This window comes from Thalassococcus arenae, from assembly GCF_019104745.1.
In the GTDB taxonomy this organism is placed as follows: Bacteria; Pseudomonadota; Alphaproteobacteria; order Rhodobacterales; family Rhodobacteraceae; genus Thalassococcus_B; species Thalassococcus_B arenae.
This window is the reverse complement of the sequence record NZ_JAHRWL010000002.1, coordinates 164,954-278,645: the sequence shown is the minus strand read 5'-3', so window position 1 is coordinate 278,645 and position 113,692 is coordinate 164,954. Positions and strand designations below refer to the sequence as shown.

The following is a 113,692-nucleotide window of genomic DNA, read 5'->3' as shown; positions in this document are numbered from 1 at the left end:
GGTCAGCGGCGGCAGAACGTTGGCGTGGTCGATCCCGCACAGGCAGCTGACCGCGACCGAATGGGTGGAATGCAGATGCACGATCGCGCCGGCCCGCGGACGGCAGTCGTACATGGCGTTGTGCAGGAACGCCTCTTTCGTGGGCTTGTCACCGGAAACGTGGTTGCCCCGCGCATCCAGCTTCGAGATCGCCGCTGGATCGAGATCGCCCATCGACGACCCGGTCGGCGTCATCAGCCAGCCATCCTCCAGCCGCACCGAGATATTGCCCGTCGACCCGAATGTCAGGCCGCGGTCGAACAGCGACTTGGCCAATCGCGCGATGTCGTCTCTCAGCCGCGTTTCGCTCATGGCAACACCTCGAACGCTTTCACGAAGAAATCCGGGCTGCCGAAATTGCCCGATTTGAGCGCCAGCGCCACCGGTGCGTCCAGCGCCTGGCACCAGGGCACGCCGGGGTCGATTTCGGAACAGATGCGCAACGCCCGCACGCCCAACCCGTTCAGAACCGCGCCCGAGGTTTCACCCCCCGCCACGACCAGCCGTGTGCGGCCTGCCGCGACGAGCCCATTGGCGATTTCGGCTATGGTGTCTTCGACCATCGCGCCTGCCCTGTCGCGCCCGTATTTCGCCTGCATCGCCGCAACTTCGTCGGGGTCGGACGAGGCATAGATCAGCGGGATCGCATCGGTCGCGGCGGCAAAGGCCAATGCTTCTGCAACCACATCCGCGCCTGCCGCGATGCGGTCGACATCCAGCTTCAACACCGGCCAGCTATCCCGGACACGGGCGATCTGGCCCCGCGTCGCGGCCGAGCAGCTGCCCGCCAGAACCGCCGCACCGCCGGTCACGTCGGGCCAGTGCGCCGTGCCTTCGGCCGGCGCGTGGATGCCGAAATTCGCGGGCAGCCCCTTGGCCACCCCCGATCCGCCGGTGACCAGCGCCATGTCTGCCGCCGCCCGCCCGATGGCGCGCAGATCGGCTTCGCAGACCGCATCCACCACCGCGTACCGCCGCCCTTCGGCCACCAGCGCCCGTGCCGCGTCGGCAATCGCCTGCGGCCCTTCCATGACCACGGGCAAGGCGATCAGCCCCACGTCATGCGCCGATTGCGCCGACATCAGCCGCACCAGATCGCTATCGCGCATCGGGGTCAGCGGGTGATCCTTCATCGGGCTTTCGGACAGCAGCCGGTCGCCCACGAAAAGATGGCCCATATAGACCGACCGCTTGTTCACCGGGAAGGCCGGGCAGACAAAGGCCATCCCGACCCCCAACGCGTCGCCGAGCGCATCGGCCACGGGCCCGATATTGCCTTGCGCCGTGCTGTCGAAGGTCGAGCAATACTTGAAGAATATCTGCCGCGCGCCCAGCCCGCGCAGCCAATCGCAAGCCGCCAGCGATTGGCTGACGGCATCCGCGGGCGCGATGGTGCGCGATTTCAGTGCCACCACCACCGCATCCGCCCCCGCGACGACACCGGCATCCTCGGGCACCCCCAGCACCTGCACGACGCGCATGCCTTCGTTCACCAGCGTGACCGCGATATCCGTGGCCCCGGTATAGTCGTCGGCGATGATGCCCAGCATCAGGCTCATGGCTTACCCCCCTGCACGCGTGCCGTGACTTCTGTCGTCACGGCCCTGGTTCCCATGTCGCCGCCGAACTCCATCGGACGCAAGGCGTTGGCCTCGAACCCCGCCTGCACGGCGTCTTCGATCAGCTGCGCGGCATCGTCATAGCCTGCGACGCCCAGCCGTTCGGACAGGTAATCCAGCATCATCGCACCAGACAGAATTGCCGCCAGCGGATTGGCCTTGTCCTGCCCCATGATGTCGGGCGCACTGCCATGGGCAGGCTGGAAAAGTGCGTGGGCATCGCCGTATTCGCCGCAGGCCGCCATGCCCATCCCGCCGACCAGACCGCCGGCAAGATCGGACAGGATGTCGCCGAACATGTTTTCCATGACCAGGATATCGAAATCCCAGGGTTGGCGCACCAGGTCCAGCGCCTGCGCGTCGACATAGTTGTAGCCCGTTGCAATCGCGGGAAATTCGGCCTTTACCTCGTCAAAGATCCGGCGGAAGAACGCCATCGAGGCAAAGACGTTGGCCTTGTCGACGCAGGTCACGCGACCGCCCTTGCCGCGCGCCAGTCGCCTTTCGGCCAGCCGGAACCCGAAGCGGTGCAGCCGTTCGGTGACCGACCGGCTGATGCGCAGTGTATCGCGTACCTCGGTATCGGAAATCTGCGACCGGCCATGAACCGCCGCCGAATAGAACAGCCCCTCGGTGGATTCCCGCAAGATCACCAGATCGATGCCGGCTGCGCGCGCATCGGCCAACCGCTGCGGCGCGTTGGGATAGGCCTTGACCGGGCGCACACCGGCGTAGAGCTCGAACCGGTCGCGCAAGCGCAGATGCGGGCTGATTTCGGTGCCGTCGGCATGGCGCACCGATGGCAGACCGATCGCGCCCAGGAATATCGCATCCGCCTGCCCCGCCGCCTCTTCACCGCCGAGCTGGATATCTTGCCCGGTCTCGCGGAAATACGCGGCCCCCGCATCGATCTTGCGTGTTTCCAGCGCCGGCAAACCGCACCGTTGCAGCGCCGCGCCGACCACGGCCATTGTCGCCTCGGTCACGTCGACACCGATGCCGTCGCCTGGAACGAGTGTGATCTGGGCGGCTCGGGTCATAGCGGCGGCAATCCGTAGGTTTCGAGGATGTTGAGCAGTTCCCGCGCTGCGCGCTGGCGATGCGCGGTGAACACGGTCCGCGCGCCCTCGGCATCGCCGTTGCGCAGACAGGTCAGGATCTCGCGGTGCTCGGCGGTGGATTGGTGCGGCAAGGCGCGCATTTTCAACGTCACCATGCGCGCCCGATGCGCCTGATCGTAGAGCGATGCCGCGATCGCCGACAGCCGGGCATTGCCGTGCAGGTCCAGCAGCGCACGATGGAACCGGTCGTCGGCTTCGGCCCAGGCGCGCAGGTCTTCGGCGCTCAACGCGGCCTCCATGTCGCAGGTGGCGGTCTCGAGCGGGGCAAGATCGGCGGCCGAAGGGCTGCGCGCGGCCAGAACAGCCGCCGCGTGCGGCTCGAGCGCCGTCAGGATCTCGTAAATCTCGCGCATGTCATCGGCCACAACCGGCAAAACCCGCGCGCCCCGGCGCGGCACCAGTTCGACCAGCCCCTCGGCCTGCAACCGGATCAGCGCCTCGCGGACCGGCGTGCGGCTCATCCCCAGGCGCTGTGCGATATCGGGTTCCGGCGCCTGGAACCCGGCGGGCATCCGGTTGTTCAGGATTTCGTCCTTGAGCCTGACATAGGCATCGCTGACCCGCGACGACCGCGCCGATAGATCGACCGTATCCGACTGGCTGTCCGACATCGTTCCCCCTGCTGAGCACAACGCTAGGGCAGTCACAAATCCGCTGTCAAATTCTTTTATGAGTTTTTTAATGCATACATTAATTCAGTCCGTTTCCGACCCCTTCCGTCGCACAGAGGCGATGACAAGTCCCGCACCGATGGTCTACCGGTGGGGCAGACAAGGGAGAGCGCCATGCAGTTCGGCCTGACCGGAGAACAGGAGTTGATCGTCTCGACGGTGCGAGACTTCGTCGAGAACGAAATCTACCCGCACGAGGACATGGTCGAACGGACAGGCGCGGTGCCACGCGAACTGGGCGAAGAGATCAAGCGCAAATGCATCGAGCTGGGCTTTTATGCCTGCAATTTCCCCGAGGATGTCGGCGGCGCGGGGCTGAGCCACCTGGATTTCACGCTGGTTGAACGCGAATTGGGGCGCGGGTCGATGGCGCTTACGCATTTCTTCGGCCGCCCGCAGAACATCCTGATGGCCTGCCAAGGGGAACAGCGCGACCGCTACCTTTTTCCCGCGGTGCGCGGCGAACGCATGGACGCGCTGGCGATGACCGAACCGGGTGCCGGATCGGATGTGCGCAGCATGGCCTGCAGCGCTGTACGCGACGGCGGCGACTGGGTGCTGAATGGTACAAAGCACTTCATCTCCGGCGCGGAACACGCTGATTTCGTTATCGTTTTCGTGGCCACCGGTATCGACGAAACGACCCGCGGCCCGAAAAAGCGCATCACCTGTTTCCTGGTCGACCGGGGCACGCCGGGCTTCACCATCCGCGACGGGTATCGTTCGGTCAGCCATCGCGGCTACAAGAATTGCATCCTGGAATTCGACGATTGCCGCCTGCCCGACGCGCAGGTCCTGGGCGCCGTCGATGGCGGGTTCGACGTCATGAACGACTGGCTCTATGCCACCCGCCTGACCGTCGCGGCCTTCAGCGTCGGGCGGGCGCGGCGCTGTTTCGACATGGCGGTGGACTATGCAGCGCAACGCAAGCAGTTCGGCCAGCCCATCGCGAAATTCCAGGGCGTGAGTTTTCAGGTCGCCGACATGATAACCGAAATCGATGCAGCCGACTGGCTGACGCTGGCCGGTGCCTGGCGGCTGGACCAGGGCCTGCCCGCCAACCGCGAGATCGCGTCGGCCAAGCTGTATGCGACCGAGATGCTGGCCCGCGTGACCGACACCACCCTTCAGATCTTCGGCGGGATGGGGCTGATGGACGATTTTCCCATCGAACGGTTCTGGCGCGACGCGCGGGTCGAACGCATCTGGGACGGCACCAGCGAAATCCAGCGCCACATCATCGGGCGCGAATTGTTCCGGCCGCTGGGCGCCTGAGATGTCGCTCGAACGGCTCTTGCGGCCGCGTTCGGTCGCGGTGATCGGCGGCGGCACCTGGTGCGCCAACGTGATCGAACAGTTGCACAAGATCGGTTTCGACGGCCCCGTCTGGCCGGTGCATCCGACGCGCCAACAGGTCGGCGGCCTGCCCGCCTTCACCGCCATCGCCGACCTGCCCGGCGCACCCGACGCCAGTTTCATCGGCGTGAACCGCGCAACCACCATCGAGGTTCTGCGCGCCCTGTCGGCGCGCGGCGCCGGCGGCGCGGTGTGTTTCGCATCGGGCTATCGCGAAAGTGCAGCCGAAACCGGCGATGGCGGCGCCTTGCAACAGGCTTTGCTGCAAGCCGCCGGCGACATGGCGATCCTCGGGCCCAATTGCTATGGCTTTGTCAATGCGCTGGATCGCGCCGCGCTTTGGCCCGACCAGCATGGCTGTGTGCCCGTGGAACGCGGCGTCGCGCTGATCACGCAATCGTCCAACATCGCCATCAATCTGACGATGCAGCGCCGGTCGGTGCCGCTGGCCTACGTGGTGACGGCGGGCAACCAGGCGCAGACCGATCTGGCGCGGATCGGCAGAACGCTGCTGGCCGATGACCGGGTCACCGCGCTTGGCCTGCATATCGAGGGCATCGCCGACCTGCCCGCGTTCGAGGCATTGGCCGGCGAAGCCCGCGCCCGCGGCAAGCGCATCGTGGCGCTCAAGATCGGAGCGTCGCAGGCCGCGCAGGCGGCCACGGTGTCGCACACCGCCTCGCTGGCGGGATCGGATGCGGGCGCGCGCGCGCTGTTCGACCGTCTGGGCGTCGCGCGGGTCGATACGCTGGCTGCGCTGCTGGAAACGCTCAAACTGCTGCATGTCGCCGGGCCGCTGGCGTCGCGGCGCATTGCGTCCCTGTCCTGTTCCGGCGGCGAAGCCAGCCTGATGGCCGACAGCCTCCTGGGTTGCGACCTGGAGTTTCCGCCGCTGAACGAGACGCAGAGACAGTCCCTGCGCGCCGCGCTTGGACCCAAGGTCGCGCTGGCCAATCCATTGGATTATCACACTTATATCTGGGGCGACCGGGCGGCGATGACCGCCTGCTATGCGGCGATGCTGGACCCGGCGCTGGCGCTTGGCGTGATCGTGGTCGACTTTCCCCGCGCCGACCGCTGCGATCCATCGGCCTGGGACGTGGTGATCGATGCCGCAGCAGACGCGCAACGGCAATGCGGGGTGCCGGTGGCGCTGTTGGCCAGCCTGCCCGAAACCATGCCCGAAGACATCGCCGGTCGGATCATGGCGGCCGGGCTGATCCCGCTTTGCGGTCTGACCGAAGGTCTGGCCGCGATCGAGGCGGCCGCGTGGCTGGGCCGCGACTGGACCACCCCCGCCCCTGTCCTGCCTTCCGGTCCGCTTGAGGCGACGCGGTTGCTGACCGAGGCCGAAGCCAAGGCGGCCTTGGCGGATTACGGACTAGCCGTCCCCCGGGGCGGTGCGGCGCACAGCCCCGAGGCGGCCCGAGCCCTGGCCGCCGCAATCGGCGCCCCCGTGGCGCTCAAGGGTCAGGGCGCCGCCCACAAGACCGAGGCCGGCCTGGTCGCGCTGAACCTCGCGACGCCCGACGCCGTGGCGGCCGCGGCCCAATCCATGCCTGCCCAGGCATTTCTTGTCGAGGAGATGATCCCCGGCCCAGCCGTCGAATTGATCGTCGGCATCCTGCGCGACCCGGCGCATGGCTTTGTCCTGACACTGGGTGCTGGCGGCACGCTGACCGAATTGCTGGGCGACAGCGCTTCGCTGCTCTTGCCTGCGACCGGGGCCGAGATCGCCGCCGCCCTGGACCGGTTGCGCATCGCCCCGCTGCTGGCCGGCTGGCGCGGCGCCCCACCCACCGACCGCGCCGCGATCCTGCACGCGGTGACGGCGGCGCAGGCCTATGCGCTGGACCATGCCGCCGATCTGGTGGAACTTGAGGTCAATCCGCTGCTTTGCACGCCCGACCGGGCGGTCGCAGTGGATGCCCTGATCCGACTGGGAGACCCGGAATGAGCGACAGCCCGATCCGCACCGAACGCCGCGGCCATGTGCTCGAGGTCACGCTGGACCGGCCCAAGGCCAACGCCATCGACCTGGCCACCTCGCGCCTGATGGGCGAGGTGTTCACCGATTTCCGCGACGACCCGGACCTGCGCGTGGCGCTGCTGACCGGCGCGGGAGAGAAATTCTTCTGCCCCGGCTGGGATCTGAAAGCCGCAGCGGACGGCGACGCGGTCGACGGCGATTACGGCAAGGGCGGTTTTGGCGGCCTGCAGGAATTGCGCGGGCTGAACAAGCCGGTTGTCGCCGCGGTGAACGGCATCTGTTGCGGCGGCGGGCTGGAACTGGCGCTTTCGGCCGACATCATCCTGGCCGCCGACCACGCGAGCTTTGCGCTGCCCGAGATCCGGTCGGGCACGGTGGCCGATGCCGCCAGCGTCAAGCTGCCCAAGCGCATCCCCTATCACATCGCGATGGAGATGCTGCTGACCGGGCGCTGGATCGACGCAGAGGAAGCCGCGCGTTGGGGGCTCATCAATCGCGTGGTGCCGGCGACGGACCTGATGGCGCAGGCACGCGAGATGGCCGATCTGCTCGCCGCCGGCCCGCCGCTGGTCTATGCCGCGATCAAGGAAATCGTGCGCGAGGCGGAAGACATGAAATTCCAGGACGCGATGAACCGGATTACCAAAAGCCAATTCGAGACGGTCGAGCAGCTCTATCGGTCCGAGGATCAACTGGAAGGCGCGCGGGCATTCGCGGAAAAGCGCGATCCGGTCTGGAAGGGGCGGTAGAGCAATTCCAGGGGCGCAAGCCGCGCATCATCGGGCCGCGGTGCGGCGATCCGACGGAGGTGGCTTGGCGGTTTATCGTGACGCTCCGCACGCCGATTGAACGACGCGCCCAGCCTCGCCAAATCGCCGTGCCGGGGGGCGGCTCGTCGATGCGCGGCGCCCTGCGGGCTTGTTTCCGCGCCTGGCGCTCAAAACCGCCGCGGCACCAGCCCCTGCTGGAACCACGTTACCGCCGAGTAGATCGAGAACACCGGCAGCCCCGTCGCTGCCCGGATGTCGCCCGCGTAAGGCACCATGTTGGTGCATTCCAGAACGATGGCGCCGACCTCCGGGTGCGATTCGATCAGCGCCCTGGCGGCGTCGATGTTGTCCTGCCGCGCCAATTCCACATCCAACGTCAGTTCGTCGCCCAGGATCGCCCGGGTGAATTCGCGCCCGCCTTCGGTGGTGCCGATGGGCGTACCTTCGGGCACCTGCGCGCGGGCGAGGTGCTCGGCCGTCAGCGCGCTGGCCGAGATCGTCAGCACGCCTGCCACCTTGCCGGGCGGCAACAGCCGGTTCACCAGCGCCACCTGCATCAAAGACGAGGTCATCACGGGCACCTCCAGCGCGGCCGACAATTCGGGCTGGAACAGCGACAGGAACCCGCAATTGGTGGTGATCCCGTCCGCACCGTCGGCCACCAGCGCGCGCCCGGCTTCGATGAACGCATCCAGCAGCCCCGGCGCGCCCTGCCGCACCACGCGATCGGGCGAGGCGCCGCGCACCACCCGGTAATGAACGGGAAAAGGCCAGCTCAGCGCGTTGCCCATGTCGCCGGGAATCCGGGGAAACCGCGCCTGCAGCATCAGGATGCCGACGCCCGCGCCATAGACCGCCTTGCCACCGGTGACCTTCATCGCCGTTCTCCGCAATTGACAGCCCAGCATCGGCACAACCAAGCTGCGGCACAAGGGGGAGCGGATGACGGACACCAACCAACTGACCGGCGCCGAGGCGATGGTGCGCATGTTGCAAGCCTACGGTGTGCGGCACATGTTCGGATTGTGCGGCGACACCACGCTGCCGTTCTATGACGCGCTGGCACGACTCGATCACGGCATCACGCATATCCTGACGCGCGACGAACGCCACGCCGCCTACATGGCCGATGGCTATGCCCGCGTGACCGGACGGCCGGGCGTCTGTGAAGGTCCGTCGGGCGGCGGGGCGACATACATCCTGCCGGGGCTGGTCGAGGCCAACGAAAGCTCGATTCCCGTTCTGGCCATTACCACCGACGTCGCCACCACGTCGCGCGGGCGGTACCCGCTGACGGAACTGGATCAGCCTGCACTGTTCGCCCCGGTGACCAAGTGGTGCACCGCGCTGGACAGTGCCGCGCGTCTGCCCGCGGCGGTGCGGCAGGCCTTTCGCGCCATGACCACCGGCAGGCCCGGCGCGGTGCACCTCGCCCTGCCCTTCGACACCCAGAAAGCACCGGTCGACCCCGGCGAGGTCTGGGCCGATGCCCGGCACAAGACCTATCCGGCCGACCGTGCGGCGCCCGACAGCGACGCCATCCAGGCTGCCGCCGACCGGCTTGCGCGGGCGGAAAACGCGGTGATCGTCTGCGGCGGCGGGCCGGTCATCGCAGGCGCCTTTGCCGAATTGGCGGCGCTGGCCGAGTTGCTGGACATCCCCGTGGCGACCACCGTGTCGGGCCAGGGCGCCATTGCCGAAACGCATCCGCTGGCCGTGGGTGTCATCGGCTCGAATGGCGGAGTGCCGGCGACCCGCGCCGTCCTGGATGGCGCCGACCTCGTCGTCTTTGTCGGCTGCCGTGCCGGGTCGGTCACCACGGAACGCTGGCGCTCGCCCCCGCCGGGCACGCCGATCATCCATATCGATGCCGACCCGATGGTGCCGGGCGCCAATTACGACACCGAAATCGCGATCTGCGCCGATGCGAAACTGGCTCTGAGCGCGCTGGTCGATACGATGCGCCACCTCAAAACCCAGCCTCAGAACGGCGCCACCCGTGCCCGCAAGGCCTGGATCGACAAACATGCCGGTTTTGCCCCGCTGGCCGCCAGCACCGATCGCCCCATCCGCCCCGAACGGGTGATCCGCGCCTTGCAGGACCTGCTGGATGACGATGCCACCCTCGTCGCCGATCCCGGCACGCCCTGCCCCTATGTCTCGGCGCATTACCGCTGGCCGCGGGCGGGACGCCACTTCATCACCAACCGCGCGCATGGCGCCCTGGGCTATGCGCTGGCTGCCGCGATGGGCGCCCATGTCGGCCGTCCGGGCGTGAAAACCGTGGCGCTGATGGGCGACGGGTCGTTCAACTTCTGCTGCGGCGAACTTGAGACACTGGTACGCTATAACATGCCGATCACCATGATCGTCTTTTCCAACGCCACGTTCGGCTGGATCAAGGCCGGGCAGAATGCCGGGTTCGGACAGCGCTTTTACAATGTCGATTTCGGCCGCACCGATCACGCTGCGGTGGCGCAGGCCTTTGGCGTCCGGTCCTGGCGCGTCGAAGATCCCGGCGCGCTGACCGGCACTCTGAAATCGGCTCTGGCCCATGATGGCCCCAGCCTGGTCGACGTCATCGCGCAACCCCTGCACGAGGCCGCCGCGCCGGTGTCGGAATGGATCGCGTGAATGGCGGCGTCATCACCGGCTACGACGTCTGGCACCTGGCCCTGCCGGTGACCGCACGCCGCGACCACGGCATCGGTTCGGTCGCGGGAACGGTCGAGGTGATCGTTCTGCGCCTGACTGCGGAAAACGGCGCCGAGGGGTGGGGCGAGGCCAGCCCCTGGGTGGTCTTCACCGGTTCGCCCGAGGCCAGTTTCGCCGCGCTCGACCGCTACATGCGGCCGCATGTGCTGGGCCGCGACGTGGCGGATCGCGCGGCGATCCTGGCCGACGCGTCCCGCGCGGTGGTGCATTGCACCGAAGCCAAGGCGGCGCTGGACAGCGCGTTGCACGACCTGGCCGGGCAGATCGCAGGACAGCCGGTTTGGGCTTTGCTGGGCGGCGACGCGCCCGCACCGATTCCGCTGTCCTGTTCCATCGCCAACCCGGACTTCGAGGCCGACAAGGCGCTGTTGCGGCGGCTGTCCGAAGACGGCGTGCGGATAGTCAAGCTCAAGGCCGGTTTCGCCGGGCCGGACTTCGACGTGATGCGCTGCGCCCATATCCGCGACCGCCATCCCGAGATGGCCCTGCGCATCGACTACAACCAGGGTCTGACGCGCGAGGCGGCGCTGGTCGAGGTGCCCGCCATCGCGGCCTTTGCCCCCGATTTCATCGAACAGCCCGTCGCGGCAGGCGACTGGGACACGATGCGCGATCTGCGCGACCGGCTGGATATCCCCCTGCTGGCCGATGAATCCGTCTTCGGCCCCGAGGACATGGCGCGCGCCATCCGCGAGGGTCTTTGCGACGGCGTGTCGGTCAAGATCATGAAGACCGGCGGGTTGAGGCGCGCGCAAAAGGTGGCGCGCATGGCCGCCGATGCCGGGCTGCTGGCCTATGGCGGCGACATGTTCGAAACCGGGCTTGCGCATCTGGCCGGCGCCCACATGATCGCCGCCACTCCGCAGATCACGTTGGGATGCGAATTCTACCAGGCGCGCTACTACCTGGCCGAAGACCTGCTGGCCGCGCCCTTTCCCTGCGAGGGCGGGCAGGTCTCATTGGGGAATGGGCCTGGGCTGGGTATCGCACCGGACATGGACAAGATCGCCCGTTATGCGCTTGATGGCCCCGGAGGGACGACATGACCACCAACGCCAAACACGTGGCCGTCATCGGTGCCGGGATCGTCGGCGTGTCGACGGCGATCTGGGCGCTGCGCGACGGGCACACAGTCACCTTGATCGACCGCAAGGGCCCCGGCGAAGGCACCAGCCACGGCAATGGCGGCGTGCTGGCCAGCGCCGCGGTTGTGCCTGTCACCGTGCCCGGGCTGTGGCGCAAGGCGCCGCGGATGCTGCTGGACCCGAACCAGCCGCTGTTCCTGAAATGGCGCTACCTGCCCCGGCTGATGCCCTGGCTGCTGCGCTACCTGTCCCACGCCAACACCGCCGCGGTCGAGGCGCGCGCCGCCGCGATGGCGCCGATCATCGGCGACAGCCTGGCCGACCACCAGGCGCTGGCCGCCGGCACCGGCGCCGAGAAATGGATCGTGCCGGGCGATTACGTCTACGTCTACAACGACCGCGCGCATTACGAGGGCGATGCTTTCGGCTGGGACATTCGCCACCGTCACGGCTTTGACTGGCAGGTGATCGAGGGCGACGCCCTACGCGCCTACGATCCGGCCCTGTCGCCCGCCTACAATTGCGCGGCGGTGCTGCCCGACCATGGCCGGATCACCGACCCGGGCCGCTACGTCAAGGATCTCGCCGCCCATGCCGAACGCCGTGGCGCCCGCATCGTGACCGGAGAAGTCACGGATTTCGTACGCGAAAACGGCCGGTTGACCGGATTGCGGGTGGCGGGCGAAACGCTGGCCTGCGACAGTGCCGTCTTGGCCACCGGCGCCTGGTCCGGCCCGCTGGCCGCCAGACTGGGGATCAAGCCGCAACTGGAATCCGAACGCGGCTACCACCTGGAATTGTGGGAACCCTCGGTCATGCCCCGGGCTCCGATCATGGTCGCGGCGCAGAAATTCGTGGCCACGCCGATGGAGGGCCGATTGCGGCTGGCCGGTATCGTCGAGTTTGGCGGGCTGGATGCGCCGCCTTCGCGCGCGCCGATCGACTTGCTGCGCCGATCGATCCGCACCGCGCTGCCCGGCATCACCTGGACCCGCGAAGTCGAATGGATGGGCCATCGTCCGTCGATCTCGGATTCCGTGCCGCTGATCGGCGAAGCACCCGGCCTGAAAGGCGCCTTTGTCGGGTTCGGGCACGACCATGTCGGCCTGACCGGCGGGCCCAAGACCGGGCGGCTGTTGGCGCAGATCATCGGCGGGCGCAGTCCCAACATAAACCTTGCGCCCTATGCCCCCTCTCGTTTTCAGTGAAGACATAACCAAGAACCAACCAGGGAGACGACCATGAAGACCTTGACCAAATTGCTGGCCGCCACGGCGCTGGCCGGCGCGGCGACCGCCGCCACAGCCGAAAAATGGGACATGCCGATGGCCTATGCGGCCAGCAATTTCCATTCCGAAGTGGGCGCCAATTTCGCCAAATGCGTGACCGACGGCACCGGCGGCGATCTTGAGATCGTCACACATCCCTCGGGCTCGCTGTTCTCGGGCAACGAGATCAAGCGCGCGGTGCAGACCGGACAGGCCAATATCGGCGAACGCCTGCTGTCGGCGCATCAGAACGAAAACCCGCTTTACGGCGTCGATTCCATCCCCTTCCTGGTGTCGTCCTTCGACGAGCACGAAAAGCTGTGGGAGATCGCCGGGCCCAAGGTGGGCGAGGTCCTGCACGAGGACAACCTGCACTATCTGTATTCCGTGCCATGGCCGCCGCAGGGCTTTTACTTCCGCGATCCCGTGCAGTCGGTCGCCGACATGAAGGGCGTCAAGTTCCGTTCGTATTCGACCGCGACCGCGCGACTGGCCGAATTGACCGGCATGCTGCCGGTGCAGATCGAGGCCGCCGAGATCAGCCAGGCCTTCGCCACCGGCGTGGCGGATTCGATGATTTCCTCGGGCGCCACCGGCTATGACCGCAAGGTCTGGGAGCATCTGGGCTATTTCTACGAGGTCGATGCCTGGCTGCCGCGCAACGCGGTCTTCGTGAACCTGGACGCCTGGAACGGGCTGTCGGACGAGACCAAGGCGGTGATGAACGACTGCGCCGCCAAGGCCAAGGCCGAAGGGTTGCAGCGTTCCAAGGACTATACCCAGTTCACGCTGGACGGCCTGAAGGAAGGCGGCATGACCGTCGAACGCGCCTCGGACACGCTGGTCGAGGAACTCAAGGTGATCGGTGCCACCATGACCGACGAATGGCTGGCCGAGGCCGGCGAGGCCGGCAAGGCCATCGTCGACGCCTACAAAGCCGGCAACTGACGCCAGACCGGGCGGGCCGCACGCCGCGACCCGCCCGACCGGATCGGGACAGGGACATGGATTTCGACGCCTTTCGCGAAAGCGAACGGGCGGGCTGGAATGCCCGCGCCGCGCTGTATGACGGTGCCACCGCCCAGGCGACGGTGCAGTCGATACCCATGCTGCTGCACATGGTCCATGTCTATCCGGGCGCGCAATTGCTGGATGTCGGTTGCGGGCCGGGTTACCTGGCCGGGGCCGCTGCCGCGCTTGGGGCGCAGGTCACCGGCGTCGATTTCGCAGACGACATGGTGGCCGCGGCACATGCACGGTTTCCCGGACTGCGCTTCGACAGCGGCGACGCGCTGTCGCTGCCCTATGCCGATGCCAGTTTCGACATCGTGGCCAGCAACATCGTGCTGTTCCACGTCACCGATCCCGCCCGCGCCATTGCCGAGGCCGCGCGCGTGTTGCGCCCCGGCGGGCGCTTTGCCTTCAGCCAGTGGCTGGGGCCGGACAGTTCGGACCTCTACCGCGAGCTGTTCGCGGTGCTGAACGACCACGCCGACCTGTCCCGCGCCGATCCCGCGCCCGATGCCTATGCGCTGTCCGAACCCGCCCAGGCCCGCGCTGCGCTGGAAGCGGCGGGGTTCGAGACGGTCGAAACCAAGGTCGTGCAGAACATCCTGCGCGCGCCGGACGGCGATTTCTTCGACTTCTTCATGCAGTTCGGCGTTCGGGTGCCGCTGATCGTGGCGGCGCAGGACGCCGACGTGCAGTCGCGCATCCGCGCGGCGATGACCGACCACATGGCGGCCTACAGAAAACCCGGCGGGTTCGAAGTGCCCATGCCCTCCATTCTCTTCTCGGGACAGAAATCATGAAAGCGATCCGCAAGACGCTCGACGCGCTCTACCTGGCCGGCGGCATCATCGCCGCAGTCTTCCTCATCCTGATCCTCGCCATAATCGTGGCGCAGATGCTGGCGCGGTGGACCGGTCAGGTCTTTCCGGGCGCCACCGATTATGCCGGGTACTGCATGGCGGGCGCGTCGTTCTTCGCCTTCGCCTACGCGCTGAACCACGGCGCGCATATCCGCGTGTCGCTGTTCCTGTCCGCGCTCGGCCGGCACCGCAGATGGGGCGAGGTCTTCTGCTTTGCCATCGGCGCCATCATCGCCACCTGGGTCGCGCGCTACGCGATCAAGGGCGCCTACTGGTCCTGGAAGCTGAACGAGAAAAGCCAGGGGCTGGACGCAACCCCGATCTGGATCCCGCAGATCTCGATGGTGGCAGGCACGGTGCTGCTGGCCATCGCCTTCTGGGATCACCTGATCCGCCTGCTGGTCAGCGGCCAGCACGGCATGCTGAACGCGAACCGGGCGGAGTAGGACCATGGAACAGCTGGCCCCGATCGCGATCTTCCTCTTCGTTCTCTTCATGCTGCTGGGCTCCGGCGTCTGGGTCGGCCTGGCCCTGATGGGCGTGGCCTATGTCGGCATGGACCTGTTCACCACCCGCCCAGCGGGCGATGCGATGATCACCAAGGTCTGGACCACCTCGTCCAGCTGGACGCTGACCGCGCTGCCGCTGTTCATCTGGATGGGCGAAATCCTGTATCGAACACGATTGTCCGAGGACATGTTCCGCGGCCTGTCACCCTGGATGGCCAAGCTGCCCGGCGGGCTGGTGCATACCAACATCGTCGGCTGCACCGTCTTCGCCGCGGTGTCGGGATCGTCGGCGGCGACGCTGACGACCGTGGGCAAGATGTCGATCCCCGAACTGCGCAAGCGCGACTATCCCGAGAAGATGGTCATCGGCACGCTGGCGGGCGCAGCGACGCTGGGGCTGATGATCCCGCCCTCGCTGACGCTGATCGTCTATGGCGTCACGATCAACGAAAGCATCACCAAGCTGTTCATGGCCGGCGTCTTTCCCGGCCTGGTGCTGGCGGGGATGTTCATGGCCTATGTCGCCATCACCTCGAAACTGTCCAAGGATTTCGATCCCAAGCCCGAACCGCCGATGACCTTCGGCGAACGGCTGGCCAATTCGCGGTTCCTGATCCCGGTGATCTGCCTGATCCTGGTGGTGATCGGCTCGATGTATCTGGGCTTTGCCACGGCGACCGAGGCGGCCGCCTTTGGCGTGATCGGCGCGTTTCTGCTGGCCGCGCTGCAAGGCTCGCTGAACTGGGACACCTTCACCGAAAGCCTGATGGGCGCGGTGCGCACCAGCGCGATGATCGCCCTGATCCTGGCCGGCGCCGCCTTTCTGTCGCTGTCGATGGGGTTCACCGGCCTGCCGCGCGGGCTGGCCGACCTGATCGCCAGCTTCGAGCTGACCCGGTTCGAGCTGCTGATGGCGCTTTTGGTCTTCTACATCGTGCTGGGCTGTTTCCTGGACGGCATCTCTTCGGTGGTGCTGACCATGGCGGTGGTCGAGCCAATGATCCGCGAGGCAGGGATCGACATCATCTGGTTCGGCATCTTCATCGTCGTGGTTGTGGAAATGGCGCAGATCACGCCGCCCATCGGCTTCAACCTGTTCGTGCTGCAAGGCATGACCAATCACGAGATGAACTTCATCGCCCGCGCGGCGATCCCGATGTTCCTGATCATGGTGCTGATGGTCTTCGTGCTGATCTGGTTCCCGGAACTGGCCACCTGGCTGCCGGAGAACATCCGGCAACGGAATGGCTAGCGCGGCTGTGGCTCCAAGTGCCAGCCGCGACATCGACGGGCCGGGGATTGTCGATCCGCGGGTCGAGCCTCGGGCTTTATCGTGCAGCCCCGCGAGCTGCCGACACGATGCGGTAGCCCCACCAAATCGACAGGCCGCCGGACGGCCCGTCGATGGCGCGGCGCCCTGCGGGCTTGATTCCACGCCGAAACGGCACCCGACATGATCGCCCTCCTCGGCCTCGCCGCGCGGCACGGGCGCTGGATGCTGGTGGCCGGGCTGGCGGCGGGGCTGGGCCTGCCCGGCGTGGCGGCGGCGCTGAAACCCTGGCTGCCGGAACTGGTGACCGCGCTGATGTTCGCGGCCGCGCTTCGGATCGGACCGGACCGGGCGTCGGGCGCGCTTGGCGCGCTGCGTGGGCTGGCCGGGATGGTGGCGCTCTACCAGGTGGTTCTGCCACTGGCCGTTGCGGCCATCGCGCTGACCTTGGGCGTGCTTGAAACGCCGGTGGCCATGGCGCTGCTCTTCGTCGCCGCCGCGGCCCCCATCGCGGGCAGTCCGAACCTGACCATCCTGTCGGGCGGCGACCCCCTGCCCGCCCTGCGGTTTCTGGTGGCCGCCACTTGCGTGCTGCCGCTGACGGTTCTGCCGGTCTTCGCATTGGCTCCCGCCCTGGGCGGCGCGGGCGCGGTGGCCTGGGCCGCCTTGCGCCTGACCGTCGTCATCCTCGGCGCCACCGCCGTGGCCTTTGCGATCCGCCGGTTCGTCCTTCCCGATCCCGGACCGCGGGGCATCGCCGCCATCGACGGCGCTTCGGCGATCCTGATGGCTGTGGTGGTGGTCGGCCTGATGGCGGCAGCCGGCCCGACCCTGCGCAGCGATCCGGTGCTGTTCCTGGCCTGGCTCGCGCTGGCCTTCGCGGTCAATTTCGGCCTGCAGCTGATGGCGCTGGCGGCCCTGCGCGGGCATCCCGACGCGACCCCGCTGGCGATTATCGCAGGCAATCGAAACATCGCGCTGTTCCTCGTGGCCCTGCCGCCTGCTGTCTTCGACCCGCTGTTGATCTTCGTCGCCTGCTACCAGATCCCGATGTACCTGACGCCGCTGGTCATGGGGCCCCTCTACCGGCGCCTGAGCGCCTGATTTTTGGGCAATGCGCCTGTCCTCGGACGGCTCGACACGGGCTGCGCTTGCAGGTGTCCCTGCATTGCGCTTTTCTGCACCGCAGCATGACCAGCAAGCTCTCCATCGTCGTGGTCGAAAAGGACCGCGACCGCGCCATCCAGATCGTCGATGCCCTCAAGGCCGAGGCCGACCACGATGTGTTTGTCATCGGGGACGAGTCGGGGCTTGCCCGGCAGATCGCGGCCCGCGCCCCCGATATCGTGCTGATCGACGTCGAAAACCCGTCGCGCGACATGCTCGAGGAACTGACGTTGGCCTCGGGCCCGCTGGACCGCCCAGTGGCGATGTTCGTTTCGGGCGCCGGTGGCGGTCTGGCCAAGGCAGCGGTCGAGGCCGGTGTGTCGGCCTATGTCGTGGACGGGCTGAAACCCGAGCGGCTCAAGCCCGTGATGGACGCCGCCATCGCGCGGTTCCAGATGTTTCGCCAGATGCGCACCGAACTGGCCGCCACGCGCCGCGCGCTCGAGGAACGCAAGCTGATCGACCGCGCCAAGGGGCTGCTGATGAAGGCGCGCGGCATCTCCGAGGACGAGGCTTATGCGCTGCTGCGCAAGACCGCGATGGACCAGGGCCGCAAGGTCGCCGACGTGGCCGAGGCGCTTGTGACCGCGGCGGGGCTTCTGGGATGAAGGGCGTGACGCTCAGCGCCGGCTTCATCCCGCTGGTCGACGCCGCCCCGCTGATCGTCGCCCGTGAAATGGGATTCGCAGCGACCGAGGGGCTGGACCTGCATCTGCTCCGCGCGCCGTCCTGGTCGTCGTTGCGCGACATGCTGGCCTTCGGCCAGGTCGACGCCGCGCACATGCTGGCGCCCGTCCCCGTCGCCATGGCGCTTGGGCTGGGCGGCATGGCGACACCGATCGACGCGGTCATGGTTTTGTCGTTGAACGGCACCGTGATCGGCGTCAACGCCACGCTGGCCGAAATCATGCGCGAGGCCGGGCATGGCTTTGGCTTCGACGATGCGACGACCGCCGGGCGCGCACTGGCCGCAGCGGCGCCCGGCGGGTTGCGCCTGGGTGTGCCGTTTCCGTTTTCCATGCACGCGTTGCTGGTGCGCTACTGGCTGGGGGCGATCGACCCCGCCTTGCAGGCCCGGATCGCCATTCGCACCGTGCCGCCGCCCCTGATGGCCGACGCGTTGGCCAGCGGCGAGATCGACGCGTTCTGCGTCGGTGAACCCTGGGGGTCCATCGCCGTGGAACGCGGTGTGGGCGACTTGCTGCTGCCCGGCGTCGCGATCTGGCAAAGCGCACCGGAAAAGGTGCTGGCCGTGCGCCGCGACTGGGCCGAAACCGAACGGTCGCTGCTTGGGCGGCTGATGCGCGCCTGCTGGCGCGCCGGCCGCTGGCTGGCCCTGCCCGGCAGCCGCATCACCGCCGCCGAAATCCTGGCCCGGCCCGGCTATCTGGACATGGCGCCGGAAATCATCGACCGCGCGCTAAGCGGCCGCCTGCTGGTCAGCCCTCGTGGCGACCAGCGCGCCGTGCCGGGCTTCGTCGGCTTTCACAACAGCAGCGTGCCCTTTCCGTGGCGCAGCCAGGCGGCGTGGATCGGCGCACAATTGGCGGCCCAGCATGGGCTTGACCGCGGGCCGTCCATCGCCGCGGCCAAGGCGGTTTTCCGCAGCGATCTGTTCCGCGCCGAGATCGCCGAAACCGGCGCCGACATGCCCGGGGCGTCCGAGAAACTGGAAGGCGCGGTTTCCGAGCCCACTGCCGTCGCCTCGGGTCGCGGTGGGCTGATTCTGGCGCCGGACCGCTTTTTCGACGGCGCGATTTTTGATCCCACCGGCTGATCCTGCACGGTTTTTGTGCACTCGCAGCGAGCAATTGCTGCATTGCAGAATAAAACCGTGCCCGACTCGTTTTTCTTCTGGGCACGCAGCCTTCTTGCAGTCACCCTGATCGTGCAGGCGGGCAATGACGTTCGCCGAATCGAATTCTTCCCGACGATCGGGAAACCCTGAGCAAAGCCGCTCGTTCCTGTGCCCTCCTCCCCGGCGCAGGTTCGGGCGGCTTTTTGTTTGCCGGCAGCCTGTTGCCGGCGCGACCTGAGAGGACACGGAATGAAGAACCTGCTGCTCGCTCTGACCACCACCACGGCCATGGTCAGCCCCGCCCTCGCGGAAATGCTGGAACTCGAAAAGGACGAACTGACCTTCGGCTTCATCAAGCTGACCGATATGGCCCCGCTGGCCGTGGCCTACGAGCAGGGATATTTCCTGGACGAAGGTCTGTTCGTCACGCTCGAGGCCCAGGCCAACTGGAAGGTGCTGCTGGACGGCGTGATCGACGGGCAGCTCGATGGCGCGCACATGCTGGCGGGCCAGCCGCTGGCCGCCACCATCGGCTACGGCACCGAAGCCCATATCATCACGCCGTTTTCGATGGACCTGAACGGCAACGGCATCACGGTGTCGAACGAGGTCTGGGAAAAGATGCTGCCGCACATTCCCAAGATGGATGATGGCCGCCCGCAACACCCGATCTCGGCAGCGGCGCTGGCCCCGGTGGTCGAGGAATTCCGCAACCAGGGCAAGCCGTTCAACATGGGCATGGTCTTCCCCGTTTCGACCCACAATTACGAATTGCGCTACTGGCTGGCTGCCGGCGGTCTGAACCCGGGCTTCTACAGCCCCGAAAACGTCACCGGCCAGATCGGCGCCGATGTGTTCCTGTCGGTCACCCCGCCGCCGCAGATGCCCGCCACGCTCGAGGCCGGCACCATCTACGGCTATTGCGTGGGCGAGCCGTGGAACCAGCAGGCTGTGTTCAAGGGGATCGGCGTGCCGGTCATCACCGACTACCAGCTGTGGAAGAACAACCCCGAAAAAGTCTTTGGAATAACGGCAGAATTCGCCGAGCAATATCCCAACACCACCCTCGCCGTGACCAAGGCGCTGATCCGCGCCGCGATCTGGCTGGACGAGAACGACAACGCCAACCGGCCCGAAGCCGTCGAAATCCTCAGCCGCCCCGAATATGTCGGCGCCGATTACGAGGTGATCGCCAACTCGATGACCGGCACCTTCGAATTCGAAAAGGGCGACAAGCGCGAGATCCCGGATTTCAACGTCTTCTTCCGCTACAACGCCACCTACCCCTTCTATTCCGATGCCATCTGGTACCTGACCCAGATGCGCCGCTGGGGCCAGATCGCCGAGGCCAAGCCCGACAGCTGGTATGACGAGGTCGCGCGCAAGGTCTACAAGCCCGAGATCTACCTCGAAGCGGCGCGCCTGCTGGTCGACGAAGGCCTGGCCAACGAAGCGGACTTCCCCTGGGACAGCGATGGCTACAAGGCACCGACACCCGCGGCCGACATCATCGACGGCATCCCCTATGACGGCCGGTCGCCCAACGCCTACCTGGAAAGCCTGCCGATCGGGCTCAAGGGCGAACAGATCGTCGTGGGCAACGAAGTCCAGGGCTAACCGAAACCTCTACGGGATGGCGGGCGGGGCGATGCTCTGCAAGAGCGAGCGGCGCCCACCGTCCCCGGCAAGGAGCAACAGAGCATGACCACCGTCGACCCGGATTTCGCCGCATCCGCCGCCCGCGAGGCCCGCCGCGAACGACTTTTCACTCGCATCAACACCGCGGACAAATGGTTCAACGTGCTGGGCCTGAGCTGGGTGACGCCGATCCTGCGCGCCGCCGCCGGAGACAACCCGCAAGCCCAGGTCAAGGAAATCTGGCGCCTGCTGGCGATTCCCCTGCTGGCCATCGCGGCTTTCCTGCTGCTCTGGGGCACGCTCGCGCCCAAGGTGCAAACCTCGCTCGGCGCCGTGCCGGGACCGGCCCAGGTCTGGGAACAGGCGGTATTCCTGCACGAGGACGCGCGGGCCAAGGGCGCCCAAAAGGCCGATTTCGACGCCAAGGTCGCCCAGCTGAACGAACGCCTGATCGCGCAGGGCAAGGAACCCAAGGAACGGGCCTTCACCGGCGCGCCGACCTATTACCAGCAGATCTGGACCTCGATCAAAACCGTGTTCTTCGGCTTCCTGATCGCCACTGCGGTCGCCGTTCCGCTGGGCATCGCGGCAGGCCTGTCGAAAACCGCCAATGCCGCCCTGAATCCGCTGATCCAGATCTTCAAGCCCGTCTCGCCGCTGGCCTGGCTGCCTATCGTGACGATGATCGTCTCGGCGGTCTACGTCACCCAGGACGGCTGGTTCGCCAAGTCCTTCCTGATCTCGGCCATTACCGTGACGCTTTGTTCGCTCTGGCCCACGCTCATCAACACCGCGCTTGGCGTGGCCAGCATCGACAAGGACCTGGTCAACGTCTCGAAGGTGCTCAAGATGAACACCTGGACCAAGATCACCAAGCTGGTCCTGCCTTCGGCCCTGCCGCTGATCTTCACCGGGTTGCGGCTGAGCCTCGGTGTCGGCTGGATGGTGCTGATCGCCGCCGAGATGCTGGCGCAGAACCCCGGCCTGGGCAAGTTCGTCTGGGACGAATTCCAGAACGGCTCCAGCCAGTCGCTCGCCAAGATCATGGTCGCGGTCTTCACCATCGGCATCATCGGCTTCCTGCTGGATCGGCTGATGTACGCGATCCAGTCGATGTTCACCTTCTCAAACAACCGGTGAGCGCCATGACAAGCACCGCACCCGTGATCGAATTCAAATCCGTCTCGAAAAGCTTCGGCACCGGGATTCACCGCACCGACGTCCTGCGCGACATCTCGCTGACCGTGCAAGAGGGCGAATTCCTGGTTCTGCTGGGCTTTTCCGGCACCGGCAAGACCACGCTGATCAACCTGATGGCCGGGCTGGAAATGCCGACCAGCGGCCAGGTGCTCTACAAGGGCGCGCCGGTTACCGGGCCCGGCCCCGAACGCGGCGTGATTTTCCAAAGCTATTCGCTGATGCCGTGGCTGACGGTGAACGGAAATGTGGGCTTGGCGGTCGACACGATGTTCCGGCATCTCGGCAAGACCGAACGCGCCGCCAAGGTGGCCCATTACGTCAGGATGGTCGGCCTCAGCCACGCCGCGTCGCGGCGCCCGGCCGAGCTTTCGGGCGGCATGCGCCAACGCGTCAACGTCGCCCGCGCCCTGGCCATGGATCCCGAGGTTCTGCTGCTGGACGAACCGCTGTCGGCGCTGGATGCCCTGACCCGCGCCAACCTCGCCGACGAGATCGAGGCGATCTGGGAGGCCGACAAGAAGACCTGCGTGCTGATCACCAACGATGTCGACGAGGCGATCGTCCTGGCCGACCGGATCATCGCGCTGAACCCCGACGGCACGTTGGGCGAGGAATTCAAGGTCACAATCCCCCGCCCGCGCGACCGGTCGGAAATGAACCATGACGACACGTTCAAGGCCCTGCGCGCCAAGGTCACGACCTACCTGATGGATGTGGGCATCGAAGCCAAGATCGAGGGCACGCGCCTGTTGCCCGACGTCATGCCGATCCACGGCGTGCCGAGTGTCGTGAAAGAAGCGCAGGAAGGCTTGCTGGACGAACGCTTCCTCGACTTCTCGCAACTTCACAAGGTCTATCCCACGCCGAAGGGCCCCTTGACGGTGGTCGAGGATTTCAACCTGAAACTGGATCGCGGTGAGTTCATCAGCCTGATCGGCCATTCCGGTTGCGGCAAGTCCACCGTGCTGACCATGGCCGCAGGTCTGAACGAGATCTCCAAGGGCGCGATCAAGCTGGATGGCCGTCACGTCGAGGGCGCCGATCCGGAACGCGCCGTGGTGTTTCAGTCGCCGTCGCTGTTTCCCTGGCTGACGGCCAAGGAAAACGTCGCCATCGGCGTCGACAAGGTCTATCCCCGCGCCTCCCAGGCCGAACGCCAGGACGTGGTGGAATACTACCTCGAACGGGTCGGCCTGGGCGACGCGATGGACAAGCCCGCAATCGATCTGTCCAACGGCATGAAACAGCGCGTCGGCATCGCCCGGGCCTTTGCCCTGTCGCCCAAGCTGCTGCTGCTCGACGAACCTTTCGGGATGCTCGACAGCCTCACAAGGTGGGAGCTGCAGGAGGTGTTGATGGAGGTCTGGTCCCGCACCAAGGTCACCGCGATCTGCGTCACTCACGACGTTGACGAGGCGATCCTGCTTGCCGATCGCGTGGTGATGATGACCAACGGCCCGCAGGCCACGATCGGCAAGATCACCAATGTCGACCTGCCGCGCCCGCGCAGCCGCAAGGCGCTGCTGGAACATCCCGATTACTACAAGTATCGGCAAGAGGTGCTTGATTTCCTTGAGGAATACGAACACGGAAATCAATCCAAGCACGCCTCTGGCGCGACACCGAAAACCAAACCGGCCCCCAAGGCCATCGCGGCGGAGTGACAGACATGACCCAACGCCTTGTCATCATCGGCGCCGGCATGGCCTCTGGACGGGTGATCGAACACCTGGTCGAGGACGCCCCCGATGCCTTCGACATCACCCTTTTCAACGCCGAGCCGCGCGGCAACTACAACCGCATCATGCTCAGCCCGGTCCTGTCGGGTGAAAAGACCTATGCCGACATCGTCACCCATGACGACGATTTCTATGCCCGCCACAACGTCACCTGCCGCTTCGGCGAACATGTGATCCGCATCGACCCCGAGATGAAGGTGGTCGAGGGTCAGAACGGCCATGTCCCCTATGACAAGCTGGTCATCGCCACCGGATCGGCGCCCTTCATCATCCCCGTGCCGGGCAAGGACCTGCCCGGCGTCATCACCTACCGCGATCTCGACGATACCAACGCGATGATCGACGCCGCCGCCAAGGGCGGCAAGGCGGTGGTGATCGGCGGTGGGCTGCTGGGGCTGGAAGCGGCGGCGGGGCTCAGGGAACGCGGCATGGACGTCACCGTGCTGCACCTGATGGGCCACCTGATGGAACGGCAACTGGACCCCGCCGCGGGGTTCCTGCTGAAGCAGGATCTCGAACGTCGCGGCATCACGGTCAAGACCCAGGCCTCGACCAAGGCGATCCTGGGCGAAACCCGGGCCGAGGCCGTGCTGCTGGAAAGCGGCGAAGTGCTGGATGCCGATCTGGTGGTCATGGCCGTGGGCATCCGCCCCGAGACGCGGCTGGCCACCGATGCGGGCCTCTCGGTCGCACGCGGTATCGAGATCAGCGCGCAAATGATGACCTCGGACCCCGACATCTTCGCCGTGGGCGAATGCGTGGAATTCGACGGCCAGCTTTTCGGCCTCGTGGCACCGCTCTACGATCAGGCAAAGGTGCTGGCGAAATCCCTGATGGCGGAACCCGCAGCCTTTGTTCCCAGGGAGTTGTCGACGAAACTCAAGGTCACCGGCTGCGACCTGTTCAGTGCCGGCGATTTCGCCGAAGGCCCCAACCGCGAGGACATCGTCTTTCGCGATCCCGGACGCGGCGTCTACAAGCGCCTGGTGATCGAAGACGACCGGCTGGTCGGCGCGGTGTTCTACGGCGACACCAGCGATGCCAACTGGTTCATGGGGCTGATCACGTCCGCCGAGGATATCTCGGACAGCCGCGACACCCTGATCTTCGGCCCCGCCTTCCAGGGGGGCGCCCCCGTGGACCCCTTGGCGGCCGTTGCAGCCTTGCCGGATGAGGCAGAGATCTGCGGCTGCAACGGCATATGCAAGGGACAGATCGTCAAGGCCATCGAGGGCGGCGCGACCGATCTGGGCGCAGTGCGCGCGCAGACCAAGGCCAGCGGGTCCTGCGGGACCTGCACGGGGCTGGTGGAACAGGTGCTGGCGGTGACGCTGGGCGATGCGTTCCAGATGCCCGCGGCGCAACCCATGTGCGGCTGCACCGATCTGACGCACGAAGATGTCCGCCGCCTGATCAAGTCGCAGGAACTGAAATCCATGCCCGCGGTCTGGCAGGCCGGCGCGTGGAAGACGCCCGATGGCTGCCATGTCTGCCGTCCGGCGCTGAATTTCTACCTGATCGCGGACTGGCCTCTGGACTACAAAGACGACCCGCAAAGCCGGTTCATCAACGAACGCAAGCACGCCAACATCCAGAAGGACGGCACCTTCAGCGTCGTGCCGCGCATGTGGGGCGGCATCACCAACCCGCGCGAATTGCGCGCCATCGCCGACGCGGCCGAGAAATACAACGTCCCCACCGTCAAGGTCACGGGCGGACAGCGCATCGACCTGCTGGGGGTGAAGGGCGAAGACCTGCCGGCGATCTGGGCCGATCTGAACAAGGCGGGCCTGGTCTCGGGCCACGCCTATTCCAAGGGGTTGCGCACGGTGAAGACCTGCGTCGGCACCGACCATTGCCGCTTTGGCACGCAGGACAGCACGGGGCTGGGGATCAAGCTGGAACAGGCGCTGTGGGGGTCATGGACGCCGCACAAGGTCAAGCTGGCCGTATCCGGCTGCCCGCGCAACTGCGCCGAGGCGACCTGCAAGGACGTGGGCGTGATCTGCGTCGACAGCGGCTACCAGATCGGGGTCGGCGGCGCGGCGGGCATGGATGTCAAGGAAACCGAACGCCTGGCCGACGTGCCCACCGAGGCCGAGGCGATCGAGATCACGGTGGCCTTCGTCCAGCTCTACCGCGAGAACGCCAAGTATCTCGACCGGCCCTACAAATGGCTGGCCAAGGTCGGGCTGGACTGGGTGCGCGCCCGCGTCGTCGAGGATCTCTCCGAACGCAAGCGCCTGGTCGAGGCTTTCGAGCTGTCGCAATCGATCTACCGCAAGGACCCCTGGGCGGAACACGCGAAAACCAAGGCCGAACGCTATCAGCCGCTGGCCGATCTGACGAAGGAGGCCGCGGAATGAGCTGGCTGGATCTGGGCGCTTTGGACGACATCCCCGCGCGCGGTGCGCGCAAGGTCAAGACGGCGATGGGCTGCGTTGCCGTTTTCCGCACCGCAGACGACGCGATCTTCGCCATCGCCGACCGCTGCCCACACAAGGGCGGGCCGTTGTCCGAAGGCATCGTGCATGGCCATGGCGTCACCTGCCCCTTGCACAACTGGGTGATCTCGCTGGAAACCGGCGAGGCGCAGGGCGCCGACAGCGGCCGCGTGCCGACCTACAAGGCCCGCGTCGAAGACGGCCGTGTGCTGCTGGAGATGGCCGCCTTTCAACGGGCCGAGGTCGCGTGATGCGCACCACCTGCCCCTATTGCGGTGTCGGCTGCGGGGTGATCGCGGCACGCGACGATGCGGGCCGCTGGACCGCCAAGGGCGATCCCGACCATCCCGCCAACCTGGGCCGGCTCTGCTCCAAGGGCTCGGCCCTGGGCGAAACGCTGGGGCTGGACGACCGCCTTCTGGCACCGCGGGTGAACGGGCAGGAAACCGGCTGGGACAGCGCGCTGTCGCTGGTGGCGCAGCGGTTCACCGACGCCATCGCCGCGCATGGCCCCGACAGCGTCGCCTTCTACGTCTCGGGGCAGTTGCTGACCGAGGATTATTACGTCGCCAACAAGCTGATGAAGGGCTTCATCGGTTCGGCCAATATCGACACCAATTCGCGGCTCTGCATGGCCTCGTCCGTGGCAGGCCACAAGCGCGCCTTCGGCAGCGACACGGTGCCGGGTCTCTACACCGATCTCGAAGAGGCCGATCTTGTGGTGCTGACCGGCTCGAACCTGGCCTGGTGCCACCCGGTCCTGTTCCAGCGCCTGGCAGCGGCCAAGGCCGCGCGCCCCGGCCTGCGCGTCGTCACCATCGACCCCCGCCGCACCGCGACCACCGAACTCGGCGACCTGCACCTGGCCCTGAAACCCGGCAGCGACGTGGCCCTGTTCAACGGGCTGCTGGCGCATCTGCACGAGGTGGGTGCGATCGATGCGGGCTTTGTCGGCGCGCATGTCAGCGGTTTCGACGCCGCGCTTGATGCCGCGCGCAACGATCCGCCCGCCACGACCGGCCTGTCCGAGGCCGATCTGGCCGCCTTCTACGCGCTCTGGGCGCGCACCGAAAAGGTCGTCACCGTCTATTCGCAGGGCGTAAACCAGTCGAGCTCGGGCAGCGACAAGGTCAACGCCATCCTCAATTGCCACCTGGCGACGGGGCGGATCGGCAAACCCGGCATGGGTCCGTTCAGCGTCACCGGCCAGCCCAATGCGATGGGCGGGCGCGAGGTGGGCGGGCTGGCCAACATGCTGGCCTGCCACCTGGATATCGAAAATGCCGAACACCGGGCCGCGGTGCGCGATTTCTGGGACGCACCCACCATCGCCACGCAACCCGGTCTCAAGGCCGTCGACATGTTCCGCGCCGTGGCCGATGGGCGGATCAAGGCGCTGTGGATCATCCACACCAACCCGGCCGTGTCCATGCCCGAGGCCGACGCGGTGCGCGACGCCATCGCGGGTTGCGATTTCGTCGTGGTGTCCGACATCACCGCCCGAAACGACACCGCGCGGCTGGCCGATGTGCTGCTGCCCGCCAGCGCCTGGGGCGAAAAGGACGGCACCGTCACCAATTCCGAACGCTGCATCTCGCGCCAGCGCGCCTTTCTTCCCGCGCGAGGCCAGGCCCGACCCGACTGGGCGATCCTGGCCGAAATCGGGCGCCGCATGGGGTTCGTCCGCGCCTTCGACTACGAAACCCCGGCCGAGATCTTTCGCGAATACGCCGCGCTGTCGGGCATCGCGGGCAAGCTTGGCCGCGATTTCGACATCTCGGCCCTGTCCGACCTGTCGGATGCCGAATACGAGGCGCTGTCGCCCGTCCGCTGGCCGGTCACCGCCGCGCGGACCGGCGGGCGGTTCTTCGGCGACGGGCGGTTCTTCACCCCCGATGGCCGCGCCCGGATGCTGCCGCTGCGCAGCCGTGCACCGGCACAGGTGCCCGATGCCGAACATCCCTTTGTCCTGAACACCGGCCGCGTGCGCGATCACTGGCACACCATGACCCGCACCGCCCTGTCTCCGCGCCTGTCGGCGCATCTGGCCGAGCCGTTCCTGGAATTGCACCCCGAAGACGCGCTGGCACTCGGCCTCAAAAGCGCCGAACTGGCCGAGGTGACCACCACCAGGGGTCGCGCTGTGCTGCGGGTGATGGTCACCGACCGGGTCCGCAAGGGCGAGGTCTTTGCACCGATGCACTGGACCGGCGAGACCGCCAGCCACGGCCGCATCGACGCGCTGGTGCCCGCCATCACCGACCCGGTCTCGGGCCAACCCGAAAGCAAGGCCGCGCCCTGCGCCATCGCGCCCCTGCCCGTCGCCGCCTATGCCTTTGCCCTGTCGCGCGCCGAGCCGCGGCCCGACGAGGCCGCCTATTGGGCCAAGGCCCGCACCGCCGATGGCTGGCGGCTGGAACTGGCGCTGTCCGAAACGCCGGATGACTGGGCAAGCTATGCGCGCGCCGTTCTGGGCCTGTCCGACGAAGCCGCGCCGCTGATGGTCACCGATGCCAGGCGTGGCCTGGCCCGGCTGGCTTTCTTCGAGGCGGGTCGCCTGCAAGCCGCGCTGTTCGCCGGACCACAGCCCGTGGCGCTGTCGCGCAGCTATCTCGCCGGGCAACTGGCGGCCGAGATCGACGCGGCGATCCTCAGCGGCGTGCCGGGGGCTGACCGACCCGATCCCGGCGCAACCATTTGCGCCTGTTTCGACATCGGCGTGAACACCATTCGCACCGCCATCGCCGACCAGCGCCTGACCAGCGTCGAGGCGATCGGCGCCGCCCTGCGCGCCGGCACCAATTGCGGGTCCTGCCGGCCGGAACTGGCAGCACTTCTGGCCGAGACCGCCAAGCCGATGGCCGCCGAATGAGCCCCGCGCCTTTGTCCCTGCCCCGCGAACCCGGCGGCCATATCGCGCTGGTCGGCGCCGGGCCCGGCGCGCGCGACCTGCTGACCTTCCGCGCCGCCACGCGCATCGCGCAGGCCGACGTGATCTTCTACGACCGGTTGGTCGATCCGGCGGTGCTGGACATCGCCCGCCCGCAGGCCGACCGCATCTATGTCGGCAAGGCGGTGGGCGCCAATGCCTGGCCCCAGGATCGCATCTGCGCGCTGATCGTCGCGCAGGCCCGGCAGGGCCACCGCGTGGTGCGGCTGAAATCCGGCGATCCGGGCCTGTTCGGCCGCGCCGAGGAAGAACTGGCCGCCGCGCGCCAGGCCGGTATCCCGGTGGAAATCGTGCCCGGCGTGACCGCCGCCAGCGCCGCCGCCGCCGCCCTGGGCGAGCCGCTGACCAAGCGCGGCGAAACCGAACGCGTGGTGCTGGCCACCGCCACCTGCCGCGACGGCGACGGGTTGCCCGACCTGGCGGCCTGCGCGCAACCCGGCACCACGCTGGCGCTGTACATGGCGACCCGGCAACTGGACGCGGTTCATGCCGCGCTGGCGGACGCGGGCTGGCCGCCAGCGACCCGTGTCACCGCCGTCGCCTCGGCCAGCTGCGACAACCAAAAGACCCTGCAAACCACCCTGGGCGCGATGCGCACCGACATTCCCGCCCAAGGCATCGCCAACCCGGCGATCCTGTTCGTCACTCTGCCCAAACCGGCCACGGAAAAGGCCGGCGCCGCAAACCCGGCACCGGCCCTCTTGCAGATCGGCTGAACGTTCAGACCGTGCCGCCCAGGCTGCTTTCCAGCGCCACCAGTTCCTGCCCGCCGGCCATCAGGTCCTGCAATTCTTCCGGCGTGATCTGGCCGCGCTGCGCGGTGCCCAGCGTCTGGCCGCGGTTCAGCACCGTGAACCGGTCGCCCACCGCCATCGCATGGCGCACGTTGTGGGTGATGAACACGACCGCGATGCCGTCCTTGCGCACCTTGTCGATGGTGGCCAGCACGTTCGCCGTCTGTCGCACACCCAGCGCCGAGGTCGGTTCGTCCAGGATCAGCACCTTGGCGCCGAAATAGACCGCCCGCGCGATGGCCACGGTCTGCCGCTCGCCGCCCGACAGCGTGCCCACCGCCTGGTCGGGGCCGCGCAGGTTGATGCCCATCTTGGCCATCTGCTCCATCGTGACCCGGTTGGCGAAGTCGTGGTCGAAGAACGGCACGCCCAGCACCTTTCGCACCGGTTCGTTGCCCATGAAGAAATTGCGGCTGACGCTCATCAGCGGGATCATCGCCAGATGCTGGTGCACCGTCGCGATGCCCGCCGCGATGGCGTCGCGCGGGTCCTCGAACTGCATCGGCTTGCCTTCGAACCAGATCTCGCCGCGGGTCGGCTTGTGCACGCCGGACATGGTCTTGATGAAGGTCGACTTGCCGGCGCCGTTGTCGCCCAGCAGGCAATGGCACTCACCGGGAAAGATCTCCAGCGACACGCCGGCCAGCGCGATCACCTTGCCGAAATGCTTTTCGATGTTCTTCATCTGGATGATGGGGGCATGGTCAGGCATGGCTCAGCGCTCCCCTGTGATGATGCGGCGGATATAGGTATTCAGGATCACCGCGGCCAAAAGGATGATGCCCAGGAACACCCGGAACAGCGACGATTCCACGCCCGCGAAGAACAGCCCCTGCTGCACAACGCCGAAGATCAGCGCGCCCAGCGCCGCCCCCAGCACCGATCCGTAGCCGCCGGTCAGCAGCGCACCGCCGATGACCACGGCGATGATCGCCTCGAATTCCTTGAGCAATCCGCGATCCGCCCCGGCCGAGCCGAATTCCATCACCTGGCAGGTTGCAAAGACCGTGGCGCAAAAGGCGGTGAACATGAACATCAGGATCTTGACCCGGTTGACCGGCACGCCCGAGTTGCGCGCCGCCTCCGGATCGCCGCCCGCGGCGAAGATCCAGTTGCCGAACCGTGTGCGCGTCAGAAGGATATGGCCGAAGATGATCAGCATGATCGCCCAGACGATCAGCATCGGGATCCCGTCCACCACCGGCTGGCCCTGCCGGGTGCCGCGTTCGAATGTCTCGATCACGCCCATATCGCCCAGCCACTGGAAGAACCCGGTGCCGATCTTGCCGCCGAACAGCGCACCCAGCCAGTCGCCTTCGGCCGCGTCGCGGATGCCGCCGATGATCGTCTTGCTCTCGATGGTCTGCGGAATGTAGATCGTGAAGCCGCGCAGGATGAACAGGAAGGCCAGCGTCACGATAAAGCTTGGCAGCCCAGTGCGGACCACGATCCAGCCGTTCAGCGCACCAAGCGCCAGACAGATCGCGAAGGTGATCAGGATCGCCATCCACATCGGCCAGGCCAGGACCACACCGAAGACCGCGATCATCATGCCGGCAAAGCCGATCATGGACCCCACCGACAGGTCGAATTCGCCCGCAATCATCAGCAGGCAGGCGCCCACGGCGATGATCATGAACTGCGCCGACACGACCGACCAGTTCATGACGCCCTGCGCCGCGAACATGCCCGAATCGTAGGCAAAGAGGAAAAACAGCACGAATACCGCCATCGTGCCCACCATGCCGCCCAGCTCGGGCCGGATCAGCGCCTGGCGGAACCGCGAGATTTCCTTGACACGTTCGTCAGCTGCGGGTGCATCCGACATGATTGCTCCTCCCCGTCATCATCGAAAAAGGGCGGCCCCGCGGGACCGCCCTTTGGCCTGGTCGGCTCAGCGGAATTCGCCGGCGTATTTCTCGACCTTCTCGAGGCCCGCCTTGGTCACGAAACCGGGGCCCGAGTTGATGTTGTTGCCCGGCAGCACGCCATAGCGGTCCCAGTTGGCCAGGATCACCACCGGCATGTAGGCCTGCAGGAACGGCTGCTGGTCGATGCCCCACTTGATGATGTCTTCCTTGATCGCCTTGACGATTTCCTCGCCCAGGTCGAACGTGCCGAAATGGATGTCGCCGGCCATGCCGTTTTCCTTGAGCGCGGCGATGGTCGGGTCGGCCGATACCGGGCCCAGCGTCAGGATGCCGTCGACATCGGGATTGGCCGACAGGTAGGCCAGCACCTTGTTCTTGATTTCCGCCGGGTCGGTGCCGGAATCCATCATCGCATCGCCCAGTTCGACGCCCAGACCGTCGGCATAGCCGCGGCAGCGTTCGCCCACGGTGGGCTGCTGGATCGCATGGTTGACGCACAGGAACTTGGTCACGCCCTCGCCCTTGGCACGCAGCCCGGCGGCATAGCCGGCATCGTATTCGGGCTGGCCGACATACATCAGCGCGCCGACCTCACGCGCCTGTTCGGGCGTGCCGGTGTTCATGATGATGACATCGATACCCTGATCGACGGCGTTCCGGATCGGCCCCGCGAGAACATCGAAATCGGCCAGCGTCGTGATGATCCCGTCCGGGTTCGATGCCGCGGCCTGCTCGATGATCCGCGCCATGTCGGCGATGTCGCCGGTCGGCGGGTTGCGGTATTCCACTTCCGCGCCCACCTGCTGGCCCGCCAATGCGATGCCGTTCTTGATGGTGTTCCACCACGTGTCGCTGTCCGGCGCGTGGCTGACCAGCACATAGCGCTCGCCCTCGGCCGCGGCGTCCGTCGCGGCCACCATCGGAGCGGCGGCGACAAGTGCCGTCAATGCGATCGACTTGAGAAAATTCATGTCATCCTCCCTGATCGGGTCCCTGTCCTGAACCGGCAGCGCGGGACTCCGGAGCGTCTGCCGCCTGCCGGGATCGTAACCACGAATCGCGGCATTTTGCAACCGGTTGCAATTGATCGCCCTCCACGCCATCATTGCCTTGCGCGAAAACGGCGGTTAAGCGGCGGTCATGGCAGTGACACTCAAGGATGTGGCGGAAAAGGCGGGCGTGTCGCGCTCGGCGGTGTCGCGCACCTTCACGCCGGGCGCCTCGGTCTCGGACAAGACCCGCCGCAAGGTGGAAAAGGCCGCCGACGAACTGGGCTACAGCCCCAACGCCCTGGCGTCGTCGCTGACCACCGGCCGGACCAAGCTGATCGGCCTGGTCTCGAACAACTTTCACAACCCGATCTTCCTGGAAGTGTTCGACCTTTTCACCCGCGGCCTGCAGGATCGCGGGTTGCGCCCGCTTCTGGTCAACCTGTCCAACGAAACCGATCCCGCCAATTCGGTGCGGATGCTGCGGCAATACTCCGTCGACGGGGTGATCGTTGCCTCATCGACCCTGCCGCCCAGCTTTGCCGAGGCGTTCAAGGACGCCGGCGTGCCGGTCGTGCATTCCTTTGGCCGCTGGTCCAGCGCCCCGCACACCCATGTGGTCGGCATCGACAACGTCGCCTGCGGGCGCATGGCGGCGCAAGCGCTGGTCGCGCGCGGCTATACGCGCGTGGCCTTCCTGGGCGGCCCCGAACGCGCCACCTCGACCCGCGACCGCATGGACGGATTTCTGTCCGAGCTTGCGCTGCATCCGGGGATCGCGGTCAGCCACAGCTTTGCCGACGCCTATTCCTTCGAGGCCGGGCGGGCCGAGATGATGCGCCTGCTCGCCCACGGCACGCCCGCGCAGGCCTATTTCTGCGGTGACGACGTGTTGTCGATCGGCGCGCTCAGCGCATTGCAGGAGGCCGGGTTCGCCGTGCCCGGCGATGTCGGGCTGATCGGGCTGAACGACATGGAAATGGCCGGCTGGCAGAACATCGACCTGACCACCATCCGCCAGCCCATCGCCGAGATCATCAATTCCTCGATCGAACTGGTCGTGGCCACGGTCGCCGATCCCGGCCGTTACCCCGAGGCGCGGCTGTTCCCCTGCCGGATCGTCGAACGCGGAACCCTGCGCCAGCTTGGCTGACGGGTTTTGGGGGCGCTGCCCCCGTCGCGGCAAGCCGCGACTCCCCCGGGATATTTTTGGCCAGATGAAGTAACGGATCCTTAATCATCGCGGTTCAAAACCATCCCGCGGTACAGGCTGGGAAGCCGATGATCGCGCCAGGTGAAGCCCCCGCGCGACGTCGTCCGCGGGGGTGGATCCTGCAAACTTCATCCGGCCGAAAACATCCCGGGGCGTGTGAGGGATCGACGATTGTTCGCCCTTGGCTCAAGAACTCGGGACGATGCCCCTTGCCCCCGGTCGGCGCGCGCAGGCGCGTCGAAACCTCAGCGGAACATCGGCGGTCGGGCATCGACCCAGGCACCCCGATCGCGGGCCGAGGCCACCGCGGCATGCACGGCGGCCATGGACCGCAGCCCGTCTTCCGCCCGCGGCAGCGCGCCATGCTGTTCGCCCCGGATCGCCGCGGCCAGATCGACATAGATATTGGCCACCGCCAGCGGAAAACCCTCGGGATGCGCGATCGCCACCCGGCTCAGGCGCGCGGCTTCGTCCGACAGCCCGGCTTCGCCCTTTTCCATGATCTGCGTGCGCCCGCCCACCGGTGTGTAGAACACCTGGTTGGGCTGTTCCGACGCCCAACGCAGCCCGCCGGTCTCGCCGAAGACCTGGATGTCGAAGCCGTGCTGCCGCCCGATTGCCACCGACGAGGTCCAGAGCCGCCCGACCGTGCCGCCCTGCATGCGGAAATTCACCATCGCGTCATCCTCCAGCACCCGGCTGGGAATGGTCGATGCGAAATCGGCGCTGAGTTCGCGCACCTCGTCGCCGCAGACGAAACTGGCCATGTGCAGCGCGTGGATGCCGCAATCGGCGAACTGGCCCGACACACCGGCCATCTTGGGATCGTAGCGCCAGCGCACCCGCGGATTGTCGGCATCGCCCGCATCGCCGTGATGGCCGTGGCTGAAGCTGGTCACCACCAGCCGGACCTTGCCGATCTCGCCCGCGGCCACCATCGCCCGCATCTGCCGCACCATCGGATAGGCCGAATAGCAATAGTTCACCGCGCAGATCCGGCCCGCGGCTTTGGCCACGCGCACGATCTCTTCGCCCTCTTCGACCGTCATGGTCATCGGCTTTTCGCACAACACGTGGAACCCGGCCTGCAGGAACGCGCGGGCGATCTCGAAATGCGTGGCATTGGGCGTGGCCACCGTCACCAGGTCGACCCGGTCGTCGCGCGCGGCCTCGCCCGCCAGCATCTCGCGCCAGTCGCCATAGGCGCGGTCCGGCGCCACGCCCAGCCGCTGCGCATAGGCCCGGCCGCGCTCGGGATCAAAGTCCAGCGCGCCGGCCGCCAGGGTAAAGTTGCCGTCCGCCTGCGCACCCAGCCGGTGCGCCGGGCCGATCTGGCTGCCTTCGCCGCCACCGATCATGCCCCAGTTCAGTTTGGTCATCCGCCACACTCCGTAGGGTGGGTTCCCGACCCACCGTGTCAGTTCAGAACCCGATGCTTTTCAGATAGGCCGCGTTGGCCCGCGCATCATCGATGGGCGACACGTCCAGCGTCGGGTCGCAATCCTGTTCGACCGTGCACCAGCCCTGGAATCCGTTTTCCAGCAGCACCTGGCGGACCGCGGGGAAATCCACGTCGCCCTGGCCCAGGTTGCAGAAGATGCCCTGGCCGCAGGCTTCGTAGAACCCGGTGCGCCTGGCGATCGCATCGGCTTTCACCTTGGGGTCTATATCCTTGAAATGCATGTAGGAAATCCGCCCGATATGGCGCTTCATGAAGGCCACCGGATCATAGCCGGCATAGGAATGGTGCCCGGTATCGAAGCAGATTTTCAGGATCTTTTCGTCGACCTCGTCCAGCAGCCGCTCCAGTTCCGGCTCGAAATCGATGAAGCCCGCGGCATGCGCATGCATCCCCACCGTCAGCCCGTATTCCTCGGCTCCCATCCTGGCCACCGTGGCGATGCGGTCGCGGAAAGCGGCCCATTCGGCGGCGTCCATCTGTTCGGCCTCATTGGCGCGGCCGGCGGTGGGCGCGCGGCGCGGCGAGATCGAGTCGATCAGAACAAGGTGCTGCGCACCATGCGCCACCAGCGCCTTGCAGGTGCGCACCGCGCCATCCATCACGTCGTCCCATTGCGCGGGGTCGTGGAAAGCGCGGAACACCACCCCGCCGATCAGCGTAAGACCGTATTCGGCCAGCGCGTCGCCCAGCACCACCGGGTCCTCGGGCATGAAGCCCACCGGCCCCAGCTCGATCCCCTTGTAGCCCGCTTCGGCGCAATCGCTCAGCACCTGCCGCCAGGGCGGGTTGCGCGGGTCGTTCGCGAACTCGACACCCCAGGAACAGGGCGCGTTGCCAATCTCGATCATGGTCTTTCCTCAGAAGTCGGCCGGTCTGGCCCAGTTGCGAGAGCTGTGCGAGGCGCGCGCGGCGGCGATCACCTGATGCACCGCCAGCCCGTCCCGGAAGGTCGGCCAGACCGGCGCGCCGCCGTCGATGGCCGTCAGGAAATCATGCGCCTCGATGATGATCTGGTCCTGGTACCCGGTGCCGTGCCCCGGCCCAAGGCAGAACGGCTTGTAGTCGGGATGCGCCGGACCGGTCAGGATCTTGCGGAACCCGCGCTGCGCCCGGTCCTCACGCTGTTCATACAGCCACAGCGCGTTCTGATCTTCCTGGTCGAAGCGGATCGCGCCGGTCGTTCCGGTGATCTCGTAGGCATAGCCCATCTTGCGCCCCATCGCGATGCGGCTGGCCGCCAGGTGCCCCATCGCACCGCCCTTGAATCGCACCATCATCTGCACCTGGTCGTCATTGGTGACGGGGATGCCGTCGCGTTCCGGATGCACTGTCTCGATCACCGCGTTCACTTCCTCGACCGGCCCCATCAGCGCCAGAGCGGCGTTCAGGATATGCGGCGACAGATCGCCCAGGCAGCCATTGGCATCGCCCTGAAACCGCCAGGCCGCACCGTTGCTGTCGCAGTGGAAATCCTCGGTATGCTCGCCGCGGAAATAGACGATGTCGCCCAGGGCGCCCTCGGCCACCAGCTTGCGCGCGAATTGCGACGCGGGCGTGCGGATGTAGTTGTAGGCCACCATGTTGGCGACCCCGGCGCGGTCGGCGGCAGCGACCATGGCGCGGGCCTCGGCCACGTCCAGCCCCATCGGCTTTTCGCACAGCACCGGCTTGCCCAGGCTCAGCGCCGCCTCGGCGATGGCGCGGTGCGTGGCCTGGGGCGAGGCGATGACCACCGCCTCGACGGCGGGGTCATCGACCAGGGCCTGCCAATCGGATGCGGCATGGTCGAAACCATAGGCTTCTGCATAGCGCGCGCTGCTTTGCGGGCTCGACCCGCAGATCGCCGCCAGCCGGGGCTTGAGCGTTGTTTCGAACACCGTGCCGACCGCGGCGAAGGCAGCAGAATGCGCCTTGCCCATGTAACCGCCACCCACGATCCCGATGCCGATTTTCGGCATGGCGCCCTCCCCAGAATCTCTTTGCAACCGGTTGCAAAAACTGTATCCTCCGACTCGGACCCGCGCAACGGCAAAACGCGCTGGCCGACGAATTCGAAGACCCAGGGAGAGCGAGCATGCCCGGCAGCCCCAAGACGCTGCGCCTGACCACGGCGCAGGCCATCGTGCGCTATCTGGCCAACCAGTATATCGACATCGACGGCGTGGAAACGCGGATCTGCGGCGGCGGCTTCGGCATCTTCGGCCACGGCAACGTGCCCTGCCTGGGCGAGGCGCTTTATCCGATGCAGGACGCGCTGCCGCTCTATCGCGGCCAGAACGAACAAGGCATGGGTTTTGCCGCCGCGGCCTACGCGAAATACCACCTGCGCCGGCGCTTCATGTTCTGCACCGCCAGCGCCGGGCCCGGCACCGCCAACCTGCTGACCGCCAGCGCGCTGGCCCATGCCAACCGCCTGCCGATGCTGATGCTGTGCGGCGATACCTTCCTGACCCGCCTGCCCGACCCGGTGCTGCAACAGCTGGAACATTTCGGCAATCCCGCGCTTGGGCTGAACGACGCGTTCAAATCCGTCACCCGCTATTGGGATCGCATCACCCACGCCGCGCAGGTCATCCAGTCGCTGCCCGCAGCACTCGCCACCATGCTCGACCCCGCCGATTGCGGCCCGGCCTTCATCGGCCTACCCCAGGACGTGCAGGGCTGGACATACGACTACCCCGAGGCGTTCTTTGCCCGCCGCGTGCACCACATCCGCCGCCAGGCCCCCGACCCGGTCGAAGTCGCCGCCGCCGCCGACGCCCTGCGCGCCGCGAAACGCCCGGCCATCATCGCCGGGGGCGGCGTGCAGTATTCCCGCGCCGTGGCCGACCTGACCGCCTTCGCCGAGGCGCACAACATCCCCGTGATCGAAACCATCGCGGGCCGCGCCAACCTGGTGCATGACCATCCACTGAATATCGGCCCCGTCGGCGTGACCGGATCGGACAGCGCCAACTGGGTGGCGGAACGCGCTGATGTCATCCTGTGTGTCGGCACCCGCCTGCAGGACTTTACAACAGGATCCTGGACCGCCTTCGCCCAGGACGCGCAGCTGATCGGCCTCAACGCCGCGCGCCACGACGCGATCAAGCATCTCAGCCTGCCGGTGATCGGCGACGCGAAGCTGGGGCTTCGGGCGTTGGATGCGGCGCTTTCGGGCTACACCGCCCCCGCCGACTGGACCAAATCCAGCCAGGCCGAACGCGCCAAGTGGAATGTCTATGTCGCGGACAACACCGCCCACGGCAACCGTCCCAATTCCTACGCCCAGGCGATCGGCGTGGTGAACGCGCTTTGCGGCAAACGCGACCGCATCGTCACCGCCGCCGGCGGCCTGCCGGCCGAGGTCACCGCCAACTGGAAGACGCTGGATATCGGCACCGTCGACGTCGAGTTCGGCTTTTCCTGCATGGGTTACGAGATCGCCGGCGGCTGGGGCGCGCGCATCGCGCAGTCGGAAACCGAACCCGATGCCGACACCATCGTGCTGGTCGGGGATGGCTCGTACCTGTTGATGAACTCCGACATCTACAGCGCTGCCCTGACACGGAAAAAGCTGATCGTGCTGGTGCTGGACAATGGGGGCTTCGCGGTCATCAACAAGCTGCAGAACAACACCGGGCAGGACAGCTTCAACAACCTGATCGCCGATTGCCCGACCGTGCCCGAACCCTTTGCCGTCGATTTCGAAGCCCATGCCGCCGCGATGGGCGCTGTGTCTGAGACCGTCGCCAACGGTGCCGAACTGGAGGCGGCCTTCAAACGCGCCAAGGCCAGCGACCGGACCACCGTGATCTGCATGAAGGTCGACCCCTACGAAGGTTGGACCACCCAGGGCCACGCCTGGTGGGAGGTCGGCACCGCGCAGGTTTCCGACAACGCATCGGTCCGCGCGGCCCACAAGGACTGGGAATCCAGCCGCGCGAAACAGCGAAAGGGCGTGTAATGCTGTTCGAAGGCATCGCCAGGAACGATTTCATCATCGTCGGCCGCGCGGGGATCGACTTTTTCACCGATGCCGGCGTCGCGGTCGAGGACGCCGAGCGCGTCAGCGTCGGCCTGGGCGGATCGTCCGCGAACATCGCCGCGGGCATCTGCAAGTTCGGCGGCAAGGCATCGCTGGTCACCTGCGTATCAGATGACAGCATCGGCAGCTACTGCATTGGCCAGCTTGGAAAATACGGCGTCGGCACCGATCACGTCCGCCGCGTCGGCGGCGAATTCCGCAACTCGCTCGCCGTCTATGAAAGCCGTGTTCAGGGCCACCGCAACGTGATCTACCGCAACGGGGCCGCGGACTTCCAGATGGACATCGCCGATGTCGAGGCGGTCGATTATTCCCGCTTCGGTGCGCTCATCACCGCCGGCACGGTCTTTGCCGCCGAACCCTCGCGCAGCGCCACCTTCCGCGCCTTCGAACTGGCGAAACAGGCCGGGCTGCCGATCATCTTCGACGTCGATTACCGCCCCTACAGCTGGCCCTCGCCACAGGTCGCCGAAGACGTGCTGTCCCGCGCCGCCGCGCAATGCGACATGATCGTCGGCAATGACGAGGAATTCGGCTTCATGGCCGGCGGCATCGACAAGGGGCTGGCCAAGGCCCGCGCGGTGGCGGAAACCGCCGCCGTGGTGATTTACAAGATGGGCGAGAAAGGCGCGATAACCTTCTGCGAAGGAAAGGAAATTCGCACCGGCATCTATCCGGTCAAAGCGCTGAAACCCACCGGCGCGGGCGACAGCTTCATGGCCGGGCTGATGGCCGCCCTGGCCGCCGGTCACGGCATGCGCGACGCTGTCCTGCGCGGCTCGGCCTGCGCCGCGATCACCGTGTCGCGTCCGGGCTGCGCGCCGGCGCTGCCCTATCCCCAAGACCTGGAAACCTTCCTTGCCACCCATCCCGGCGCAACCGAGACCTGAGAGGCTGCCATGCATATCCCCCCCTTCGAAAACCAGAACAGGCCGATCGTCGATGTCGACGACGCGCATGTGCCCCTGACCTATTTCAACATCGTCAAGCTGAAGACGGGCCAGCATTTCGATTACGCGGTCGACGGCTATGAAACCTGCGTCGTGCCGGCCACCGGCACCGTGACGGTCGAAACCATGGGCGAGACGTTCAAGGACATCGGCAATCGCGGCGAAGATGTCTGGGATGGCGAACCCGAAGGCGTCTACGTCCCCTCTGGTGCAGGCGCCCGCATCACCGCGCTGACCGATACCGAAACCTTTGTCGCCGGGGCGAAATTCGCCGATCAGCTGAAACCCTTCGCCGTGCGCCAGGCCGAACTGGACCTGGTGCAATACGGCAGCGACGACACCAAGACGCATCGCAAGATCAAGCACATTCTGGGCGCCGGTCACCACGACCGCGTCGGCCGCCTGCTGGTGTCGGAACTGTTCACCGTGGGCGCCGGCGGCTGGTCGGGTTTTCCCAGCCACAAGCACGACACCGATCGCCGCGACGACAAGGGCGAATTGATCGAGACCCGCCACGACGAGACCTACAATTTCCGGTTCAAGCCGAATTACGGCTCTGGCATGCAGATGCTGCAACGCGTCGACAACGAACCGGGCGACGCCTATCACATCGTCGACGGATCGACGATCCTGATCGACAAGGGCTATCACCCCTGCTGCGTGATGCCGGGCTACGAGATGTATTACTTCACCATCCTGGGCGGGCTGTCGCAGCGCTCGCTCAAGCAGTATTTCCAGCCCACCCATGCCGAGCAGTTGCACACCATCCCCGGCATCATGGACATGGTGGCCAAGTTCAAATGAACAGCTGATGATACCAACCGCCCGGCGGCACCGCCGGGCAGCGCCGACCCGCCCCCATGGGGCGGCGCTTCACGCCACCCCGCGGGCCGTCGCAGCCCTCGTCAACCCAAGGCCCGCCCCCATCATGCCCCTCGCCACGCTGACCGACGTCCTGCAACCCGCCCTCGCACGGGGCTACGCCGTTCCGGGCCTCGTCTGCCTCGGCTGGGAGGACATGCGCGCCTTCGTCGCCGCGGCGCAGGCCGAGCGCGCCCCGGTCATCCTGCAGGCAGGCCCGTCCTGCCGCGAACACACGCCCCTGCCGGTGCTGGCGCGGATGATGCGCTACCTGGGCGAACAGGCCGACGTGCCGGTCGTGGTGCATCTCGATCACGGCTACGCGGCCGAGGAATGCCGCATCGCCATCGCCGAAGGCTTCACATCCGTGATGTTCGACGGATCGCGCCTGGCCTTGCAGGACAACATCGACCAGACCGCCGCCATCGCCGAAATGGCCCATGCCGCCGGTGTGTCCTGCGAGGGCGAGATCGGGTTCGTCGGCTACGCGGCGGGTGCCGAAAGCCGTGGCACCGATCCGGCCGAGGCCGCGCGCTTCGCGCAGGATACCGGCATCGACGCGATGGCGATTTCGGTCGGCAACGTGCATCTGCAACAGAACCGCGAAGGCGGGCTGGACGAGGACCGCATCCGCGCCATCGAGGCCGTGACCACGGTGCCGCTGGTCGTCCACGGCGGCTCGGGCGTGCCGCTCGACCAACGCCGGACCCTGGCGGCTGGATCGCGGATCGCCAAGTTCAACATCGGCACCGAATTGCGCATGGCCTTCGGCGCCGCCCTGCGCGCGGCCGTCAACGCCGATCCCGACCGCTTCGACCGGGTGCAGATCCTGCGCGAAACCCACGATCCCTTGGTCGCCGCGACGCGCCCGGTCTTCCAGGCGTTCGGGGCTTCGGGGCGGGCCTGAACGGCTGCCTTGCGGGCGGCCGGACCTGTCCGCGCGGATCAGGTCTCGCGGCTGGCGTCCAGCAGCCCCTCGCGCAGGGCATAGGCCAGCAATTCGGCGACCGAATGCACCCCGACCTTCCGCATCAGGTTGGTGCGGTGATTGTCGACCGTCTTGGTGCTGACCCCAAGCCGCGCGGCCATGTCGCGGTTGTTCAGCCCTTGCGCGACAAGGCCCACGATCTGAAGTTCCCGCGCCGTCAGCACACCCGCCGACCCCGACGCGTCGATCAACTCGGCAACGCCCGGACCCAGCACGTTCCGGCCCTCGACGATGTGCGGGATCGCGTCCGAAAAGGCCTTGAGCTCCTCGCGCTTGAGAAAGATGGCATCGGCCCCGGCATGGGCCAGTTCGCCCAGCAGCGCCGTCGAGGTCAGACCCGAAAACACCACGATCCGGGTCTGCGGTGCCCAGCGGCGGGCTTCGGTAAAGACCTCGATCCCGCGCGAATAGGGCATCGCGATGTCCAGCGTCAGCAGATGCGGCTGATGCTTCTTCACCATGGCGATCGCCTCGAGCCCGTCCGCGGCCTCGGCGACCACATCGATGCCGCCGGAGACCAGCATCTGGCGGATGCCCTGACGGATCAGCGCGTGATCGTCGGCGATGACGGCGGTCGGTCTGGTCATGCTGAGTTCGCTTTCCTGGTCTCGCCGGGGGCGGGCCGCCAAGCCCGTCCCAGCACCGGCACCTCGATCCGCGCGACGGTGCCCCGGCCGGGGACAGACGCGATCCCGAATTGAAATCCGTTCTCGTCGGCCAGATCGCCGACGATGGCCAGGCCCAGCCCGTGGCCGTCCGATCCCGTGCCCTTCTCGCCCCGCAGCGACAGGCGTTCCAGATCCGCCTGGCCGATCCCTTGCCCGTCATCATGCACTTCGAAACTCATCGCCTGTGGCCTTCTGCGGCAGCCGACCAGGATGCGCCGCGGTTCGGCATGCCGCAACGCGTTCGACACCAGGTTGCCGACGATCCGCATCAGCGCCAGCGGGTCCGCCACCAGGTGCGATCCACAGCCCACCACGCGCAACGCCACCCCCTGCCGCGCCGCTTCGGCCCCGAACATCGCCTCGATGTTCTTCAGCACGATCCCGGCCTCGAACCGCTCTTGTGCATATCGGGACGGCGGGTCGGCTTCTCCGGTGCCCAGCGGCGCGCTGTTGTCGTCCAGTCCCGCGCGCACGATTTCTTCGAGATATTGCAGGCAGCTTGCAATGCGGTCCTGCGGCGCTTCTCCGGCGGTCAGCGCCAGTTGCATCGAGGCCAGCGGCTGGCGGATATCATGCGCCGCCGTCGCCAGGGCCTCGCGGCTGCGCAGCGCGGCATTGGCCGCGCGTTGCCGGTCGTCCTCGGCCCGGCGCAACGCTTCGGACAGGCTCAGCCGTTCCTCGGACAGGCGCAGCTGTTCGTTCAGCGCCAAATCCCTTTCGCGACGGGCGGCGCGGACCCGCAAGGCGATTGCGACCGAAAAGGCGGCCGCTTCGAACAGAAACGCCAGCCGCAGCGCCATCCCCACGTATTCCTGTTCGAACAGGCCTTCGGTCAGATAGCCGACCACCCCGAAGATGATCGCGGCGGCCAATGCGCCGAAACCCAGCACCAGGAAGGCGGCGCCGGACTGGCCCCGCCGCAGCGCCAGGACCGCCAGAACGGCCTGCAGGATCGTTCCCAGGCCGATCGCCAGCAATATCAGGTTCTTGAACCAGACGAGCTGGATCATCACGGTGGACAGAACGCCCAGAAGCAGCAACAGACCCATTCCGAACAGAACCAGCATGTGCAGGCGCGGCGCATGGTTCCGCGCCAGGGTGAACCGGTCGACGAAGAACAGCCCCAGCACCACCAGCAGCGTGCCGATGATCGGCAAAGCCGCCTGGTTGAAGCCCGGCGCGTTCGGCCAGACATACTGAAAGGCGTAGCCTTCCAAATGCACCAGCAGCGCGACGCCGGCCAGCATGTAGGCGCCGTAGGCCAGCGCGGGCCGGCCGTCCAGGCCATACAGGTAAACGGTGCTGATCAGCCCCATTCCAAGGATCAGCGCCGTCAGCGCCGCGATCTGAACGGTTTCGGTCTGCGTGCGTTCGAAGAACTGCGCGACGGTCTCGGCGAAGAACGGCATCTCGGTCGCCTGGTCGGTGGTGTACTCGACCACCAGCATCGCGGTTTCGTCCGGTTGCAGCGCGATTTCGGATACCAGGTGCCGATGCGGGATCGGCCGCGCGCCGAACCGGTCGCGGTTGGTCAGCGCCAGCAACGTTTGCGCCGCATCCGCGCCGCCGCCATCGGGAACAAGATGAACCCGCAACATGGTCGCGGCCGGAATGTCATGGGTGATCCACCAGGTTCCGGCGGTGTCGGTCGCGTTGCGCAGCCGCACGCTGACCCAGTAGCGGCTTGCGCCGAACCCGAAATCGACCAGGCCACCGGCAACCGGCGCCATCCGCGCGGCACCCTCGGGCGCCAGCATGTCCGCCAGCGTCAGCGCCCGGCTGTCATCCTCGTGGGCGCAGGCGTGATCCCCCAGATCGACATGGAACCCCACCGCATCCGTCAGCGCCGCCACGGGGCAGCTGGGCCCCGTTTCGGCGGCCACAGGCGGCCACGCGGACACCAGGGCAATGATCAGCCAGGCAAGGGCATATCGCACCCGCCGAAAGACTTGGTACCAGCGATCCGTCACGCAGCGCCCTTTTCCTTTTTGACGCTACGTTAGCCGCTGACCGGCCCGCCGCCAACAATTGCGGTTGCCGCTACGGCAATATGAGGTGTTTTCCTCATACCGGTCCGGTCCCGACGGCGTTAACCTTTACCCCGGGTTGGTTGAGTTATTTGGAGAAACGTCATGGGCACGGCATATTTCAGCGACAGCTATTCCAACGAATACAACGGCGATCTGACCATCGCCCGCGGGCTCAGCACCGTCTGGTTCGACCCCGGCGGCGACCCCTTGGGCGCCACCGTCGAAGAAGTCCGCTTCAAGCTGCATATCGACCACAACGGCGGTCAACCTTTCGACCTCGGCGATGTCGACATGTGGATCGTGTCGCCCGACGGCGAACGCAACCGCATCTACTACAATTTTGACGGCCCCGGCCAAGACACCGATGACGGCAACGACAGCGACGGGGCCAATGATTACGACATCTCGTTCTGGGGCACCGACCTGATCTCCAGCATCAAGTTCGGTCTCGACGGCAACCCGGTGAACGGCGATTGGGGCCTGCGGATCGACAACCAGACCGGCATCACGCTGGACCTGAACTATCTCGAAGTCTGGGTGGACTATAACTCGGCACCCGACCTGATCGTGCGGGACATCCGCCTGTCCGGCGTCGGCGGCAACGAGGTCGGCACGCCGATGCTGATCGAGACCTGGATCGAAAACACCGGCGATACACGCTATGGCGACAGGATCGACCTGGAATACCTGGTCAACGACGTGGTGATCGGCACCGGCGAAGTGAGCTTCGGCCTGAATGGCGGCAGCGTGAATTACGAAACCGAACTGCACACCTTCGACCAGTACGGCGACAACAAGGTCACCGTGCGCATCGTCGGCGCCGACGATCCCAACCGGTCCAACAATTCGCGCACCGAATTCTTCGCGTTCTCCCAGCCCGATCTCGTGGTCTCGGATGTCCGCGTTCTGGGCGATTGGGGTGCCGGCGAAGAAATCGAGATCCGGGCGTTTATCGAAAATATCGGCGACGACGCCTGGAACCTTCTCAACGGCGCGATCCGTGTCGAATACTCGATCAACGGCAATGTGGTCGGCACCGACAGCCTCAGCCTGGGCCTGACGCCGTATTTCGGCGACTGGGAAAGCTTCGACTTCACCCTGACGTCCGACGCGCCGGTGACGGTCGGCGTGCGCGTCTTCGGCGACGACCCCGAAGTCACGACCGCCAACAACCGCTGGCAAGAGGAATTCGGCCACGATCACCACGACCCGGCCAACCAGAAAACCGTCGCCAATTCCGCCTTCGACGTGCAGATGTCGTCGTTCCTGGTGCACACGGTCTACGGGCTCGACTCGATCCCCGAGGACTTCCGCGAAACCGATCGCGACGGCAACCCGGTGGAAAACAACGGGATCGACGCGGATTACCGCGGCTACCTCGCCGATTTCGGCTGGACGGTGCTGGATGACGGCGACCTCGGGCAGTTGTTCCGCCCCAACCACGGCAAGGGCGAATTCCGCTCGGGCGGGCTGTTCAACGGCGATGCCCAGGATATCAACATCTTCACCTCCTTCGCGTCGCAGGGCCTGCTGGCGGTCGGCACGTCCCCGGACGGCGAACGCACGCTGACGCTGACCTTCCGGGGTACCGACGGCGACGACATGGTGGATTCGTCCCTGGGCCAGGCCTGGACCGGCGACGGAATCTACAACTACTACGAGGCGATGCGCCCGCTGATCGACGCCGCCATCGGCTATGCCAACCGGTCCAGCAACGGCATCGACAAGATGATCGTGTCGGGCCACAGCCTGGGCGGCGCCACGGCCGACCTGTTCACGCTGGTCGATGCGCACCGGCTGAAGTCGGATATCGACCTGACCGTCGTCTCGATCGCCTCGGCCGGGTTGAACCCCAACGCGCTCGAGGATTCCTTTACCTTCCAGGGAATGCGCGACCAATACGACGACCGCCTCGTCTCGTTCGCCGCCGACGGCACCATGACCCTGAACGCGCCCAGCTACTACATCGGGCTTTCGTTCAGCAACGACACCGTCACCTTCGACATCGAAAACCCGACGCAGCTGCCGCTCGTGCCGAACTTCACCCTGAACAACAACGTGAATTTCGACGACGGCCTGATCGCCATCGACCTGCCGCACATCGCCCCCGACGACCCGGTTGACGGCGGTCTGCTGGACCAGCTGGGCTTTGGCGCCGAACACGATCACGGGCTTTACTGGGCGATGCTGGGCGCATTGGCCCGGGACCCCCTCGTGTCGCTCGTCGACGGCCACGCCATCGTCATGGGCGAGACGGATTATGCCGCGGTGACGACGCTGGGCGGCGACCCCCTGGGCGTCTTCGCGAAATTCGCCGACGTCAAGCCCTCGGGCTACGAACACGACAGCGGCAGCAAGACGCTGACCGGCTCCGGCGGCGCGGACTACATCCTGGGTCTCGACGGCGACGACGTGCTGGCGGGCCGTGCGGGCAATGATCTGCTCTCCGGCGGCAACGGCGACGACACCCTGTCGGGTGGCGCCGGTGCCGACGCGCTGGACGGCGGCGCAGGCTTCGACACCGCCGACTATTCCGGTGCCGCGGCACGGATCAAGGTCGACCTGATGAACCTGGCCGCGAACCTGGGCGACGCCCTGGGCGACAGCTTCGGCGCGATCGAGCGGTGGATCGGCAGCCTGCACAACGACGCGCTGCTGGGCGACAACGGGGCGAACGTCCTGGGCGGCATCGACGGCGACGACCAGTTGCTGGGCCGCGGAGGCCGCGACCTGCTCCTGGGCGACGATGGCAACGACCTGATCCGCGGCGGCTATGGCCGCGACACGATCGAGGGCGGCCTGGGCGACGATTCCCTGTTCGGCAGCATCGGTCACGACCGGATCATCGGCGGGCGCGGCGCCGACCGGCTGGACGGCGGCTGGAACAACGACATGCTTCTGGGCGGGTTCGGCAACGACACCCTGATCGGCGGGCGCGGCGACGACAATATCGGCGGTGGCGCCGGCAGCGACACCTTCATCTTCGCCACCGGCCACGGCATCGACATCGTCGCGGATTTCGACGCCACCGACGCCAACGAAAAGCTCGACCTGTCCGGCATCGCGGCCCTCACCGGCCTGGCCGATATCACCGATCCCGGTGGCGCCGGCTCTCAGGTCGGCGACGACGTGCTCATCGACACCGGCGCCGGCAATTCGATCCTGCTCCGCAACGTGTTGCTGGCCGATCTCGACGCCACCGATTTCCTGTTCTGACACCGGTTCGCGGGCAGCGCTGCAACGCCTGCCCGCAAACATATTCCAAATGACGCAGATCAAGGCTCGACCCCATCCGCGGTGATTTCATCGCCCCCGAGCAGGGAGGCAGAGATGAACACCACCAAGGTCGCTTTCTGGCCGCGGGTCCGGATGCTCCGGATCACCGCGGCATTGCTGGTCGGCATGGCCGGACCGGCCGGCGCCGCGCCGCTGATCGCTATCACCGAAGGCCACGGACCGGACGAAACCGTGCTGCGCTACGAGCTGGGAGCCTCGGCCAGCGACGATGCCGCCGGACGGGCCGTGATGCGGCAGGTCGCCGACGGGATTCGCTCCGATATCATCGACCAGCGGCGCGGGGCGCTGCTGGATGCCGGGCTGCAGATCTTCGGCGACCTCTACGGCGGCGCGCAGTCGCTGGGCACGCTGGGCGAACACGCGCTGATGGCCTCGGGCCTGTCGCGGATCAACACGCTTTTCACCTATGGCGGCGCTGCTTTCGCTGCCGGAACCGCGGCCAGGCAATTCGCCGCGGGCGACACCGACGAAGGCATGGCCACCGCAACCAAGGGCCTGATAAACTTCGCGATTTCCGAATTCGGCTGGGGCGCGCTTCAGGTGGCGGGCGTGTCGCTCTATGTCTACGACATCGTGCTGCGCGAATGGCAGACAGCGGTGCTGGACGCGGGCGCGGAAAACTTCCGTGGCGTCTATGACGCCGAGATGGCCAGGCGCGCCCGCAGCCTCTCCGACTGGAAGCGGATCGTCTGGGCTCTCTACCTCAAGGCCGAAGCCGACGCCGGCGGACGCGAACCCGACGCCAACCGCTTTCGCGCCCTGCTCGACGCCGAGATCGCGGACCACGTGACCGTGCGCTTCACCCCCGAAGTGCTGCTGGAATGGGACAAGGGCAAGACCGGGCTGGGCCTGACCGGCTTTCACGAGATCATCGAAGACCAGCTTGCCGACGATCGTGCCGATGCCGTGCGCGCGATGCTGACGCTCAGGGTCCTGCCCGAGATCATGCGGCGCGCCGCCGACCGCACGCTGGAGCAGTTGCTGGCGACCTACAACACCGACATGCGGCGCGAAATGAACCGCCGCCTGCGCCTGCAGGTGACGGTGTTCGGCCTGACCGAACCCACGCGCGTGTCCATTCCCCTGCCGGCCGGCGGCAGCTGGGACGGCGAGGTCGGCATCGATGGCTCCTACGCGATCGAGATGACGAATTTCGCCCGCATCAAGGCCGGTCTGCCCGATCGCGTCCGGGTCGACATGCCGGGCGGGCCTGTCGAAAAGCCGTTCCTGCGCCGCGGACAACAGGCGGTCGCCGTCTTCGGCACGCCGGTCACGCCATACGTCGCGCGCTACCGGTTCGAGGAAGGCCCGATCGCCTGCCGCCGGACCACCCGCGACGCCACCACCGACGCCTTCATCGGCTCCGAAACCTTCTCGCGCGACGGGCCGGCTGCTGTGACGCTGGACATGGCCGCCCTGCCCGGCGGGACGGTCGTCGTCGGGCGGTTCGACGCGCAGACCCGCGACTGGCCCCTGGCCTCGCCCGGGCTGTGGCGCGGCACCGACCTGCACCTGGGCGCGCCGCGGGTGATGTACCTGGCGCGGCTGCGCAATTGCCGGATGGACTTCTTCACGCCGCAAACCGAAATGCAGGCCGGCGATTGCCAAGTGCTGCGCGAATATGAACGCATCGCGGGCGACAGGCGCATCGTGACGACCTGCGATTCCACCGCCCGCCTGACCCTGTCCGGGCTGGTCGCCGAAATCGGCGGCGCGGTGCAGGTTCTTGATGTCCAGAGCGCCGAAGGCAAAGCCCTGATCGGCGTGATCCGGCAAAGCCTGTCCCGCGGGATCAAGGATTTCGACCCGTCTCTGTTGGGGGGGATGTCACGATGAAACCCACGCTTGCGACCCTGGCCATCGCGGCCCTTGCCGCATGGCCTTTGCCCGCCCCGGCGCCGGCCGGCCCGCTGGAAGACGCCGCCGCCGGTTACCGGCTTGCCGATGGCCCCGACCTGCCGCTGGCCGATCTGGTGCCCGACGCCCCGCCCCCGCCCCCGGCGACGGGGCCGGAATTCTGGCACGGCACCCCCGACGACCCGGCCGCAGCCCCCGAGATGGACCTGGCCCCGGCCGGGCTGGTCGCGGCCCAGGCACCCGCCGATCCGGAGCCGGCGCCCGCAGCCGCGCAAGACATGTCCGACCTTGCCGTGACGCCGGGCGACATACCCCGGGGCTGGACGGTGCACGCATTCGGCGGCGCCGAGATCGCCGTGCCGCCCGAATGGCAGCGCATGGTGAAAACCGATGACATCACCCTGCTTTTCGGCGGCGATCCCGACACCCGCACCGGCCCCGGTATCGCCCTGGCGCTGACGGACGATATCGAGGACATGATCGACGATGCCACCGTTCTGGCCCGCGATCGGGTCATCATGCCGAACGGCGAAGACTATCACCGCGTCGTCTACGAAGGCCGGATAGACAAAGCCACCACCATCCGCGGCACCATGTTCCTGTCCGGCGCTCCGGTGACGGACGACCTGCACCTGGTCGCCAACACGATGGTTTTTTCCGGCGACCCCGCCGCCCATCGCGACATGTTCGCCACCATCCTCGGCACGCTGCGCCTGCCTTCGGCGGCCGGTCCCGATCCCGACGCGCCGGCGACCGGGCTGGACGGGCTGCTGCGCTACACCACGCCGCGTGGCTGGCGTATCGGTACCGACCGCGCCGACCGTCTGACGCTTTATCCGCAACTCTACACCGGCTATGCCGAAATCGCGCTCGGGCCCTGGGTCACCGGCCCGCAGGGCCTGTTGACCACGCTGCCCGGAAACGCGGTCGCCGGGCGCGACGCAATCCTGGGCGAACCGGCCACCCGCCATGACTGGGACGGCAGCGCCGCCGAATTCCAGGACGGCGCGACCCTGCGGCCCGGCCGCTACCGGCTGTTCCTGCTCGACGCTTGCCTGGACGGCGGCGAACCGGTCGCAATTCTGGTCGCGGGCCTGCCCGCGTTCCATGACGGCCCCGACCTGGCGGCATTTCTCGACAGCGCGGCTCTGGACATGCCCGGGGCGGCTGGCCCCTGCCCGTCCGGTGCGGACGGTGCCGCACCGCCGCTGACCGCCGAACAGCAACTGGGCATGGCGCGCGACGGCAAAGCGCTGGCGACGTCTCCGGCCGGGCCATCCGGCGCATCCACGGCAGCGCCATCGCCGCCGGCCGGAACCGACGCATCCCCGACCGGCACGCCGGTCACCGTGGGCGCGGTCGGGTTCCATTTGCCCGACGGCTGGGTCGCGCAATGGGACACCCCCGACGACAAGGGATTCGCCAGCCCCGACGGGCGGTTCCAGCTGTTGGCGTTCTGGTGGTTCCCGGACGAACCGCTGACCGCCTATGACGATGTCGCCCGTGTCGACCACGCGATCGTCGACCACGAACCGGTGACGGTGATCACCTCCGATTTCGGCAGCCGCGCGGCGATCCAGACCGTGACCGAACGTGCCCGCGCCGATGGCAAGCGGTTCGTCTTCACGCTCGAAGGCGATGTGCCGCTTGCCGATCTGGCCGGGCTTCAGGCCCGGCTGGCCGCCGGTCTGCGCTTTGGCGACAGCTTCGACCCGGCCAGGGCCGGGAACGCCGCGCCGGCGCTGCCGCAGCCGGCGGGCGATCTGCGCATCACCTTCGCCGATGGCGGAACCGGCGGCTGGACCGGCGACTACGCCACCCTGTCCAATCCCGGCACCGGCGGGCCGGACGGGCGCGGCTACCTGTCCGCCTTCACCCCGGGCGACGGCATCACCGGATACCTCGTCGCGCCGCCGGACCTGCTGGGCGACTGGCGCGGCTACGGCGCGCTGCGCACCACGCTCGTTACCGGCGAAGGCACATCTGTGGACCCCTACGAATACCGCGGCGTCGGCGACGTGCGTCTGTCCAACGGCGCGATGACGGCCTCGGCGGTCTATCCGCGCCCGGTGGGCCCGCACTGGGCCACGCACGAGCTGTCCCTGACCGACGATACCCGCTGGCGGCTGGGCGGGGGCGCCACCAGCCTGGCCGATGTGCTGGCGAACGTCACCCGGCTGGAACTGCGCGCCGAATTCCTCGAAGGCGACGCCCAGGCCGGTCTGGCCGAACTTGTGCTGGTGGGCCGCGACAGCGCATCCCGGGCCGCCGTCGTGCCGGTGCCGCCCCTGCCCGTCCCGCCGCCCCCGGCCGCCGGGATCGAGGATCGCGACCGCTTCGAAGACCTGGGCAACGGCTATTCGCGCTATGTCAACGACCGCTACGGCACGGTCATTTCCTACCCGCACGACTATTTCCGCGCCGACCCGCCGCCCGGAAACGGCGATGGCCGCCGTTTCGTCTCGGTCGACGGCGCCGCGCGGTTCTTCGTCTTCGCGCAATACAACGCGCTGAACCAGAGCCAGGCCGAACAGATCGCGCAGACCAAGGCGGACGGGCGCGGCCCGGTGCGCTACGAACGCGCCGGGCCGGGCTGGTTCGTGCTGTCCGGCGTGACCGGCGACGCCATCTACTACCGCCGCGTGACCGAAACCGCCGACGGGCTGATCCGCGTGTTCGAGATCACCTATCCCCTTGCCCGCAAATCGGAATTCGACGCGCTTGTGACCTATATGGCAGACAGCTTCGGCCCCGCCGACAGCGCCGCACCGCAGCCCGCCGAAACCGCGCTGCCCGATCCCCGCCTCGACCGGCTCTGGACCCCGCAACGCGGCACCGCCGACCGCTCGGCCTTGATGGATGCCGCGCGCATCCCGGTGGAAGCCGCCCTGGGCCTTCCGGTGATCTTCATCGTGGACGTGCTGCGCACCGATGGCCGCTGGGCCTATCTGCAGGCCGTTCCCGTCAATCCCGATGGCACGCCGCTCGACTGGGCCCGCACCCCGCTGGCCGCCGAGCGGGCCCGGGGCGTGGCGTCGGACGTCGTGATGGTGCTGATCGCCAGAACAGGCGGCACGTGGCAGGCCGTGGACTGGGTCATCGGCCCGACCGATGTGCACTGGCTCAGCTGGACCGAAACATATGGCCTGCCCGAAACGCTGTTCACCGCAGGGCGCTGACGGCCCGCCGCACAAGGTGATGGTGCAAGACAGGGCTGGTGGGTGATGAGAGACTCGAACTCCCGACATCTTCGGTGTAAACGAAGCGCTCTACCAACTGAGCTAATCACCCGCCGCTGCCGGTTCTAATCGCGCCGCGCCGCCGCTTCAAGACCCGGCCGCATCCTCGACCGCCTCGGTCCAGCGCCGCGGCCCCGGCCCCTCGGCGCCCAGCGCGTCGCCGGGATTGTAAAGCGGGCAATTCTCCAGCGACAGGCATCCGCAGCCCATGCAGTGATCCAGCTGCCCGCGCAGCCGCTCCAGCAACGCCATGCGGCGGTCGATCTCGGCGCGCCAGACCTCGGACGCGGCCTGCCAATCGGCCTTGCCCACCGCCGCACCCTGCGGCACGCGGTCCAGCACCGCCTTCACCTCGGCCAGCGGAATGCCCAGCGTCTGCGCCACCCGCACCACCGCCACCCGGCGCAGGCTGCGGCGGTCATAGCGGCGGTGATTGGCCGGGGTGCGCCAGCTTTCGATCAGCCCGAGGCTTTCGTAGTAATGCAGCGTCGACACCGCGACCCCGGCGCGGTCGGCCAGTTCGCCGACGCTCAGATCGTTGGGCGTGACGCGGCGTGGCGGATTTTTTCGCGACATGGCACTTGACCTCAAGTGAGCTTGAGGAAGCAGAGTGAACCACATCGACCGACCAGACAAGGAGAAAGCGCATGTCCGCGAAAGCCCTGCAAGACCTTGACCACGCACGCAAACGCCCGCGCCGCCGCAGCCGCGCCTGGGCCGCCCTGTCCCGGGCCTTCCGCGCGCGCCACGACCGGCGCCGCATCGAACAGCTGCGCCGCGATCCGCATCTCGCGCGCGATGTGGGTCTCACACCCCGGCCCGACCCTGCCCCGATCCGCACCGAAGGCCCGTCATGGTGACGCTGTTGCAACGGATCGCCGCGCTCTACGCGCCACCGCCGCGATGCGGTCCGCTTTGCCGCGACGTGGCCGACGAGATCGAGGTGATGCACCGCGCCGCCATCCTGCGCGCGGCGGCCGGAAAATGAAAAAGCGCGCCGGATACGGCGCGCTTTCCCGAAACCTGGTGGGTGATGAGAGATTTGAACTCCCGACATCTTCGATGTGAACGAAGCGCTCTACCACTGAGCTAATCACCCGGTGGCGTGTCCAATACCGCCCCTTGCGACACGGTGCAAGGGGCCAATCGCCCGGTTCTTCGCCTATTCGGCGGCTTTGACCGGCGGCTCCGGCATCTCGGCAAGATCGTCGGTTTCGACGCTTCCCGGTGTCATCGGCTTGCCCGGCTGGCGCACCTTGGACACGATGACCTTGCCGCCGCCACCGATCGCCTTGATCCGGTTGACCTTGACCTTGCCCATCGGCGCCAGGTTCAGGCTGCGGCCTTCGGCCAGCGCCTCGCCCAGCACGGCCAGGGCGGCCTCGATGGCGGGCTTGGCATCGCGCCGTTTGACCCCGCTGCGTTCGACCGCCCGCTGGATCAGTTCGCGCTTTTTCATCTCGGGCTGGTCGGCGATCGGCACGTCGGCCGGGGGGCGCGTGTCGGTGGCGGGTGCATTCGTCTCGGCGGCCGCTGTCGTGCGGGTCGCCGCGATGGGCTTGGGTGCCGCCGTCGTGCTGCGTGTCGTCCGCCGGGTGGTGGTTTTCTTCGTGGCCATGACCTGTCTTTTCTGCTCGAACCGCTAGATGCGGTGTTGTTTTGGTTCGGTGGCACAACCATAGGGGAAATCTTGGCCTCGCGCCAGTCTCGCTTGACTCCCTGCCGCCAGGTTTCGACAGTTGGTGCGCATTTTGTCACGGAGATTGCCCATGAAAACGCTTGCTGCCGCTGCTGCCCTTGGCCTTTTGGCCGTTTCAGCCCAGGCCGGGGGGTCCGAGCCGATGATGGAACCGGTCGTCATCGCCGACGATGCCGCGCAGACCTCCAGCTCGGCCGGTCTGGTGCTGGGTCTCATGACGGTGATCCTGTTCGGCACGGCGCTGGCCAGCAACTGAGCCGGGCGGAACAGCCGTCACGAAAAAGGCGCCGTGGATTGCCCACGGCGCCTTCCCTGTCAGGTGGCGTTGCCGGTCAATGCGCCGTGGCGCCCTGCGCGGTGTCCTCGGCCGACGGGGTCGCCGCTGCGGCGGCTTCCTCGGCCTCTTCGTCCCAGTCGATGGGCTCGGGGTCGCGCACCAGCGCCAGCTTGAGCACCTCGGACACGTGCTTGACCGGGATGATCTTCAGCCCGTCCTTCACGTTGTCGGGCAGTTCGGCGAGATCCTTCTCGTTTTCCTCGGGGATCAGCACGGTGGTGATACCGCCGCGCAGGGCCGCCAGCAGCTTTTCCTTCAGCCCGCCGATGGCGGTCGCGTTGCCGCGCAGCGTCACCTCGCCGGTCATGGCGATGTCCTTGCGCACCGGGATGCGCGTCAGCACCGACACGATCGACGTCACCATGGCCAGGCCGGCCGACGGGCCATCCTTGGGCGTGGCGCCATCGGGCACGTGCACGTGGATGTCCCACTTGTCGAAGCGCGGCGGCTTGACGCCGATCTCGGGCGCGATCGACCGGACATAGCTCGACGCCGCGTCGATCGATTCCTTCATCACGTCGCCCAGCTTGCCGGTGGTCTTCATCCGGCCCTTGCCCGGCAGGCGCAACGCCTCGATCTGCAGCAGGTCGCCACCGACGCTGGTATAGGCCAGCCCGGTCACCACACCCACCTGGTTTTCCTCTTCCGCCAGGCCGTAGCGGAACTTCCGCACGCCCAGGAAATCGTCCAGGTTCTTGGCCGTCACCGTGACCTTCTCGGCGTCCTTCTTGACGATCTTGGTCACCGCCTTGCGCGCCAGCTTGGCGATCTCGCGTTCGAGATTCCGCACCCCGGCTTCGCGGGTGTAATAGCGGATGATGTCGGTGATCGCGTCGTCCTTGACCGCGAATTCGCCCTTCTTCAGCCCGTGGTTCTTGATCTGCTTGTCCAGCAGGTGACGCTTGGCGATCTCGCGCTTCTCGTCCTCGGTGTAACCCGACAGCGGGATGATCTCCATCCGGTCCAGCAGCGGCCCCGGCATGTTATAACTATTGGCCGTGGTCACGAACATCACGTTCGACAGGTCGTATTCCACTTCCAGATAGTGGTCCACGAAGGTCGAGTTCTGTTCGGGGTCCAGCACCTCGAGCATGGCACTCGCCGGATCGCCGCGGAAATCCTGGCCCATCTTGTCGATTTCATCCAGCAGGATCAGCGGGTTCGTCGTCTTGGCCTTTTTCAGCGCCTGGATGATCTTGCCCGGCATCGACCCGATATAGGTCCGCCGGTGGCCGCGGATCTCGGATTCGTCGCGCACCCCGCCCAGCGAGATGCGGATGAACTCGCGCCCCGTGGCCCGGGCCACCGACTTGCCCAGGCTGGTCTTGCCCACGCCCGGCGGTCCCACAAGGCACAGGATCGGGCCCTTCAGCTTGGCCGACCGCGCCTGCACCGCCAGGTATTCCACGATGCGTTCCTTGACCTTCTCCAGGCTGTAGTGATCGGCATCCAGGATATCCTGCGCGCGGTTCAGGTCCTTCTTGACCCGGCTTTTCGTGCCCCACGGGATCGACAGCATCCAGTCCAGGTAGTTGCGCACCACCGTGGCCTCGGCGCTCATCGGAGACATGTTGCGCAGCTTCTTCAGCTCGGCCTCGGCCTTTTCCTTGGCTTCCTTGCTCAGCTTGGTGTTGGCGATCTTCTGTTCCAGTTCGGCGATCTCGTTGCTGCCGTCCTCGCCGTCGCCCAGCTCCTTCTGAATGGCCTTCATCTGCTCATTCAGGTAATACTCGCGCTGCGTCTTCTCCATCTGGGATTTCACGCGCGTCTTGATCTTCTTCTCGACCTGCAGAACGCTCATCTCGCCCTGCATCAGCCCATAGACCTTTTCCAGCCGTTCGCTGACCGACAGCGTTTCCAGCAGGTCCTGCTTCTGATCCACCTCGATGCCCAGATGGCCCGCCACCAGGTCGGCCAGCTTGGCCGGTTCCTGGGTCTCGCCGACCGCGGCCAGCGCTTCGTCGGGGATGTTCTTCTTGACCTTGGCGTAGCGTTCGAATTCCTCGGCCACGGTGCGCACAAGCGCCTCGATCGCCGTGGGATCGCCCGGCATCTCGGTCAGGTAATCGGCCTTGGCCTCGAAGAAACCGTCATTGGGAAGGTATTCGGTGATCCGCACCCGCGCCTGGCCTTCGACCAGCACCTTGACGGTGCCGTCGGGCAGCTTGAGCAGTTGCAGCACATTGGCCAGCACGCCGGCCTTGTAGATGCCGCCCGCCTCGGGGTCATCCACCGACGGGTCGATCTGCGACGCCAGCAGGATCTGCTTGTCGTCGTTCATCACCTCTTCCAGCGCCCGCACCGATTTCTCGCGGCCGACGAACAGCGGCACGATCATGTGCGGAAACACCACGATGTCGCGCAGCGGCAGCACCGGGTACGAGGCGTTGAGGGGTTTTTTCATGCTCGTTTTCCTTGTTGGCAAGACCGCCCCGCCCCGCTCGGCGGCAGCATGGGCCGTCTCCGGTCATAGGCGGTAAAGGTGGGTGTTCCGCGCGGGTTTTCAACCGCAGGCCACCGGCAACCGCCCCCTGCTTTGCTCCGACAATGAAGCCGCCGGTTCGGGGGTGCAAGGGGGCATTTCCCCGCAATCCACAGCTTTCCGGACGGCCTCAAAGCGGTTCGATATCCCCCTGCGCCCGCATGGCATGGAACGCCGCCTCGAATTCGGCGAATGTCCCCGCCGCGATCGCTGCGCGCATGCCGGACATAAGCTCTTGATAATAATGCAGGTTATGCCAGGTCAGCAGCATGCCGGAAATCATCTCGCCGGCGCGGAAGACGTGGTGCAGATAGGCCCGGCTGTAGCCCCGGCAGGCGGGACAGGTGCAATCCTCGTCCAGCGGACGCGGATCGTCGGCATGGCGGGCGTTCTTGATGGCAACCGGCCCGCGCCGGGTCCAGGCCTGCCCGGTGCGCCCCGATCGCGACGGCAGCACGCAATCCATCATGTCGATGCCGCGTTTCACCGCGCCGACGATGTCGTCGGGCTTGCCCACGCCCATCAGGTACCGCGGCTGGTCCTCGGGCAACTGGCCCGGCGCGAAATCCAGAACGCCGAACATCGCCTCCTGCCCCTCGCCCACAGCCAGACCGCCCACGGCGTAGCCGTCAAAGCCGATGGCGCGCAACGCCGCTGCGCTTTCGGCGCGCAAATCCTCCTCCAGACCGCCCTGCTGGATGCCGAACAGCATGTGCCCCGGCCGGTCGCCAAAGGCGTCGCGCGACCGCTGCGCCCAGCGCATCGACAGCCGCATGCTGTCCTCCAGCCGCGCCCGATCGGCGGGCAGCGCCGGGCATTCGTCGAAACACATCACGATGTCCGACCCCAGCAGCCGCTGGATCTCCATCGACGTCTCGGGGCTCAGCATGTGCTTGGAGCCGTCGATATGGCTGCGAAAGGTCACGCCTTCCTCGGTCAGCTTGCGCAGGTCCGACAGGCTCATCACCTGGAACCCGCCGCTGTCGGTCAGGATCGGACGATCCCAGTTCATGAACCGGTGCAGCCCGCCCAGCCGCGCCACCCGTTCCGCGCCGGGGCGCAGCATCAGGTGATAGGTGTTGCCCAGCAGGATGTCGGCGCCGGTGGCGCGCACGCTTTCCGGCAGCATCCCCTTGACCGTCGCCGCGGTGCCCACCGGCATGAAGGCCGGCGTGCGGATCTCGCCGCGCGGCGTCGTGATGACGCCACAGCGCGCGGTGCCGTCGCGGGCATGCAGGGTGAAACCGGTCTTGCTCATGGCCTGCTGATGCCCCAGACGCGCGGCAATGCCAAGCCCGGCAATCCGTCCCGTCGGCGGGGAAAACAGGACGGATTGCTGCCCGACACAGCGCGTCACGGCGATTGCGCGGCCCCGGCTTTCGCGCCAAACTGCGCAGCATGAGCAGTGACGAGGCGGGGCGCAGGCCCACCTATCCCGGCGGTATCGAAGCCGTGCTGACCCAGATGGAGGGGCGGCGCGACGGCTTCGACTATGCCCCGGGCGAGACGCTGCCGCCGCACGATCTCGATCTCGTTCCGCTGCTGGAACAGCGCGTGAAACATCCATCGCAAGACCCTGACGAACAAGGACCTTTCCGGTCTTCCTATCACCGCAAGCGCTATTCGCTGCGCAAGGAATTCGAAGGCGAACCCGAGCTGTGTTTCCTCAACGGCCTGCTGATCGCGCATCTGCGCAAGCGCGTCTGGCCCGATCACGCGCCGGCGCTGTTCCGGCGGCTCTGGGCCGAGCATGCCGATTTCCTGATCGCCCGTCTGGATGCGCGCTGGCTGGTCTCTTCCGTCACCACCTTCGGCGACCACGGCGACAACCCCGTGCAAACCGCCGTGGGACTGGCGATGAACGTGCTGTTCGGAACCATGAAGCTTTACGAAACAGAGCGTCTTTTCAGTGGGTTGGAGGCCAGCCGCCCGTTCACCATCGACGGCAAGGCACGCGGCCGGTTGCCGCTTCAGATGGACGCGTTTTCGATCTCGCATGGCGGGCTGGACGTGAACATGATCGGCCGGCTCTGGCAGGACGCGGATCGCGATCCGGTGATCCGACCGCTGGCGCATCACCTGCTGAACGAACTGATCCACGACGACCGCACGGTGTTCCGGCGCCTGCGCACGATGCGCACGCGTAAGGAAAAACGTGATGCAGCATCGACGGACAAGCCTCTGAAGGAAAAAGAGAAAAGCAACGTCGCACCGGTACCCGCCCGGGCCAGGGCCCTGACCGTCGACAGCCTGCGATGGGGCATCGTGTCGACCCAGCGGGGACCGTTGGCGCAACTGGCCCGCTTCGCCGCGCACCATCTCGAGGCCGGCGCCTCGGCGTTGCACATCTATCTCGACGAAGCCGACCGCCAGGCCGCCGACTGGCTGGCGCAACACCCGCGCATCGAAATTGAACTTTGCGATGAAACCTATTGGGAAGAAACCGGAAAAGACCGTCCGGACGCGCATCAGCTTCGGCAGGCCCACAACGCCACCCGGGCGCTGCGCGCCTGCGCCGACACGCTGGACTGGCTGGGCCATGTCGATGTCGACGAATTCCTGCTGACCGATCGCCCCATGGCCGAGATCCTGGCCACCGCGCCGCCTTCTGCCGCGATCGTCCGCCTGCCCCCGGCCGAAGCGCTGGCGCGTGACGACGGCCCGCCCACCGCCTACAAGATCACCCACAAGCAGGCCCGCCAGCCCAAGGCCATCGTGCAGGACATCTACCCCACCTTCGGGCTGCACCTTTATGGCGGTTTTCTCAGCCACACCACCGGCAAGCTGTTCGTGCGCACCGGCATCGACGACACCCGGCTGGGCATCCACGCGATGAAATACCGCGGCGCCGAGGCGACCAACCGGCACAAGCCCGCCGGCGCCTTCATCGCCCATCACCACGCCACCAGCTGGGACCAGTTCCGCGGCCATCTCGATTTTCGCCGCAGCCGCGGTTCCTATCGCGGCGGCGCGCGCAAGACCGAAATGGGCCAGGCCGAGCTGTTCGCCGCGCTGGCCGAGGAAAAGGGCGACGACGCCCTGCGCGCCTTTTTCGACGAGATCTGCGCCGACAGCCCCGACCTGCGCGACCGGCTGCGCGCGCATGGCATGCTGATCGAGGCCGCGCTCGATCTCGACGGCGCGGTGCGGCGCGTCTTCGGCGCCCTGCCATGACGACCTGGGGGATCGTTTCGACCGTCAAGGCGCCGCTGGAGGCGATCCAGCGCTTTGCCGCCTGGCATCTCGAACTGGGCGCGCACCGGCTGTATCTCTATCTCGACGACGACGTGCCCGACACGCTGGCCGCGCTGCGGGCGCATCCCAAGATCCGCGCGATCCACACCGATGCGGCCTGGTGGGAAAAACGCGACGGCCGGCCCGAAAAGCACCAGGTGCGGCAATCGCTGAACGCCCGCCATGCCAACAACCGCAAACCCGAGGTCGACTGGCTGGCGCATATCGATGTCGATGAATTCCTGCTGCCCGCCGCGCCGGTGGCCGACCTGCTGGGTGCGCTGCCGGCCGAGGCCCGCTGCGCCCGCATCCGCCCGGTCGAGGCACTGGCGCCGGGCGACGGCGTGGCCGCGGCCGAAACCGCCTTCAAAGCCTTCCATCTGGACCAGGGCGCGCGGCAGGCCGCGTCCGAATCCTGCTTTCCCACCTGGGGCGCGCATCTGTCGGGCGGCTTTCTCAGCCATGTCGCGGGCAAGCTGATCTTTCGCACCGGCATGAAGGGGCTGCAGATCAAGATCCACAACATCGCGCTGGACGGCGTGTCCAATCCCGGCCAGGTAGACCTGCCGCAGATCGAACTGGGGCATTTCCACGCCGCCGACTGGGATCACTTCCTGGCGTTGTACCGGTTCCGCATGGCGCAGGGTTCCTACCGGTCCGAGCTGAAATCCCAGGTGCGCCGCCCCGATGCCGTCAACCTGCACGACCTGTTCACCATGATCGAATCCGAGGGCGGCGAAGCCGCGCTGCGGCTGTTCTACGACGAGGTCTGCACCGCCAGCGCGGGCCTGTGCGACCGGCTGGACCGCCACGGCCTGTTGCGGCGGCACCGGATGGAACTGGACGCGCTGCGCATGCGACATTTTTCCTGACAATTCAGTCAACAAAGCCAGTCTTTCCCGGGAATTGTCCATGCAAGGGGCACAATCCCGCCAATCTCCGCCCGTTGTGGCGCGCGGGTCGATTGACGCATTCCCTCGATCCCGCTAAGAGGCCGCAGGGGTTTCCATTGCCGGAACGTCAGGGCCATCCGGGCCACCCCACCTGATGCGCGGGCCGTGGCAGTGTCCGCATGATACGGACATGCATGACCAAGTTTTCTGATCTCAACCTTAATCCCAAGGTTCTCAAGGCCGTCGAAGAGGCGGGCTACGAAACACCGACGCCCATTCAGCTGGGCGCCATTCCCCCCGCGCTCGAAGGCAAGGACGTGCTGGGCATCGCCCAGACCGGAACCGGCAAGACCGCCGGCTTTGTTCTGCCGATGATCACCCTGCTGGCCCGTGGCCGTGCCCGCGCCCGGATGCCGCGCAGCCTTGTGCTGTGCCCGACGCGGGAACTGGCCGCGCAGGTGGCCGAGAATTTCGACACCTACGCCAAGCACGTCAAGCTGACAAAGGCGCTGTTGATCGGCGGCGTCAGCTTCAAGGAACAGGACGCGCTGATCGACAAGGGCGTCGACGTGCTGATCGCCACGCCGGGCCGCCTGCTGGACCATTTCGAGCGCGGCAAGCTGCTGCTCACCGGCGTGCAGGTCATGGTGGTGGACGAAGCCGACCGGATGCTCGACATGGGGTTCATCCCCGATATCGAACGCATCTTCAGCCTGACCCCCTTCACCCGGCAGACGCTGTTCTTCTCGGCCACCATGGCGCCCGAGATCGAGCGCATCACCAACACCTTCCTGTCCGCCCCGGCGCGGATCGAAGTGGCCCGCCAGGCCACCGCATCGGAAACCATCGAACAGGCCGCGGTGGTGTTCAAGCCGTCGCGCCGTGACCGCGAGGCCAGCGAGAAACGCGCGGTCCTGCGCGCCATCATCGACGCCGAGGGCGACAAGTGCTCGAACGCCATCGTTTTCTGCAACCGCAAGGTCGACGTGGATATCGTCGCCAAATCGCTCAAGAAATACGGCTATGATGCCGCTGCGATCCATGGCGACCTGGACCAGTCGCAACGCACCCGCACGCTGGACGGCTTCCGCGCGGGCGACCTGCGCCTGCTGGTGGCCTCGGACGTGGCCGCGCGCGGCCTCGACATCCCGGCGGTCAGCCATGTGTTCAACTTCGACGTGCCCAGCCACGCCGAGGATTACGTGCACCGCATCGGCCGCACCGGCCGCGCCGGCCGCGAGGGCAAGGCCTTTACCATCGTGGTGCCGAAGGACGAAAAATACCTCGATGCGGTGGAAAAGCTGATCCAGAAAACCATCCCGCGGGTCGACAACCCCGCCAAGGTCGGCAAGCCCGTCGACGACACCGACACGGCCGAGGACGACAAGCCCAAGCGCGCGTCGCGGTCACGGTCGCGGTCGCGCAAATCCGACAAGCCCGAGACCGAGCCCAGGCCCGCCGAAGCCAGACCCGCCGAAGCCGCGCCCGAAGCCAAGACGGACGACAAGGGCCGGTCGCGTTCGGACCGCGGCAAATCCGACCGGTCGCGCTCGGGCGGCAAGTCCGGCGGCCGTGACGGCGGCGTCGTGGGTCTGGGCGATCACCTGCCCGAATTCATCGCGCTCAGCTTCGACGAACGCCGCACGGGCTAGATCACCCCGCGCCGGCGCCCACATGGCGCCGCAGTTGTGCCGGATTGCCCACCTAACCCTGGTCGTGCGACAGCACAGGGCGGCATATGCGACAGACATGGAAACCGCGACCCGACGGCCCGACACGCGGGGCGCATCGAATCGTTGCGCAGCATCCCGCATGGCGGCTGGCATCGAACGGCAAGGCGGTGCCGAAAAGCGCCTACATAGTGGCATTCTGCGTGCTGACGGGCCTGTCGGCCATTTCGTGGTTCATCCCCGCCTCGGTGCTGGCCGATCCCTATCAGACAGGCACCCCCACCATGATCGGCCTGGCGATCGTGGTCGCGCTGACGGGGCTGCATCTCTGGGTCTCGCTGCCCGGGCTGCGGCTGTCGACCGATGACGGTGCGACGGCCAGGGATGTCGTCTTCAACGGTATCGTGGCGCTGATCGCGCCCATCCTGACCTTCCTTTTCGCCGGGTCCGTGCTGTTCCGGCTTGTGCCGCTCGTGGCTGCCGGGCTTTTCGGATCGCCGATGGTGGTCGAACGGGAGGTCGTCGATGTCCGGCGGGGCATCGGCATCTGCATGACCGGCAGTATGCGATGCGTCACTGGACGCACGTCCAGAGATTACCGTTGGCTCGAGATCGACGGTCACCCCAACACCTTCTCGCGGGTCATCGTGGCGCGCGGCTATCTCGGCTTCTCGACGTCTACCGGTGCGCAGCACCCGCAACGCGCCCGGTTCGAAGGCCGGGGCACCGTGCTTGGCATGCGGATCGACAAGGCCCGCAACCTCGATATGCGCCCCACCGGCACGAACAACTGACGTCCGCTGCGCCGGCCGGTCTAGTCGATCAGCGCATCGGCCCGGCGACCGGCCCGTTCCAGGTGGATGGGCAGGACCCGCCCATAAAGCTGCCTTGTGCGTTCCGGGCTGCCCACCATGTCGGGTTGCTCGACATAGGACAGGATCGCCACGTAGCGCGGCGTGGTGCCCCGCAGCGGCGCCACCCGGTGCAGCGAATAGCGGCCCTTGAACAGCTGCAGGTCGCCGGGTTTGAGGTGCAGGACGCGCACCTGGTCCGAGGTTCCGTCCAGAACCCGCGCCACGGCATCGAAATTCTCGTCCCCGCGCCGGATCATCGGCGCGTATTCGAACGCCCCGCCCTCGTCGGCGTTCTGGATCGCCAGCGTCACGGTGAAGTTGTTGGTGTCGAAATGCCAGGGAAAGCCATTGCCTTCCCCGGCCATGTTGACGATCGCGTCGGCCAGCGGATCGGCGTAGCGAAAGAACCGCTCCGCCGGTTCGCGCAGGCAGGCCCGGATGAATTCGTCGAAGCCCGGAAAATCGTGGACCTGCCGCAGCGGGCCGTCCTTGGGGAAATTGTCCGCCGGGATGAAGGCGTTGGAGCGCTCGAAGAAGCGGCGCTTGGGATGGTCCGGCGGCAGATCCGGGTCGTCGGCGGTGAAATAGGCGTTGGTGCGGCCGTAGCTGCGATGCGCCTTGTCCGCCACGGCATCGGCCTCGGCGGCCAGCGCCGCGACGCCCTGCGCCGTCAGGAACCCCGGCAGAACCGCGCAGCCGTCGCGGTCAAGCTGGGCATGAACCCGGGCCAGCACCGCGTCCAGCGCAGCGCCCGGCATGTCGATGGGGTATCGCGCGAGATCGATCAGGGTCATGGCAGGTGCTCCGGTCGCAATGCGCCCAGTCGAAACCCGCTCAGCCGCCGCGTCTGTCGAAATTGCGACACCGGGCATGCCGGTTCGCGTCACCCCGCCAGGCGGTCGAGAATGCCGGGCAGGTCCGCGAAATCGTCAAAGGCCGCGTCATGCGCAATGTCCTGCACCGGCACCGTGCGGATGCCTTGGGTGAACAGCACGAAGGGCACGCCGGCGGCCTGCGCCGTGGCGCCATCGATCGGGCTGTCGCCGACATAGACGCCGCGCCCGCCCAGCCGGTCGAAGACATGCAGCAGCGGCGCCGGGTCGGGCTTGCGCCGCGCCAGCGTGTCGCCGGCCACCACCGCGCCGAACATCGACTGCCAGCCCAGCCCGTCCAGCACCGCCGCCAGCGGCCCGCCCGGCTTGTTCGTGCACAACCCCAGGGCCACGCCGCGCGCCTTGAGCCTCGCCAGCGCCTCGGCCACGCCGGGAAACAGCGGCGTGTTCCGCGACGCGGCCTTGTAATGCGTCATGAACCGCGCCAGCAGCGCCGCCCGGTCGCCCGCATCCAACGCCGTGTCCGCGATCAGCCGGTCGATGAAGATGTGCTCGCCATGCCCGACATAACCCGCCACCTGCCGCTCCGGCACTGCGGCCAAGCCCTGTTCGGCCAGCAGCGCGTTCGCCGCCCGGGCGATGCCGCCCAGGCTGTCGATCAGCGTGCCGTCCAGGTCGAAGACGACCGGTGTCACGACAAGCGGCTCACCACGACGGTCACTTCGGGCTTCTTGCCGATCTCGTTCAGGCAGGTCTGGCGCGCCGCCTTCTTCAACCCATCCTCCAGCTTGTCGTCATCGGCCAGCGTGCGATCGCCCGCGCGGCCCATGAACTGGCTCAGGTCCTCTTCCAGCACGTCGACCAGCGGCGCATGGCTGCGCCCGGTTTCCGGCAGGCCCATGATCTCGCACCAGGGCTCGCCCAGCGGTTCGTCATCCTCGTCCAGGATCACGGTCACGATCACATGGCCGTTCAGCGCCATGCGGATGCGGTCGCGCACCACGCCGTCCAGCGCCCCGATCTGCACCGAGCCGTCCAGATAGGTGCGCCCGGTCTCGACATATTCGACCACCTTGGGCTCGTTGCCGGAAAGGTCGATCATCATGCCATTGACCGCCAGCACCCCCTTGCGGCCGCGTCCCTGCGCCAGCTTCACATGCTCGCGCAGATGCCGGTGTTCGCCATGCATCGGCACCACCACCTGCGGCTGCACGATGTCCTGCAGCGCCTCCAGGTCGGGCCGGTTGGCATGGCCCGAAACGTGGTACAGCCCGTCGCTGTCGTCGACCACGTCGACACCCATTTCCGAGAACTGGTTCATGATCCGGATCACGCCCTTTTCGTTGCCCGGAATGGTCTTGGACGAGAACAGGAACAGATCGCCCTCGGCCATCTCGATCCCGTTATACTTGCCGCGCGCCAGCTGCGCGCTCGCCGCGCGGCGTTCGCCCTGAGACCCGGTGACCAGCAGCATGACGTTTTCGCGCGGGATCTGCGTGACCTCCTCGGCGCTGATGACCCGCGGAAACCGGTCCAGAACGCCGGTTTCCACCGCCGCCTCGATCATCTGGCGCATCGCCCGCCCCAACAGGCAGATCGACCGCCCTGCCGCCTCGCCCGCCTCGGCCAGGGTTCTGACCCGCGCCACGTTCGAGGCAAAGGTCGTGGCCACCACCATGCCGCGCGCCTCGCTGACCAGTTTCTGCACCGCGGGGCCGACGCTGGATTCCGACCGGCCGGGATGGGGCGAAAAGACGTTGGTCGAATCGCAGATCAGCGCCTTGACCCCCGGCTTGGCCACCTCGGCCCACAGCTGCGGATCCCAGGGCTCGCCCACCAGCGGCGTTTCGTCCAGCTTGAAATCGCCCGAATGGATCAGCCGCCCGCCCGGCGTGTCGATGACCAGCGCGCTGCTTTCCGGTATCGAATGCGAGATCGGCAGGAAACCCACGGTGAACGGGCCCACGCTCACGGTCTCGGGCCATTTCGAACAGGTCTTCACGATCTCCGGCCCCAGCCCGTATTCCGCCAGCTTGTTCCGCGCGATATGGGCGGTAAAGGCGCGGGCATAGACCGGAACGCCCAGGGCCTCGTAGTGGTGGCCCACCGCGCCGACATGGTCCTCGTGCGCATGGGTGATGAAAATCGCCTCCAGCCGGCTGCGATTCTCCTTCAGCCAGGTGATGTCGGGCAGGATCAGGTCGACCCCCGGCGTGCCGTCCATGTCGGGAAAGGTCACGCCCAGGTCGACCAGGATCAGCCGCTCCTCGCCCGGCTTGCCATAGCCGTAGACGTAACAATTCATGCCGATCTCCCCGGCCCCGCCGAGGGGCAGGTAGACGATGCGTTCGCTGCTCATGGTTTATCCCTTGTTGTACCGGTGGATGACCGTCAGACCATGCATGGTGAGGTCGTCCTCGATCGTGTCGAACAGCACTTCGCCCGTGGCGAACAGGGGCGCAAGCCCCCCGGTGCCGATTACCTTCATCGGGCGGCCGTATTCCGCCTTGATGCGCTCGGTGATGCCGTGGATCAGCCCGACATAGCCCCAGAACACGCCGGACTGGATGCAGCCGACGGTGTTGGTGCCGATCACCTTTTCGGGCTGGGTGATGTCGACATGCGGCAGGGCGGCGGCGCCCATGTGCAGCGCCTCCAGGCTCAGGTTCGGGCCGGGTGCGATCACCCCGCCGACATAGGCGCCGTCCACCGCCACGACATCGAACGTGGTGGCGGTGCCGAAATCGACGATCACCAGGTCGCCGCCATGGCGGTCGTAGCCCCCCGCGGTGTTGACCAGCCGGTCCGGCCCCACCGTGGTGCCGGCATCGACCCGCGGCGCCACCGGCAGGCGGCATTCCGGCTTGCCCACCACCAGCGGGCGGCAGCCGAAGAACCGGTCGGCAAAGACCCGCAGGTTCCACACCACCCGCGGCACGGTCGAGCTGATGATCACCTCGGTGATGTCGGCGTCGATGCCGTAATGCTTCACCAGCGTCGAATACCAGGTGAAATAGGCATCCGCCGTGCGCGCGTGATGGGTCGAGGTGCGCAGCGTGCACAGGAACCGCGCCCCGTCCCAGATCGAGAACACGGTGTTGGTATTGCCGCAATCGATGCACAGAAGCATGCCGGGGCCCCGTCAGAAGAACACATCCGCCGCGGCGATGGCGACGCGGCCCTTGGCCGTCTTTAGGACAAGATGCCCGGCCTCGTCCACCGTCTCGAAGGTACCGGTGGTCTCGTCGCGCGCCGTGCGCGCCGTGGCCACCGCGCCGATCCCCATCGCGCGCGCCAGCCAGGCCGTGCGGATCGCCCCGAACCCGTAGGTGACAAAGGCCGCCTCGCGCGCCGCATAGGCCCCGGCCAGCGCCTCGAGCATCGCCTCCGGCCCGACCCGAACCCCGGTCTCGCCCAGCAGCGACACCGGCCGCAGCGCCCCCGGCTCCACCTGCCCCGCCCCGGGCGCCGCGATCAGGTTGACGCCCACCCCGATCGCCAGGTGCGGCCCCAGGCTCTCCAGCAGGATGCCGGCCAGCTTGCCGCCGTTCAGCAAGACGTCATTGGGCCATTTCAGCGCCAGCCCCGCATCATCGCCCACCAGCGCCCCGACCGCGTCGAACAGCGCCAGCGCCGCCACGAAGGACCGCAAGGCCCGGTGCTCCGGCGGCTCGTCCAGCCGCATCACCAGCGTCGCCGCGAAATTGCCCTCCGGCATCGCCCAGGCCCGGCCGCGCCGGCCGCGCGCCGCGCTCTGCGCCCGCGCCAGGATCCATTCCGGCCCGGCCAGGCCGGGCGCGCGCCGCGCCGCTTCGGCATTGGTGCTGTCGACCTGCGCCAGCACCAGCCGCCCATAGCCCTCAGGCCAGCTCATGCGCGCCGCCCCGTTCCTTCATCTTGCCCATAAACTCCGGGGGAGTCGCAGCTCTGCTGCGACGGGGGCAGCGCCCCCTCCCGAAAAAACCAGCGGCGCGCCGAAGGCGCGCCACCGCTTGATTGGCCGAAACCGGGCTCAGTTGACAAGCGTCGCCGCCGCCGCCGCCGCCGCGCCCTCGATGCCGAACAGGTTGACCACGCCCACCACCATCACCACGGCGCTGGCCATCAGGAACCCGTACAGCACCGGCGACTTGCCGCCATCCAGCGCGTCCTCGCGATCCTCGCCGAAATACATGTAGAACACGATCCGCAGGTAATAGAAGGCGCCGATCACCGACGCGATCACGCCGGCCACCGCCAGCCAGGCCAGCCCGGCCTCGTAGGCGGCGCGCAGCACGTAAAGCTTGCCGAAAAAGCCCACCAGCGGCGGCACGCCGGCCAGCGAGAACAGCAGCACCAGCATCGCCAGAGCCTTGCCCGGCTCGCGCTTGGAATACATGCCCAGCGACCGGATATCGGTCACCGGCTGGCCGTCGCGCTCCATCGACAGGATGAAGGCGAAGGTGCCCACGTTCATCGTCACGTAGATCGCCATGTAGATCAGCATCGCCTGCACGCCCAGCAGCGTGCCCGCCGCCAGCCCCATCAGCGCATAGCCCATATGGGCGATCGACGAATAGGCCATCAGCCGCTTGATGTCGGTCTGCCCGATCGCCGCCACGGCGCCCAGGAACATCGACAGCAGCGACAGCAGCGCCAGGACCTGGCTCCAGTCGGCGATGCTGGCGCCGAAGGCGTCGTGCATCACCCGGGCGAACAGCGCCATCGCGGCGACCTTCGGCGCGGTGGCGAAGAAGGCGGTGATCGGCGTCGGCGCGCCCTGATAGACATCCGGCGTCCACATGTGGAACGGCACCGCCGAGACCTTGAAGGCCAGCCCCGAGATCAGCAGCACCAGCCCGATCAGCAGCCCGACCGACACGCCGTCCGCCGCGGTCACCGCGATGATGCCGGAAAACAGCGTGGTGCCGGTATAGCCATAGACCAGCGATGCGCCATACAGCAGCAGGCCCGAGGACAGCGCACCGAGGACAAAGTATTTCAACCCCGCCTCGGTCGATTTCACGCTGTCGCGCCGCAGGCTGGCCACGACGTAAAGCGACAGCGACTGCAGCTCGAGCCCCATGTAGAGCGCCATGAGATCGCCCGCGGAGACCATCATCATCATGCCCACGGCGGCCAGCGCCACCAGCAGCGGGAACTCGAATTTCAGCAGGCCGCGCCGCGCCATGTAGCCTTCGCTCATCAGCAGCACCGCGGCGGCCGACAGCAGGATCGTCACCTTGGCGAACCGCGCGAACCCGTCATCGACGAACATGCCGTTGAAGGCGGTCTGCGTGGCGCCACCGGTCGTGGCGATCCAGAAGGCCAGCGCAAGGAAGATCGCGCTGGTCGCCCAGACCAGCACCGAGGCCAGCTTGTCCTTGGTGGTGTAGACCGCGAATAGCAGCGCCGCCATCGCGTAGACCGACAGCAGGATCTCGGGCAGGATGATGTTCAGATCGGCCGACATCGGTCTCTCTCCTTAATGCGAGGCTGCGGGTTGCGCGACCGCGGCCACCCGGGTGTCCAGCCCGGCCTCGGCCAGGGCGATCTGGTGGTTGGCGACCAGCGCATCCACGCTGGGCCCGATCCGGTCGAGGATCGGCGCCGGGTAGACGCCGAACAGGATCGTCGCGGCGACCAGCGGGGCGAAGATCAGCTTTTCGCGGCGGGTCATGTCGGTGATCGTCTTCAGGCTTTCCTTGATCAGGTCGCCCATCACGACGCGGCGATACAGCCACAGCGCATAGGCCGCCGACAGGATCACGCCCGTCGCCGCTCCGGCCGCCACCCAGGTGTTCACCTGGAAGATGCCCATCAGGGTCAGGAACTCGCCGATAAAGCCCGACGTGCCCGGCAGGCCCACATTGGCCATGGTGAACAGCATGAAGATCAGCGCATAGGCCGGCATCCGGTTCACCAGCCCGCCATAGGCGTCGATCTCGCGGGTGTGCATCCGGTCGTAGATCACGCCGACGCACAGGAACAACGCCCCCGAGATGAAGCCGTGGCTGATCATCTGGAAGATCGCGCCGTCGATGCCCTGCTGGTTGGCGGCGAAGATGCCCATCGTGACGTATCCCATATGGGCGACCGACGAATAGGCGATCAGCTTTTTCATGTCCTCCTGCACCAGCGCGACAAGGCTGGTGTAGATGATGGCGATCACGCTCATCCACAGCACCAGCGGCGTCAGGATGTCGGACGCCACCGGGAACATCGGCAGCGAGAAGCGCAGGAAACCGTAGCCGCCCATCTTCAGCAGGATCGCCGCCAGCACCACCGACCCCGCGGTCGGCGCCTGCACATGCGCATCCGGCAGCCAGGTATGCACCGGCCACATCGGCATCTTGACGGCGAAGCTGGCGAAGAAGGCCAGCCACAGCAACGTCTGCATCCCGCCGATGATCTGGAAGCCCATCAGGCTGAACGTCTCGGACGCGAAATTATGCACCAGCAACTGCTCGATATCCGTCGTGCCGGCCTCGGTGAACATCGCCACCATCGCCACCAGCATCAGCACCGAGCCGAGGAAGGTGTAGAGGAAGAACTTGAAGCTGGCATAGATCCGGTCCTTGCCGCCCCAGATGCCGATGATCAGGAACATCGGGATCAGGCCGGCTTCGAAGAACAGGTAGAACAGCACCAGGTCCAGCGCCATGAAGACGCCCAGCATCAAGGTCTCCAGCACCAGGAAGGCGATCATGTATTCCTTGACGCGGGTCTTGACCTCCCAGCTGGCCAGGATCGTCAGCGGCATGATGAAGGTGGTCAGCATCACGAACAGCACGCTGATGCCGTCGACGCCCATCTTGTATTGCAGCCCCAGCAGCCATTCGCCCTGTTCGACCATCTGGAACCCGGTGTCTTGCGGGTCGAACTGGAACAGGATGAACAGCGAAACGATGAAGGTCGCCGAGGTGGCGGCCAGGGCCAGCCACTTGGCGTTGCGGTCCGCCGCCTCGTCGTCGCCGCGCAGGAACACCGCCAGGATCAGCGCCGCCAGCGCCGGCAGGAAGGTGACGATGGAAAGCAGGTTGTCCATTACTGTGCTCCCCCGGAGATCGACATCCAGGTGATCAGGACGGCGATCCCGATGACCATGGCAAAGGCATAGGTAAAGACGTAGCCGGACTGCGCCTTGCCCGCGAGGCGGGTGAAGAACGGCACGATGCCCATGGCCACGCCGTTGATCGACCCGTCGATCACCCCGCCGTCACCGCGTTTCCACAGGATGCGGCCGATCGCCTTGGCGGGCTGGACGAAGACGAAGTCGTAGATTTCGTCGACATACCACTTGTTCAGCAGGAACAGGTATAGCGGCCGCTGGCTTTCGGCCAGCCGGGCCGGGATGGCCGGGTTCACGATGTAGAACCAGTAGGACACCAGAAACCCGATCACCATCGCGACAAAGGGGCTGACCTTGACCCATTTCGGCGCGTGATGGGCGTCGTCCATCACGTGGTTGTCCGGCGCCATGTAGATCGCGCCCTGCGGCGGCACCCCGGCCTGCAGGTTGGCGGCATGGTCGTCGGCCGCGGGCTCGGCGGCATGGTCGTCCGCCTTGGCCTCGCCGGCGTGATCGTCGGCCTTGGCCTCGCCGTGGTCCGCCGCCTCGGCATGGACCGGCGCGCCGAACCAGGCGTTCACCGTGTTGTGGTCGCCGAAGAACGGCTTGTACCAGACCATGCCGGCCAGCACCGCGCCCACCGCCAGCACGCCCAGCGGCGCCAGCATGGTCATCGGCGACTCGTGCGCGTGCTCATGGGTGTGCTTGTCGCCGCGCGGCTTGCCGAAGAAGGTCAGGAACATCAGCCGCCAGCTGTAGAAGCTGGTGAACAGCGCCGCGATCACCAGCGCCCAGAAGGCGAACCCGGCATTGGTGCCGGCCCAGGCGCTCTCGATCACCGCGTCCTTGGACAGGAACCCGGCGAACCCGATATGGGTCAGCGGAATGCCCACCCCGGTGATCGCCAGCGTGCCGATCATCATCGCCCAGAAGGTATAGGGCATCTTGTGGCGCAGCCCGCCATAGTTCCGCATGTCCTGTTCGTGATGCATGCCGTGGATCACCGATCCGGCGCCCAGGAACAGCATCGCCTTGAAGAAGGCATGCGTGAACAGGTGGAACATCGCCACCGAATAGACGCCGACGCCGGCGGCCACGAACATGTAGCCCAGCTGCGAACAGGTCGAATAGGCGATCACCCGCTTGATGTCGTTCTGCACCAGGCCCACCGTGGCGGCGAAGAACGCCGTGGTGGCGCCCAGGAAGGTGACGAAGGCGGTGGCGTTGGGCGCGAATTCCATGATCGGCGACATCCGGCAGACCAGGAACACGCCCGCGGTCACCATGGTCGCGGCGTGGATCAGGGCCGAAACCGGCGTCGGGCCTTCCATCGCGTCCGGCAGCCAGGTGTGCAGCAGGAATTGCGCCGACTTGCCCATCGCGCCCACGAACAGCAGGAAGGCCACCAGTTCGGCCGCGTTCCAGGTCGTCCACAGGAACGCGATCTGCGTCTGCGCCAGCGCCGGGCCAGCGGCGAAGACGTCGTCGAAGCGGATCGAGTCGGTCAGGTAGAACAACGCGAAGATGCCCAGGGCAAAGCCGAAATCGCCCACCCGGTTGACCACGAACGCCTTGATCGCCGCGGCATTGGCCGACGGCTTGCGATAGTAGAAGCCGATCAGCAGATAGGACGCCAGGCCCACGCCTTCCCAGCCGAAGAACATCTGCGCCAGGTTGTCGGCGGTCACCAGCATCAGCATCGCGAAGGTGAAGAAGGACAGGTAGGCGAAGAACCGCGCCTTGTAGCTTTCCTCGCCCTCGCGGAACTGGTCGTCATGCGCCATGTAGCCGAAGGAATACAGATGCACGAGCGCCGACACGGTGGTCACGACGACCAGCATGATCGAGGTCAGCCGGTCCAGCCGGATCGACCAGTCGGTGCTCAGCGATCCGCTTTCGATCCAGCGCAGCACCTGGATGTGCTGGGTTTCCGGCCCGTGGGTCAGGAACACGATCCAGCTCAGCAGCGCGGCCAGGAACAACAGGCCCGTGGTGACCCATTGCGCCCCCGCGATGGTGATCCAGCGCCAGCCGAACCCCGCGATCAGCGCGCCCACCAGCGGGGCGAAGAGGATGATCGTTTCCATGGGCCTACCCCTTCATCACGTTGACGTCTTCCACCGCGATCGTGCCGCGGTTGCGGAAGAAGCAGACCAGGATCGCCAGGCCGATGGCGGCCTCGGCGGCGGCGACGGTCAGGACGAACAGGGTGAACACCTGCCCGACCAGATCGCCCAGGAAACTGGAAAAGGCCACGAGGTTGATGTTGACCGACAGCAGCATCAGCTCGATCGACATCAGCAGGATGATCACGTTCTTCCGGTTCAGGAAAAGCCCGAAAATCCCGATGACGAACAGCACCGCCGCCACCGTCAGGTAATGTTCCAATCCGATCATCTTCTCGTCCCTCCGGGCCGCGCCCGATTGTCTTTCGTCTTGTTGCCGGGCCGAACCGCCCGAATAGTCCTTACAGCCCCTGCCCCGGCTTGACGTCGCGCAGTTCCATCGCCTTGGCCGGATCGCGATACATCTGCGCCAGCACGTCCTGGCGCTTGATGTCGGTGCGGTGGCGCAGGGTCAGCACGATGGCGCCGATCATCGCCACCAGCAGGATCAGGCCCGCCAGCTGGAACAGCAGGAAATACTGGTCGTACAGGATCATCCCCAACGCCTCGGTGTTGTGGCGGTCGGCCGGCAGCGGCTGGGCCAGTTGGCCCGCCGCGCCCTCGGCCGCGTCCCAGGCGCCATAGGCCATCGCCAGCTGCATCAGCAGGATCAGCCCGATCAGCAACGCCAGCGGCATGTAGCGCGCCATTTCCGCCTTCAGTTCGGCGAAATCGATGTCCAGCATCATCACCACGAACAGGAACAGCACCGCCACCGCGCCGACATAGACGATGATCAGCAGCATCGCGACGAATTCCGCCCCCAGCAGCACGAACAGCCCCGCCGAGGACAGGAACGCCAGGATCAGCCACAGCACCGAATGCACCGGGTTGCGGCTGATGACGGTGAACAGCCCCCCGGCGATGGCGCTCAGCGCGAACAGGTAGAAGGCAAAGGCGGTCATGTCTCATCATCCTTCTCGTCATCCATGACGGCGCGCGCCAGTTCCATCGCGCGGGTCATGGCGGGAATACCGGCGAACATCGACATCTGCGCGATAGTCTCGGCGATCTCGTCCGGGGTTGCGCCGGCCTCGAGCGCGTGGCGCACGGTCATGCGAAAGGGCGTTTCGGCCTGCGCGCCCTGCATGGTCAGCCCTGCGAGCGTCAGCAGCAGCCGGGTCTTGGCGTCCAGCCCGTCCTTGCTGATGCCCTTGCCGAACCACATCTCCATCATGTCCTTGGACATGGTCGGCCACATCTTCTCGAACCCCTTGGGGTCGAAGGACGACAGCGCCGGGTTGAAGGCGCGCGCCATTTCCTGCGCCTGCGCCATCATCAGCTCGAACGGGGTCTTGGCGTCGCTCATGGCTCCAGCCCTTCTGCCTCAAATACCTCCAGCGTGGCGTTCAGCGCGTTGATCGCCGCCGGAAAGCCGCCATACAGCGCCATCTGCATAACGATCTCGCAGATCTCGCGCGGGCTGATGCCCAGGTCCAGCGCCGCCTTGACGTGGATCTTCATCTGCGGGCGCACCGCGTCGCCCAGCACCGCCAGCGCGGCCACGGTGGCGATCTGGCGGGTCTTCAGGTCCGCCCCGTCGCGCCCGTAGACGCCGCCATAAACGGTGCCGATCTGCCATTCGGAAAACCCCGGCAACCACGCGTCGTAACGGGCGGCCAAGGCCGCTTCCAGCCCGGGCATCACCCGTTCCGAGACGTCGCGGCCGCGGCCGAGGTTATCCGCATAGGCAGGGCTCATCGGTATGGCGCGTCCATCTCCAGGTTGCGGGCGATCTCGGCTTCCCAGCGGTCGCCGTTCTCCAGCAGCTTGGCCTTGTCGTAGAACAGTTCCTCGCGGGTCTCGGTGGCGAACTCGAAATTCGGCCCCTCGACAATGGCATCGACCGGGCAGGCCTCCTGGCAGAACCCGCAATAGATGCACTTGGTCATGTCGATGTCATAGCGCGTGGTGCGGCGCGACCCGTCCTCGCGCGGCTCGGCATCGATGGTGATCGCCTGGGCGGGGCAGATCGCCTCGCACAGCTTGCAGGCGATGCAGCGTTCCTCGCCGTTGGGATAGCGCCGCAGCGCGTGTTCGCCGCGGAACCGCGGGCTCAGCGGGCCCTTTTCATGCGGGTAGTTCAGCGTCGCCTTGGGCGCGAAGAAATACTTCAGCCCCAGCTTGAAGCCGATGACGAAATCCTTGAGCAGGAAATACCCCGCCGCGCGTCCGTAGTCGATATTTGCCATCAGACCCTCCCTCAGCTCCAGCGGGCGAAGATGCCCCAGAACCAGTCGAATTTCGCCGCGAAGGCCACGAAGACCACCCAGGCCAGCGACATCGGCAGGAACACCTTCCAGCCCAGGCGCATCAGCTGGTCATAGCGGTAACGCGGGGTGATCGCCTTCACCATCGAGAAGAAGAAGAAGACGATGATCATCTTGACGACCATCCAGAACAGCCCGTCGGGCAGGCCCGGGATGGGCGACAGCCAGCCGCCGAAGAACAGCAGCGAGATCAGCGCACACATCAGCACCACGGCGGTCAGTTCGCCGATCATGAACAGCAGGAACGGCGTAGAGGAATATTCCACCTGGTAGCCCGCCACCAGTTCCGATTCCGCTTCCGGCAGGTCGAAGGGCGGGCGGTTGGTTTCCGCCAGGGCCGAGACGAAGAACAGGATCAGCATCGGGAAATGCGGCAGCCAGTACCAGCTCAGCATGCCCGCGCCCGACTGGCTGTTGACGATGTCGCCGAAATTCAGCGACCCGGCCGAAATCACCACGCCGATGATGATTAGCCCGATCGACACCTCGTAGGAAATCATCTGCGCCGCCGACCGAAGCGACCCCAGGAACGGGTATTTCGAGTTCGACGCCCAGCCGCCCATGATGACGCCATAAACCTCCAGCGACGAGATCGCGAAGACATACAGGATCGCCACGTTGATGTCGGAAATCACCCAGCCGTCATTGAACGGGATCACCGCCCAGGCGATGAAGGCCATCACCAGCGACACCATCGGCGCGATGAAATAGACCGGGCGGTCGGCGCCCGCCGGTACCACCAGTTCCTTGACGATGTATTTCAGGAAATCGGCAAAGCTCTGCATCAGCCCGAACACGCCGACCACGTTGGGCCCGCGGCGCATCTGCACGGCGGCCCAGATCTTGCGATCGCCCCACATCAGAAAGGCCAGCGCCACCAGCAGCGGCACCAGCACCAGCAGGATCTGAAAGACGATCATCAGGCCCATGCCCAGGTAGGAGTCACCAAAGAAATTCGCCATCAGTCCCTCACACCATCGGTATCCCGTTTTCAGCGCAGGCGCTTGCGACCACTTCGGCGTCGATGGTCTTGAGCCCGCGGGGCAGTTCGGCCGAGATGGTGTAAACCGCATCTCCCTGCCAGAGACCACCCTCTTCCATCACATTTGTGCGCAAATGCCGCGCGAATCCGTAGCCGCGGATCAACGTGTATTGCGCCGCGGCGCATTCGGCATAGGCCTCGACATCCGCCGGGCCGCGCGCGCCGCGCATCGCCACCGCGAATTGCACCAGGTCGCCGTCCAGCAGCCGCGTCTCGATTCCCTCATAGCCGGGCACGAACGGCGCCTCGGCCTGCGCCGGTTCCTCGCAGGCTGCCAGCCCGGCCGCCATCACCAGCGGCGATATGCGGAACACGCGGCCCAAGCGGGTCTCACTCCGCCGCCATCGGGGTCTGCGCCCGGTCCTTGGCGTTGCGCGACAGCTCGGCCATAAGCGTGCTGGCCCGCGCGATCGGGTTGGTCAGGTAGAAATCCTTGATCGCATAGCGGAACGCCGCCTTGCCCAGCTTGCCCGGCGCCTCGGCGCGCCATTCGTTTTCCGGCACCTCGTCGATCTGGCCCAGATGCGGCACCTCGGCCAGCAGCGCCTGGCGCAGCGCGCCCAGGCTGTCCCAGGGCAGGGTCGCGCCCAGCTCGGCGCTCAGCGCCCGCAGGATCGCCCAGTTTTCCTTGGCCTCACCCGGTGCGAAACCGGCGCGCAGCGCCAGCTGCGGGCGGCCCTCGGTGTTGACGAACAGGCCCGGTTCCTCGGTATAGGCCGCGCCCGGCAGGATGACGTCGGCGCGATGCGCGCCGCGGTCGCCATGGCTGCCCTGGTAGATCACCGTGGCCCCTTCGCCGATCTCGATCTCGTCGGCGCCCAGGTTGTAGATCACGTCGCACTCGGACACCGCGTTGCGGCCGCCCTCGTTGGTCGCGCCCACATCCATCGCGCCCACCCGGGCGGCGGCGGTGTGCAGCACCAGGAACCGGCTTTCGGTCATCTCGGCATAGCGTTGTGCTGCGGCCAGCACGGCGGCGCCGTCGGCCTCGGAAATCGCGCCCTGGCCGACGATCACCAGCGTATCCTTGCCCTTGGCACCCGACACATCCGCATCCAGCAGCGCCTGCAGCGCCGCGCGGTCGGTCCCGGCGTGGTAATAGGGATAGGTCAGGTCCACCTTCTCGCCCACCAGCCCGATGCTGGCGCCATTGGCCCAGGCCTTGCGGATGCGCGCGTTCAGCACCGGCGCCTCGTCGCGCGGATTGGTGCCGATCAGCATGATCGCGCGGGCGGTGTCGATATCCTCGATCGCCGCATTGCCGACATAGGCAGAGCGGTTGCCCGGCGGCAGCATCGCGCCATCGGTGCGGCACTCGACGATGCCGCCCTGCCCCTCGATCATCTGCTTCAGCGAATAGACCGCCTCGACCGGGGCCAGGTCGCCCACCAGGCCCCCCAGCTTTTTCGCGCCCTTCATGACCTCGGCCACCTTGGCCAGCGCTTCGGGCCAGGTCGCCGCGCGCAGCTTGCCGTTCTCGCGGATATAGGGCCGGTCCAGCCGCTGGCGGCGCAGGCCGTCCCAGACGAACCGCGTCTTGTCGGAAATCCATTCCTCGTTCACGCCGTCATGGTTGCGCGGCAGGAACCGCATCACTTCGCGGCCCTTGGTATCGACACGGATATTGCTGCCAAGCGCATCCATCACGTCGATCGACTCGGTCTTGGTCAGCTCCCAGGGCCGCGCGGTAAAGGCATAGGGCTTGGACACCAGCGCACCCACCGGGCACAGGTCGATGATGTTGCCCTGCAGGTTGCTGTCCAGCGTCTGGCCCAGATAGGACGTGATCTCGCTGTCCTCGCCGCGCCCGGTCTGGCCCATCTGGGTGATGCCTGCCACCTCGGTGGTGAAGCGCACGCAGCGGGTGCAGGAAATGCAGCGCGTCATGTGCGTCTCGACCAGCGGGCCCAGGTCCAGGTCCTCGACCGCGCGCTTGGGTTCGCGGAAGCGCGAGAAATCCACGCCATAGGCCATCGCCTGGTCCTGCAGGTCGCATTCGCCGCCCTGGTCGCAGATCGGGCAATCCAGCGGGTGGTTGATGAGCAGGAACTCCATCACCCCCTCGCGCGCCTTCTTGACCATCGGCGAGTTGGTCTTGACCACCGGCGGCTGGCCTTCCGGCCCGGGCCGCAGGTCGCGCACCTGCATCGCGCAGCTGGCCGCGGGTTTCGGCGGTCCGCCCACCACCTCGACCAGGCACATCCGGCAATTGCCCGCGATGGACAGCCGTTCGTGATAGCAGAAACGCGGTACCTCGATCCCGGCCTCTTCGCAGGCCTGGATGAGCGTCATCGCCCCCTCCACCTCGATCTCGTGACCGTCGATGATGATCTTGCGCAAGTCGGACATGCCCCGGCCCTTTGTTCCCATTGGCAGGCGGCGGTGCCGCCGGGCCGGGGCCAGGCGCGCAACCGTCTTGGGCTGTCTACCGCGCAAAGGCGCAGGATGCCAGATGCCGCAGACGCAAACGACCGGGAAAAATCGCCGCAAGGGGGCGGGCGTCAGGCGATGTGATCACACATGCAAAAGCCGCGATGCGATCAGTAGAGCAATTCCCCGATCCGGCTGCCCCTGGCGATCTCGGTCTTGCCGAAGGCGCACAGCGCCGCGCGGTCCTTGGGATCGACGCCGCGCGCCTTCAGCCAGGCATCGGCCTTGGCGCGCATCCGGGCCTTTTCGGCCTTCGAGGTGACGTAATCCTCGATCTCCTCGTCGGAATAGCCCAGGGCGCGCGCATCCGACTTGAGACTGCGCAGCACCGAATAGGCCTTGATCATGCGCGGGCTGATATCCTCGCAGCTCTTGCGGATCTCGTCGGCGATGGCCACCGCCATCAGGTGGTCGTCGATCTTGGCCACGTCGCGCAGCGGCGGCTTGGCCGCCGCGGGGGCGGCCAGGGTCAGGCCAAGGACAAGGGGCAGCACCAGCCCCGTCAACACACGCATCTCGGATCGCTCCATCACTGCTCGTCTTTGTCTTACAGATGGGGGCAGCCGCGCGTGATATTCAATATCCGGCCCGGTTTTCCGCCGAGTCCCGCCGCGTCACTCGACGCAGACCCCGCTGAAGGTCAGCGTGTCGCCCTCGATCGGCAGTTGTTCGCGCGGCGTGTCCGGCCCCACCGCCCAGGCGATTTCGGACGTGCCATAGAACTTGATGCAGTGCTTGACGCCTTCGTATTCCGCCGCCTGTATCGCCCCCTCCAGCGACGCCGAAACCGGCCGCACGCTGGCGGTAAAGCTCTTGCGGTCGCCGCGTTCCGATCGGGCCGTACCGCGGTAGTTCTGCCCGTCGAATGCCTGCCGGTCGCGCCCGATGCCAAAGCCGTTGCCCAGCCCCAGCCGCTCGCACCCCGCCAGCGAGGCCACCAGCGCCACAAGTAGGACAAGTCGGGTCATGCTCTGTGCTCCTGCAATTCGCGCGCACTTTCGCCGCCGCGCGCGCGATGGTCAATGCCCCAGCGGGCCCTGGCTGGCAAGTGTGGACCGGCGTCGGTCCGGCGCAGACCGTCCGCCTTGCGGGACGAAGGGGACGGTCATCGTCACCGTGACAAGCCGCGCGTTGCCGGGCCGCGGTGCGGCGATCGATTGCCGGGATTGGGCGCTTTATCGCAACCAAGTCCGGACAACGGCCGAACCTTGCGCCCGTGTCGCCAAATCGCCGTGCCGTGGGGGCGGCCCGGCGATGCGCGGCGGCCCGCGGCCTTGATTCCGCGCAGGCACAGTGTCCGCTCCGGGCTCAGAACCGCCATTCGACGCTTCTGCCGTGACAGCCGCTCTCCGATCAGCGCCGGCGACAGTCCAAATCACCCGCCACGTCGCCTCAGCCCCGCAGCAACAGCGCGAACACCATCACACGGACAACCGTCTTACTCCGCCGCCACCGCGCTCACACGGCCCGTTTTCTGCGCCTTGATGCGGTCCTCGATCTCGTCGCGGAAGTTGCGGATCAGGCCCTGGATCGGCCAGGCCGCGGCATCGCCCAACGCGCAGATCGTGTGGCCCTCGACCTGCTTGGTGACGTCCAGCAGCATGTCGATTTCCTCGACCTCGGCCTGCCCCTTCACCAGCCGGTCCATGACCCGCATCATCCAGCCCGTGCCTTCGCGGCAGGGCGTGCACTGGCCGCAGCTTTCGTGCTTGTAGAATTTCGACAGCCGCCAGATCGCCTTGATGATGTCGGTCTGCTTGTCCATCACGATCACCGCCGCCGTGCCCAGGCCCGATTGCAGGTCGCTGCGCAAATAGTCGAAATCCATGATCGCGTCGCGCATCTTTTCGCCGCGCACGCACGGCACCGACGACCCGCCGGGGATCACCGCCTTGAGATTGTCCCAGCCGCCGCGGATGCCGCCGCAATGCTTTTCGATCAATTCCTCGAAACCGATGCTCATCGCCTCTTCGACGACGCAGGGGTTGTTCACATGGCCCGAGATCGCGAACAGCTTGGTGCCCGCGTTGTTGGGCCGGCCGAAACCCGCGAACCACGTCGCCCCCCGGCGCAGGATGGTCGGCACCACCGCGATCGATTCGACGTTGTTCACCGTGGTCGGACAGCCGTAAAGCCCCGCGCCCGCCGGGAATGGCGGCTTCATCCGCGGCATGCCCTTCTTGCCCTCCAGGCTTTCCAGCAGGGCGGTTTCCTCGCCGCAGATATAGGCGCCCGCGCCGTGATGCAGGAACAGGTCGAAATCCCAGCCCGATCCGGCGGCGTTGCGGCCCAGCAGACCGGCGTCATAGGCTTCGTCGATGGCCGCCTGCAACGCCTCGCGCTCGCGGATGTATTCGCCGCGGATATAGATATAGCAGGCATGGGCATTCATCGCGAAGGACGCGATCAGGCAACCCTCGATCAGCGTGTGCGGATCGTGGCGCATGATCTCGCGATCCTTGCAGGTGCCGGGCTCGGATTCGTCGGCATTGACCACCAGATAGGCCGGGCGGCCATCGGATTCCTTGGGCATGAAGGACCATTTCAGACCGGTCGGAAAGCCCGCCCCGCCGCGGCCGCGCAACCCGCTGTCCTTCATCTCCTGCACGATCCAGTCGCGGCCCTTCTGGATCAGGCCCGCCGTGCCGTCCCAATGCCCGCGCGCGCGGGCGCCGGCCAGCGTGCGGTCATGCATGCCGTAGATATTGGTAAAGATGCGGTCCTGGTCCTTCAACATCGCCTAATCCTTGTCATCCTGGCGCGCGCGCCACATTCCCCAGATCATCCAGATCGCCCAGCCGAACCCGGCCAGCGCGGCCAGGTCGAACAGGGCGCGGGTGCGCTGGCTCCAGTCCAGCGCGCCCCCGAGGGCCGTGGCGGCCATCCAGCCCAACCCGACACCCGCGATCACCAGGGCGATCCGCCGCCCCTTCGCCGCGTCGTCCGGCCGGCCCGTCATGCCGCCCTGCCCCGCTTACTTGCCGCCGGCCGCCAGCGCCTTGGCCTGCGCGACCCATTCGTCGCGCGACACCCGGCCCGGCAAGCCCTGCAGGTTGTCGTCCATCCACGCCACCTCGGCCGCGCCCCATGCGGCGACCTGGTCGAAATGGTGAATGCCCATGGCGCCCAGTTCGGCCGCCAGTTTCGGCCCGACGCCCTTGATGCGGGTCAGATCGTCGGCCTTGCCGCCGCGCGGCTTGTCCAGTCCGGCCGGCTTGCCGGTCTTGGCCACCGGCGCCTTGGGCGCTTCGGCCCCGGGCTGCGGCGCGGCGGCCGGTTCGGCTGCCGCGCTCTTGGCCTTCGGTGCGTCGGTGACAGAGATCCTTTCCGGCATCGCTTTCGGCGCGGCCGGCTGGCGCTTGGCCGCCTTGGGGGCCGATGCCGGTTTCGCCGCGGCCGGCTGTTTCGCCACCGGTTCCGAAACGGGTTTCTCGGCGGGTTTCTCGGCGGGTTTCGGCGCAGGTTTCGGCGCCAGGGCGCTCAGCGGCACCGATTTCGACACCAGCGGCTCGGCCGGCTTGACCGGCGCCACCTTGGGTCGTGCCACCGGGCGCGGCTGCGGCGCCGCGGCGGTCTTGGCGGCGGGTGCGGCGGCCGGGGCCGGCGCTGCGGGCCGCGCCGCCTTTGCGGCGTGCTTCACCGGGGCCTTGACGAACGGCATCAGCCCGAAGGCGCGGGCCTGTTCCCACGGCAGCATCGCCAGTTTCATCATCTGGCTCTGCATCGTGACGGCCATCTCGGCCTGCTGGGCCCACAATGCGATCATCGGTCCGAAATCGGGCAGAAAGGGGGTGGTCTGGGTCGTCCTGGTCACGTCCGTGCTCCGTAGCTGGGGGCGCAGCCCATCTGCACCCGGCAAGCGCCGTTCCTCCCCAACGATGCCGGTGCAGGCCTCGCATACTGCAACGCAGCACGCAAGGCCCGTGTCGTCGCAGTCAGTAGACGTCGCCCTTGTCGACCTTCTTCGAGAAGGCCGTCTCGCCGCCGGCCGCCAGAAGCTTGGCCTGGTCGACCCATTCGTCGCGGCTCACCCGGCCCTTGAAGCCCTCCAGGTTGGCGTTCACCCAGGCCACCTCGTCGGGCGTCCAGTTGGCGATCTGGTCGAAATGGTAAAAGCCCAGGCTGTTGCACAGCTTCTCAAGCTTCGGCCCGATCCCCTTGATCTTCTTCAGATCGTCGGCCTTGCCGCCGCGCGGCGCGGACAGCGCTTCGGGGCGGGTGCCCTCGCCCGCGCCTTCCAGCGTGCCGTCGCCGTCGTAGTCGACCGCAGCGGCGGGTTCGGCTTTCTTGGCCGGGGCCTTCTTGGCTGCGGCCTTCTTGGCAGGTGCCTTCTTGGCAGACTTGGCCGCCCCGCCCTCGCCCTCGTATTTCCAGCTGCCCTTGCGGCCCGCCAGATCGTCCTGGCCCGACAACGCCTTCGAGGGTTTGACCGCGCTCGCCGCCGCCGGCGCCGCCGCCGCGGCCGTCGCCTTGGCCGGTGAAGATGCCGGTGCGGATGCCGGTGCCTTGGCCGCCGCAGCGCCGCCCGAAGCCGACGCCTGTGCCGACGCCTGTGCCGGGGGCACGGCGCGCATGCCGCGATCCTCGCCCGGCTTCACCTCGCCCGGCTTGGGCAGCGGCGCGCAGAACATCCAGTTGAACAGCAGCCCCAGCAGCACAAAGGCCAGGCCGCCCAGGAAAACAGCGGCAAAGAACTTCATGCCGCCCACCACCAGCAGCAGGATCGCCGTCAGCAGGCCCACGCCCGCGGCCAACGCCCAGCAACCAAGCGCGCAGCTCATTCCGCCCTTGTTGTCAGTCATCTCGTCACTCCCTGTCCGTATTCCTCGACGCGCCGCTTATCCACGGTATCGCCGCACTATGACAGGGATAGAAAACTCTGTTTACTCCCCGGATGCCAGAGTTTTCGCCTGCGCCACCCATTCGTCGCGCGTCACACGGCCCTTGAATCCTTCCAGGTTGTCGTCGACCCAGGCCACCTCGGCGTCGGTCCAGGCGGCGATCTGGTCGAAATGGTAGAACCCCAGACGGTTGCACAGCTTTTCCAGCTTGGGCCCGATCCCCTTGATCTTCTTCAGATCGTCCGGCTTGCCGCCGCGCGCGGCTTCCAGCCCCGCGGGCTTGGTGCCCGGGCTTGGCGCCGCGGCGTCGGCGGGCTTGGCCTTGGCCTTGGGCGATGCCTCGGTATCGACCGGTTTCGCCTCGGCGGATTTCGCCTTCACCGGCGCCGGCTTTTCGGCCTTCGCAGTGGCCGGCTTGGCCGACTTGCCCTTGCCCTTGCCCAGCCAGGGCGTGGTCAGCGGCACCTCGGTGCCGTCGATGCGCTTGACCGTGTCGCCGATCTCATCGGCCAGCTGCGCGCTGGCATTCAGCTTGATCGACGCATTGACGTATTCCGTCAGGCTGGTCAGCCCCTTGGCCGGCTCGGCGGCGAACCGCCCGTTCTGCGGCCCGGCCTGCGGAAACTTGCCCGCCGCCAGGGCGTCGATCAGCGCCGCCAGCTTCTCGGCGGTCAGGTCCTCGTAGTAATCCTTGCCGATCTGCGCCATCGGCGCGTTGGCGCAGGCGCCCAGGCATTCCACCTCTTCCCAGCTGAACTTGCCATCGGCGGACAGCTCGTGCGGCCGCCCGGCGATCTTGCTCTTGCAGATCGCGATCAGGTCCTCGGCGCCGCAGATCATGCAGGACGTGGTGCCGCAGATCTGGATATGCGCAACGCTGCCAACCGGTTGCAGCTGGAACATGAAGTAGAACGTGGCCACTTCCAGCGCCCGGATATAGGCCATGTCCAGCATCTCGGCGACCGCCTCGATGGCCGGACGGCTCAGCCAGCCCTCCTGTTCCTGCGCGCGCCACAAAAGCGGGATGATCGCGCTGGCCTGGCGGCCCTCGGGATACTTGGTGATCTGCGCCTCGGCCCAGGCCCGATTGGCCGGGGTAAAGGCGAAGCTTTCGGGTTGCTCGGGGTGCAGACGGCGCAGCATCGGCGTTCTTCTCCGTATCTCCGGGCGCCGGGTGCGGCGCCGCTCGGGTCTCTCAGTCCATCAGGCCTCGGCCGGGGCGGCCGGGGCCGGTGCCGGGGTGCAGGGGCCGGTCACCAGGCGGAACCCGCCCTCTTCCAGAACCACCGCCTCCTTGGTCGACACCTTGTAATTCGCGATCTTGACCACCGTGTCGCGCGGCAGCCCGGTCTGCAGTTCGACCGGCTGGAAATGCGCCTCGGTCTGCAGGTTGCAGCCGATCGAGATCACCGCCTCGTCGAACATCGCCAGGTCCTCGGCCGTGGTGCCCTGCGGCGGAATGCATCCCGCCAGCAGCACCAGCGCCGCACCCGCGGCCACGCCGCCGCTCCGGTTCCAGGTCTTCGCCATTCCTTGTCCCCCAAGTCTTCCCTGACGGCGCGGGTTCGTCCCGCGTCCGCCATCCTTGTCCCGCGGCGCTACCGGTCGATCTCGCCGAACACCACGTCCATCGTGCCGATGATCGCCGCCACGTCGGCCAGCTGATGGCCGGTCGCGATATGGTCCATCGCCTGCAAATGCAGATAGCCCGGCGCGCGCAGCTTGGCGCGGTAGGGCCGGTTGGTGCCATCCGCCACCAGGTAGACGCCGAACTCGCCCTTGGGCGCCTCGACCGCGGCATAGACCTCGCCCGCGGGCACGTGGAACCCCTCGGTATACAGCTTGAAGTGATGGATCAGCGCCTCCATCGAGGTCTTCATCTCGGTCCGCTTGGGCGGCGTGATCTTGCCGCGGGCCAGAACGTCGCCCTGCCCGTCCGGCGCGCGCAGCTTGGCGATGGCCTGGCGGATGATGCTGACCGACTGGCGCATCTCCTCCATCCGCACCAGGTAGCGGTCATAGCAGTCGCCGTTCTTGCCGATCGGCACCTGGAACTCGAACTCGTCATAGCATTCGTAGGGCTGGGCCCGCCGCAAATCCCAGGCCAGGCCCGAGCCGCGCACCATGACGCCCGAGAACCCCCAGTTCTGGATGTCCTCCTCGGTCACCACGCCGATATCGCAGTTGCGCTGCTTGAAGATGCGGTTTTCCGTCAGCAGCCCGTCGATGTCGTCCAGCACGCCCAGGAACGGATCGCACCAGGCCTCGATATCGTCCAGCAGCTCGGGCGGCAGGTCCTGGTGCACGCCGCCGGGGCGGAAATACGCGGCGTGCAGCCGCGCCCCGCAGGCGCGCTCGTAAAAGATCATCAGCTTTTCGCGTTCCTCGAAGCCCCAAAGCGGCGGCGTCAGCGCGCCCACATCCATGGCCTGCGTGGTGACGTTCAGCAGGTGGTTCAGCACCCGGCCGATTTCCGAATAGAGCACCCGGATCAGCGAGCCGCGCCGCGGCACCTCGACCCCGGTCAGCCGCTCGATCGCCAGGCACCAGGCGTGTTCCTGGTTCATCGGGGCGACGTAATCCAGCCGGTCGAAATAGGGCAGGTTCTGCAGGTAGGTCCGGCTCTCCATGAGCTTTTCCGTGCCCCGGTGCAGCAGCCCGATATGCGGATCGCAGCGCTCGACGATCTCGCCGTCCAGTTCAAGCACCAGCCGCAACACCCCGTGCGCCGCCGGGTGCTGCGGGCCGAAATTGATGTTGAAGTTGCGGATCTGCTGCTCGCCCGACTGCGCGTCGGTGCTGCCATCGTCGAATTTGGAGCCGTCCATCATGCCAATGCCTCCGAAAGGGCCGCGCCCGACCCTGGGTGGGCGCTTTGCAACGCGTGTGGTCTGCGGTTTATCTCGAAAGCCCCGAACACGGGCCGGGCGGCGTGCGCCATCGCCAATGCGCCCTCCCGGGGGGAGGGTCGGGCGCGGCCCGGGCTGGTCGCCCGCGCCAGCGGGACCCAAAGCAGCGCGACAGCGATCATCCCTTCGCCTCTTCTTTCTTCTTCTCATCCCCCGGCAGCACGTATTGCGCGCCTTCCCAGGGGGACATGAAATCGAATTGCCGGTATTCCTGCACCAGGCTCACCGGCTCGTAGACGACGCGCTTGAGCTCTTCGTCATAGCGCACCTCGGTATAGCCCGTGGTCGGGAAATCCTTGCGCAGCGGAAAGCCGCGGAACCCGTAATCGGTCAGGATGCGGCGCAGGTCCGGATGGCCCGAGAACAGGATGCCGAACATGTCGAACACCTCGCGCTCGAACCAGTTGGCCGCCGGGACCACCGCGGTGATCGACGGAACCGCCTCGTCCTCGCGCACTGCGATCTTCAGCCGGATGCGGTGGTTCTGCCACATCGACAGCAGGTGATAGACCACGTCGAACCGCTTGGGCCGGTCGGGGTAATCCACCGCGGTGATATCCACCAGCGACGTGAACCGGCAGCTCGCGTCGTTGCGCAGGAACTCGACCAGCCCGGCAATGTTGGCGGGGGCCGCGTCGACCGTCAGCTCGCCATGCGCCACATCCCAGCCCAGCACGCAATCGGGGCGCTTCAGCTCGATATGGGTTCCCAGTTCCTTCAAGGCTTCGGTCATCATTGCACCCGCTGTTTCTCGCCCGATGTTTCGTTGACCGCCATCAGCGTTTCGGTCCGGAAGAAGGTGTTGAACTTGCGCCCGTCCTGGAACCAGACGCAGGTCACCACGCCCGGCGCAAGCTCGGTCTCAACGACCATCGCCGGGCCGCCGGATTTCAGCCGCACGACCATGCCCGCGGCAAAGTTCAGCCCCTCGCTCACCGAACCAGCGTCCCGGTCCGGCGGATCCGTTTCTGCAGCGCCAGCAGACCGTACAGCAGCGCCTCGGCCGTCGGCGGGCAGCCCGGCACGTAGATATCCACCGGCACGATCCGGTCGCAGCCCCGCACCACCGAATAGCTGTAATGGTAATAGCCCCCGCCATTGGCGCAGGACCCCATCGACATCACGTAGCGCGGTTCGGGCATCTGGTCATAGACCTTGCGCAGCGCCGGCGCCATCTTGTTGGTCAGCGTGCCGGCGACGATCATCAGGTCGGACTGGCGCGGCGACGCACGCGGCGCGATGCCGAAGCGTTCGGCGTCGTAGCGCGGCATCGAGGTATGCATCATCTCGACCGCGCAGCAGGCCAGGCCGAAGGTCATCCAGTGCAGCGACCCGGTGCGCGCCCAGTTGATGATGTCCTCGGTCGAGGTCAGCAGGAACCCCTTGTCCTGCAACTCGCGGTTCAGCGCCTGGGTCGCGACTTCCTTGTCGGGACCGGCGGTGTTGGCACCCGTCATCACTCCCATTCCAGCGCTCCCTTTTTCCACTCATAGGCGAAACCCACCGTCAGCACGGCCAGGAACACCATCATCGACCAGAACCCCGCCATGCTGATATCCTGGAACGCCACCGCCCAGGGGAACAGGAACGCGATCTCCAGGTCGAAGATGATGAACAGGATCGACACCAGGTAGAACCGCACGTCGAATTTCATCCGCGCGTCGTCGAAGGCGTTGAACCCGCATTCATAGGCGCTGACCTTCTCGGGGTCGGGATTGCGCACCGCGATCACCGCCGCGGCCAGGATGAAGACCAGGCCGATCGCGATGGCGATCGCCAGAAAGACCAGGATCGGGAGGTATTCCCTGAGCATCTCTTCCACGGAGGCATACCCTTTCTGTCGCCGCGGCCGCGGCGTGTCTGTGAAACCCGTTGCCCTGTCCTACGCCCGCCACCCGACAGGGTCAATAAACCGCCCCCGTCTGCTGGGCGTTTTTTGCGTGAGAAATCGCCGCAGGCGGGGGGCAGAGCCTATGGCGACGTCAAGGCCAAGGCTGTTGCCAACGCGATTACAGCAAACGCGCGCCCGGCCCGGGGGAACAGCCGCGCCAGCAGCCTTGCGGGCAGCGGACATGCCAGCGGCATGCCTCCGGCATGACCCGCCCCCACGGCCAGCCGCTTTGGTGACGTCAGCGCGGGGGATCGAGGTCGTGCGGATGTGGCTGCAATAAAGCGCTGACCACGGTTGTTGCAGCGGCAGGCCGCGGCCATCCTCTGTCCTTTGCTATAGGATTCGATACTTCCGGTCTGCCCTGCCATCCAAGCGTTGAACGGCCCCGCTGCAACGCCGCAAGTCCGCTTCGAGCCCGGAGCAGAAACTGTGCCTGCGCGGAATCAAGGCCGCAGGCCGCCGCGCATCGCCGGGCCGCCCCCACGGCACGGCGGTTTGGCGACACGGGCGCAAGGCTCGGCCGTTGTCCGGACTTGGTTGCGATAAAGCGCCCAATCCCGGCAATCGATCGCCGCACCGCGGCCCGGCAACGCGCGGCTTGTCACGGTGACGATGAATGTCCCCTTCGTCCCGCAGACCCGCCAGCGCAAGAAACGCGTTCCGACGGTTTTTTTCGCGCTTTCACATCAACGTGACCGCCCTTTCCGGCCTCAAAGCCCGGCCCTCGCATCCGCCCCCACCAATCCGCCCCGAAACCGGCCGGAATCGGACGGATTGCTTGGCAACGGCCCCGAACCGGCCCGCGACCCGCCCCACCAATCCGTCCCGAATTCGCGGCAAACAGGACGGATCGCTGGCGCCGACTCGCCGCATCACACCCGGTTAACGCCCCGCACGCCGCCCGACTGGCCCTTATTCCCTTGCTGCTAAGGCCAAACCCTCACGCCCACGGCGCCGCCCGCTTGTCGAAGAACGCCGCGATCCCCGCGCGCGCCTCGGCGCTTTCCCACCGCGCAGCCAGCGCGTCGATGGCGTGATCCACCTGCGCCGGCGAAATCCCCCCCGACAAGGCCCGCAGCAGCGCCTTGGCCTCGCGCACCGCGCCGGGCGCGCAGGCCAGGTAGGGCGCCACTTCCGCCTCTACGCCCGCGTCCAGATCACCCGCCGGCACGACGCGGCTCAACAGCCCCAGGCGCACCGCCTCATCGGCCTTGAAAAGCCGTGCGTTCATAAAGACTTGCGCTGCGTTCACCGCCCCCATCCGGGCCACCACGTAAGGCCCGATATTGGCCGGGATCAGGCCCAGTTTCGTCTCGGTCAACCCCATCGTCACATGGTCCGCCCCGATGGTCACGTCACAGACCGAAGCCAGCCCGACCCCGCCGCCGAACGCGTTGCCCTGCACTCGCCCGATCAGCGGTTGCGGCAACGCGTAAAGCGCGCCCAGGGCGGTGGCGATCCGCGCCGATTCCACCCGCCGCGTGGCCGCATCCATCTCGAACTGGTCGCGCATCCAGGCCAGGTCGCCCCCGGCGCAAAAGGTCTTGCCCTCCGCCGCCAGCACCACCACCCGAACCGCGTCATCCGCCGCAATATCCTGTGCCGCTTGCTCCAACTCCCCCAACATCTGCGCCGACAAGGCGTTGTGCTTGTCGGCCCGCGCCAGCCACAGCGTGGCCACCCCGCGCCCGTCCACATCCACCCGGATCATCTCAGCCATGTCCCCGCATCCCCCGCGCCATCTCGGCCGCCCGCACCAGCACGGAACGGTCCAGTCCCGTCTCGTAACCCCTTGAAATCAGGTGATCATGCAGCGCCTCAGTCGCCACGTTCCCGGCCGCGCCCGGCGCATAGGGGCAGCCCCCCAGCCCGCCGACCGCGGCATCGAACACCCGCAGCCCGCGCGCCAGCGCGACATCGACATTCTCCAGCGCCCGCCCGCCGGTATCGTGGAAATGCCCCGCCAGGCAAGCCACTGGAATCTCTTGAAGAACCGCCTCCAACATGGCGTCCACCGCCGCCGGCACGCCACGCCCGATCGTGTCGCCCAGCGACACCTCGTAGCAACCCATGTCGCGCAAGGCCGCCACAACCCGCGCCACCGCGGCCGGCGCCACCGCCCCGTCATAGGGGCATTCCACCACGCAGGATACATAGCCGCGCACCGGCAGGCCGGCCTCGCGCGCCATATCGGCAACCGGTTGAAAACGCTCAAGACTTTCAGCGATGTTCGCATTGATATTGGCCTTGGAAAACCCCTCCGACGCCGATCCGAAAATCGCCACCTCGTCCGCTCCGGCCGCCAGGGCCGCCTCCAGCCCGCGCAGGTTCGGCGTCAGCGCCGCGTAGGACACGCCGGGCACGCGCGCGATCCCCGCCAGCACCGCGGCGCTGTCGGCCATTTGCGGCACCCATTTCGGGCTGACGAAGGATGCGCATTCGATGCGCCGGAAACCGGCCCCGGACAGGCAATCGACCAGCGCGATCTTGTCTTTTGTCGCAATGGGTTGCGGCTCGTTCTGCAAGCCGTCTCGCGGCCCCACTTCAAAGATCTCGACACGCTCGGCCATTCCGCCTCACCCCTGCTTCTTCTCTTTTCCAAATACGCCGGCCCCACCGTCCAAGCCGCCGCGCGGCGCGCGATGTCAGACCTCGGGCACCGGATAGAAATCCTGCGTGTAGAATTTCTGCTCGCCATCCCGCGCCCGGGCGCGCTGATAGGCCGGCCGCGCCTCGATGCGGGCACGATAGGCCTCAAGCCCCTGGAATTGCTCCATTTTCACGTAGAACGGCGCGGCGAAGAGGTTGAAACCCATCATCACGTCGGCGCCCGAAAAACCGCCAGCCAGCAGCCAGTCATGGTCGCCCATCCGCGCCTCCATCCCCTTCAGCGTCTGCGCCAGCCGCACCACGTTCAGCTTGACCACCACCGGACTGGGTTTCGCGGGCGGGCGCAGGAAGACCATGTTGAGGTTCAACTGTTCCAGCAGCGACCCCATCGTCTCGGCATAATGGATCCACTGCAGGAAATCCGCCCGCTCGGGATGCCCCGGGGCGCGCCCGAATTCCGGCCCATGCGTTTCGCACAGGTATTCCACGATCGCCCCGCTCTCGAACAGCGTGCGCCCGTCGATCTCGAGCGCGGGCACGCGAACCGCCGGAGATTTCAGGGGAAAATCGCCTTTTCTCATCATGCCCGAGGCGATGTCGTATTCCACGATGCCGCAGTCCAGCCCCATCTCCTCGAGCAGCCACAACACCCGGAACGACCGTGAAAACGGCACGTGGTGCAAGGTGATCTCACTCATGTCTCCTCCTCCTCCAGCCGGATCAGCGCCGCGCCGGCCTCGACCTGGTCGCCCGCGGAGGCCAATACCTCGGCCACCGTGCCGTCGCGGCTGGCCACCAGCGTGTGCTCCATCTTCATCGCCTCGAGCACCGCCAGCCGGTCGCCCGCAATCACCTTCTGGCCCATGCGGACATGCACCGACACGACCCGCCCCGGCATCGGCGCCAGTGTCAGCCCGGCGGCCGCGCCGGCCTCGGCCCCGCCGCGCGCCAAGGGGTCGGGGATGTCGAACACCCGGCCCACCCCGTCGAACACCGTGGCCCGGCCATCGCCGACATGGACCGCCGGCGCCGGCTGTCCGTCCAGCCGCCAGACATCGCCCCATCGCTTCGCAGCGACCGCACCCAGCGGTGTCTCGACCGTGACGGTGTCGGGGCCGTCGAAGACCAGCGTGCAGTCCAAAGCCTCGCCATCCAGTGCCAACCCGACCCGATGCCGCAAGGGGCGCCGCAGGGAAAACCCGCGCAACCCACCGTTTTTCCAGCCATTCTCCGAAACCATCAGGGCCGCTGCGGCGATGGCCGCAGCCGACAGGGGCGGCCGCGCCACCAGCGCATCCAGATCCCGCGCGATCAGCCCGGTATCGACCTCGCCGCGTCCGAAGCCGTCATGCTCGGCCAATGCCCGCAGGAACGCCAGGTTCGTCACCGTGCCCGCCACCTGCGTCTCGGCCAACCCGCGCGCCAGCTGTCGCAAGGCCGCCCCGCGCGAAGCGCCATGGGTGACGATCTTGGCGATCATCGGGTCGTAATACGGGCTGATACTGTCGCCCGTGCGCACCCCGCTATCGGCGCGCACGCCCGGCGGAAAGGCCAGATGCGCCAGCCGGCCCGTCGCGGGCAGGAACCCCGCCGGCACGTCCTCGGCATAAAGCCGCGCCTCGAAGGCATGGCCGGTGATCGCCAGGTCCTCTTGCCGCGCCGGCAAGGGTTCGCCGGCGGCGACGCGGATCTGCCATTCCACCAGGTCGATACTGGTGATCGCCTCGGTCACCGGATGCTCGACCTGCAACCGGGTGTTCATCTCCATGAACCAGAACCCGTCCTCGCGCAGCCCGTCCGAGCCGTCGACAATAAACTCCACCGTACCCGCGCCCTTGTAGCCGATCGCCTCGGCGGCGCGAACGGCCGCAGCGCCCATCGCGGCACGCACGGCTTCGGTCATGCCCGGCGCGGGCGCCTCCTCGATCACCTTCTGGTGGCGGCGCTGCAGCGAACAATCGCGTTCGAACAGATGCACCGCCCGCTCGCCGTCGCCAAAGACCTGCACTTCGATATGACGCGGCCGCTGGATGTATTTCTCGATCAGCACCGCATCGTTGCCGAAGGCGGTGCGCGCCTCGGCCTTGGCCCGTTCCAGCGCGTCGATGAAATCGGCCGGCTTCTCGACCAGCCGCATGCCCTTGCCGCCACCGCCCGCCACCGCCTTGACCAGCACCGGATAGCCGATGCGGTGCGCCTCGACCTCGAGGTGGCCGGGTTCCTGGTCCTCGCCCAGGTAACCCGGCACCACCGGCACCCCGGCCTCCTGCATCAGCCGCTTGGCGGCGTCCTTGAGCCCCATCGCGCGGATCGCCTTGGCGGACGGGCCGACAAAACGCAGCCCCGCCGCCTCGACCGCCTGCACGAAATCGGGGTTTTCCGACAAAAAGCCATAGCCGGGATGGATCGCCTGCGCGCCGGTCGCCAGCGCCGCCTCGATGATCCGGTCGCCACGCAGATAGCTGTCGGCCGGCGCCGCACCGCCGATATTCACGGCGACATCCGCCATCTCGACATGCAGCGCGCCGGCATCGGCATCGGAATGCACCGCCACGCAGCGCAAGCCCATCGCCCGCGCCGTGCGCATGACCCGGCAGGCGATTTCCCCGCGATTGGCGATCAGGATCGTGTCGAACATCGCTCTTCCCTACGAACAGGCCTTGGCGGCCACGTCTTTCCAGTCATCGTGCCAGCGCGACAGCGCCGGTCGGTTTTCGGTGATATCCCCGGCGGCCCAGAGGATTCGCGCGCGGTCCATCGCTTCGGTCACCTCGCCATCCGGGCACAGGATGTAGAAATCGCCGCGCGTCAAACCCTGGATCAGCCGTTCGACCACCTGCTCCGGCTGCCAGGCGCCGGGTTTGTGCGCGGCCCGGCCCGTGGTGGTCCAGCCGGGGATCAAGAGATGCGCCGAAATCGCTCCACCCTGACCGCGCAAGTCGTGTTCCAACCCCTCGGTAAAGGATTTCACCGCTGCCTTGGTCAGGTTGTAGACCCGGTGTCCCGGCGGATTGGTGATGCCCTGCTTGGAACCCACATTGACGATCATCCCGGGCCCGGCCATCACCGGCAGAAACGCCCGCACGCCGTGGATCACGCCGAACAGGTTCACGTCCACTGCCCGGCGCCAATCCGCCAGCGGCGCGTCAAATCCCCGCCCCACCCGCGTCACCGCGTTGTTGACCACAAGCCGCACCGGCCCCATCGCGGCGGCTTCGGAGGACAGCGCCTGCATGGCGTCCCTGTCCGCCACGTCGACGACACGCGCCACCGCGCCGTCATCCGCCGCCTCGGCCAATGCCGCTGCATCGCTGTCCACCATCACGACGCGCATTCCACGCGCCGCCAGGTCGCGCGCCAGCGCCCGCCCGATGCCAAGCGCCGCGCCGGTCACCACGGCAACGCCACCCGGTTGCACCACCGCCTCGAACCGCGTCACCGGCAGCCTCCCGCGCCGCACCGGCGACAGCCGGCCCGCGCGCGTCCCTGCACGGTGGATATCCGGTTTCCGTCGCTCATCGCCCTGGTCCTTCTTCTCTTTTCCAAATACGCATTCCGGCGGCCCCACCCGCGCCGAAAGGCGAAATCACATCCTGAACACGCCAAACCGCGTCTCTTCGACCGGCGCGTTCAACGCCGCGGCCAGGCTCAGTCCCAGGACGTCGCGGGATTTGCGCGGGTCGATCACGCCGTCATCCCAAAGCCGGGCGCTGGCGTAGAGCGGGTGCGCCTGGCGTTCGAACATCTCGATGGTGGGGCGCTTGAACGCGGCCTCGTCCTCGGCCGACCAGGTGTCGCCGCCGCGTTCGATGGCGTCGCGTTTCACCGTGGCCAGCACGCCCGCCGCCTGTTCGCCGCCCATGACCGAGATGCGGCTGTTGGGCCATGTCCACAGGAACCGCGGCTGGTAGGCGCGCCCTGCCATGCCGTAATTGCCCGCGCCGAACGACCCGCCCACCAGCATCGTCACCTTGGGCACCGCGGTGGTCGCCACCGCCGTGACCATCTTGGCGCCGTGCCGGGCGATGCCTTCGTTCTCGTATTTCCGGCCCACCATGAAGCCGGTGATGTTCTGCAGGAACACCAGCGGGATGCGGCGCTGCGAACACAGCTCGACGAAATGCGCGCCCTTCTGGGCGCTTTCCGAAAACAGCACGCCGTTATTGGCGACGATCCCGCAATCCATGCCGTGCAGCTTGGCAAAGCCGCAGACCAGGGTTTCGCCGAACCGCGCCTTGAACTCGTCGAAATACGATCCGTCCACCAGCCGCGCGATCACCTCGCGGATGTCGTAGGGCGTGCGCAGGTCGGCCGGCACCACACCCAGCAATTCGTCGGGGTCATAAAGCGGCGCCTCGACAGGCTGTAGGGCGGGGTTCACCCCGCCGCCCCCCAGCGACCCCACCGCGCGCCGCGCCAGCGCCAGCGCGTGGGCGTCGTCCTCGGCGAGGTAATCGGCCACGCCGGACAGCCGCGTGTGCACGTCGCCGCCGCCCAGGTCTTCTGCCGTCACCACTTCGCCCGTGGCAGCCTTGACCAGTGGCGGGCCGGCAAGAAAGATCGTGCCCTGCTCGCGCACGATGATCGACACGTCCGACATCGCCGGCACATAGGCGCCCCCGGCGGTGCACGAGCCCATCACCACGGCGATCTGCGCGATGCCCGCAGCACTCATCCGCGCCTGGTTGTAGAAGATGCGCCCGAAATGGTCGCGGTCGGGAAAGACCTCGTCCTGGTTGGGCAGGTTGGCGCCGCCGCTGTCCACCAGGTAGAGGCAAGGCAGCCGGTTTTCCTCGGCGATCTCCTGGGCGCGCAGGTGTTTCTTGACCGTCATCGGGTAATAGGTGCCGCCCTTCACCGTGGCGTCGTTGCACACCACCATGACCTGACGTCCCATCACGCGTCCCACCCCGGCGATCACGCCCGCGCAGGGCGCCGCGCCGTCGTAGAGCCCGTGCGCCGCCGTCGCGCCCACTTCGAGAAAGGGCGAGCCCGGGTCCAGCAGGTTCGCCACCCGGTCGCGCGGCAGCATCTTGCCGCGCGCCACGTGCCGATCGCGCGCCTTTTGACCGCCGCCTTCCGCGGCCAGGGCCGCCGCCGCCTCGATCTCGGCCAGCGCCTTGAGATGGGCATCGCGGTTGCTGCGGAAGGTCTCGGAGTTGGTCAGCGCCTGCGAGGTCAGTTTCATGCGGTCTCCTCTGCGGCCATGCGTTTCAGTTCCTTGCGAATGACCTTGCCGGTGACGGTCATCGGCAGGGCGTCGAGAAAGGCGATCTCGCGCGGGTAGGAATAGCCCGCGAGCCGGTCCTTGACCCAGGCCTGCAGCGCCTCTGCCGTCACCGCGACCCCGGGCTTGCGCACGACATAGGCCTTGACGATCTCGGTGCGCAGCGCGTCGGGCTTGCCCACCACGCCGACCGTTGCCACGCCTGGATGGGTCAGCAGGCAATCCTCGATCTCGGCCGGACCGATGCGGTACCCCGCGCTGGTGATCACGTCATCCTCGCGCCCGACGAAGCGGATGAAATCGCCCTCGCGCACGCCGCGATCGCCGGTCAGCAGCCAGTCGCCGCGGAACTTCTGGGCCGTGGCCTGCGGGTTGCGCCAGTATTCCAGCATCATCGTCGGCGCACCCTGGCGCACCGCGATGTCGCCCTCGCCCTCGGTCGGCATCCCGGCGGCGTCGATCACCTGCACGTCGAAGCCCGGCACCGGCTTGCCCATGCAGCCCGGGCGCGGCGCGAAATCGGCGGCGCAGGATGACACCACGACATTGCATTCGGTCTGGCCATAGAATTCGTTGATCGTCACGCCCATGGCCTGCCGCCCCCAGGCCAGCATCTCGGCACCCAGCGGCTCGCCGCCGCTGGCGACGCTGCGCAAACCGGGAATGGCCGCGCCCGAGGCCTTGAGGATGCGCAGGGCGGTGGGCGGGAAAAACACGTTGCGCGCGCCGCCCGTCGCGATGACGCGCAGGCAGTCCTCGGTGGTGAACTTGTCCAGCCGCGACGCCACCACCGGCACGCCAAGCGCGAGCCCCGGCATGATGACGTCCAGCAGCCCGCCGATCCAGGCCCAGTCCGCGGGCGTCCAGAGGCAATCGCCCGGCTGGCCCAGGTGATCGTGGCTGAGAACCACCCCGGGCAGATGGCCCGCCAGAACGCCATGACCGTGCAGCGCGCCCTTCGGCTTGCCGGTGGTGCCCGAGGTGTAGATCAGCAGGCCCGGCGTATCCGGTCCCGCCTCAGCCGTCGGTACGGATGCGCCGTCGGTGCCGATCTCGGCGGCGATCCACGGCTCGGCCAGATCGCCCAGCAGCGCGGCGCCTTCGGCATCGGTCAGCACGATCTGTGCGCCGGCATCGCCGACCCGGCTGGCCAGCGCGTCGTGCTTGAAAAGCTTGAACAACGGCACCGAAATCGCGCCGATCTTCCAGACCGCGAGATGCGCCGCCGCGCACCAGGGCGACTGGCTGAGCAGCACGCCGACGCGATCCCCCGGGCGCACCCGCGCCTGCAGCGCCCGCGCGATTCCGTCCGTCATCGCCGCCAGCACGCCGAACGTCACATCGCGCCGCGCCTTGCCGGTCAGGTCGACGATCGCGACCCGGTCGGCGGGATGGTCGAGGCAAAGCTGCGCCATGTTCATGTCCGCGGCTCCTGCGGGGCGAGGATGCGGCCCTGCCGATCGACGCGGTAGACGAAGCCGGCGCAGGTGACTTCCAGCCACACTTCGCCCTGCCCGACCCGCGCCAGGCAATCGCTCAGCGCGCCGCCGTGCCGTTCGACATGGGCGCGTGCAACCGCCTCGATCACCGTACCTTCGTCCGGCGGGCGATGCGCCAGACCCAGCCACAGACCAAGCGCTCCGGCGGCCAGAGCCAGCACCGAGGTGACGATGACCACCTCGCGTGGCATCAGCCCACCTGTGCCATCAGCTCGCGCCCCACCAGCATCCGCCGGATTTCCGAGGTGCCGGCGCCGATCTCCATCAGCTTGGCGTCGCGGAACAGCCGCGATACCGGCGCGTCCGACAGGAACCCGGCCCCGCCAAGCGCCTGCACCGCCTGATGCGCCTGTTTCATCGCCTCTTCCGAGGCGTAAAGGCAGCAGGCCGCCGCGTCCTGCCGGGTCACGTCGCCCCGGTCGCAGGCCTTGGCCACCGCATAGACATAGGCACGGGCGGAATTCATCGCGGTATACATGTCGGCGATCTTGCCCTGCATCAGCTGGAACTCCCCGATCGGGCGGCCGAACTGCTTGCGTTCCTTCAGATAGGGCATGACCTCGTCCATGCAGGCGGCCATGATACCCAGGCCGATGCCCGCCAGAACCACGCGCTCGTAGTCCAGCCCCGACATCAGCACGGCGACGCCCTTGCCTTCCTCGCCCAGGACATTCTCGAACGGCACCTCGACATCGTCGAAGATCAGCTCGGCGGTGTTCGATCCGCGCATGCCCAGCTTGTCGAAATGCGGAGAGGTCGAGAACCCCTTCATCGCCTTTTCGATCAGGAAAGCGGTGATGCCCTTGGAACCGGCCTCCGGGTCGGTCTTGGCATAGACCACCAGCGTGTCGGCATCGGGGCCGTTGGTGATCCAGTATTTGTTGCCGTTCAGCACAAAGCGGTCGTTGCGCTTGTCCGCGCGCAACTTCATCGATACGACGTCCGACCCGGCCGACGGTTCGGACATGGCCAGCGCGCCCACATGTTCGCCCGAAATCAGGCCGGGCAGGTATTTGCGCTTCTGGTCTTCGGTTCCGTTCAGCTTGATCTGGTTGACGCAAAGGTTGGAATGCGCGCCATAGGACAGGCTGACCGAAGCGCTGGCCCGGGCCACTTCCTCGACCGCGACGGTGTGGGCGAGATAACCCATGCCCGAGCCGCCATATGCCTCGTCCACGGTGATCCCCAGAAGGCCCAGATCGCCCATCTCGCGCCACAGTGCATGCGGAAAGACGTTGTCACGGTCGATCTGCGCCGCCATCGGCTTGACCCGCTCCTGCGCCCAGCGATGCACCGCCTCGCGCAGCGCCTCGACGTCCTCGCCCAGATCGAATCCCATTGATCCTAGGAACATGCCCAACGCCTCCCGATTTATTGAACACCCGTTCAGATATACGCCTGCACGTGCCTCGCGTCAATCTGCAAGGCGGCAGGCGGCCGGCCGGGCGCTCAGGCCGACTGGAACACCGCCGAAACCTCGGACCGGACGATCCGGGCAATGAGCGCGCAATCGTCCACGCTGAAGGTCAACGGCAGCCGCATGTCGAGAATGCCCGCCAGGATCCGGTCCGAAGCCGGCATCGGCGCGCTTTCGGCATAGCGCCAACTGTCGTAGCGCGACGTGAACCCCTTGGGCTCGGCGCCACCGAACCATTTCAATTCGACCCCACGCGCCGCGCAGCGCGCCACCACATCGGCGACCCGTTCCGCCGCCCAGTCGAGCAGCAGGAACTGGAAGGACGAACCGACAAAACGCCCACGCGGGTCGCGCTCCACCAGGGTCAGGCCCGGCGTGCCGCGCAGGCCGTCCTCGACCACCGAATATCGCGCGTTCCAGGCGTCCGCCTGGCTGTTCAGCGCGCGCAATTGCGGGCGCAGGATCGCCGCGCGCAGATGGTCCATGCGGCCCGACACGTTCGGCGTGACGTATTTCACCCGCTCGAACACCTCGGGCCCCGGCGCGGCCAAGTGACGTTCGTAAAGCATGTAGGACCCGGACAGCATCACCGCCCGCGCCGCGATCTCTTCGTCATCGGTGACGAGAAAACCGCCCTCGCCCGAGTTGATGTGCTTGTAGGTCTGGGTGGAATAGCAACCCACGGCGCCGTGACGCCCCGATGGCACACCGTTCCAGGTGGCACCCATCGTGTGCGCGCAATCCTCGATGACCGTGATCCCGGCGGCGTCGCAGATCGCCATCAGGCGGTCCATGTCGCACAGATGGCCGCGCATGTGGCTGAGCAGCAGAACCTTGGCCTCGGCAGACTTGGCTTGCAGATCGTCAAGGTCGATGACCAGGTTTTCCGTCACGCCGACAAAGACCGGTCGCGCGCCCACCGAGGCGATGGACCCCGGCACCGGCGCGAGGGTAAAGGCGTTAGTCAGCACCGGATCGCCCGGCCCTACCCCCACCGCCCGCAGCGCGCAGCCCAGGGCGTAGCCGCCCGAGGCCACCGCCAGGCAGTATTTGGCCCCGGTAAAGGCGCCGAATTCCTGCTCGAGCAGCGCCACTTCGCCCGCCTCGCCGGCGGCGGTGTTGTAGCGGTGCAACCGGCCAGTGCGCAAAACCGTCAAGGCCGCCTCGATCGCCTCGTCGGGGATCGGTTCTTGCTGGGTGAAACTGCCTTTGAATATCTCGCTCATGCCCCCTTGATGGCGCGGGTCGGCGCGCCGGTCAATCGCTGGGCGCATCGCCCTAGCCGATCAGCCGGGCCACCTCGTTGCCGAGATCGCCGAAATGGCCGATCACGCCCTCAGGGTCGAGCCCGCGCACCGCGTCGCCATCCGGCCCGAACGTCACCAGGATGCAGGGGCGCGCCGCGGCGCGTGCGGTTTTGCGGTCGGTTTCGGTGTCGCCGACGATCAGCGACGCGTCGCGCCGCCCACCGGCTCCGTCCACCGCCGCCCAGTAGGGCGCGACATCGGGCTTGCGCGTCGGCAACGTGTCGGCCCCCACCAGAGAGGCGAACAACCCGCGCACGCCCAGACGCGCGGTCAGCGTTTCGGCCAGACCCTCGGGCTTGTTGGTGCAGATGCCCACCGCATACCCGGCGCGCCGCAACGCCTCGACCGCGTCGACGGCGCCCGGATACAGACGCGTATGGGTGTCAATCGCTTCGCCATAGGCGCGCAGCAATTCCGGATACCAGCGATCCACCTCATCCTCTGATACCGCGCCCATCCGTCCCAGACCCAGACGCAGCATCGCCCTTCCGCCGCGAAAGGCGGTGGCGGCATCGGTCACAGGATCCAGCCGTTCCGCAACGCCCATCCGGTCAAAGCAGTGATTGGCCGCGGCGATCAGATCGCCGCTGGTATCGGCCAGCGTGCCGTCGAGGTCAAAGATCACACAGCGCATCGCCGCTCCTGTCACAACTCGCAACGCACCGTGAGTGAACGGCGCTTGCCCTGCCCTGCCAGACCGATAAAACGGGCGCAACCGGTAAACAAAAAAGGCATGAGGCCATGAGCATCGCCCTGATCATCCTTGCCGCAGGCAAGGGCACGCGCATGGAATCCGATCTGCCCAAGGTTTTGCACCCGATTGCCCAAGCACCGATGCTTTGGCATGCGATGCGCGCGGGGCAGGTGTTGGAGCCGTCGGCGACGGTCGTGGTCGCCGGTCACGAGGCCGAAGCGGTCAAGGCCGCTGCGCAGGATTTCGATCCCGACGCGCAAGTGGTCATCCAGGCCGAGCAGCTCGGCACCGCCCATGCTGTGGCCAGGGCACGGCCCGCCCTGTCGGATTTCGACGGCGACGCGCTGGTTCTGTATGGCGATACGCCGTTCATCCGGCCCGAAACGCTGCAGGCGATGGCCGAGGCGCGCAGGACGCATGACATCGTCGTTCTGGGATTCGATGCCGCCGATCCGGGGCGCTACGGCCGGCTGGTGATGCAGGACGACACGCTGGAAAGGATCGTCGAATTCAAGGACGCGACGGATGAAGAACGGGCGATAACCTTCTGTAACTCAGGTGTAATCGCTGCAGAAGCAAAGACGCTATTCGATCTGGTCGACGCTGTCGGAAACGAAAATGCCGCGCAGGAATACTATCTGACCGACATCATAGCGATCGCCCGGGACCGCGGCCTGACGGCCACCGCGGTGCGCTGCGACGAAACCGAGACGCTGGGCGTCAATTCGCGCGCGGAACTCGCCGGCGCCGAGGCGGCCTTCCAGGCTCGCGCCCGGTCCGCATTGATGGAAAACGGCGTCACGCTGCAGGCGCCCGACACGGTGTTCCTGGCCTGGGATACGGTGATCGGGCGCGATGCGATGCTTGAGCCCAACATCGTCTTCGGGCCGGGCGTGACCATCGAGACCGGCGCGCGGATCCGCTCCTTTTCCCACATCGAGGGCGCCCATGTCAGCCGCGGTGCGATCGTCGGCCCCTTTGCCCGCCTGCGTCCCGGAGCGGAGCTGGCCGAGGACGTTCACGTCGGCAATTTCTGCGAGATCAAGAACGCCCGTCTGGACGAAGGCGTCAAGGTCAACCACCTGAGCTATGTCGGCGATGCCGAGATCGGCGAGCGCACCAATGTCGGCGCAGGCACCATCACCTGCAATTACGACGGCGTGTTCAAGCATCGCACGGTGATCGGCAAGCGCGCCTTCATCGGCTCGAACACGATGCTGGTGGCGCCGGTGTCGCTGGGCGACGGCGCAATGACAGGCTCGGGGTCGACCATCACCGAGGACGTGCCAGCAGGTGCGCTGGCCCTGTCCCGGGTCAAACAGTCCAACCGGCCGGGCCTGGCCGCGAAAATGTTCGAAATGTTAAAGGCCAAAAAGGCCAAACAAGATAAAGAGGCAAAATAATGTGCGGTATTGTTGGTGTCCTGGGGGACCACGAAGTCGCCCCGATCCTGGTCGAAGCGCTGCGCAGGCTGGAATATCGCGGCTATGACAGCGCCGGGATCGCGACGGTCAACAACGGCCAACTGGACCGCCGCCGCGCCGTCGGCAAGCTGGTCAACCTGTCGGACCTGCTGGTCCACGACCCGCTCCCCGGCAAGTCCGGGATCGGGCATACCCGCTGGGCGACCCATGGTGCGCCGACCACCGGCAACGCCCATCCGCATCGCGCCGGACGGGTCGCCGTGGTGCATAACGGGATCATCGAGAACTACAAGGAACTGCGCGCCGAACTGGCCGGCCACGGCATCCGCCCGGAAACCGAAACCGACACCGAAACCGTCGCCCTGCTGTGTCAGCACCATCTTGACCAGGGCAAGACACCGGTCGACGCCGCCGTGGCGACGATCGACGCGCTCAAGGGCGCATTCGCGCTGGTCTTCCTGTTCGATGGCGAAGCAGATCTTCTGATCGCCGCCCGCAAGGGCAGCCCGCTGGCCATCGGCCATGGCGACGGCGAGATGTATGTCGGCTCCGACGCCATCGCACTGGCGCCCTTGACCAACCGGATCACCTATCTCGAAGAGGGCGACCGCGCCGTGGTGACCCGGGCCGGCGCCGAGATCCGCGACCAGGCCGGCAAGCTGGCCAATCGTGAAATTCGCGAGATCCGTCTGGAAAGCGCCCGTATCGACAAGGGCGGCTACAAGCACTTCATGGCCAAGGAAATCGCGGAACAACCCGGCGTCCTGTCGAACGCCCTGCGCGCCTATCTCAACCGCGACACCATCGCCCTGCCCGTCGAGGGACTGGACTTCAACAAGATCGACCGGCTGGTCATGGTGGCTTGCGGAACCGCCTTTTACGCTTGTCTCACCGCGAAATACTGGTTCGAGAAACTCGCCGGATTGCCCGTCGAGGTCGATATCGCCAGCGAATTCCGCTATCGCGAGCCGCCCATCCCGTCCGGGACGGTCGCGCTGTTCGTCAGTCAGTCGGGCGAAACCGCCGACACGCTGGCCGCTTTGCGCTATTGCCGGGACAAGGCCGACCGGATCATTTCGGTGGTCAACGTGCCCGAAAGCTCCATCGCCCGTGAAAGCGATATCGCTCTGCCGATCCATGCCGGGGTCGAGGTCGGTGTCGCCTCGACCAAGGCCTTTACCTGTCAGCTCAACGTCCTGTTGCTTTTGGCGCTCAAGGCCGCCCACGCGCGCGGCCGGATGGACGATGCCGCACTGGCGGGCATGCTGGATGACCTGCGCGGCATGCCAGGGCTGTTCAACGCGGCGCTGGATCGCGACGGGGTCATCGCACAAGCCGCCCAGAAGATCGCCGAAGCCCGCGACGTGCTGTTCCTGGGCCGCGGCCTGATGTACCCGCTGGCCCTGGAAGGCGCGCTGAAACTCAAGGAAATCAGCTATATCCACGCCGAGGCCTATGCCTCGGGCGAACTCAAGCACGGCCCCATCGCGCTGATCGACAAATCCGTCCCGGTGATCGTCATGGCGCCGCGGGATTCGCTGTTCGAAAAGACCGTGTCGAACATGCAGGAAGTCATGGCCCGCGGCGGCAAGGTCTGCCTGATCACCGATGCGGCGGGTGCGCAGGAGGCCGGCGGCGATGTCTGGCAGGTGATCCGCATGCCCGAGGTGTCGGAAACGCTGGCGCCGCTGCTCTATGCCCTGCCCGCGCAATTGCTGGCCTACCACGCCGCCATCGCCAAGGGCACCGATGTCGATCAGCCGCGCAACCTGGCCAAGTCCGTGACGGTGGAATGACCCCGGAGGCCGCACTGGACGCGTTGCGCGCCCGCGCCGAACCCGGCCGGGCCGAAGGTTCGGCGGCCTATCACAAGGCGCCGCGGGTCTATCTTGGCACGCCGAACCCGGCGATCAACGACCTCACGGCGGCCTGGCGCAAGACGCTGTCGCTCGACGACCGGATCACGCTGGCCGATGCACTGTGGCAGACCGACATCCACGAGGCGCGCATCGCCGCGGCCAAGCTGCTGACCCAGGCGCGCATCCGGCCTGACGACGCGGTCTGGGCGCTGATCCTGTCCTGGGTGCCGGATTTCGACGCCTGGGCGATCGCCGATCACGCCTGTTCCGCAGGCGCGCGGCGATTGCAGGCCGACCCGTCGCGTCTCGACACGGTCGAGACCTGGACCACCAGCCCGCAGATGTGGACCCGCCGCGCCGCTCTGGTCATGACCCTGCCCTGGACAAAGCAGAATTTCCCGTCCGATCAAGACCTTGCGATCCGCGACCGGATCCTGGGCTGGGCGGCGTCCTATGTGCCCGACCGCGACTGGTTTATCCAGAAATCCATCGCCTGGTGGTTGCGGGAACTGTCGAAACACGACGCCGAACGCGTGCGCGCGTTCCTCGACATCCATGGACCGGGGATGAAGGCCTTTGCCCGCAAGGACGCGGCGAAATACCTGCCCGATCAGCCGCCGGCATAGACCTCGAGCGTGGGCAGATCGGTCAGCGGCGCGCCCACCAGCCGCATCGCCGCCAGCGAGATCCGGCTGCCCGCCGTTGCCGGGCCATCGATCGGGATGAGGTCGACCTGCGCCGATTGGCCTGTCGCGGCATAGACGATCCGACCCTTCTGGGTCTTGGTCACCAGCGGCGTCTCCAGCCAGAATCCCGGCCGGGCCACATCACCCAGCGAGGCAACCGTATCGCCCAGGCGGCGTTCGCCGGCCGGCTGCGGAGCCGCGGCGGCCTCGGCCCGTTCGGCGGTTGTGGTGGTGTCGAAATCCTCGGCCGTCCGCGCACCCGTCGGCGGGCGCCTTGCGGCGACTGCCGTGGCATCCGCCGGACGAGCCTGCGGGCGCGTCTGATCCGGCAGGGCCGCGGCATCGGGGGTCGCGGTGGTTGCGGGTCGAAACAGGCCATCGGCACAGCCGGACAGCGCAAGGAACATCAGGACCGGGTAGATGACGGGCTTCATGGCCCGAACCCTAGGTGTTGCCCAAGACCGACGCAAGCGCGGTTGGCCCTTGCGCAAAGCCTTGCCGGGACCTACCCTTTCGGACATGTCCGCTCCACTCATCGACCCGTTCCAGCGCCCGATTTCCTACCTGCGCGTCTCCGTGACGGACCGCTGCGATTTCCGGTGCGTCTATTGCATGTCCGAAGACATGACCTTCCTGCCGAAAAAGGATCTGCTGACGCTCGAGGAACTGGACCGGATGTGTTCGACCTTCATCCGGCTGGGGGTGGAAAAACTGCGCATCACCGGCGGCGAACCCCTTGTGCGCCGCAACATCCTGAGCTTTTTTCACGCCATGAAGCGGCATCTCGACAGCGGCGCGCTGAAGGAACTGACGCTGACCACCAACGGGTCGCAACTGGCGCGTTTCGCCGATGAGCTGGTGACGGCGGGCGTGCGGCGCGTCAACGTGTCGATGGACACGCTGGACGAGGACAAATTCGCCAAAATCACCCGTTGGGGCCGACTGCCGCAGGTGATGGCCGGGATCGAGGCAGCGCAGGCCGCCGGCCTGAAGATCAAGATCAACGCGGTGGCGCTCAAGGGTTTCAACGAAGACGAGCTGTTCACCATGACCGAATGGTGCGCGGCGCGGGACATGGACCTGACCTGGATCGAGGTCATGCCGATGGGCGATATCGGCAACGAGGACCGGCTGGGCCAGTACTGGAAACTGACCGACCTGCGCGCACGGCTGGCCGAACGGTACACCCTGACCGACCTGCCCGACCGCACCGGCGGACCGGCGCGCTATGTCCGGATCGAGGAAACCGGCCAGCGCATCGGCTTCATCACCCCGCTGACGCACAATTTCTGCGAAAGCTGCAACCGCGTGCGGCTGACCTGCACCGGCGAGCTGTTCATGTGCCTGGGCCAGGAAGACAACGCCGACCTGCGCGCGGCCTTGCGGAACCATCCGGACGACGACGGCAAGCTCGAAGAGGCGATCCGCGCCGCCATCGCCCTGAAACCCAAGGGCCATGATTTCGACTATTCGCGGCAAAGCGTCGATGGCCGCGTTTCGCGCCACATGAGCCATACCGGCGGCTGATCGGTGGCCAGGCGAAGGGCCAGCCCCTCGCGCTCCCCGGGATACTTTTCAACCGGAGAAAGACCGGACGCGGGAAAGCCGGTGACGCGCGCTCAGTCCGCCGGCCGGCTGATCTGGCCGCCACTGACGGGCGTCGCGACCCCCGTCGTGCCGGGTGCCGAGGTCGGAAGCCCACGCGCGACGCGCACAGCGAGATAGGCAAAGGCCTGCGCCTCGAGCATGTCGCCGTCGAGTCCCACCGCTTCGACCGGATCGACCGGGCAATCCAGCCCCGCCGCAAGCATCCGCATCATTACCGGGTTCCTGCGCCCGCCGCCGGTGACCAACAGCCGCGCGGGCGGTTCCGGGCAATGCTCCATGCCCAACATCACCGCGGCCGCCGCCATTGCCGTCATCGTGGCCGCGGCATCGGCATCCGACAATTCCCGCACGAGATCGAGCATCAGGGAAAAATCGTCCCGGTCCAGAGACTTGGGTGGCATCTTGCGGAAATAGACATCGTCGAGGAACAGCTCCAGCGCGCCGTCCTCGACCTTGCCCTGCGCTGCCAGCGCGCCGTCCTTGTCGTGACTGAGCCCGCGCCGCTGCGCCACCAGGTCGTTGATCGGCGCGTTGGCCGGGCCGGTGTCGAAAGCCACCAGAGCGCCGTCCGCCTCGGGTGCGGCGGCGCGCGGATCGACCCAGGTCAGGTTGCCGACGCCGCCGAGATTGAGAAAGGCCAGCGGCCGGGTCGCACCGATCCAGAGCGCGCAGGCGAAATGGAAAAACGGCGCCAACGGCGCGCCTTCGCCCCCCAGGGCCACGTCGGCCGAGCGGAAATCCCAGACCACCGGGCGCATCAGGGTATCGGCCAGAGCCGCGCCGTCGCCCAGTTGGTGCGTGCCGCGGCCGCGCGGTTCATGCGCCAACGTCTGGCCATGAAAGCCGATGATCTCGGCCCGGTCGAACGGTGCCAGCGCTTCGGCATGGGCGCGCTGAACGACGTCCGACGCCGCACCCAGATCCTCGCCCGGCCAGCGCCCGAGAGCGGCCTTGAGCGTGGCGCGTTCGGCATCGGAATAGGCGCGATAGCCGGTCGCCCCGAATTCGGAGATCGCCACCCCGTCGGTCAGCACCAGCGCCGCGTCGACCCCGTCCAGCGACGTGCCCGACATCGCGCCCAAGGCCCAGACGGGCCCTTTCGCCAACTTGCCCTTCACCTTTGCCCCGCGTCTTTCTATAGCTTGCGCGGATTATAAAAGAGGCCGGCCATGACCTACCATCCCAAATCGGATTTCATGCGCGTCATGATCGAGCGCGGCTTTCTTGCCGATTGCACCGATTACCAGGGACTGGACGAGGCGCTGACGAAGGGCGTCGTGCCGGGCTATATCGGTTTCGACGCCACTGCCCAGTCACTGCATGTGGGCAGCCTGATCCAGATCATGATGCTGCGCTGGCTGCAGAAGACCGGGCACAAGCCGATCACCCTGATGGGCGGCGGCACGACCAAGGTGGGCGATCCGTCCTTCCGGGCCGAGGAACGCCCGCTGCTGACGCCCGAGGCGATCGACGCCAATATCGCCGGAATCCAGAAGGTCTTTGCCAAGTACATCTCGTATGACGATGCGCCGAACGGTGCGTTGATGCTGAACAACGCCGAATGGCTGGACGGGTTGAACTATCTCGATTTCCTGCGCGATATCGGTCGGCATTTCAGCGTCAACCGGATGCTGTCCTTCGAGTCGGTGAAATCGCGGCTGGATCGCGAACAATCGCTGTCTTTCCTCGAATTCAACTACATGATCCTGCAGGCCTACGATTTCCTCGAACTGAACCGGCGCTACGGCTGTCTGTTGCAGATGGGCGGCTCGGACCAATGGGGCAACATCGTCAACGGCATCGACCTGACGCGCCGCGTGCTGGATCACGAGATCTATGGCCTGACCTCACCGCTGCTGACGACGAGCGACGGCAAGAAGATGGGCAAGTCGGCCGAAGGCGCGGTCTGGCTGAACGCCGAGATGCGCAGCCCCTACGAATTCTGGCAGTTCTGGCGCAACACCACCGATGCCGATGTGGGGCGGTTCCTCAAGCTCTATACCGAACTGCCGGTCGGGGAATGCGAGCGGCTGGGTGCCCTGGACGGGGCCGAGATCAACGAGGCCAAGATCGTGCTGGCCAACGCCGTCACGACCCTGTGCCACGGGGCCGAGGCCGCCATCGCAGCCGAAGCCACGGCGCGCGAGGTTTTCGAAAAGGGCGGCGTGGGCGACGATCTGCCCACGCTGGACCTGGATCGGGCCGAGATCGGCGACGGCATTTCCATCGTGCAACTGATCGTGCGCAGCGGCCTTGCCAAGTCCGGCAAGGAGGCCAAGCGCCTGATCGCCGAGAACGGCGCGCGGCTGGATGACGAACCCCTGACCGATGCCGGGCTGATGCTGGATGCCAGCGCCTTTGCCGCACCGATCAAGCTGAGCGCCGGAAAGAAACGCCACGCGCTTGTCAAGCTCGCCGACTAGAACAGCGTCCGAAGCAGCGCCAGCGCGGCAAAGGGCACGGACAGGATCATCGCCGCCAGCAGGGCCGCGGCGGGAACGGGGCGCGGCGCGGGCCGGATCGCGGCACCGATGCGGACATGTGAGGGATGGTCGGCTTTCATGCCCTTGTTAACCATGCAGAAAGCAAACAGCAGGTTAATGCCGGGATGCAGCCCCTCGCCCCGCCCCTTCAGCAATCGCCGGAATACGCCCGCGCCATCACGGCGCTTGGCGGGGTGGCAGAGTTCGTTCGAACCCGCAGCCTTGCCTGCCTGACGCAATCCCGCGCCTGGCCCGGTCTGGGTCGCGTGTCGCTGATCTCGCGCGGGCCGCTGGGTGACGATGCCGCACGGCACGACTGGCTGTCCGAAAGGCATGGAACGCTGGTCCTGAATGCAGAGGGGTTCGATGCCGGCACGCTCAGGCGGGCCGGTTTCTGGCCACTGCTCAGCCCGGCATCGCTGGCGATCCTGGACCTGGGCGATCGCAACTCCATGCGTCACGCGATGCACCAGAAATGGCGCAACCGGCTGAACCGGGCGCAGAGCCAGCCGCTGACCGTCACCAGACGAGCGCTCGGGCATGACGACTGGCTGCTGCGGGCCGAGACGCAGCAAGCCCGCCGTCGAGGCTATCGCAGCCTGCCGGCGAGGTTTCTGCAAGCCTACGCCGCCGGCAATCCCGGCCGCGCTCTGGTCTGGGAGGCCCGCGATCGCGACGGACCGGTCGCCGCAGCGCTGGTTCTGCGCCACCAGCGCGCCGCGACCTGGCAGATCGGCACCAGCACGGCGCGGGGCAGGTCGATGAGCGCGATGAACCGGGTGCTGTGGCAGGCGATGATCGAACTGGCCGAAGACGGCGCCGGCACGCTCGACCTCGGCCTTGTCTGCACGGAAAACCCCGGATTGGCGCGGTTCAAGCTGGGCACCGGCGCCCGCCTTCACACCCTGTCGGGCACCTGGCTGCATCACCCGGCCTTGGCGCCCGTGGCGCGCCGACTGCCCGCGCGGCTTGCCGCCTAGCGCGCCAGCATCCACTGGCCGTCGGGCCAGAAGGCGTGGAAGGCAAAGGCGAACATCACGTCATGCGCCAGGTCGCGCCCCTGCCCGTCGCGCACCCGCACCGATCCCACATCGCGCCCCGCGGCGATCTCGGCGGTGTCCAGCGCCGAGGCCTGACCGGACCGCCAGCTCAGCGTCACGCCCGCCTCGGTGATCTGCTGTTCGACCGCCAGCCGGTCCATCGGCCAGGCTCTGTCACCCACGCGCACCACCCGCATCAGCGGGGGAATGCCGTGCGGCGGCATCTCGCCGTTATACAGGAACGGCCGCTTGGACTGGTCATAGCCGCGATAGGGATTCTGCCCGTAAAACCGGTTGTAGCGCGGCTGATCCATGACCAGCCCATCGGGATTGCGGTCGCGGAACTCGGCCCAGCTTTCCATCCAGCTCGGCACCAGGTCCAGCACGGTGCCGGTCAGATCGCCCACCACCGCCTCGCCGATGGCCTGCTGCCACCAACTTTCGGTTTCGCGGTCATACATGATCATGTCGGAATTGCGCAATTTGCCCGACACACCGAAACTCAGCGTGCCCAGGTTGATCCGCCGGTCAAAGGTCAGGGCCGAGTTGCACAAGGGGCAGAAGGTCACCGCCACCGGAACGCCGCCCACCGTGTCGTTGACGATCTCGTGCCAGGTCAGATAGCGGATCGGATAGGCCCGCGGCTGTGCCCCGTCGATCTCGACGGTGATGACCGGCTCGGTATCGCCGATGCGGGTCTCGTCGGCGGCCGCGATGAACCCCGGATCGCTCAGCGCCGGAATCCCGTCCTTGGGTGGCCCGCCCGAGATGATCTCGACCCAGCTTTCGATGCTGGTCCGCTCGAAATTGGTCTTGGGCCATTCGTTCTTCCAGAAGCCCGGATCGGCGGCCAAAGGCGCGGCAAGGCTCAGGGCAAAAACGGCGGCAAGGGCGATCAGGCGCATGGGCTCCTCCTTGGTCGATCCCAGCTTGCGCCGAAACCGCGCACCGATCCAGTCACCCACACAGGGACGTGAAGCGTCGGCATGTTCTTCATCTTGCCGATAAACTCCGGGGAGTCGCCGCTTGCGGCGACGGGGCAGAGCGCCCGCCCGGTCAACGCCCGAACCGGATGCGGCTTGGCTGGCTCGCGCAGCCGCCGGCGCCGGAAAACAGCGCGCGGGCCCAAAGGCCCGCGCACGATCGGATCAGGACCAGTCGAGCCTCACTCGGTGACGGTGACGCTGACCATCCGGTCGGGTTGGCCCAGCACCGCGCCGTTCGGCCCCGCGCCGCGCTTGATCGCATCGACCACGTCCATGCCAGCGGTCACGCGACCCACCACGGTGTATTGCCCGTTCAGATGCGGCGCCGGAGCGAACATGATGAAGAACTGGGAATTGGCGCTGTCGGGGCTGGCCGAACGCGCCATGCCCACGACGCCACGGTCGAAGGACTGGTCCGAGAATTCGGCGCGCAGGTTGGGCCGGTCCGACCCGCCGCGCCCGGCCATGCGCATGTCTCCGCCGACCTTGCCGAACTGCACGTCGCCGGTCTGCGCCATGAAACCGTCGATCACCCGGTGGAACACCACGTTGTCATAAGCGCCCTCGGCCGCCAGCGCGGTGATCTGCGCCACGTGACCGGGCGCCACGTTCTCCAGCAGATCGACAGTGATCGTGCCGTTGGCGCCTTCTCCGGCGACCTCGATCGTCAGGCCGCTTGCCAGGGCCGGGCCGGCCATCAACGACAACGCGAAAGCCAGTTTACGCATCGGCGGCCACCTTGACGCTGATCATCTTGTCGGGATTGGCCGGCGGCTCGCCGCGGG

104 protein-coding genes and 2 tRNA genes (2 of these 106 cut by a window edge) are annotated in these 113,692 nt (G+C 66.9%); 41 read left to right on the top strand and 65 right to left on the bottom strand.

What is annotated here, in order from left to right; translation table 11 throughout:
* The 4 genes in view from otnC to KUH32_RS12670 are tightly spaced (each overlapping or abutting the next) and all read right to left on the bottom strand, a layout consistent with a single transcriptional unit that may run on beyond the window.
* Positions 1–351, bottom strand: the 5' portion of a protein-coding gene (otnC, locus tag KUH32_RS12685) for a 3-oxo-tetronate 4-phosphate decarboxylase (RefSeq protein ID WP_217778914.1). 288 nt of this gene lie to the left of the window's left edge; the window shows 351 of its 639 coding nt (coding positions 1–351); the start codon lies at positions 349–351; the stop codon falls past the left edge of the window.
* The gene (gene otnK / locus KUH32_RS12680; RefSeq protein ID WP_348541117.1) at positions 348–1,598 is read right to left on the bottom strand and encodes a 3-oxo-tetronate kinase; all 1,251 of its coding nucleotides are present in this window, start codon (positions 1,596–1,598) and stop codon (positions 348–350) included. The genes otnC and otnK overlap by 4 nt, the downstream gene beginning before the upstream one ends.
* Positions 1,595–2,698: an isocitrate/isopropylmalate dehydrogenase family protein gene (locus KUH32_RS12675; protein WP_217778912.1), complete on the bottom strand. Its 1,104-nt coding sequence runs from the start codon at positions 2,696–2,698 to the stop codon at positions 1,595–1,597. The genes otnK and KUH32_RS12675 overlap by 4 nt, the downstream gene beginning before the upstream one ends.
* Positions 2,695–3,390, bottom strand: coding sequence for a GntR family transcriptional regulator (locus KUH32_RS12670; protein WP_217778911.1), 696 nt, complete (start codon positions 3,388–3,390; stop codon positions 2,695–2,697). The genes KUH32_RS12675 and KUH32_RS12670 overlap by 4 nt, the downstream gene beginning before the upstream one ends.
* A gap of 174 nt (positions 3,391–3,564) precedes the next feature.
* On the opposite strand from KUH32_RS12670, the gene KUH32_RS12665 reads away from it, so the two are divergent.
* Genes KUH32_RS12665 through KUH32_RS12655 form a run of 3 tightly spaced genes read left to right on the top strand, consistent with a single transcriptional unit; the run spans position 3,565 to position 7,545 of the window.
* A complete protein-coding gene (locus KUH32_RS12665; protein ID WP_217778909.1) occupies positions 3,565–4,725 on the top strand; it encodes an acyl-CoA dehydrogenase family protein in 1,161 nt (386 codons plus the stop codon).
* A gap of 1 nt (position 4,726) precedes the next feature.
* Positions 4,727–6,763 (top strand): acetate--CoA ligase family protein, encoded by a 2,037-nt coding sequence (locus KUH32_RS12660; protein WP_217778907.1) that lies wholly within the window; start codon positions 4,727–4,729, stop codon positions 6,761–6,763.
* A complete protein-coding gene (locus KUH32_RS12655) occupies positions 6,760–7,545 on the top strand; it encodes a carnitinyl-CoA dehydratase (protein ID WP_217778905.1) in 786 nt (261 codons plus the stop codon). The genes KUH32_RS12660 and KUH32_RS12655 overlap by 4 nt, the downstream gene beginning before the upstream one ends.
* Before the next feature lie 188 nt (positions 7,546–7,733).
* Here the strand turns inward: KUH32_RS12655 and KUH32_RS12650 are convergent, their stop codons facing one another.
* Complete coding sequence (locus tag KUH32_RS12650) at positions 7,734–8,444, bottom strand: aspartate/glutamate racemase family protein (protein WP_217778903.1); 711 nt, start codon at positions 8,442–8,444, stop codon at positions 7,734–7,736.
* Between the two features lie 64 nt (positions 8,445–8,508).
* Here KUH32_RS12650 and KUH32_RS12645 point away from each other — a divergent pair, with 64 nt between their 5' ends.
* From KUH32_RS12645 to cobA, 17 genes are all read left to right on the top strand, one after another.
* Positions 8,509–10,200, top strand: coding sequence for a thiamine pyrophosphate-binding protein (locus tag KUH32_RS12645; RefSeq protein WP_217778901.1), 1,692 nt, complete (start codon positions 8,509–8,511; stop codon positions 10,198–10,200).
* Positions 10,188–11,327, top strand: a complete 1,140-nt coding sequence (locus KUH32_RS12640; protein WP_217778899.1) for an enolase C-terminal domain-like protein — start codon at positions 10,188–10,190, stop codon at positions 11,325–11,327. Before KUH32_RS12645 ends, KUH32_RS12640 begins: the two co-directional genes overlap by 13 nt.
* Entirely contained in the window at positions 11,324–12,574 is a 1,251-nt protein-coding gene (locus KUH32_RS12635) for an NAD(P)/FAD-dependent oxidoreductase (protein ID WP_217778898.1), read from the top strand. The genes KUH32_RS12640 and KUH32_RS12635 overlap by 4 nt, the downstream gene beginning before the upstream one ends.
* 33 nt (positions 12,575–12,607) lie before the next feature.
* Entirely contained in the window at positions 12,608–13,582 is a 975-nt protein-coding gene (locus KUH32_RS12630) for a TRAP transporter substrate-binding protein (protein ID WP_217778896.1), read from the top strand.
* A gap of 56 nt (positions 13,583–13,638) precedes the next feature.
* Positions 13,639–14,445, top strand: a complete 807-nt coding sequence (locus KUH32_RS12625; RefSeq protein WP_217778894.1) for a class I SAM-dependent methyltransferase — start codon at positions 13,639–13,641, stop codon at positions 14,443–14,445.
* Positions 14,442–14,951, top strand: a complete 510-nt coding sequence (locus tag KUH32_RS12620) for a TRAP transporter small permease (protein WP_217778892.1) — start codon at positions 14,442–14,444, stop codon at positions 14,949–14,951. Before KUH32_RS12625 ends, KUH32_RS12620 begins: the two co-directional genes overlap by 4 nt.
* Before the next feature lie 4 nt (positions 14,952–14,955).
* Positions 14,956–16,266: a TRAP transporter large permease gene (locus tag KUH32_RS12615; protein WP_217778890.1), complete on the top strand. Its 1,311-nt coding sequence runs from the start codon at positions 14,956–14,958 to the stop codon at positions 16,264–16,266.
* Positions 16,267–16,467: 201 nt separating this feature from the next.
* The gene (locus KUH32_RS12610; protein ID WP_217778889.1) at positions 16,468–17,388 is read left to right on the top strand and encodes a hypothetical protein; all 921 of its coding nucleotides are present in this window, start codon (positions 16,468–16,470) and stop codon (positions 17,386–17,388) included.
* Positions 17,389–17,474: 86 nt separating this feature from the next.
* Positions 17,475–18,059, top strand: coding sequence for an ANTAR domain-containing response regulator (locus KUH32_RS12605; RefSeq protein ID WP_217778887.1), 585 nt, complete (start codon positions 17,475–17,477; stop codon positions 18,057–18,059).
* Positions 18,056–19,228 (top strand): CmpA/NrtA family ABC transporter substrate-binding protein, encoded by a 1,173-nt coding sequence (locus tag KUH32_RS12600; RefSeq protein WP_217778886.1) that lies wholly within the window; start codon positions 18,056–18,058, stop codon positions 19,226–19,228. The genes KUH32_RS12605 and KUH32_RS12600 overlap by 4 nt, the downstream gene beginning before the upstream one ends.
* Positions 19,229–19,498: 270 nt before the next feature.
* Positions 19,499–20,866 (top strand): CmpA/NrtA family ABC transporter substrate-binding protein, encoded by a 1,368-nt coding sequence (locus KUH32_RS12595; RefSeq protein WP_217778884.1) that lies wholly within the window; start codon positions 19,499–19,501, stop codon positions 20,864–20,866.
* An 84-nt stretch (positions 20,867–20,950) separates the two neighbouring features.
* Positions 20,951–22,027: an ABC transporter permease gene (locus KUH32_RS12590; protein ID WP_217778882.1), complete on the top strand. Its 1,077-nt coding sequence runs from the start codon at positions 20,951–20,953 to the stop codon at positions 22,025–22,027.
* A 5-nt stretch (positions 22,028–22,032) separates the two neighbouring features.
* Complete coding sequence (locus tag KUH32_RS12585) at positions 22,033–23,751, top strand: ABC transporter ATP-binding protein (RefSeq protein WP_217778880.1); 1,719 nt, start codon at positions 22,033–22,035, stop codon at positions 23,749–23,751.
* Positions 23,752–23,756: 5 nt separating this feature from the next.
* Positions 23,757–26,192, top strand: coding sequence for a nitrite reductase large subunit NirB (nirB, locus tag KUH32_RS12580; RefSeq protein ID WP_217778878.1), 2,436 nt, complete (start codon positions 23,757–23,759; stop codon positions 26,190–26,192).
* The gene (gene nirD, locus KUH32_RS12575; protein ID WP_217778877.1) at positions 26,189–26,521 is read left to right on the top strand and encodes a nitrite reductase small subunit NirD; all 333 of its coding nucleotides are present in this window, start codon (positions 26,189–26,191) and stop codon (positions 26,519–26,521) included. Before nirB ends, nirD begins: the two co-directional genes overlap by 4 nt.
* Positions 26,521–29,142: a nitrate reductase gene (locus KUH32_RS12570; protein WP_217778876.1), complete on the top strand. Its 2,622-nt coding sequence runs from the start codon at positions 26,521–26,523 to the stop codon at positions 29,140–29,142. Before nirD ends, KUH32_RS12570 begins: the two co-directional genes overlap by 1 nt.
* Positions 29,139–29,936: a uroporphyrinogen-III C-methyltransferase gene (gene cobA, locus KUH32_RS12565; RefSeq protein ID WP_217778874.1), complete on the top strand. Its 798-nt coding sequence runs from the start codon at positions 29,139–29,141 to the stop codon at positions 29,934–29,936. The genes KUH32_RS12570 and cobA overlap by 4 nt, the downstream gene beginning before the upstream one ends.
* 4 nt (positions 29,937–29,940) lie before the next feature.
* Here the strand turns inward: cobA and KUH32_RS12560 are convergent, their stop codons facing one another.
* The 3 genes from KUH32_RS12560 to KUH32_RS12550 all read right to left on the bottom strand — a co-directional run bounded on the left by KUH32_RS12560 (position 29,941) and on the right by KUH32_RS12550 (position 32,856).
* Entirely contained in the window at positions 29,941–30,726 is a 786-nt protein-coding gene (locus tag KUH32_RS12560) for an ATP-binding cassette domain-containing protein (RefSeq protein ID WP_217778872.1), read from the bottom strand.
* Between the two features lie 3 nt (positions 30,727–30,729).
* On the bottom strand, positions 30,730–31,842 hold the full coding sequence (locus KUH32_RS12555; protein ID WP_217778870.1) for an ABC transporter permease: 1,113 nt from the start codon (positions 31,840–31,842) through the stop codon (positions 30,730–30,732).
* Positions 31,843–31,908: 66 nt separating this feature from the next.
* Complete coding sequence (locus KUH32_RS12550; RefSeq protein WP_217778869.1) at positions 31,909–32,856, bottom strand: sugar ABC transporter substrate-binding protein; 948 nt, start codon at positions 32,854–32,856, stop codon at positions 31,909–31,911.
* A 169-nt stretch (positions 32,857–33,025) separates the two neighbouring features.
* On the opposite strand from KUH32_RS12550, the gene KUH32_RS12545 reads away from it, so the two are divergent.
* On the top strand, positions 33,026–34,027 hold the full coding sequence (locus tag KUH32_RS12545; RefSeq protein ID WP_217778867.1) for a LacI family DNA-binding transcriptional regulator: 1,002 nt from the start codon (positions 33,026–33,028) through the stop codon (positions 34,025–34,027).
* A 305-nt stretch (positions 34,028–34,332) separates the two neighbouring features.
* Here the strand turns inward: KUH32_RS12545 and KUH32_RS12540 are convergent, their stop codons facing one another.
* The 3 genes from KUH32_RS12540 to KUH32_RS12530 are packed head-to-tail and all read right to left on the bottom strand — an operon-like array spanning position 34,333 to position 37,507.
* Positions 34,333–35,466, bottom strand: a complete 1,134-nt coding sequence (locus KUH32_RS12540; protein ID WP_217778866.1) for a Gfo/Idh/MocA family protein — start codon at positions 35,464–35,466, stop codon at positions 34,333–34,335.
* A 43-nt stretch (positions 35,467–35,509) separates the two neighbouring features.
* Positions 35,510–36,397 carry a sugar phosphate isomerase/epimerase family protein gene (locus KUH32_RS12535; RefSeq protein WP_217778864.1) on the bottom strand — a complete coding sequence of 296 codons (888 nt, stop codon included), beginning with the start codon at positions 36,395–36,397 and terminating at the stop codon, positions 35,510–35,512.
* Between the two features lie 9 nt (positions 36,398–36,406).
* A complete protein-coding gene (locus KUH32_RS12530; RefSeq protein ID WP_217778862.1) occupies positions 36,407–37,507 on the bottom strand; it encodes a Gfo/Idh/MocA family protein in 1,101 nt (366 codons plus the stop codon).
* A 116-nt stretch (positions 37,508–37,623) separates the two neighbouring features.
* Between KUH32_RS12530 and iolD the strand changes: the two genes are divergently transcribed.
* The 4 genes from iolD to KUH32_RS12510 all read left to right on the top strand — a co-directional run bounded on the left by iolD (position 37,624) and on the right by KUH32_RS12510 (position 42,294).
* The gene (gene iolD, locus KUH32_RS12525) at positions 37,624–39,495 is read left to right on the top strand and encodes a 3D-(3,5/4)-trihydroxycyclohexane-1,2-dione acylhydrolase (decyclizing) (RefSeq protein ID WP_217778861.1); all 1,872 of its coding nucleotides are present in this window, start codon (positions 37,624–37,626) and stop codon (positions 39,493–39,495) included.
* Positions 39,495–40,466, top strand: a complete 972-nt coding sequence (gene iolC, locus KUH32_RS12520) for a 5-dehydro-2-deoxygluconokinase (protein WP_217778860.1) — start codon at positions 39,495–39,497, stop codon at positions 40,464–40,466. The genes iolD and iolC overlap by 1 nt, the downstream gene beginning before the upstream one ends.
* Before the next feature lie 9 nt (positions 40,467–40,475).
* On the top strand, positions 40,476–41,330 hold the full coding sequence (locus tag KUH32_RS12515; RefSeq protein WP_217778858.1) for a 5-deoxy-glucuronate isomerase: 855 nt from the start codon (positions 40,476–40,478) through the stop codon (positions 41,328–41,330).
* Between the two features lie 124 nt (positions 41,331–41,454).
* Positions 41,455–42,294: a class II fructose-bisphosphate aldolase gene (locus KUH32_RS12510; RefSeq protein ID WP_217778856.1), complete on the top strand. Its 840-nt coding sequence runs from the start codon at positions 41,455–41,457 to the stop codon at positions 42,292–42,294.
* Between the two features lie 38 nt (positions 42,295–42,332).
* On the opposite strand, the gene KUH32_RS12505 is transcribed toward KUH32_RS12510, so the two are convergent.
* The gene (locus KUH32_RS12505; RefSeq protein WP_217778854.1) at positions 42,333–42,962 is read right to left on the bottom strand and encodes a response regulator; all 630 of its coding nucleotides are present in this window, start codon (positions 42,960–42,962) and stop codon (positions 42,333–42,335) included.
* A complete protein-coding gene (locus tag KUH32_RS12500; RefSeq protein WP_217778853.1) occupies positions 42,959–45,013 on the bottom strand; it encodes a sensor histidine kinase in 2,055 nt (684 codons plus the stop codon). The genes KUH32_RS12505 and KUH32_RS12500 overlap by 4 nt, the downstream gene beginning before the upstream one ends.
* Before the next feature lie 162 nt (positions 45,014–45,175).
* On the opposite strand from KUH32_RS12500, the gene KUH32_RS18585 reads away from it, so the two are divergent.
* From KUH32_RS18585 to KUH32_RS12485, 3 genes are all read left to right on the top strand, one after another.
* Positions 45,176–48,289: a lipase family protein gene (locus KUH32_RS18585; RefSeq protein WP_217778851.1), complete on the top strand. Its 3,114-nt coding sequence runs from the start codon at positions 45,176–45,178 to the stop codon at positions 48,287–48,289.
* Between the two features lie 114 nt (positions 48,290–48,403).
* Positions 48,404–50,206 carry a hypothetical protein gene (locus KUH32_RS12490; RefSeq protein ID WP_217778849.1) on the top strand — a complete coding sequence of 601 codons (1,803 nt, stop codon included), beginning with the start codon at positions 48,404–48,406 and terminating at the stop codon, positions 50,204–50,206.
* On the top strand, positions 50,203–53,406 hold the full coding sequence (locus tag KUH32_RS12485) for a hypothetical protein (RefSeq protein ID WP_217778847.1): 3,204 nt from the start codon (positions 50,203–50,205) through the stop codon (positions 53,404–53,406). Before KUH32_RS12490 ends, KUH32_RS12485 begins: the two co-directional genes overlap by 4 nt.
* A gap of 36 nt (positions 53,407–53,442) precedes the next feature.
* Here the strand turns inward: KUH32_RS12485 and KUH32_RS12480 are convergent.
* Both KUH32_RS12480 and soxR read right to left on the bottom strand, forming a co-directional pair.
* Positions 53,443–53,518: transfer RNA gene (locus KUH32_RS12480), tRNA-Val, on the bottom strand.
* A gap of 35 nt (positions 53,519–53,553) precedes the next feature.
* On the bottom strand, positions 53,554–54,042 hold the full coding sequence (gene soxR / locus KUH32_RS12475; protein ID WP_254899160.1) for a redox-sensitive transcriptional activator SoxR: 489 nt from the start codon (positions 54,040–54,042) through the stop codon (positions 53,554–53,556).
* Positions 54,043–54,113: 71 nt separating this feature from the next.
* On the opposite strand from soxR, the gene KUH32_RS12470 reads away from it, so the two are divergent.
* Together KUH32_RS12470 and KUH32_RS18580 are read left to right on the top strand one after the other, a co-directional pair.
* Positions 54,114–54,326 carry a hypothetical protein gene (locus KUH32_RS12470; RefSeq protein WP_217778845.1) on the top strand — a complete coding sequence of 71 codons (213 nt, stop codon included), beginning with the start codon at positions 54,114–54,116 and terminating at the stop codon, positions 54,324–54,326.
* Entirely contained in the window at positions 54,320–54,454 is a 135-nt protein-coding gene (locus KUH32_RS18580; protein WP_284438340.1) for a hypothetical protein, read from the top strand. Before KUH32_RS12470 ends, KUH32_RS18580 begins: the two co-directional genes overlap by 7 nt.
* A gap of 36 nt (positions 54,455–54,490) precedes the next feature.
* Here the strand turns inward: KUH32_RS18580 and KUH32_RS12465 are convergent.
* Both KUH32_RS12465 and KUH32_RS12460 read right to left on the bottom strand, forming a co-directional pair.
* Positions 54,491–54,565, bottom strand: a tRNA-Val gene (locus KUH32_RS12465).
* 63 nt (positions 54,566–54,628) lie between these two features.
* The gene (locus KUH32_RS12460) at positions 54,629–55,084 is read right to left on the bottom strand and encodes an HU family DNA-binding protein (protein ID WP_217778844.1); all 456 of its coding nucleotides are present in this window, start codon (positions 55,082–55,084) and stop codon (positions 54,629–54,631) included.
* Positions 55,085–55,235: 151 nt separating this feature from the next.
* On the opposite strand from KUH32_RS12460, the gene KUH32_RS12455 reads away from it, so the two are divergent.
* Positions 55,236–55,421, top strand: a complete 186-nt coding sequence (locus KUH32_RS12455) for a ferrochelatase (protein WP_217778843.1) — start codon at positions 55,236–55,238, stop codon at positions 55,419–55,421.
* A 76-nt stretch (positions 55,422–55,497) separates the two neighbouring features.
* On the opposite strand, the gene lon is transcribed toward KUH32_RS12455, so the two are convergent.
* Both lon and tgt read right to left on the bottom strand, forming a co-directional pair.
* A complete protein-coding gene (gene lon / locus KUH32_RS12450) occupies positions 55,498–57,906 on the bottom strand; it encodes an endopeptidase La (protein WP_217778841.1) in 2,409 nt (802 codons plus the stop codon).
* A 208-nt stretch (positions 57,907–58,114) separates the two neighbouring features.
* Complete coding sequence (gene tgt / locus KUH32_RS12445) at positions 58,115–59,242, bottom strand: tRNA guanosine(34) transglycosylase Tgt (protein ID WP_217778840.1); 1,128 nt, start codon at positions 59,240–59,242, stop codon at positions 58,115–58,117.
* 140 nt (positions 59,243–59,382) lie between these two features.
* Here tgt and KUH32_RS12440 point away from each other — a divergent pair, with 140 nt between their 5' ends.
* From KUH32_RS12440 to KUH32_RS12425, 4 genes are all read left to right on the top strand, one after another.
* A complete protein-coding gene (locus KUH32_RS12440) occupies positions 59,383–61,158 on the top strand; it encodes a glycosyltransferase family 2 protein (RefSeq protein ID WP_217778838.1) in 1,776 nt (591 codons plus the stop codon).
* Entirely contained in the window at positions 61,155–62,090 is a 936-nt protein-coding gene (locus KUH32_RS12435; RefSeq protein WP_217778836.1) for a glycosyltransferase family 2 protein, read from the top strand. The genes KUH32_RS12440 and KUH32_RS12435 overlap by 4 nt, the downstream gene beginning before the upstream one ends.
* Positions 62,091–62,305: 215 nt before the next feature.
* Positions 62,306–63,763, top strand: a complete 1,458-nt coding sequence (locus tag KUH32_RS12430; protein ID WP_217778834.1) for a DEAD/DEAH box helicase — start codon at positions 62,306–62,308, stop codon at positions 63,761–63,763.
* A gap of 86 nt (positions 63,764–63,849) precedes the next feature.
* On the top strand, positions 63,850–64,575 hold the full coding sequence (locus tag KUH32_RS12425; RefSeq protein ID WP_217778832.1) for a hypothetical protein: 726 nt from the start codon (positions 63,850–63,852) through the stop codon (positions 64,573–64,575).
* 20 nt (positions 64,576–64,595) lie between these two features.
* On the opposite strand, the gene KUH32_RS12420 is transcribed toward KUH32_RS12425, so the two are convergent.
* From KUH32_RS12420 to KUH32_RS12225, 40 genes are all read right to left on the bottom strand, one after another.
* A complete protein-coding gene (locus KUH32_RS12420) occupies positions 64,596–65,429 on the bottom strand; it encodes a HalD/BesD family halogenase (RefSeq protein ID WP_217778831.1) in 834 nt (277 codons plus the stop codon).
* 89 nt (positions 65,430–65,518) lie between these two features.
* Entirely contained in the window at positions 65,519–66,163 is a 645-nt protein-coding gene (gene gph, locus KUH32_RS12415; protein WP_217778829.1) for a phosphoglycolate phosphatase, read from the bottom strand.
* A complete protein-coding gene (locus tag KUH32_RS12410) occupies positions 66,160–67,827 on the bottom strand; it encodes a ribonuclease J (protein ID WP_217778827.1) in 1,668 nt (555 codons plus the stop codon). The genes gph and KUH32_RS12410 overlap by 4 nt, the downstream gene beginning before the upstream one ends.
* A gap of 3 nt (positions 67,828–67,830) precedes the next feature.
* On the bottom strand, positions 67,831–68,598 hold the full coding sequence (locus KUH32_RS12405) for a type III pantothenate kinase (protein WP_217778826.1): 768 nt from the start codon (positions 68,596–68,598) through the stop codon (positions 67,831–67,833).
* 12 nt (positions 68,599–68,610) lie between these two features.
* Entirely contained in the window at positions 68,611–69,342 is a 732-nt protein-coding gene (locus KUH32_RS12400) for a biotin--[acetyl-CoA-carboxylase] ligase (protein ID WP_217778825.1), read from the bottom strand.
* 138 nt (positions 69,343–69,480) lie between these two features.
* Complete coding sequence (gene nuoN, locus KUH32_RS12395) at positions 69,481–70,920, bottom strand: NADH-quinone oxidoreductase subunit NuoN (protein ID WP_217778823.1); 1,440 nt, start codon at positions 70,918–70,920, stop codon at positions 69,481–69,483.
* A 12-nt stretch (positions 70,921–70,932) separates the two neighbouring features.
* Complete coding sequence (locus KUH32_RS12390; RefSeq protein ID WP_217778822.1) at positions 70,933–72,495, bottom strand: NADH-quinone oxidoreductase subunit M; 1,563 nt, start codon at positions 72,493–72,495, stop codon at positions 70,933–70,935.
* Positions 72,495–74,606 (bottom strand): NADH-quinone oxidoreductase subunit L, encoded by a 2,112-nt coding sequence (gene nuoL / locus KUH32_RS12385; protein WP_217778820.1) that lies wholly within the window; start codon positions 74,604–74,606, stop codon positions 72,495–72,497. Before nuoL ends, KUH32_RS12390 begins: the two co-directional genes overlap by 1 nt.
* A 4-nt stretch (positions 74,607–74,610) precedes the next feature.
* Entirely contained in the window at positions 74,611–74,916 is a 306-nt protein-coding gene (nuoK, locus tag KUH32_RS12380; RefSeq protein ID WP_217778818.1) for an NADH-quinone oxidoreductase subunit NuoK, read from the bottom strand.
* 70 nt (positions 74,917–74,986) lie between these two features.
* Positions 74,987–75,589: an NADH-quinone oxidoreductase subunit J gene (locus KUH32_RS12375; protein ID WP_217778816.1), complete on the bottom strand. Its 603-nt coding sequence runs from the start codon at positions 75,587–75,589 to the stop codon at positions 74,987–74,989.
* Positions 75,586–75,993 (bottom strand): carboxymuconolactone decarboxylase family protein, encoded by a 408-nt coding sequence (locus KUH32_RS12370; protein WP_217778814.1) that lies wholly within the window; start codon positions 75,991–75,993, stop codon positions 75,586–75,588. Before KUH32_RS12370 ends, KUH32_RS12375 begins: the two co-directional genes overlap by 4 nt.
* Positions 75,990–76,385, bottom strand: a complete 396-nt coding sequence (locus KUH32_RS12365) for a carboxymuconolactone decarboxylase family protein (protein ID WP_217778812.1) — start codon at positions 76,383–76,385, stop codon at positions 75,990–75,992. The genes KUH32_RS12370 and KUH32_RS12365 overlap by 4 nt, the downstream gene beginning before the upstream one ends.
* Positions 76,382–76,876: an NADH-quinone oxidoreductase subunit NuoI gene (gene nuoI / locus KUH32_RS12360; protein WP_217778810.1), complete on the bottom strand. Its 495-nt coding sequence runs from the start codon at positions 76,874–76,876 to the stop codon at positions 76,382–76,384. Before nuoI ends, KUH32_RS12365 begins: the two co-directional genes overlap by 4 nt.
* Before the next feature lie 11 nt (positions 76,877–76,887).
* Positions 76,888–77,916, bottom strand: a complete 1,029-nt coding sequence (gene nuoH / locus KUH32_RS12355) for an NADH-quinone oxidoreductase subunit NuoH (RefSeq protein ID WP_217778808.1) — start codon at positions 77,914–77,916, stop codon at positions 76,888–76,890.
* 7 nt (positions 77,917–77,923) lie between these two features.
* Positions 77,924–78,286: a hypothetical protein gene (locus tag KUH32_RS12350; RefSeq protein ID WP_217779809.1), complete on the bottom strand. Its 363-nt coding sequence runs from the start codon at positions 78,284–78,286 to the stop codon at positions 77,924–77,926.
* A 40-nt stretch (positions 78,287–78,326) separates the two neighbouring features.
* Complete coding sequence (gene nuoG / locus KUH32_RS12345; protein WP_217778806.1) at positions 78,327–80,345, bottom strand: NADH-quinone oxidoreductase subunit NuoG; 2,019 nt, start codon at positions 80,343–80,345, stop codon at positions 78,327–78,329.
* 191 nt (positions 80,346–80,536) lie between these two features.
* A complete protein-coding gene (locus tag KUH32_RS12340) occupies positions 80,537–80,941 on the bottom strand; it encodes a DUF5333 domain-containing protein (protein WP_217778805.1) in 405 nt (134 codons plus the stop codon).
* A 99-nt stretch (positions 80,942–81,040) separates the two neighbouring features.
* Positions 81,041–81,394, bottom strand: coding sequence for a hypothetical protein (locus KUH32_RS12335; RefSeq protein WP_217778803.1), 354 nt, complete (start codon positions 81,392–81,394; stop codon positions 81,041–81,043).
* 470 nt (positions 81,395–81,864) lie between these two features.
* Positions 81,865–83,163, bottom strand: a complete 1,299-nt coding sequence (gene nuoF / locus KUH32_RS12330; RefSeq protein WP_217778801.1) for an NADH-quinone oxidoreductase subunit NuoF — start codon at positions 83,161–83,163, stop codon at positions 81,865–81,867.
* Positions 83,164–83,166: 3 nt separating this feature from the next.
* On the bottom strand, positions 83,167–83,385 hold the full coding sequence (locus KUH32_RS12325; RefSeq protein ID WP_217778799.1) for a DUF5337 domain-containing protein: 219 nt from the start codon (positions 83,383–83,385) through the stop codon (positions 83,167–83,169).
* A 15-nt stretch (positions 83,386–83,400) separates the two neighbouring features.
* Positions 83,401–84,240, bottom strand: a complete 840-nt coding sequence (locus KUH32_RS12320) for a hypothetical protein (protein WP_217778797.1) — start codon at positions 84,238–84,240, stop codon at positions 83,401–83,403.
* A 121-nt stretch (positions 84,241–84,361) separates the two neighbouring features.
* A complete protein-coding gene (locus KUH32_RS12315) occupies positions 84,362–85,228 on the bottom strand; it encodes an endonuclease (protein WP_217778796.1) in 867 nt (288 codons plus the stop codon).
* A gap of 81 nt (positions 85,229–85,309) precedes the next feature.
* Positions 85,310–86,410: an NADH-quinone oxidoreductase subunit E gene (locus KUH32_RS12310; protein WP_217778794.1), complete on the bottom strand. Its 1,101-nt coding sequence runs from the start codon at positions 86,408–86,410 to the stop codon at positions 85,310–85,312.
* Between the two features lie 60 nt (positions 86,411–86,470).
* The gene (locus tag KUH32_RS12305) at positions 86,471–86,797 is read right to left on the bottom strand and encodes a hypothetical protein (RefSeq protein ID WP_217778792.1); all 327 of its coding nucleotides are present in this window, start codon (positions 86,795–86,797) and stop codon (positions 86,471–86,473) included.
* Between the two features lie 68 nt (positions 86,798–86,865).
* Positions 86,866–88,095, bottom strand: coding sequence for an NADH-quinone oxidoreductase subunit D (locus KUH32_RS12300; RefSeq protein WP_217779808.1), 1,230 nt, complete (start codon positions 88,093–88,095; stop codon positions 86,866–86,868).
* A gap of 199 nt (positions 88,096–88,294) precedes the next feature.
* Positions 88,295–88,909 (bottom strand): NADH-quinone oxidoreductase subunit C, encoded by a 615-nt coding sequence (locus KUH32_RS12295; RefSeq protein ID WP_217778790.1) that lies wholly within the window; start codon positions 88,907–88,909, stop codon positions 88,295–88,297.
* The gene (locus tag KUH32_RS12290; RefSeq protein WP_217778789.1) at positions 88,909–89,112 is read right to left on the bottom strand and encodes a YodC family protein; all 204 of its coding nucleotides are present in this window, start codon (positions 89,110–89,112) and stop codon (positions 88,909–88,911) included. The genes KUH32_RS12295 and KUH32_RS12290 overlap by 1 nt, the downstream gene beginning before the upstream one ends.
* Positions 89,109–89,642, bottom strand: a complete 534-nt coding sequence (locus tag KUH32_RS12285) for a NuoB/complex I 20 kDa subunit family protein (RefSeq protein ID WP_217778787.1) — start codon at positions 89,640–89,642, stop codon at positions 89,109–89,111. Before KUH32_RS12285 ends, KUH32_RS12290 begins: the two co-directional genes overlap by 4 nt.
* Positions 89,633–89,998, bottom strand: a complete 366-nt coding sequence (locus KUH32_RS12280) for an NADH-quinone oxidoreductase subunit A (protein WP_217778785.1) — start codon at positions 89,996–89,998, stop codon at positions 89,633–89,635. The genes KUH32_RS12285 and KUH32_RS12280 overlap by 10 nt, the downstream gene beginning before the upstream one ends.
* Positions 89,999–91,007: 1,009 nt before the next feature.
* Complete coding sequence (locus tag KUH32_RS12275; protein ID WP_217778784.1) at positions 91,008–91,787, bottom strand: crotonase/enoyl-CoA hydratase family protein; 780 nt, start codon at positions 91,785–91,787, stop codon at positions 91,008–91,010.
* A complete protein-coding gene (locus KUH32_RS12270; protein WP_217778782.1) occupies positions 91,780–92,637 on the bottom strand; it encodes a hydroxymethylglutaryl-CoA lyase in 858 nt (285 codons plus the stop codon). Before KUH32_RS12270 ends, KUH32_RS12275 begins: the two co-directional genes overlap by 8 nt.
* A 75-nt stretch (positions 92,638–92,712) precedes the next feature.
* Positions 92,713–93,375 (bottom strand): glutathione S-transferase family protein, encoded by a 663-nt coding sequence (locus KUH32_RS12265; protein WP_217778781.1) that lies wholly within the window; start codon positions 93,373–93,375, stop codon positions 92,713–92,715.
* Positions 93,372–95,315, bottom strand: a complete 1,944-nt coding sequence (locus KUH32_RS12260) for an acetyl/propionyl/methylcrotonyl-CoA carboxylase subunit alpha (protein WP_217778780.1) — start codon at positions 95,313–95,315, stop codon at positions 93,372–93,374. The genes KUH32_RS12265 and KUH32_RS12260 overlap by 4 nt, the downstream gene beginning before the upstream one ends.
* 9 nt (positions 95,316–95,324) lie before the next feature.
* Positions 95,325–96,116, bottom strand: coding sequence for an SDR family NAD(P)-dependent oxidoreductase (locus tag KUH32_RS12255; RefSeq protein ID WP_348541116.1), 792 nt, complete (start codon positions 96,114–96,116; stop codon positions 95,325–95,327).
* Between the two features lie 147 nt (positions 96,117–96,263).
* Positions 96,264–97,865 (bottom strand): carboxyl transferase domain-containing protein, encoded by a 1,602-nt coding sequence (locus KUH32_RS12250; RefSeq protein WP_217778778.1) that lies wholly within the window; start codon positions 97,863–97,865, stop codon positions 96,264–96,266.
* Positions 97,862–99,325 (bottom strand): AMP-binding protein, encoded by a 1,464-nt coding sequence (locus tag KUH32_RS12245; RefSeq protein ID WP_217778776.1) that lies wholly within the window; start codon positions 99,323–99,325, stop codon positions 97,862–97,864. Before KUH32_RS12245 ends, KUH32_RS12250 begins: the two co-directional genes overlap by 4 nt.
* Positions 99,322–99,594, bottom strand: coding sequence for a hypothetical protein (locus KUH32_RS12240; protein ID WP_217778774.1), 273 nt, complete (start codon positions 99,592–99,594; stop codon positions 99,322–99,324). Before KUH32_RS12240 ends, KUH32_RS12245 begins: the two co-directional genes overlap by 4 nt.
* On the bottom strand, positions 99,594–100,757 hold the full coding sequence (locus KUH32_RS12235; protein ID WP_217778772.1) for an isovaleryl-CoA dehydrogenase: 1,164 nt from the start codon (positions 100,755–100,757) through the stop codon (positions 99,594–99,596). Before KUH32_RS12235 ends, KUH32_RS12240 begins: the two co-directional genes overlap by 1 nt.
* A gap of 95 nt (positions 100,758–100,852) precedes the next feature.
* The gene (locus tag KUH32_RS12230; protein ID WP_217778770.1) at positions 100,853–102,046 is read right to left on the bottom strand and encodes a DegT/DnrJ/EryC1/StrS family aminotransferase; all 1,194 of its coding nucleotides are present in this window, start codon (positions 102,044–102,046) and stop codon (positions 100,853–100,855) included.
* Between the two features lie 52 nt (positions 102,047–102,098).
* Positions 102,099–102,761 (bottom strand): HAD-IA family hydrolase, encoded by a 663-nt coding sequence (locus tag KUH32_RS12225; protein WP_217778768.1) that lies wholly within the window; start codon positions 102,759–102,761, stop codon positions 102,099–102,101.
* A gap of 107 nt (positions 102,762–102,868) precedes the next feature.
* Between KUH32_RS12225 and glmU the strand changes: the two genes are divergently transcribed.
* The 3 genes from glmU to KUH32_RS12210 are packed head-to-tail and all read left to right on the top strand — an operon-like array spanning position 102,869 to position 106,730.
* Positions 102,869–104,224, top strand: a complete 1,356-nt coding sequence (gene glmU / locus KUH32_RS12220; RefSeq protein WP_217778766.1) for a bifunctional UDP-N-acetylglucosamine diphosphorylase/glucosamine-1-phosphate N-acetyltransferase GlmU — start codon at positions 102,869–102,871, stop codon at positions 104,222–104,224.
* A complete protein-coding gene (glmS, locus tag KUH32_RS12215; protein ID WP_217778764.1) occupies positions 104,224–106,041 on the top strand; it encodes a glutamine--fructose-6-phosphate transaminase (isomerizing) in 1,818 nt (605 codons plus the stop codon). The genes glmU and glmS overlap by 1 nt, the downstream gene beginning before the upstream one ends.
* Entirely contained in the window at positions 106,038–106,730 is a 693-nt protein-coding gene (locus KUH32_RS12210) for a DNA alkylation repair protein (RefSeq protein WP_217778763.1), read from the top strand. Before glmS ends, KUH32_RS12210 begins: the two co-directional genes overlap by 4 nt.
* Here the strand turns inward: KUH32_RS12210 and KUH32_RS12205 are convergent.
* On the bottom strand, positions 106,715–107,224 hold the full coding sequence (locus KUH32_RS12205; protein ID WP_217778762.1) for a hypothetical protein: 510 nt from the start codon (positions 107,222–107,224) through the stop codon (positions 106,715–106,717). The genes KUH32_RS12210 and KUH32_RS12205 overlap by 16 nt on opposite strands.
* An 85-nt stretch (positions 107,225–107,309) precedes the next feature.
* On the opposite strand from KUH32_RS12205, the gene moaA reads away from it, so the two are divergent.
* A complete protein-coding gene (moaA, locus tag KUH32_RS12200; RefSeq protein WP_217778760.1) occupies positions 107,310–108,317 on the top strand; it encodes a GTP 3',8-cyclase MoaA in 1,008 nt (335 codons plus the stop codon).
* A 92-nt stretch (positions 108,318–108,409) separates the two neighbouring features.
* On the opposite strand, the gene KUH32_RS12195 is transcribed toward moaA, so the two are convergent.
* On the bottom strand, positions 108,410–109,504 hold the full coding sequence (locus KUH32_RS12195; protein ID WP_217778758.1) for an anhydro-N-acetylmuramic acid kinase: 1,095 nt from the start codon (positions 109,502–109,504) through the stop codon (positions 108,410–108,412).
* 63 nt (positions 109,505–109,567) lie between these two features.
* Here KUH32_RS12195 and tyrS point away from each other — a divergent pair, with 63 nt between their 5' ends.
* Positions 109,568–110,821, top strand: a complete 1,254-nt coding sequence (gene tyrS / locus KUH32_RS12190) for a tyrosine--tRNA ligase (protein WP_217778756.1) — start codon at positions 109,568–109,570, stop codon at positions 110,819–110,821.
* On the opposite strand, the gene KUH32_RS12185 is transcribed toward tyrS, so the two are convergent.
* Positions 110,818–110,961, bottom strand: coding sequence for a hypothetical protein (locus KUH32_RS12185; protein WP_217778755.1), 144 nt, complete (start codon positions 110,959–110,961; stop codon positions 110,818–110,820). The two genes, tyrS and KUH32_RS12185, sit on opposite strands and share 4 nt — an antisense overlap.
* Positions 110,962–111,006: 45 nt before the next feature.
* Here KUH32_RS12185 and KUH32_RS12180 point away from each other — a divergent pair, with 45 nt between their 5' ends.
* Positions 111,007–111,861, top strand: a complete 855-nt coding sequence (locus tag KUH32_RS12180; RefSeq protein WP_217778753.1) for a GNAT family N-acetyltransferase — start codon at positions 111,007–111,009, stop codon at positions 111,859–111,861.
* Here KUH32_RS12180 and KUH32_RS12175 read toward each other — a convergent pair.
* From KUH32_RS12175 to KUH32_RS12165, 3 genes are all read right to left on the bottom strand, one after another.
* Positions 111,858–112,826, bottom strand: coding sequence for a DUF3179 domain-containing protein (locus KUH32_RS12175; protein ID WP_217778751.1), 969 nt, complete (start codon positions 112,824–112,826; stop codon positions 111,858–111,860). The two genes, KUH32_RS12180 and KUH32_RS12175, sit on opposite strands and share 4 nt — an antisense overlap.
* Positions 112,827–113,086: 260 nt before the next feature.
* Positions 113,087–113,635 carry a peptidylprolyl isomerase gene (locus KUH32_RS12170; RefSeq protein WP_217778749.1) on the bottom strand — a complete coding sequence of 183 codons (549 nt, stop codon included), beginning with the start codon at positions 113,633–113,635 and terminating at the stop codon, positions 113,087–113,089.
* A protein-coding gene (locus KUH32_RS12165) for a peptidylprolyl isomerase (RefSeq protein ID WP_217778747.1) crosses the window boundary here: on the bottom strand, positions 113,628–113,692 show its 3' portion. The gene runs 445 nt beyond the window's last position; only the last 65 of its 510 coding nucleotides appear in the window; its start codon lies beyond the right edge, outside the window; it ends in the stop codon at positions 113,628–113,630. The genes KUH32_RS12170 and KUH32_RS12165 overlap by 8 nt, the downstream gene beginning before the upstream one ends.

Excerpts from the sequence above, each read along its gene's own strand:
- otnK (WP_348541117.1), bottom strand. The coding sequence starts at position 1,598 with ATGAGCCTGATGCTGGGCATCATCGCCGACGACTATACCGGGGCCACG.
- KUH32_RS12675 (WP_217778912.1), bottom strand. The coding sequence starts at position 2,698 with ATGACCCGAGCCGCCCAGATCACACTCGTTCCAGGCGACGGCATCGGT.
- KUH32_RS12670 (WP_217778911.1), bottom strand. The coding sequence starts at position 3,390 with ATGTCGGACAGCCAGTCGGATACGGTCGATCTATCGGCGCGGTCGTCG.
- KUH32_RS12665 (WP_217778909.1), top strand. The coding sequence starts at position 3,565 with ATGCAGTTCGGCCTGACCGGAGAACAGGAGTTGATCGTCTCGACGGTG.
- KUH32_RS12660 (WP_217778907.1), top strand. The coding sequence starts at position 4,727 with ATGTCGCTCGAACGGCTCTTGCGGCCGCGTTCGGTCGCGGTGATCGGC.
- KUH32_RS12655 (WP_217778905.1), top strand. The coding sequence starts at position 6,760 with ATGAGCGACAGCCCGATCCGCACCGAACGCCGCGGCCATGTGCTCGAG.
- KUH32_RS12650 (WP_217778903.1), bottom strand. The coding sequence starts at position 8,444 with ATGAAGGTCACCGGTGGCAAGGCGGTCTATGGCGCGGGCGTCGGCATC.
- KUH32_RS12645 (WP_217778901.1), top strand. The coding sequence starts at position 8,509 with ATGACGGACACCAACCAACTGACCGGCGCCGAGGCGATGGTGCGCATG.
- KUH32_RS12640 (WP_217778899.1), top strand. The coding sequence starts at position 10,188 with ATGGATCGCGTGAATGGCGGCGTCATCACCGGCTACGACGTCTGGCAC.
- KUH32_RS12635 (WP_217778898.1), top strand. The coding sequence starts at position 11,324 with ATGACCACCAACGCCAAACACGTGGCCGTCATCGGTGCCGGGATCGTC.
- KUH32_RS12630 (WP_217778896.1), top strand. The coding sequence starts at position 12,608 with ATGAAGACCTTGACCAAATTGCTGGCCGCCACGGCGCTGGCCGGCGCG.
- KUH32_RS12625 (WP_217778894.1), top strand. The coding sequence starts at position 13,639 with ATGGATTTCGACGCCTTTCGCGAAAGCGAACGGGCGGGCTGGAATGCC.
- KUH32_RS12620 (WP_217778892.1), top strand. The coding sequence starts at position 14,442 with ATGAAAGCGATCCGCAAGACGCTCGACGCGCTCTACCTGGCCGGCGGC.
- KUH32_RS12615 (WP_217778890.1), top strand. The coding sequence starts at position 14,956 with ATGGAACAGCTGGCCCCGATCGCGATCTTCCTCTTCGTTCTCTTCATG.
- KUH32_RS12610 (WP_217778889.1), top strand. The coding sequence starts at position 16,468 with ATGATCGCCCTCCTCGGCCTCGCCGCGCGGCACGGGCGCTGGATGCTG.
- KUH32_RS12605 (WP_217778887.1), top strand. The coding sequence starts at position 17,475 with ATGACCAGCAAGCTCTCCATCGTCGTGGTCGAAAAGGACCGCGACCGC.
- KUH32_RS12600 (WP_217778886.1), top strand. The coding sequence starts at position 18,056 with ATGAAGGGCGTGACGCTCAGCGCCGGCTTCATCCCGCTGGTCGACGCC.
- KUH32_RS12595 (WP_217778884.1), top strand. The coding sequence starts at position 19,499 with ATGAAGAACCTGCTGCTCGCTCTGACCACCACCACGGCCATGGTCAGC.
- KUH32_RS12590 (WP_217778882.1), top strand. The coding sequence starts at position 20,951 with ATGACCACCGTCGACCCGGATTTCGCCGCATCCGCCGCCCGCGAGGCC.
- KUH32_RS12585 (WP_217778880.1), top strand. The coding sequence starts at position 22,033 with ATGACAAGCACCGCACCCGTGATCGAATTCAAATCCGTCTCGAAAAGC.
- nirB (WP_217778878.1), top strand. The coding sequence starts at position 23,757 with ATGACCCAACGCCTTGTCATCATCGGCGCCGGCATGGCCTCTGGACGG.
- nirD (WP_217778877.1), top strand. The coding sequence starts at position 26,189 with ATGAGCTGGCTGGATCTGGGCGCTTTGGACGACATCCCCGCGCGCGGT.
- KUH32_RS12570 (WP_217778876.1), top strand. The coding sequence starts at position 26,521 with ATGCGCACCACCTGCCCCTATTGCGGTGTCGGCTGCGGGGTGATCGCG.
- cobA (WP_217778874.1), top strand. The coding sequence starts at position 29,139 with ATGAGCCCCGCGCCTTTGTCCCTGCCCCGCGAACCCGGCGGCCATATC.
- KUH32_RS12560 (WP_217778872.1), bottom strand. The coding sequence starts at position 30,726 with ATGCCTGACCATGCCCCCATCATCCAGATGAAGAACATCGAAAAGCAT.
- KUH32_RS12555 (WP_217778870.1), bottom strand. The coding sequence starts at position 31,842 with ATGTCGGATGCACCCGCAGCTGACGAACGTGTCAAGGAAATCTCGCGG.
- KUH32_RS12550 (WP_217778869.1), bottom strand. The coding sequence starts at position 32,856 with ATGAATTTTCTCAAGTCGATCGCATTGACGGCACTTGTCGCCGCCGCT.
- KUH32_RS12545 (WP_217778867.1), top strand. The coding sequence starts at position 33,026 with ATGGCAGTGACACTCAAGGATGTGGCGGAAAAGGCGGGCGTGTCGCGC.
- KUH32_RS12540 (WP_217778866.1), bottom strand. The coding sequence starts at position 35,466 with ATGACCAAACTGAACTGGGGCATGATCGGTGGCGGCGAAGGCAGCCAG.
- KUH32_RS12535 (WP_217778864.1), bottom strand. The coding sequence starts at position 36,397 with ATGATCGAGATTGGCAACGCGCCCTGTTCCTGGGGTGTCGAGTTCGCG.
- KUH32_RS12530 (WP_217778862.1), bottom strand. The coding sequence starts at position 37,507 with ATGCCGAAAATCGGCATCGGGATCGTGGGTGGCGGTTACATGGGCAAG.
- iolD (WP_217778861.1), top strand. The coding sequence starts at position 37,624 with ATGCCCGGCAGCCCCAAGACGCTGCGCCTGACCACGGCGCAGGCCATC.
- iolC (WP_217778860.1), top strand. The coding sequence starts at position 39,495 with ATGCTGTTCGAAGGCATCGCCAGGAACGATTTCATCATCGTCGGCCGC.
- KUH32_RS12515 (WP_217778858.1), top strand. The coding sequence starts at position 40,476 with ATGCATATCCCCCCCTTCGAAAACCAGAACAGGCCGATCGTCGATGTC.
- KUH32_RS12510 (WP_217778856.1), top strand. The coding sequence starts at position 41,455 with ATGCCCCTCGCCACGCTGACCGACGTCCTGCAACCCGCCCTCGCACGG.
- KUH32_RS12505 (WP_217778854.1), bottom strand. The coding sequence starts at position 42,962 with ATGACCAGACCGACCGCCGTCATCGCCGACGATCACGCGCTGATCCGT.
- KUH32_RS18585 (WP_217778851.1), top strand. The coding sequence starts at position 45,176 with ATGGGCACGGCATATTTCAGCGACAGCTATTCCAACGAATACAACGGC.
- KUH32_RS12490 (WP_217778849.1), top strand. The coding sequence starts at position 48,404 with ATGAACACCACCAAGGTCGCTTTCTGGCCGCGGGTCCGGATGCTCCGG.
- KUH32_RS12485 (WP_217778847.1), top strand. The coding sequence starts at position 50,203 with ATGAAACCCACGCTTGCGACCCTGGCCATCGCGGCCCTTGCCGCATGG.
- soxR (WP_254899160.1), bottom strand. The coding sequence starts at position 54,042 with ATGTCGCGAAAAAATCCGCCACGCCGCGTCACGCCCAACGATCTGAGC.
- KUH32_RS12470 (WP_217778845.1), top strand. The coding sequence starts at position 54,114 with ATGTCCGCGAAAGCCCTGCAAGACCTTGACCACGCACGCAAACGCCCG.
- KUH32_RS18580 (WP_284438340.1), top strand. The coding sequence starts at position 54,320 with ATGGTGACGCTGTTGCAACGGATCGCCGCGCTCTACGCGCCACCGCCG.
- KUH32_RS12460 (WP_217778844.1), bottom strand. The coding sequence starts at position 55,084 with ATGGCCACGAAGAAAACCACCACCCGGCGGACGACACGCAGCACGACG.
- KUH32_RS12455 (WP_217778843.1), top strand. The coding sequence starts at position 55,236 with ATGAAAACGCTTGCTGCCGCTGCTGCCCTTGGCCTTTTGGCCGTTTCA.
- lon (WP_217778841.1), bottom strand. The coding sequence starts at position 57,906 with ATGAAAAAACCCCTCAACGCCTCGTACCCGGTGCTGCCGCTGCGCGAC.
- tgt (WP_217778840.1), bottom strand. The coding sequence starts at position 59,242 with ATGAGCAAGACCGGTTTCACCCTGCATGCCCGCGACGGCACCGCGCGC.
- KUH32_RS12440 (WP_217778838.1), top strand. The coding sequence starts at position 59,383 with ATGAGCAGTGACGAGGCGGGGCGCAGGCCCACCTATCCCGGCGGTATC.
- KUH32_RS12435 (WP_217778836.1), top strand. The coding sequence starts at position 61,155 with ATGACGACCTGGGGGATCGTTTCGACCGTCAAGGCGCCGCTGGAGGCG.
- KUH32_RS12430 (WP_217778834.1), top strand. The coding sequence starts at position 62,306 with ATGACCAAGTTTTCTGATCTCAACCTTAATCCCAAGGTTCTCAAGGCC.
- KUH32_RS12425 (WP_217778832.1), top strand. The coding sequence starts at position 63,850 with ATGCGACAGACATGGAAACCGCGACCCGACGGCCCGACACGCGGGGCG.
- KUH32_RS12420 (WP_217778831.1), bottom strand. The coding sequence starts at position 65,429 with ATGACCCTGATCGATCTCGCGCGATACCCCATCGACATGCCGGGCGCT.
- KUH32_RS12410 (WP_217778827.1), bottom strand. The coding sequence starts at position 67,827 with ATGAGCAGCGAACGCATCGTCTACCTGCCCCTCGGCGGGGCCGGGGAG.
- KUH32_RS12405 (WP_217778826.1), bottom strand. The coding sequence starts at position 68,598 with ATGCTTCTGTGCATCGATTGCGGCAATACCAACACCGTGTTCTCGATC.
- KUH32_RS12400 (WP_217778825.1), bottom strand. The coding sequence starts at position 69,342 with ATGAGCTGGCCTGAGGGCTATGGGCGGCTGGTGCTGGCGCAGGTCGAC.
- nuoN (WP_217778823.1), bottom strand. The coding sequence starts at position 70,920 with ATGTCGGCCGATCTGAACATCATCCTGCCCGAGATCCTGCTGTCGGTC.
- KUH32_RS12390 (WP_217778822.1), bottom strand. The coding sequence starts at position 72,495 with ATGGACAACCTGCTTTCCATCGTCACCTTCCTGCCGGCGCTGGCGGCG.
- nuoL (WP_217778820.1), bottom strand. The coding sequence starts at position 74,606 with ATGGAAACGATCATCCTCTTCGCCCCGCTGGTGGGCGCGCTGATCGCG.
- nuoK (WP_217778818.1), bottom strand. The coding sequence starts at position 74,916 with ATGATCGGATTGGAACATTACCTGACGGTGGCGGCGGTGCTGTTCGTC.
- KUH32_RS12375 (WP_217778816.1), bottom strand. The coding sequence starts at position 75,589 with ATGACCGCCTTTGCCTTCTACCTGTTCGCGCTGAGCGCCATCGCCGGG.
- KUH32_RS12370 (WP_217778814.1), bottom strand. The coding sequence starts at position 75,993 with ATGAGCGACGCCAAGACCCCGTTCGAGCTGATGATGGCGCAGGCGCAG.
- KUH32_RS12365 (WP_217778812.1), bottom strand. The coding sequence starts at position 76,385 with ATGAGCCCTGCCTATGCGGATAACCTCGGCCGCGGCCGCGACGTCTCG.
- nuoI (WP_217778810.1), bottom strand. The coding sequence starts at position 76,876 with ATGGCAAATATCGACTACGGACGCGCGGCGGGGTATTTCCTGCTCAAG.
- nuoH (WP_217778808.1), bottom strand. The coding sequence starts at position 77,916 with ATGGCGAATTTCTTTGGTGACTCCTACCTGGGCATGGGCCTGATGATC.
- KUH32_RS12350 (WP_217779809.1), bottom strand. The coding sequence starts at position 78,286 with ATGGCGGCCGGGCTGGCAGCCTGCGAGGAACCGGCGCAGGCCGAGGCG.
- nuoG (WP_217778806.1), bottom strand. The coding sequence starts at position 80,345 with ATGTCCGACTTGCGCAAGATCATCATCGACGGTCACGAGATCGAGGTG.
- KUH32_RS12340 (WP_217778805.1), bottom strand. The coding sequence starts at position 80,941 with ATGCGTGTGTTGACGGGGCTGGTGCTGCCCCTTGTCCTTGGCCTGACC.
- KUH32_RS12335 (WP_217778803.1), bottom strand. The coding sequence starts at position 81,394 with ATGACCCGACTTGTCCTACTTGTGGCGCTGGTGGCCTCGCTGGCGGGG.
- nuoF (WP_217778801.1), bottom strand. The coding sequence starts at position 83,163 with ATGTTGAAGGACCAGGACCGCATCTTTACCAATATCTACGGCATGCAT.
- KUH32_RS12325 (WP_217778799.1), bottom strand. The coding sequence starts at position 83,385 with ATGACGGGCCGGCCGGACGACGCGGCGAAGGGGCGGCGGATCGCCCTG.
- KUH32_RS12315 (WP_217778796.1), bottom strand. The coding sequence starts at position 85,228 with ATGACTGACAACAAGGGCGGAATGAGCTGCGCGCTTGGTTGCTGGGCG.
- KUH32_RS12310 (WP_217778794.1), bottom strand. The coding sequence starts at position 86,410 with ATGCTGCGCCGTCTGCACCCCGAGCAACCCGAAAGCTTCGCCTTTACC.
- KUH32_RS12305 (WP_217778792.1), bottom strand. The coding sequence starts at position 86,797 with ATGGCGAAGACCTGGAACCGGAGCGGCGGCGTGGCCGCGGGTGCGGCG.
- KUH32_RS12300 (WP_217779808.1), bottom strand. The coding sequence starts at position 88,095 with ATGGACGGCTCCAAATTCGACGATGGCAGCACCGACGCGCAGTCGGGC.
- KUH32_RS12295 (WP_217778790.1), bottom strand. The coding sequence starts at position 88,909 with ATGACCGAAGCCTTGAAGGAACTGGGAACCCATATCGAGCTGAAGCGC.
- KUH32_RS12285 (WP_217778787.1), bottom strand. The coding sequence starts at position 89,642 with ATGGGAGTGATGACGGGTGCCAACACCGCCGGTCCCGACAAGGAAGTC.
- KUH32_RS12275 (WP_217778784.1), bottom strand. The coding sequence starts at position 91,787 with ATGGCTGAGATGATCCGGGTGGATGTGGACGGGCGCGGGGTGGCCACG.
- KUH32_RS12270 (WP_217778782.1), bottom strand. The coding sequence starts at position 92,637 with ATGGCCGAGCGTGTCGAGATCTTTGAAGTGGGGCCGCGAGACGGCTTG.
- KUH32_RS12265 (WP_217778781.1), bottom strand. The coding sequence starts at position 93,375 with ATGAGTGAGATCACCTTGCACCACGTGCCGTTTTCACGGTCGTTCCGG.
- KUH32_RS12260 (WP_217778780.1), bottom strand. The coding sequence starts at position 95,315 with ATGTTCGACACGATCCTGATCGCCAATCGCGGGGAAATCGCCTGCCGG.
- KUH32_RS12250 (WP_217778778.1), bottom strand. The coding sequence starts at position 97,865 with ATGAAACTGACCTCGCAGGCGCTGACCAACTCCGAGACCTTCCGCAGC.
- KUH32_RS12245 (WP_217778776.1), bottom strand. The coding sequence starts at position 99,325 with ATGAACATGGCGCAGCTTTGCCTCGACCATCCCGCCGACCGGGTCGCG.
- KUH32_RS12240 (WP_217778774.1), bottom strand. The coding sequence starts at position 99,594 with ATGCCACGCGAGGTGGTCATCGTCACCTCGGTGCTGGCTCTGGCCGCC.
- KUH32_RS12235 (WP_217778772.1), bottom strand. The coding sequence starts at position 100,757 with ATGTTCCTAGGATCAATGGGATTCGATCTGGGCGAGGACGTCGAGGCG.
- KUH32_RS12230 (WP_217778770.1), bottom strand. The coding sequence starts at position 102,046 with ATGAGCGAGATATTCAAAGGCAGTTTCACCCAGCAAGAACCGATCCCC.
- KUH32_RS12225 (WP_217778768.1), bottom strand. The coding sequence starts at position 102,761 with ATGCGCTGTGTGATCTTTGACCTCGACGGCACGCTGGCCGATACCAGC.
- glmU (WP_217778766.1), top strand. The coding sequence starts at position 102,869 with ATGAGCATCGCCCTGATCATCCTTGCCGCAGGCAAGGGCACGCGCATG.
- glmS (WP_217778764.1), top strand. The coding sequence starts at position 104,224 with ATGTGCGGTATTGTTGGTGTCCTGGGGGACCACGAAGTCGCCCCGATC.
- KUH32_RS12210 (WP_217778763.1), top strand. The coding sequence starts at position 106,038 with ATGACCCCGGAGGCCGCACTGGACGCGTTGCGCGCCCGCGCCGAACCC.
- KUH32_RS12205 (WP_217778762.1), bottom strand. The coding sequence starts at position 107,224 with ATGAAGCCCGTCATCTACCCGGTCCTGATGTTCCTTGCGCTGTCCGGC.
- moaA (WP_217778760.1), top strand. The coding sequence starts at position 107,310 with ATGTCCGCTCCACTCATCGACCCGTTCCAGCGCCCGATTTCCTACCTG.
- tyrS (WP_217778756.1), top strand. The coding sequence starts at position 109,568 with ATGACCTACCATCCCAAATCGGATTTCATGCGCGTCATGATCGAGCGC.
- KUH32_RS12185 (WP_217778755.1), bottom strand. The coding sequence starts at position 110,961 with ATGAAAGCCGACCATCCCTCACATGTCCGCATCGGTGCCGCGATCCGG.
- KUH32_RS12180 (WP_217778753.1), top strand. The coding sequence starts at position 111,007 with ATGCAGCCCCTCGCCCCGCCCCTTCAGCAATCGCCGGAATACGCCCGC.
- KUH32_RS12175 (WP_217778751.1), bottom strand. The coding sequence starts at position 112,826 with ATGCGCCTGATCGCCCTTGCCGCCGTTTTTGCCCTGAGCCTTGCCGCG.
- KUH32_RS12170 (WP_217778749.1), bottom strand. The coding sequence starts at position 113,635 with ATGCGTAAACTGGCTTTCGCGTTGTCGTTGATGGCCGGCCCGGCCCTG.